Origin of the sequence: Paraglaciecola arctica BSs20135 (assembly GCF_000314995.1) — a bacterium.
Classification (GTDB): domain Bacteria; phylum Pseudomonadota; class Gammaproteobacteria; order Enterobacterales; family Alteromonadaceae; genus Paraglaciecola; species Paraglaciecola arctica.
Genome location: NZ_BAEO01000027.1, coordinates 57,672 through 173,014, shown reverse-complemented (window position 1 = coordinate 173,014; position 115,343 = coordinate 57,672). Strand labels below are relative to the sequence as shown.

General features: G+C 40.2%; 104 protein-coding genes and 1 pseudogene (2 of these 105 cut by a window edge). 78 read left to right on the top strand and 27 right to left on the bottom strand.

The window, feature by feature from the left end; all coding sequences use genetic code 11:
* A protein-coding gene (gene parE / locus GARC_RS10000; RefSeq protein WP_007619450.1) for a DNA topoisomerase IV subunit B crosses the window boundary here: on the top strand, positions 1-38 show its 3' end. Its footprint begins 1,852 nt before the window's first position; 38 of the gene's 1,890 nt are visible here — the last part of the coding sequence; the start codon falls outside the window, past its left edge; the stop codon is at positions 36-38.
* Between the two features lie 53 nt (positions 39-91).
* A complete protein-coding gene (locus GARC_RS09995; RefSeq protein WP_007619448.1) occupies positions 92-1,378 on the top strand; it encodes a hypothetical protein in 1,287 nt (428 codons plus the stop codon).
* Between the two features lie 19 nt (positions 1,379-1,397).
* On the opposite strand, the gene GARC_RS09990 is transcribed toward GARC_RS09995, so the two are convergent.
* On the bottom strand, positions 1,398-1,706 hold the full coding sequence (locus tag GARC_RS09990) for a hypothetical protein (RefSeq protein ID WP_007619447.1): 309 nt from the start codon (positions 1,704-1,706) through the stop codon (positions 1,398-1,400).
* A 92-nt stretch (positions 1,707-1,798) separates the two neighbouring features.
* On the opposite strand from GARC_RS09990, the gene GARC_RS09985 reads away from it, so the two are divergent.
* Positions 1,799-1,984 (top strand): hypothetical protein, encoded by a 186-nt coding sequence (locus GARC_RS09985; protein WP_007619446.1) that lies wholly within the window; start codon positions 1,799-1,801, stop codon positions 1,982-1,984.
* 28 nt (positions 1,985-2,012) lie between these two features.
* Here GARC_RS09985 and epmB read toward each other — a convergent pair whose 3' ends face one another.
* The gene (gene epmB / locus GARC_RS09980) at positions 2,013-3,038 is read right to left on the bottom strand and encodes an EF-P beta-lysylation protein EpmB (protein WP_039989290.1); all 1,026 of its coding nucleotides are present in this window, start codon (positions 3,036-3,038) and stop codon (positions 2,013-2,015) included.
* Positions 3,039-3,072: 34 nt separating this feature from the next.
* On the opposite strand from epmB, the gene efp reads away from it, so the two are divergent.
* The 6 genes from efp to GARC_RS09950 all read left to right on the top strand — a co-directional run bounded on the left by efp (position 3,073) and on the right by GARC_RS09950 (position 7,523).
* Positions 3,073-3,642, top strand: a complete 570-nt coding sequence (efp, locus tag GARC_RS09975; RefSeq protein ID WP_039989289.1) for an elongation factor P — start codon at positions 3,073-3,075, stop codon at positions 3,640-3,642.
* A 67-nt stretch (positions 3,643-3,709) separates the two neighbouring features.
* Positions 3,710-4,684 (top strand): elongation factor P--(R)-beta-lysine ligase, encoded by a 975-nt coding sequence (gene epmA / locus GARC_RS09970; RefSeq protein WP_007619443.1) that lies wholly within the window; start codon positions 3,710-3,712, stop codon positions 4,682-4,684.
* A gap of 70 nt (positions 4,685-4,754) precedes the next feature.
* A complete protein-coding gene (locus tag GARC_RS09965; protein WP_007619442.1) occupies positions 4,755-5,870 on the top strand; it encodes a GGDEF domain-containing protein in 1,116 nt (371 codons plus the stop codon).
* 69 nt (positions 5,871-5,939) lie between these two features.
* Positions 5,940-6,380: a hypothetical protein gene (locus tag GARC_RS09960; protein WP_007619434.1), complete on the top strand. Its 441-nt coding sequence runs from the start codon at positions 5,940-5,942 to the stop codon at positions 6,378-6,380.
* Positions 6,370-7,014 (top strand): hypothetical protein, encoded by a 645-nt coding sequence (locus tag GARC_RS09955; RefSeq protein WP_007619432.1) that lies wholly within the window; start codon positions 6,370-6,372, stop codon positions 7,012-7,014. Before GARC_RS09960 ends, GARC_RS09955 begins: the two co-directional genes overlap by 11 nt.
* Positions 7,011-7,523, top strand: a complete 513-nt coding sequence (locus tag GARC_RS09950) for a GNAT family N-acetyltransferase (RefSeq protein ID WP_007619430.1) — start codon at positions 7,011-7,013, stop codon at positions 7,521-7,523. Before GARC_RS09955 ends, GARC_RS09950 begins: the two co-directional genes overlap by 4 nt.
* 79 nt (positions 7,524-7,602) lie before the next feature.
* Here GARC_RS09950 and GARC_RS09945 read toward each other — a convergent pair whose 3' ends face one another.
* Both GARC_RS09945 and GARC_RS09940 read right to left on the bottom strand, forming a co-directional pair.
* Positions 7,603-8,202, bottom strand: coding sequence for a peptidylprolyl isomerase (locus GARC_RS09945; protein ID WP_007619428.1), 600 nt, complete (start codon positions 8,200-8,202; stop codon positions 7,603-7,605).
* Positions 8,203-8,219: 17 nt separating this feature from the next.
* On the bottom strand, positions 8,220-9,377 hold the full coding sequence (locus GARC_RS09940; protein WP_007619426.1) for a methyltransferase: 1,158 nt from the start codon (positions 9,375-9,377) through the stop codon (positions 8,220-8,222).
* A gap of 22 nt (positions 9,378-9,399) precedes the next feature.
* Here GARC_RS09940 and GARC_RS09935 point away from each other — a divergent pair, with 22 nt between their 5' ends.
* The 21 genes from GARC_RS09935 (at position 9,400) to GARC_RS09835 (ending at position 31,931) form a co-directional block, all read left to right on the top strand.
* On the top strand, positions 9,400-10,020 hold the full coding sequence (locus GARC_RS09935; protein ID WP_007619424.1) for an alpha-ketoglutarate-dependent dioxygenase AlkB family protein: 621 nt from the start codon (positions 9,400-9,402) through the stop codon (positions 10,018-10,020).
* Between the two features lie 126 nt (positions 10,021-10,146).
* Positions 10,147-10,461, top strand: coding sequence for a transcriptional regulator BolA (gene bolA / locus GARC_RS09930; protein WP_007619422.1), 315 nt, complete (start codon positions 10,147-10,149; stop codon positions 10,459-10,461).
* A 63-nt stretch (positions 10,462-10,524) separates the two neighbouring features.
* Positions 10,525-11,082, top strand: coding sequence for a TRAP transporter small permease subunit (locus GARC_RS09925; RefSeq protein WP_039989288.1), 558 nt, complete (start codon positions 10,525-10,527; stop codon positions 11,080-11,082).
* Positions 11,082-12,443 carry a TRAP transporter large permease gene (locus tag GARC_RS09920; protein ID WP_007619416.1) on the top strand — a complete coding sequence of 454 codons (1,362 nt, stop codon included), beginning with the start codon at positions 11,082-11,084 and terminating at the stop codon, positions 12,441-12,443. The genes GARC_RS09925 and GARC_RS09920 overlap by 1 nt, the downstream gene beginning before the upstream one ends.
* Before the next feature lie 11 nt (positions 12,444-12,454).
* The gene (locus GARC_RS09915) at positions 12,455-13,555 is read left to right on the top strand and encodes a TRAP transporter substrate-binding protein (RefSeq protein WP_007619414.1); all 1,101 of its coding nucleotides are present in this window, start codon (positions 12,455-12,457) and stop codon (positions 13,553-13,555) included.
* A 103-nt stretch (positions 13,556-13,658) separates the two neighbouring features.
* Positions 13,659-14,837, top strand: coding sequence for an enoyl-ACP reductase FabV (fabV, locus tag GARC_RS09910; RefSeq protein ID WP_007619412.1), 1,179 nt, complete (start codon positions 13,659-13,661; stop codon positions 14,835-14,837).
* Positions 14,838-15,267: 430 nt separating this feature from the next.
* The gene (locus GARC_RS09905) at positions 15,268-16,608 is read left to right on the top strand and encodes a Na(+)-translocating NADH-quinone reductase subunit A (RefSeq protein ID WP_007619409.1); all 1,341 of its coding nucleotides are present in this window, start codon (positions 15,268-15,270) and stop codon (positions 16,606-16,608) included.
* Positions 16,609-16,610: 2 nt separating this feature from the next.
* A complete protein-coding gene (locus GARC_RS09900; RefSeq protein ID WP_007619407.1) occupies positions 16,611-17,828 on the top strand; it encodes an NADH:ubiquinone reductase (Na(+)-transporting) subunit B in 1,218 nt (405 codons plus the stop codon).
* Entirely contained in the window at positions 17,818-18,576 is a 759-nt protein-coding gene (locus GARC_RS09895; RefSeq protein ID WP_007619405.1) for a Na(+)-translocating NADH-quinone reductase subunit C, read from the top strand. Before GARC_RS09900 ends, GARC_RS09895 begins: the two co-directional genes overlap by 11 nt.
* Positions 18,577-18,588: 12 nt before the next feature.
* A complete protein-coding gene (locus tag GARC_RS09890; protein WP_007619402.1) occupies positions 18,589-19,221 on the top strand; it encodes an NADH:ubiquinone reductase (Na(+)-transporting) subunit D in 633 nt (210 codons plus the stop codon).
* Between the two features lie 3 nt (positions 19,222-19,224).
* Positions 19,225-19,833 (top strand): NADH:ubiquinone reductase (Na(+)-transporting) subunit E, encoded by a 609-nt coding sequence (gene nqrE, locus GARC_RS09885; protein WP_007619401.1) that lies wholly within the window; start codon positions 19,225-19,227, stop codon positions 19,831-19,833.
* Positions 19,834-19,854: 21 nt separating this feature from the next.
* Positions 19,855-21,087: an NADH:ubiquinone reductase (Na(+)-transporting) subunit F gene (gene nqrF / locus GARC_RS09880; protein ID WP_007619399.1), complete on the top strand. Its 1,233-nt coding sequence runs from the start codon at positions 19,855-19,857 to the stop codon at positions 21,085-21,087.
* Between the two features lie 74 nt (positions 21,088-21,161).
* Positions 21,162-22,178 carry an FAD:protein FMN transferase gene (locus tag GARC_RS09875; protein WP_007619397.1) on the top strand — a complete coding sequence of 339 codons (1,017 nt, stop codon included), beginning with the start codon at positions 21,162-21,164 and terminating at the stop codon, positions 22,176-22,178.
* 40 nt (positions 22,179-22,218) lie between these two features.
* Complete coding sequence (gene nqrM / locus GARC_RS09870) at positions 22,219-22,452, top strand: (Na+)-NQR maturation NqrM (protein ID WP_007619395.1); 234 nt, start codon at positions 22,219-22,221, stop codon at positions 22,450-22,452.
* A 333-nt stretch (positions 22,453-22,785) separates the two neighbouring features.
* Positions 22,786-23,103 (top strand): hypothetical protein, encoded by a 318-nt coding sequence (locus tag GARC_RS09865; RefSeq protein ID WP_153810905.1) that lies wholly within the window; start codon positions 22,786-22,788, stop codon positions 23,101-23,103.
* 277 nt (positions 23,104-23,380) lie between these two features.
* Positions 23,381-23,935, top strand: coding sequence for a site-specific integrase (locus tag GARC_RS09860; protein ID WP_039989283.1), 555 nt, complete (start codon positions 23,381-23,383; stop codon positions 23,933-23,935).
* 29 nt (positions 23,936-23,964) lie between these two features.
* Positions 23,965-26,139, top strand: coding sequence for a hypothetical protein (locus GARC_RS09855; RefSeq protein ID WP_007619391.1), 2,175 nt, complete (start codon positions 23,965-23,967; stop codon positions 26,137-26,139).
* Positions 26,140-26,144: 5 nt separating this feature from the next.
* Entirely contained in the window at positions 26,145-28,832 is a 2,688-nt protein-coding gene (locus GARC_RS09850) for a hypothetical protein (RefSeq protein WP_007619388.1), read from the top strand.
* Positions 28,829-29,329, top strand: coding sequence for a hypothetical protein (locus tag GARC_RS09845; RefSeq protein ID WP_007619386.1), 501 nt, complete (start codon positions 28,829-28,831; stop codon positions 29,327-29,329). Before GARC_RS09850 ends, GARC_RS09845 begins: the two co-directional genes overlap by 4 nt.
* The gene (locus tag GARC_RS09840) at positions 29,329-29,751 is read left to right on the top strand and encodes a VPA1267 family protein (protein WP_007619384.1); all 423 of its coding nucleotides are present in this window, start codon (positions 29,329-29,331) and stop codon (positions 29,749-29,751) included. Before GARC_RS09845 ends, GARC_RS09840 begins: the two co-directional genes overlap by 1 nt.
* 2 nt (positions 29,752-29,753) lie before the next feature.
* Positions 29,754-31,931 (top strand): AAA family ATPase, encoded by a 2,178-nt coding sequence (locus GARC_RS09835; protein ID WP_039989281.1) that lies wholly within the window; start codon positions 29,754-29,756, stop codon positions 31,929-31,931.
* 110 nt (positions 31,932-32,041) lie between these two features.
* On the opposite strand, the gene GARC_RS09830 is transcribed toward GARC_RS09835, so the two are convergent.
* From GARC_RS09830 to GARC_RS09815, 4 genes are all read right to left on the bottom strand, one after another.
* The gene (locus GARC_RS09830) at positions 32,042-32,275 is read right to left on the bottom strand and encodes a hypothetical protein (RefSeq protein WP_007619380.1); all 234 of its coding nucleotides are present in this window, start codon (positions 32,273-32,275) and stop codon (positions 32,042-32,044) included.
* Between the two features lie 160 nt (positions 32,276-32,435).
* The gene (locus GARC_RS09825) at positions 32,436-33,125 is read right to left on the bottom strand and encodes a hypothetical protein (RefSeq protein ID WP_153810904.1); all 690 of its coding nucleotides are present in this window, start codon (positions 33,123-33,125) and stop codon (positions 32,436-32,438) included.
* Between the two features lie 363 nt (positions 33,126-33,488).
* Positions 33,489-33,830 (bottom strand): hypothetical protein, encoded by a 342-nt coding sequence (locus tag GARC_RS09820; RefSeq protein WP_039989279.1) that lies wholly within the window; start codon positions 33,828-33,830, stop codon positions 33,489-33,491.
* 68 nt (positions 33,831-33,898) lie between these two features.
* Positions 33,899-34,147, bottom strand: coding sequence for a hypothetical protein (locus tag GARC_RS09815; RefSeq protein ID WP_007619374.1), 249 nt, complete (start codon positions 34,145-34,147; stop codon positions 33,899-33,901).
* 312 nt (positions 34,148-34,459) lie between these two features.
* Between GARC_RS09815 and GARC_RS27565 the strand changes: the two genes are divergently transcribed.
* From GARC_RS27565 to GARC_RS25910, 7 genes are all read left to right on the top strand, one after another.
* Complete coding sequence (locus GARC_RS27565; RefSeq protein WP_007619373.1) at positions 34,460-34,594, top strand: hypothetical protein; 135 nt, start codon at positions 34,460-34,462, stop codon at positions 34,592-34,594.
* Entirely contained in the window at positions 34,584-35,342 is a 759-nt protein-coding gene (locus tag GARC_RS09810; protein WP_007619372.1) for an HNH endonuclease, read from the top strand. The genes GARC_RS27565 and GARC_RS09810 overlap by 11 nt, the downstream gene beginning before the upstream one ends.
* A complete protein-coding gene (locus GARC_RS09805) occupies positions 35,339-35,566 on the top strand; it encodes an ABC-three component system middle component 6 (RefSeq protein ID WP_039989278.1) in 228 nt (75 codons plus the stop codon). Before GARC_RS09810 ends, GARC_RS09805 begins: the two co-directional genes overlap by 4 nt.
* Complete coding sequence (locus GARC_RS09800; RefSeq protein ID WP_007619370.1) at positions 35,563-37,323, top strand: DUF2326 domain-containing protein; 1,761 nt, start codon at positions 35,563-35,565, stop codon at positions 37,321-37,323. The genes GARC_RS09805 and GARC_RS09800 overlap by 4 nt, the downstream gene beginning before the upstream one ends.
* A 263-nt stretch (positions 37,324-37,586) precedes the next feature.
* Positions 37,587-38,327 carry a S1 family peptidase gene (locus GARC_RS09795; protein ID WP_007619369.1) on the top strand — a complete coding sequence of 247 codons (741 nt, stop codon included), beginning with the start codon at positions 37,587-37,589 and terminating at the stop codon, positions 38,325-38,327.
* Positions 38,328-39,161: 834 nt separating this feature from the next.
* Positions 39,162-39,518, top strand: a complete 357-nt coding sequence (locus GARC_RS09790) for a hypothetical protein (protein WP_039989277.1) — start codon at positions 39,162-39,164, stop codon at positions 39,516-39,518.
* Positions 39,519-39,654: 136 nt separating this feature from the next.
* Complete coding sequence (locus GARC_RS25910; protein WP_007619368.1) at positions 39,655-40,473, top strand: DUF6602 domain-containing protein; 819 nt, start codon at positions 39,655-39,657, stop codon at positions 40,471-40,473.
* Between the two features lie 11 nt (positions 40,474-40,484).
* Here the strand turns inward: GARC_RS25910 and ltrA are convergent, their stop codons facing one another.
* The gene (ltrA, locus tag GARC_RS09780; RefSeq protein ID WP_007619367.1) at positions 40,485-41,762 is read right to left on the bottom strand and encodes a group II intron reverse transcriptase/maturase; all 1,278 of its coding nucleotides are present in this window, start codon (positions 41,760-41,762) and stop codon (positions 40,485-40,487) included.
* 665 nt (positions 41,763-42,427) lie between these two features.
* Between ltrA and GARC_RS27705 the strand changes: the two genes are divergently transcribed.
* The 7 genes and pseudogenes from GARC_RS27705 to GARC_RS09745 all read left to right on the top strand — a co-directional run bounded on the left by GARC_RS27705 (position 42,428) and on the right by GARC_RS09745 (position 48,399).
* Positions 42,428-42,682 carry a zinc-ribbon domain-containing protein gene (locus GARC_RS27705; RefSeq protein ID WP_153810903.1) on the top strand — a complete coding sequence of 85 codons (255 nt, stop codon included), beginning with the start codon at positions 42,428-42,430 and terminating at the stop codon, positions 42,680-42,682.
* Positions 42,683-43,192: 510 nt separating this feature from the next.
* Complete coding sequence (locus tag GARC_RS09770) at positions 43,193-43,927, top strand: DNA/RNA non-specific endonuclease (RefSeq protein ID WP_007619366.1); 735 nt, start codon at positions 43,193-43,195, stop codon at positions 43,925-43,927.
* Between the two features lie 36 nt (positions 43,928-43,963).
* Entirely contained in the window at positions 43,964-45,037 is a 1,074-nt protein-coding gene (dinB, locus tag GARC_RS09765; RefSeq protein WP_007619365.1) for a DNA polymerase IV, read from the top strand.
* A 243-nt stretch (positions 45,038-45,280) separates the two neighbouring features.
* A pseudogene (gene dinB / locus GARC_RS09760) lies at positions 45,281-46,297 on the top strand (DNA polymerase IV); the annotation flags it as partial.
* A 131-nt stretch (positions 46,298-46,428) separates the two neighbouring features.
* Positions 46,429-46,881: a GNAT family N-acetyltransferase gene (locus tag GARC_RS09755; protein ID WP_007619362.1), complete on the top strand. Its 453-nt coding sequence runs from the start codon at positions 46,429-46,431 to the stop codon at positions 46,879-46,881.
* A gap of 102 nt (positions 46,882-46,983) precedes the next feature.
* Positions 46,984-48,168 carry an MFS transporter gene (locus GARC_RS09750; protein ID WP_226989113.1) on the top strand — a complete coding sequence of 395 codons (1,185 nt, stop codon included), beginning with the start codon at positions 46,984-46,986 and terminating at the stop codon, positions 48,166-48,168.
* A 15-nt stretch (positions 48,169-48,183) separates the two neighbouring features.
* The gene (locus GARC_RS09745) at positions 48,184-48,399 is read left to right on the top strand and encodes a DUF1653 domain-containing protein (protein ID WP_007619358.1); all 216 of its coding nucleotides are present in this window, start codon (positions 48,184-48,186) and stop codon (positions 48,397-48,399) included.
* Between the two features lie 79 nt (positions 48,400-48,478).
* On the opposite strand, the gene GARC_RS09740 is transcribed toward GARC_RS09745, so the two are convergent.
* Complete coding sequence (locus GARC_RS09740) at positions 48,479-50,206, bottom strand: Na+/H+ antiporter NhaC family protein (RefSeq protein WP_007619356.1); 1,728 nt, start codon at positions 50,204-50,206, stop codon at positions 48,479-48,481.
* A 95-nt stretch (positions 50,207-50,301) separates the two neighbouring features.
* On the opposite strand from GARC_RS09740, the gene GARC_RS09735 reads away from it, so the two are divergent.
* Genes GARC_RS09735 through GARC_RS09725 form a run of 3 tightly spaced genes read left to right on the top strand, consistent with a single transcriptional unit; the run spans position 50,302 to position 52,153 of the window.
* On the top strand, positions 50,302-51,165 hold the full coding sequence (locus GARC_RS09735) for an MBL fold metallo-hydrolase (RefSeq protein ID WP_007619354.1): 864 nt from the start codon (positions 50,302-50,304) through the stop codon (positions 51,163-51,165).
* Between the two features lie 32 nt (positions 51,166-51,197).
* Positions 51,198-51,698: a GNAT family N-acetyltransferase gene (locus GARC_RS26310; protein ID WP_007619352.1), complete on the top strand. Its 501-nt coding sequence runs from the start codon at positions 51,198-51,200 to the stop codon at positions 51,696-51,698.
* Complete coding sequence (locus tag GARC_RS09725; RefSeq protein WP_007619351.1) at positions 51,698-52,153, top strand: hypothetical protein; 456 nt, start codon at positions 51,698-51,700, stop codon at positions 52,151-52,153. The genes GARC_RS26310 and GARC_RS09725 overlap by 1 nt, the downstream gene beginning before the upstream one ends.
* A gap of 14 nt (positions 52,154-52,167) precedes the next feature.
* On the opposite strand, the gene GARC_RS09720 is transcribed toward GARC_RS09725, so the two are convergent.
* The 3 genes from GARC_RS09720 to GARC_RS09710 all read right to left on the bottom strand — a co-directional run bounded on the left by GARC_RS09720 (position 52,168) and on the right by GARC_RS09710 (position 55,367).
* Positions 52,168-53,817, bottom strand: coding sequence for an amidohydrolase (locus GARC_RS09720; RefSeq protein ID WP_007619349.1), 1,650 nt, complete (start codon positions 53,815-53,817; stop codon positions 52,168-52,170).
* 110 nt (positions 53,818-53,927) lie between these two features.
* Positions 53,928-54,311: a hypothetical protein gene (locus tag GARC_RS09715; RefSeq protein ID WP_007619348.1), complete on the bottom strand. Its 384-nt coding sequence runs from the start codon at positions 54,309-54,311 to the stop codon at positions 53,928-53,930.
* Between the two features lie 60 nt (positions 54,312-54,371).
* Entirely contained in the window at positions 54,372-55,367 is a 996-nt protein-coding gene (locus GARC_RS09710) for a serine/threonine dehydratase (RefSeq protein WP_007619347.1), read from the bottom strand.
* 541 nt (positions 55,368-55,908) lie between these two features.
* Between GARC_RS09710 and GARC_RS09705 the strand changes: the two genes are divergently transcribed.
* From GARC_RS09705 to GARC_RS09690, 4 genes are all read left to right on the top strand, one after another.
* Positions 55,909-56,199, top strand: coding sequence for a GIY-YIG nuclease family protein (locus GARC_RS09705; RefSeq protein WP_039989273.1), 291 nt, complete (start codon positions 55,909-55,911; stop codon positions 56,197-56,199).
* A 541-nt stretch (positions 56,200-56,740) separates the two neighbouring features.
* Positions 56,741-57,364: an NAD(P)H-binding protein gene (locus GARC_RS09700; protein ID WP_007619343.1), complete on the top strand. Its 624-nt coding sequence runs from the start codon at positions 56,741-56,743 to the stop codon at positions 57,362-57,364.
* Between the two features lies 1 nt (position 57,365).
* Positions 57,366-58,079, top strand: coding sequence for a tRNA1(Val) (adenine(37)-N6)-methyltransferase (locus GARC_RS09695; RefSeq protein ID WP_007619342.1), 714 nt, complete (start codon positions 57,366-57,368; stop codon positions 58,077-58,079).
* A gap of 72 nt (positions 58,080-58,151) precedes the next feature.
* Positions 58,152-58,532: a hypothetical protein gene (locus tag GARC_RS09690; protein ID WP_226989094.1), complete on the top strand. Its 381-nt coding sequence runs from the start codon at positions 58,152-58,154 to the stop codon at positions 58,530-58,532.
* Positions 58,533-58,561: 29 nt separating this feature from the next.
* Here the strand turns inward: GARC_RS09690 and queG are convergent, their stop codons facing one another.
* Complete coding sequence (gene queG, locus GARC_RS09685; RefSeq protein WP_007619340.1) at positions 58,562-59,707, bottom strand: tRNA epoxyqueuosine(34) reductase QueG; 1,146 nt, start codon at positions 59,705-59,707, stop codon at positions 58,562-58,564.
* On the opposite strand from queG, the gene GARC_RS09680 reads away from it, so the two are divergent.
* The 10 genes from GARC_RS09680 (at position 59,701) to GARC_RS09635 (ending at position 70,190) form a co-directional block, all read left to right on the top strand.
* Complete coding sequence (locus tag GARC_RS09680) at positions 59,701-61,254, top strand: bifunctional ADP-dependent NAD(P)H-hydrate dehydratase/NAD(P)H-hydrate epimerase (protein WP_007619339.1); 1,554 nt, start codon at positions 59,701-59,703, stop codon at positions 61,252-61,254. The genes queG and GARC_RS09680 overlap by 7 nt on opposite strands.
* The gene (gene tsaE, locus GARC_RS09675; RefSeq protein ID WP_007619338.1) at positions 61,251-61,742 is read left to right on the top strand and encodes a tRNA (adenosine(37)-N6)-threonylcarbamoyltransferase complex ATPase subunit type 1 TsaE; all 492 of its coding nucleotides are present in this window, start codon (positions 61,251-61,253) and stop codon (positions 61,740-61,742) included. The genes GARC_RS09680 and tsaE overlap by 4 nt, the downstream gene beginning before the upstream one ends.
* Before the next feature lie 10 nt (positions 61,743-61,752).
* Positions 61,753-63,087 (top strand): N-acetylmuramoyl-L-alanine amidase, encoded by a 1,335-nt coding sequence (locus GARC_RS09670; RefSeq protein WP_007619336.1) that lies wholly within the window; start codon positions 61,753-61,755, stop codon positions 63,085-63,087.
* Positions 63,088-63,122: 35 nt separating this feature from the next.
* Complete coding sequence (gene mutL / locus GARC_RS09665; protein ID WP_007619334.1) at positions 63,123-64,928, top strand: DNA mismatch repair endonuclease MutL; 1,806 nt, start codon at positions 63,123-63,125, stop codon at positions 64,926-64,928.
* A complete protein-coding gene (gene miaA, locus GARC_RS09660; protein WP_007619333.1) occupies positions 64,921-65,874 on the top strand; it encodes a tRNA (adenosine(37)-N6)-dimethylallyltransferase MiaA in 954 nt (317 codons plus the stop codon). Before mutL ends, miaA begins: the two co-directional genes overlap by 8 nt.
* Positions 65,875-65,948: 74 nt before the next feature.
* Positions 65,949-66,194, top strand: coding sequence for an RNA chaperone Hfq (gene hfq / locus GARC_RS09655; RefSeq protein WP_007619331.1), 246 nt, complete (start codon positions 65,949-65,951; stop codon positions 66,192-66,194).
* A 19-nt stretch (positions 66,195-66,213) separates the two neighbouring features.
* The gene (gene hflX / locus GARC_RS09650; RefSeq protein WP_007619329.1) at positions 66,214-67,503 is read left to right on the top strand and encodes a ribosome rescue GTPase HflX; all 1,290 of its coding nucleotides are present in this window, start codon (positions 66,214-66,216) and stop codon (positions 67,501-67,503) included.
* 97 nt (positions 67,504-67,600) lie between these two features.
* A complete protein-coding gene (gene hflK / locus GARC_RS09645; RefSeq protein WP_039989272.1) occupies positions 67,601-68,758 on the top strand; it encodes an FtsH protease activity modulator HflK in 1,158 nt (385 codons plus the stop codon).
* A 3-nt stretch (positions 68,759-68,761) separates the two neighbouring features.
* Positions 68,762-69,646: a protease modulator HflC gene (hflC, locus tag GARC_RS09640; protein WP_007619325.1), complete on the top strand. Its 885-nt coding sequence runs from the start codon at positions 68,762-68,764 to the stop codon at positions 69,644-69,646.
* A 157-nt stretch (positions 69,647-69,803) separates the two neighbouring features.
* Complete coding sequence (locus GARC_RS09635; RefSeq protein ID WP_007619323.1) at positions 69,804-70,190, top strand: DUF1304 domain-containing protein; 387 nt, start codon at positions 69,804-69,806, stop codon at positions 70,188-70,190.
* Positions 70,191-70,679: 489 nt separating this feature from the next.
* Here the strand turns inward: GARC_RS09635 and prsT are convergent, their stop codons facing one another.
* Both prsT and GARC_RS09625 read right to left on the bottom strand, forming a co-directional pair.
* Positions 70,680-73,448 (bottom strand): XrtA/PEP-CTERM system TPR-repeat protein PrsT, encoded by a 2,769-nt coding sequence (gene prsT, locus GARC_RS09630; RefSeq protein ID WP_007619321.1) that lies wholly within the window; start codon positions 73,446-73,448, stop codon positions 70,680-70,682.
* Positions 73,449-73,547: 99 nt separating this feature from the next.
* Positions 73,548-74,831: a TMEM143 family protein gene (locus GARC_RS09625; protein ID WP_007619319.1), complete on the bottom strand. Its 1,284-nt coding sequence runs from the start codon at positions 74,829-74,831 to the stop codon at positions 73,548-73,550.
* Positions 74,832-75,161: 330 nt separating this feature from the next.
* Here GARC_RS09625 and GARC_RS09620 point away from each other — a divergent pair, with 330 nt between their 5' ends.
* The 5 genes from GARC_RS09620 (at position 75,162) to putA (ending at position 83,632) form a co-directional block, all read left to right on the top strand.
* A complete protein-coding gene (locus tag GARC_RS09620) occupies positions 75,162-76,919 on the top strand; it encodes a DEAD/DEAH box helicase (protein ID WP_007619317.1) in 1,758 nt (585 codons plus the stop codon).
* Between the two features lie 175 nt (positions 76,920-77,094).
* Complete coding sequence (gene cysG / locus GARC_RS09615) at positions 77,095-78,483, top strand: siroheme synthase CysG (protein ID WP_007619315.1); 1,389 nt, start codon at positions 77,095-77,097, stop codon at positions 78,481-78,483.
* Between the two features lie 215 nt (positions 78,484-78,698).
* Positions 78,699-79,016, top strand: coding sequence for a quaternary ammonium compound efflux SMR transporter SugE (sugE, locus tag GARC_RS09610; protein WP_007619309.1), 318 nt, complete (start codon positions 78,699-78,701; stop codon positions 79,014-79,016).
* A gap of 26 nt (positions 79,017-79,042) precedes the next feature.
* A complete protein-coding gene (locus GARC_RS09605; RefSeq protein WP_007619308.1) occupies positions 79,043-79,504 on the top strand; it encodes a hypothetical protein in 462 nt (153 codons plus the stop codon).
* A gap of 342 nt (positions 79,505-79,846) precedes the next feature.
* Complete coding sequence (putA, locus tag GARC_RS09600; protein WP_007619307.1) at positions 79,847-83,632, top strand: bifunctional proline dehydrogenase/L-glutamate gamma-semialdehyde dehydrogenase PutA; 3,786 nt, start codon at positions 79,847-79,849, stop codon at positions 83,630-83,632.
* 101 nt (positions 83,633-83,733) lie between these two features.
* On the opposite strand, the gene GARC_RS09595 is transcribed toward putA, so the two are convergent.
* The gene (locus GARC_RS09595; protein WP_007619306.1) at positions 83,734-84,480 is read right to left on the bottom strand and encodes a ferredoxin--NADP reductase; all 747 of its coding nucleotides are present in this window, start codon (positions 84,478-84,480) and stop codon (positions 83,734-83,736) included.
* 127 nt (positions 84,481-84,607) lie between these two features.
* On the opposite strand from GARC_RS09595, the gene GARC_RS09590 reads away from it, so the two are divergent.
* Positions 84,608-85,420, top strand: coding sequence for a GGDEF domain-containing protein (locus GARC_RS09590; protein WP_039989271.1), 813 nt, complete (start codon positions 84,608-84,610; stop codon positions 85,418-85,420).
* Between the two features lie 57 nt (positions 85,421-85,477).
* The gene (locus tag GARC_RS09585; protein WP_007619297.1) at positions 85,478-86,308 is read left to right on the top strand and encodes an alpha/beta hydrolase; all 831 of its coding nucleotides are present in this window, start codon (positions 85,478-85,480) and stop codon (positions 86,306-86,308) included.
* 225 nt (positions 86,309-86,533) lie between these two features.
* On the opposite strand, the gene GARC_RS09580 is transcribed toward GARC_RS09585, so the two are convergent.
* On the bottom strand, positions 86,534-87,190 hold the full coding sequence (locus GARC_RS09580) for a DUF4097 family beta strand repeat-containing protein (RefSeq protein WP_007619293.1): 657 nt from the start codon (positions 87,188-87,190) through the stop codon (positions 86,534-86,536).
* A gap of 81 nt (positions 87,191-87,271) precedes the next feature.
* Complete coding sequence (locus GARC_RS09575; protein ID WP_007619292.1) at positions 87,272-87,565, bottom strand: putative quinol monooxygenase; 294 nt, start codon at positions 87,563-87,565, stop codon at positions 87,272-87,274.
* A gap of 117 nt (positions 87,566-87,682) precedes the next feature.
* On the opposite strand from GARC_RS09575, the gene GARC_RS09570 reads away from it, so the two are divergent.
* Positions 87,683-88,900, top strand: a complete 1,218-nt coding sequence (locus tag GARC_RS09570) for an Nramp family divalent metal transporter (protein ID WP_007619291.1) — start codon at positions 87,683-87,685, stop codon at positions 88,898-88,900.
* A 279-nt stretch (positions 88,901-89,179) separates the two neighbouring features.
* On the top strand, positions 89,180-90,139 hold the full coding sequence (locus tag GARC_RS09565; RefSeq protein ID WP_007619290.1) for a HEPN domain-containing protein: 960 nt from the start codon (positions 89,180-89,182) through the stop codon (positions 90,137-90,139).
* 68 nt (positions 90,140-90,207) lie between these two features.
* Here the strand turns inward: GARC_RS09565 and GARC_RS09560 are convergent, their stop codons facing one another.
* Complete coding sequence (locus GARC_RS09560) at positions 90,208-91,128, bottom strand: cation diffusion facilitator family transporter (RefSeq protein ID WP_007619288.1); 921 nt, start codon at positions 91,126-91,128, stop codon at positions 90,208-90,210.
* A gap of 443 nt (positions 91,129-91,571) precedes the next feature.
* Positions 91,572-92,432, bottom strand: coding sequence for an ATP-grasp domain-containing protein (locus GARC_RS09555; RefSeq protein ID WP_007619287.1), 861 nt, complete (start codon positions 92,430-92,432; stop codon positions 91,572-91,574).
* A gap of 206 nt (positions 92,433-92,638) precedes the next feature.
* Here GARC_RS09555 and GARC_RS09550 point away from each other — a divergent pair, with 206 nt between their 5' ends.
* Both GARC_RS09550 and GARC_RS09545 read left to right on the top strand, forming a co-directional pair.
* A complete protein-coding gene (locus GARC_RS09550; protein WP_007619286.1) occupies positions 92,639-93,787 on the top strand; it encodes an efflux RND transporter periplasmic adaptor subunit in 1,149 nt (382 codons plus the stop codon).
* Between the two features lie 10 nt (positions 93,788-93,797).
* Positions 93,798-96,992, top strand: coding sequence for an efflux RND transporter permease subunit (locus GARC_RS09545; protein WP_007619285.1), 3,195 nt, complete (start codon positions 93,798-93,800; stop codon positions 96,990-96,992).
* A 91-nt stretch (positions 96,993-97,083) separates the two neighbouring features.
* Here GARC_RS09545 and GARC_RS26305 read toward each other — a convergent pair whose 3' ends face one another.
* The 4 genes from GARC_RS26305 to GARC_RS09525 are packed head-to-tail and all read right to left on the bottom strand — an operon-like array spanning position 97,084 to position 102,710.
* Positions 97,084-98,376 (bottom strand): ATP-binding cassette domain-containing protein, encoded by a 1,293-nt coding sequence (locus GARC_RS26305; protein ID WP_007619284.1) that lies wholly within the window; start codon positions 98,374-98,376, stop codon positions 97,084-97,086.
* Entirely contained in the window at positions 98,376-99,524 is a 1,149-nt protein-coding gene (gene devC, locus GARC_RS09535) for an ABC transporter permease DevC (protein ID WP_007619282.1), read from the bottom strand. The genes GARC_RS26305 and devC overlap by 1 nt, the downstream gene beginning before the upstream one ends.
* A gap of 17 nt (positions 99,525-99,541) precedes the next feature.
* Positions 99,542-100,459 carry an efflux RND transporter periplasmic adaptor subunit gene (locus tag GARC_RS09530; RefSeq protein ID WP_007619280.1) on the bottom strand — a complete coding sequence of 306 codons (918 nt, stop codon included), beginning with the start codon at positions 100,457-100,459 and terminating at the stop codon, positions 99,542-99,544.
* A gap of 1 nt (position 100,460) precedes the next feature.
* On the bottom strand, positions 100,461-102,710 hold the full coding sequence (locus GARC_RS09525) for a cyclic nucleotide-binding domain-containing protein (protein ID WP_007619278.1): 2,250 nt from the start codon (positions 102,708-102,710) through the stop codon (positions 100,461-100,463).
* Between the two features lie 313 nt (positions 102,711-103,023).
* Here GARC_RS09525 and GARC_RS09520 point away from each other — a divergent pair, with 313 nt between their 5' ends.
* On the top strand, positions 103,024-103,380 hold the full coding sequence (locus GARC_RS09520; RefSeq protein ID WP_007619276.1) for an FHA domain-containing protein: 357 nt from the start codon (positions 103,024-103,026) through the stop codon (positions 103,378-103,380).
* Between the two features lie 157 nt (positions 103,381-103,537).
* On the opposite strand, the gene GARC_RS09515 is transcribed toward GARC_RS09520, so the two are convergent.
* Positions 103,538-104,584 (bottom strand): LacI family DNA-binding transcriptional regulator, encoded by a 1,047-nt coding sequence (locus GARC_RS09515; protein WP_226989092.1) that lies wholly within the window; start codon positions 104,582-104,584, stop codon positions 103,538-103,540.
* Positions 104,585-105,340: 756 nt separating this feature from the next.
* Between GARC_RS09515 and GARC_RS09510 the strand changes: the two genes are divergently transcribed.
* The 3 genes from GARC_RS09510 to GARC_RS09500 all read left to right on the top strand — a co-directional run bounded on the left by GARC_RS09510 (position 105,341) and on the right by GARC_RS09500 (position 111,643).
* A complete protein-coding gene (locus GARC_RS09510; RefSeq protein WP_007619268.1) occupies positions 105,341-108,394 on the top strand; it encodes a TonB-dependent receptor in 3,054 nt (1,017 codons plus the stop codon).
* Positions 108,395-108,564: 170 nt separating this feature from the next.
* Positions 108,565-110,088: a tryptophan halogenase family protein gene (locus GARC_RS09505; RefSeq protein ID WP_007619267.1), complete on the top strand. Its 1,524-nt coding sequence runs from the start codon at positions 108,565-108,567 to the stop codon at positions 110,086-110,088.
* A 40-nt stretch (positions 110,089-110,128) separates the two neighbouring features.
* Positions 110,129-111,643, top strand: a complete 1,515-nt coding sequence (locus tag GARC_RS09500) for a tryptophan halogenase family protein (protein WP_007619266.1) — start codon at positions 110,129-110,131, stop codon at positions 111,641-111,643.
* A gap of 20 nt (positions 111,644-111,663) precedes the next feature.
* Here the strand turns inward: GARC_RS09500 and GARC_RS09495 are convergent, their stop codons facing one another.
* Positions 111,664-113,169 carry a tryptophan halogenase family protein gene (locus tag GARC_RS09495; RefSeq protein WP_007619265.1) on the bottom strand — a complete coding sequence of 502 codons (1,506 nt, stop codon included), beginning with the start codon at positions 113,167-113,169 and terminating at the stop codon, positions 111,664-111,666.
* 578 nt (positions 113,170-113,747) lie between these two features.
* Here GARC_RS09495 and nagB point away from each other — a divergent pair.
* Both nagB and GARC_RS09485 read left to right on the top strand, forming a co-directional pair.
* Positions 113,748-114,554: a glucosamine-6-phosphate deaminase gene (nagB, locus tag GARC_RS09490; protein WP_007619264.1), complete on the top strand. Its 807-nt coding sequence runs from the start codon at positions 113,748-113,750 to the stop codon at positions 114,552-114,554.
* Between the two features lie 475 nt (positions 114,555-115,029).
* Positions 115,030-115,343 carry the start of a BadF/BadG/BcrA/BcrD ATPase family protein gene (locus GARC_RS09485; RefSeq protein WP_007619260.1) on the top strand. The gene runs 577 nt beyond the window's last position, so 314 of the gene's 891 nt are visible here — the first part of the coding sequence; the start codon lies at positions 115,030-115,032; its stop codon lies beyond the right edge, outside the window.

Sequence of the window (115,343 nt, the reverse complement as noted above, 5' to 3'; positions counted from 1 at the left end):
AGTGGCTTGAATCCAAAGGGAATATGGCGATTGTTTAGCTATTTGCCTTTTATAGTTAGACATCAATCCCCAAGCTTTAAGGGAACAAAACTTGGCTAAGCTATTTAAATATATTGGATTTTTATTACTGTTGATAGGTATTGCTGTTGTAGGCCTTTTGGTCACTGCAATCGAATCAAACCCTACAGTTGTTACCCGTAGCGGTGAACAAGTCAACCAAGCAGAATCAGTTAAAAAGCTGATGAAGCAACTCAGTGATAGCGTAAAGAATAGAACTCACAGACAGACTATCACTATTAGCCAAGATCAGTTAAACAGCTTAGTGGGCTTTGCGCAGCGCGCCCATGGTCAAATTAATGGCCAAGTACATATCACAGCTAACTCCACCAGCATTTTGGCAAGCTATCAGCTACCGAAAAATCCAATTGGCCAATATCTGAATATTGATGTTTTATTGTTACCAGGCCCTGGGATTAAAGTCAGCCACGTGAAACTAGGGGCTATTAAAGTACCTGGTAATTTTGCATTGAGCACCCTTATCTACTTGGCTAATTGGTACACTAATAGCGATATCGCTAGTCAATTTGTGCAACAAGTAGAATCAGTATCTATGTCTGAACGTCAGATACAGTTATCTGTACTTCCTCTGGCTCAATTTCTCAAAGAACTCAATGATGTCAAACAAGGTGTAGGTGGCAACAGTGATGAGGAAATGCGCTTTAGAACCGCTTATTATTTGAAACATCTGTCTTTATTAGGTGTGGCTAAAAGGTCATCACCACAGTCCTTAGCTAAATATATTGGCCCAGTGTTTAGCAAAGCAAAAAGACGCTCTAATTATGAGACTGCCCCTAAAGAAAACGAAGCCGCAATTATGGCTCTGGCAATATTTGCAGGACACCATAGATTTGCTAATTTAGTGGGTGACGTGCAGCCTAAAAAAGGTAGGGCGGCAATGCCTAATGCTATGCCAACCTTGGCGCATCGAACAGACTTAAACCAGCATTTTATTTTTTCTGCCGCCATTAAAATATTATCAGAACAAGGCCTGAGTATAGCGATTGGCGAATTCAAAGAGTTGATGGATAGAAGCAACGATGGCAGTGGCTATAGCTTTGTTGACTTAGCAGCTGATTTTGCTGGGGTAGAATTTGCTATTGCTGCCACCAGCGCATCCAGCGCCGTCTCGGTACAAAATATATTAGCCGGAGAGCCAGATGAACATCTCTTTTTCCCAAGCATTGAGGGTTTACCTGAAGGCTTAAGCAAAGGTGGATTTAGTCAAAAATTTACTGAAGTTGATAGCCCCGAATACCTAAAAATGGTGCAAAGCATCAACCAAAGAATTGCTGATTTACCTATACATCAGGCACGTTAAATACAAAAATTTTTTAGAATTAACGAGCAGTTTTTTGCAATTGATTAAGGGTTTTTAGTAACAGTTCCATTTTTTTTACCAAATTGGGTAGTTGTGCTTTTACAGCTGCTTCATCTAGTTTTTCTAAGGACAGTACTTCATTCGCTAGTTCTTGCACATAGGGTTTGAATAAGCGACTGCTGGTAGTAAAACCTGCGTCTTTAGCAAAAACAGCGCTAAATTTACCCTTTCCATCATGTTGTAAACGGCTAATGACTTGATCGGCATCGATAGATTTTCTATAAATAAGTTGTACGTTTTCGCTGAGGCTTTGAATGATTGTTTGCATAACTAAAGTTTTACTTAAGGTTGTCGATATAGATTTGATGCGGGCGATCTTGCCCGTTTTTGTACTCTGCTACAAGTAATAAGGAGCACTGTATGGATATTTCAGGAGCAAGTCACTCGTCGGTTGGTTCGACGCTTGAAATAAAGTCTCTACAACTTGCAAAATCACAGCAAAAAGTAGAGGGTCAAGCGACATTGGACTTACTAGAGGCGGCAGAGGCACCTAAAGTTTCGTCTGCTAATGCAGCAATTGGGTCACGTGTCGACACCTTTGCCTAATAGCAATGGGATGCCTTTTATAGCTACCCTATGGATGAAGTTGTAAATCAAGTGGCGTTTTGCCGGGCTGGCCACCTATTTCTCTAACGAGTTTGGGAACCAGGTAACCTGGCTGACGCTTTATCAATTCTGCCATCAGTTCTATTGCTTTGCTGTCAGCCAAGTCAAAATGTTCTGCCCCTTGTACCTTATCTAAAACATGTAAGTAATAAGGCATCACTCCTATTTCAAACAAAGCTTCATTTAAGGCAATTTGTTGTTCTGCAGTGTCATTTATCCCTTTAAGCAACACAGCCTGATTGAGTAATGTTACACCCGCCTGTTTTAACTTTTGCATTGACTCTGCTAGCGCATTATCGATTTCATTGGCATGATTAACATGCAACACCATCACGGGTTTCAAGCGAGATTGGGTAAACCAAGCAATTAATTCAGGTGTGATCCTAGAAGGGATGACCACTGGCAAACGGGTGTGAATACGTAATCGTTTGATATGTGGGATTGCTTCAATTTGAGTGGTTAACCAGGCCAAAAAATCATCCTTAGCCATAAGCGGATCGCCACCTGAATAAATGACTTCGTCGAGCTGTGGATTGGCAGCAATATAATCTAAGGCTTGTTGCCACTGCTTTTTATTTAAATGATTTTCACTGTAGGGAAAATGCCTTCTAAAACAATAACGACAATTTACCGCGCAACCGCCCCTTACCAACAACAACAAACGATTGTGGTACTTGTGTAAAATTCCTGGTTGCTGATTATTTTGCTCTTGCAACGGGTCAGTGGAGAATCCTGGTGTTAATTTAAATTCTTCGCGTCTAGTAAACACCTGCATAAATAAAGGGTCAAGAGGGTCACCTTTTTTCATTTTGGCGGCAAAAGGCCGTGGCACACGCATCGGGAATAGTTGCCGTGCTTTGATGTCTTCAGCGAAATTTTCTAGGGGTAATTCCAGATATTTAAGCAAGGAAACAGGATCAGAAAAGCACATTGCCAGTTCTTTTTGCCAGTTGTTCTCTACAGACAGCAGTTTTTTAGGTATTATTCGCGACAATTACAGACTCAGCATAGTTATATTATGGGGACACATGGCAAATTTCAGCACAAATGAGTTTAAATCGGGCCTTAAGATAATGCTCGACGGCGAACCTTGCAACATTCTTGAAAATGAATTTGTTAAACCGGGTAAGGGCCAAGCCTTTAGTCGGGTTAAAATTCGCAAACTAATTTCAGGAAAAGTAATTGAGAAAACCTTCAAATCCGGTGATTCAGTAGAAGGGGCTGACGTAATAGATACTGAGCTGGCCTATTTGTACACAGATGGCGAATTCTGGCATTTCATGAATAACGAAACATTTGAACAAATTGCCGCAGATGAAAAAGCCGTAGGTGAAAATGTAAAATGGTTAGTTGAAAACGACACTTGCACCATTACCCTTTGGAACGGCGCCCCTATTGTGGTGCAACCTGCTAATTTTGTTGAATTAGAAATTACAGAAACTGACCCTGGTCTTAAAGGTGATACTGCCGGAACAGGTGGAAAACCAGCAACTTTATCTTCTGGCGCCATAGTTAGAGTACCTTTATTTGTACAAACAGGCGAAGTGGTTAGAGTGGATACTCGTAGTGGCGAATACGTGTCTCGAGCACAAAAATAGTTAATATTGTCATATTGTAGAAAGCCCACTTTGGTGGGCTTTTTTATTATTTAAAAACGGGATCCCAATGGGAACAGACAACTGGCGCCCCAGTGCCTCGATTGAAGTATTAAAACAACGTGCTTTGGTGCTGCAAAAAATCAGACACTTTTTTGCTGAGCGTGATGTGTTTGAAGTAGACACACCGGCTTTATGCCATGCCACAGTCACAGATGAACATTTACATTCCTTTTCGACGCAATTTAATCACCCCTTTACGCCGCACCCATGCACTTTGTATTTACAAACTTCTCCTGAGTTTGCCATGAAAAGGCTTCTTTGTGCTGGTAGCGGTGCAATTTATCAAATCTGTAAATCTTTTAGAAACGAAGAAACAGGGCAATTTCATAATCCGGAATTTACTATGCTCGAGTGGTATAGACCGGGCTTTAATCATTTACAGTTAATGACAGAAATTGATGAACTTATTCAATTGATTTTGGGCTGTGATAAGGCTGAACGAGTTACTTACCAAGATATATTCAAACAACATCTGCAATGTGACCCCTTAACAGCCACTCTGGCTGATCTGAAAACTTTGGCTAACCGCTATGGCTATGCAGAACTAGCCGCCACTGAAAACAATAAAGATACTTTGCTTATGCTGTTGTTTAGCCAACACGTAGAGCCCCATATTGGCCAAAACCGCCCATGCTTTGTTATGGACTTTCCCGCTAGCCAAGCCGCCTTAGCAAAAATAAGCTCTGCAAATCCCTTAGTAGCCGAACGCATTGAGTTGTATTTTCAAGGCACAGAATTGGCAAATGGGTTTCATGAATTAACCGATGGGGCAGAACAACTTAGACGTTTTGAAGAAGATAATATTAAACGTCAAAGTAAAGGCCTAGAGATGATGCCCATAGATCAAAACTTTCTAGCAGCAATAAATTTTGGACTACCGGCATGTGCTGGTGTGGCACTAGGCATTGATAGACTATTAATGCTTGCATTTAGTTGCTCTAAGATTGACCAAGTCATTGCTTTTGAAAATAGTCGAGCATAGATTGGACATTTTCACAGCACACACTGTATAAAAGGTATATGAAAATTCAAGGTAGGAAATAATTGAATTTATGATCCAAATAATACCAAAACCAACTGCTGATTTAGTAGAAAGCTATCAACGCCATTGCGTCAAAAACAATCTCACTTTGGTGGGTTATTTTTCTGTTTTGGCGATTATTGTTTTTGGTTTACATCTTATTCATCATTTACGCCTCGGTATGGAAATATTCTCTGCTTCCATGATCCTTTATACCCTGTTGTATTCCTTTAATATTATTTATGCAGTAATAAATTTATTAATTTTGCCAAAAATGCGCGATGTCGCAGCCTTGCAGTGGCTTACAGTAGTAGTAGAAATGGCCTATCCATTTTTTATGGCCCTAGTTTTTACTCTTTTAGGTGTAATAGGAGTAACACAAGAAGGTGGGCCGGTGCCTTTTGTCATCGGCATGTTTGTTATTTCTGTGATGTTACAAGGCCATTACTTAGCGCTACTGGTATTACTTGCCAGTTGTTGGACGTTATTCAGTCTCGGGGTGTTTTACAACGTACCGTTGCAGCAAGCCACCTCCCCTATTATGATTTGTTTTACTGTTGTATTAGCGAGTGCTGTTATAGCGAGACTAACTGAAAAGTCTAGAGTCGAACTATTTTTAACGATCGAAGAATTACGGAAAAAAAATCAATTGTTGATTGAGATGTCAAATATTGACCCACTCACTGGCATATATAACCGCAAACATTTTCTGCAATTTTTAGACAGTGAAATAACCCGAGCTAGGCGTTACAACCGTCCTATGGGATTGTTACTAATTAATGTAGATGATTTAAAGCAGATAAATGAAACTTTAGGTCATGATGTGGGCGACCAGGTATTAGTTGAAGTAGCCAATCTAATTAAATCACATCAAAGGGAAAACGATGTGATCAGTCGATATAATAGTGGCGAGTTCAATGTATTGTTATTGGAGACTGACGCAGCCCAATCGATTGAAGTTGCTAAGCGTATACGTACAATTATTGAGTCACATGATTTTTCTTATGTAGGCAAAAGTGTCACTGTTAGTATTGGGCATACCCAATATCGGCAACAACAAGCAAATAAATTTATCGAAAGTGCAGAGAAAATATTATTAGAATCAAAAGGTTTAGGTAAAAACCGTGTCACCAGTGACTCGGTATAACAATTCATTTATAAAAATTACCTATTACCTGATTTTCAACTTAACACCTTAAAGGTCAATGAACACACTATGCCTGATGTACAAATATCTATATTACAAACTGAATGGGTCACCCTACAAACCCAATATGATAGTTATGAAAAGTGTTCTTTAGGCATCAAACTTTTTAGTATTTTAGTCTGCTGTATATTGGTTTTTGCTTTACATGCAGCTATATGGTCATTATTGATAGTTGCTATTTTGTGGCTTCAAGACGGAATTTGGAAAACCTTTCAAAACAGGATCGGACAACGCCTTGAAGTTGTCGAACAAGCAATACAGAACCACTCAGATTCGACCCAAGCTCAAACTTCACAACTGGGCATGCAATTTAACCTTGTATGGAACCAAGCTAGGCCCAGCGCCATTAGTTTGCTTTGCGAATATATCAAACAATCACTAAAACCTACTGTTGCTTACCCCTATGTGATTTTAATTGCTTTAGTCATTGTGCAGTTGTATGTCAGTTAGACAAAAACACTACCTAGTGGGATATGGCAGTTTACTCAGCCATGATAGTCGTTCACGTTATTCAAATATATTCTGCCCGAATTTGCCCATTATTGCCCATGGATGGCGGCGGGAATGGTTAGCAAGAGGTTTAGAAGACCTACAAACCTGTTTGGGCGTGAGTCATGATGTATCTTCCCATTTGAATGGCGTGCTGTTACCAATAGAACAAATATCACCTGAGCTGCGCAACCGCGAACAGGACTATCAATTTATTGAGGTTGACTATTCCAGAATAGAGGCAGCCCAAGAGTCTCCATTGGTACAGGTTGAGCTGGACAAAATTCGCGCTAACCCAAATAACCACAAAATATGGATATGTGCCAACCAACATAAAATACCAGCCAACATTCACTACCCCATCTATCAAACCTACTTAGACACCTGCCTTGTAGGTTGTTTTGATATGGGAATCGAAAATTTTGCGGCAAACTTTATCCTAAACACCCATTTCTGGCAGCATGGCTGGATAAACGACCGCAGCAACTCTCGCTACGTTAGGGCGGCGCAGGTCAACCAACAGCAACACCAACAAATTGATCAACTCTTAGCGTCACTACAAGTTTTGCAATATCGAAAAGAAACCATTCTATGAAAACCCTTACATCTGAAAAATTAAAACTAAGAAAGCTAACAATAAGAGATACGAAATTTATTGTTGAACTGTTGAACGACCCCGATTTTTTAAAATATATAGGCGATCGTGGTGTAAAAAATGAGCAGGATGCCATTACTTATATACAACAGGGACCACAAAGCATGTATCAACAATATGGGTTTGGTTTATTACTCGTTGAATCTATCTCATTAAAAAGACCTATAGGATTATGCGGGGTATTGAAGCGAGCAGAATTGGACCACCCAGATCTAGGGTTCGCATTTTTGCCGCAATATCGAGAGAGGGGACTAGCTTTAGAAGCAGCCAAACTAGTTTTAGTGGATGCTTATGAGCGAAAAGTCGTTCAAAAAGTGCTCGGGATAACTTCAGTCGATAATTTGAAGTCTATAAATTTACTAGAAAAATTAGGCTTTAATTATAAGGGATTGATACGCCTAAAAGATGATATAGAAGAAGTAAAACTGTTTGAGCTTACCCAAACATAAAATGAACAATTGGGAAGATTACACTGCAAACAGTGTCGCTTCCCATTAATATTAAAAAGTTTTACATTAAATCGTTAGATTAAACAGGAGGCAGTACTATCACCTTTAGCAAAATCACTTGCTCTACCGGTACGTCTGACCAGCCATACTTAGGATCAAAATCAGTTTTGACCTCAGCCATTTTATCTAACACTTCATAACCTTCTACCACTGAGCCAAAAGCTGTGTAACCCCAGTTTCTGCCGGGATTGAGGCTGTCGTTATTACTCATATTGAAGAAAAACTGACGAGTGGCAGAGTGTGGGTCGTCTTGTCTTGCCATAGTGATATTGTACATCTGATTTTTTAAGCCATTGCCAGACTCGTTAAAAATTTTCCCAAACGACGGTTTTTCTACAAAATTGGTATCATAACCGCCACCTTGCACCACAAATTCAGGCACTATGCGATGGAAAATGGTGTCTTCGTAACTGCGCTTATCCACATAACGTAAGAAATTATTAACCGTGATCGGCGCTCTAGAACGATCTAATTCAACAATGATATCCCCCATACTAGTGACCATTTTCACACGAGGATAATAATTGTCGGGTTGAATTTGTGAACCATCATCTTTAGCTTTCGCAAAAGTCAGAGTTGAAGCGATAACAAGATAGGCGACAAAAAGTGTTTTTAACATTGAAATATTCCTAAAGACTAACGTTTGCTAGCAGACAAAATACTGAATTTTTGATTAGTTGCAACTGTTGTAACATTGCCAAACAATCTTTTAAGTTTATTCGGGTAATCTAAGTGCCTATTGCCTACCACAAATAACTGACCGCCCTTTTTAAGCAAAGCCTGAGCATCTTTAAACATCTGCCAAGCGATATGATCAGTAATAGTATTTTGTTGGTGAAAAGGCGGATTACATATCACTAAATCAACTTCGGTAGAGCTAGAATTTTTGCTGAAGTCGTCCAAACAATTGCTCACAATAAATTCTGCTTTCTCCTCTTGTTCTGGCAAGTTAGCCAAAACGTTTTGTTTAGCAGACGCGACAGCCATATAAGATTCATCAACAAAAACCACCTTGGTTTGTTGTTTTTGATTGAGGATATGCAGACCCAGCACACCATTTCCGCAACCTAAATCTATAACAGTTTTATTTTCTAGGTTCGGCAATTTGGATAAATGTTCAAGCATAAATCTGGCACCAATATCCAATTGCTGACGAGCAAAAACATTAGCCAAATTGTTAATTTCAAACCTTGGGCTTTCAGTATACCAAATACTCGGATAAGGGCTTGAGTGGACTTTATTACCTGCAGGCTGGCAAAATATTAAACGTGCTTTTTTCTTGGCCAATGAAGTAGTAGTGGTACCTAAATATTTTTCGAATAACGCCAAAGTAGATTTGTGAATAAGCGTAGCCTTACCTGCGGCGATCACTGTAGTAGTGGGTGAAACTCGGGCTTGTAAGTCAATCAACTGTTGCTCAAGTAAAGCCGTGGTTTTAGGCACTTTAAGTAAAACAAGTTCGGCTTTAACATCTATTACTGTCACAGAATCGTGAAATGTCACTAATTCTTCTGAAATATTGTTTTCCTGCAGATTTATTAAACAAGATTGTTTAGCCACATAAGAATCGGTCACCCATATAGGCTTTAAAGCCGCAAACCAGCAAGCTAAGGCACCAAAATCATCGTTGTAAATACTGATCGATACATTTGTTAGCTTGGGAAAATTTTGTTCAACATAGTCAATCAGATATTCATCCGCTGCATCCCATGCCTGCCAACTTGGATGTTGCAAATTTTGCGGGTATCTAACTAACTGCAAATTTCTGTCTAGAAGCGTTAAACTAGTGTTCATTTTTGTCCAAATTTGATGGGTTATGCAGCAGTCACTGTTTGAATTACAATATGATAACACGCCTATACAGCTGGATATGCCTGATGCAGACCTAAAATATTATCCCCATTTTATTCCACCACTAGAGACAAGTGCAATAATGCGCTCTCTCCAAGAGTCCTTAGAATGGCGACAAGAGCAAATTACCATATACGGGAAAACCTTTGACGTTCCAAGATTACAAGCATGGTATGGCGACGAGCAAGCGGGCTATCAATATTCAAATTTGACCATGCATCCGCTACCTTGGAACCCTATTTTACTAGCGCTTAAACAAAGATGTGAAAACGCCAGCAACAGTCATTTTAACTCAGTCTTAGCTAACTTTTATCGTCACGGTCAGGACGGCATGGGGCGCCACGCAGACAATGAGCCAGAACTAGGTCAGCAACCTGTAATTGCCTCAGTAAGCTTTGGTGCAGTACGCAATTTGGATTTTTATCACAATAAAAATAAAACTAAGGTTAGGGTACCGCTAGCAGACGGTAGCTTATTGCTGATGCGCGGAGCAACCCAAAAGTGTTGGCAACATGGTATTGCTAAAAGCAAAAAAACACTGGCCCCTAGGATCAATCTGACATTTAGATATATCCATAACAAATAATATATCGTGAACGCCCAATGAGTTATGATCTACCTATGGAACTTGTAAATTTTTATATTTCTCATTTGTTTTAGCGGCTAAAATTAGCCTGATAAAACGAACTGAAATATTGGTCTTGGACAACAAATGAATATTCAAAATAACATTGAAAAAAAGCTACTGAGTCACTTTAACCCAGAACATTTGCAGGTGATCAATGAAAGCTTTAAGCACAACGTGCCTGAAGGTTCCGAAAGTCATTTTAAGGTGGTGATTGTCACGCCTGCCTTCAGTGGTGAGCGTTTAATAAAAAGACATAGAGCAGTGAATTCAGTGTTAAAAGATGAACTGGCAAACGACATCCATGCGCTGGCATTACATACCTATACTCAGGAGGAGTGGAAAGATCTATTTGGTGAATTTCCACAGTCTCCTAATTGTTTGGGTGGCTCGAAGCAATAAGTCTGATAGTCTTTCCAGCTTGCAACTTTACTTAATCAGCTTTGATAACAATAAGAAACAACTATGCTGTTAAACCACGCTCTCTTTTCGCCCAAGGCTGCTTTATGGCAGAAAAAAATCGATTCTTTTCATCACATTTTATGTCAATTGATCAGTTGGTTTACCCTTTTTATGGTGTTGTTGACGTTTTTAATTGTGGTGCTCAGATACGGATTTAACATGGGCTGGATTGCCATGCAAGAATCTGTGATGTACCTTCATGGCGTGGTTTTTTTAGTGGGTGCTGCTCATACTTTACGGGTCAATGAGCATGTGCGAGTTGACATATTTTACCGAGGTTTCACGCCACAAAAACAAGCCAAGGTAGATATTTTTGGTAGTTTAGTATTATTAATGCCAGTGAATCTGTTTATTTTTTTCATCAGTTTTGATTACGTCATGTCAGCTTGGAGAATTTTGGAAGACTCTCAAGCAGCCGGAGGGATCCCCGGGGTATTTTTGTTGAAAAGTTTAATCCTAGTCTTTGCATTTACTATGGTCTTGCAGGGTATAGCTGAAGTCATACGAAACATTCTAAAAATTTCACAACAAAAATACACCAACAAAGCGGTGGCCAAATAATGGAATACCTCTCGCTGTTGATGTTTTTAGCTGTCTGTCTGGTATTATTGTTAGGCTACCCAGTTGCTTATTCGCTAGCGGGTACAGCATTAATTTTTGCTGGTATTGGTGCCTTTTTTGGTGTGTTCGACACTTCTTATTTACAAGCTGTGCCGAGTCGCTTATTTGGAATAATTTCTAACCAAACACTGATTGCAGTGCCCTTATTTGTATTTATGGGGGTGATGTTAGAAAAATCTCGAGTAGCAGAAAACCTGCTGATTGCCATGGGCCAAGTGTTTGGTCGTTTAAAATCGGGGTTAGCTGTTTCTGTGGTGTTGGTGGGCATGTTACTAGCAGCGAGCACAGGAATAGTCGGCGCAACTGTGGTCACTATGGGTCTTCTTTCATTACCGACTATGCTAAAACAAGGCTACTCCCCTTCTTTTGCCAGCGGAGCAATATGTGCCACAGGTACCTTAGGCCAAATAATTCCTCCTTCTATCGCCTTAGTTTTGTTGGGCGACGTGTTATCTAGCTCCTTCCAACAAGCACAATTAAGTATGGGTGTATTTTCACCCGAATCAGTCTCTGTTGGCGATTTATTTGTGGGTGCATTAATACCAGGAATGTTATTGGTGGCCATGTATTTACTCTATGTGTTCATTTTTGCCAGTCGACAAATCGATTCGTCCATCAATAAAAACCTCCATGATGACCCCATTTCTAACATAGGGCTTTTTGCCGCGCTATTTCCACCACTTATACTAATTTTGACTGTGCTTGGCTCGATTTTAGGTGGTTTCGCCACACCCACTGAAGCGGCTGGTGTGGGTGCCGCAGGATCTTTGATATTAGCATTAATCAACAAACAACTAGATTTACAGAAATTAAAAGACGTCATGATGTCCACCACCAAAGTTACATCTATGGTGTTTCTAATTCTAATTGGCGCGTCAATTTTCTCACTAGTGTTTCGTGGTTTTGGTGGTGAAGAACTCATAGAAGAATTATTTGCTAACTTACCCGGCGGTGTATTTGCTGCAGTGTTATTAGTGATGGTAGTGATATTTTTACTTGGCTTTATCTTGGATTTTATCGAAATCACCTTTGTGGTGGTACCTTTAGTTGCTCCAGTATTATTAGCTATGGGAGTTGACCCAATTTGGTTAGGGATCATGATTGCCGTTAACCTACAGACTTCGTTTTTAACGCCGCCCTTTGGCTTTGCCTTATTCTATTTGCGTGGCGTGGCGCCACCAGAAGTGAAGACATCGGACATTTACAGAGGGGTTGCCCCCTTTATTGGCATACAATTATTGTTGTTAGCATGTTTAGCCATTTGGCCAAATCTGGTAACTTGGTTACCTTCATTGCTTTAGAGAGTCTATATATGAAATTGTTGCAGTTATGTGTTTTGGTTACAGTTGGCATGTTCCTTTTGTCTTGTGGCGAGCAATCTTCTACCGTACCCAGCGTCCAAGTCGAACAGCAAACTTATGAATGGAAACTGGTAACATCTTGGCCGAAAAACTTTCCTGGATTAGGTAAAGCACCAGAAACCTTTGCGAAACATGTCGAACGTATGTCTAACGGGCGCCTTAAAATCAAAGTATTTGGTGCAGGTCAAATGGTGCCGGGTTTTGAAGTGTTTGATACAGTTTCAAGTGGAGCAGCTGAAATGGGCCATTCCGGCTCTTATTATTGGAAAGGAAAAGCACCCGCATCACAGATTTTTACCGCTATTCCTTTTGGCATGAACGCTACCGAAATGAATGCATGGCTGCACTATGGTGGTGGCATGGAATTATGGCGTGAGATATATGCACCTTTTAATTTGATCCCCTTTGCCGGTGGAAATTCTGGGGTGCAAATGGCGGGTTGGTTTAAAAAAGAAGTCAATAGTGTTGAAGATCTCAAAGGTCTAAAAATGCGCATACCCGGATTAGGTGGCGAAGTACTTAAAAAACTAGGAGGCATTCCTGTTGCTTTAACTGGCGGTGAGTTATTTACATCACTACAGTCTGGCGCGATTGACGCCACCGAGTGGGTTGGACCATATAACGATTTAGCTTTTGGTTTATACAAAGCGGCCAAATATTATTATTACTCTGGTTGGCATGAACCAAGCGCGACCTTGGAGTTTATGGTCAACAAACAAGCATTCGAAGCATTGCCAGATGACTTACAAGCTATCATTGAAGTGGCCACTCGCGCAGTCAATCAAGATATGTGGGATGAGTATACAGCCGCAAACAATGCAGCCATGCAGGCTTTAGTCGAAACTCATGGTGTAGATATGCGCCCACTGCCAGCAGATGTGATGCTGGCATTAAAAAAGGCTTCAATTGAGGTAATGCAAGAACAGTCAGACGCAGACCCTATGTTCAAGAAAGTGTATAAGTCTTATTCTGATTTTCAAACTAATGTCATGAAATACCATCAAATATCAGAGTTTGAGTATTACAAAAATCGTGCTATTGATATCCAATAAATGGAAAATACCAATAACTCTTTGTAACTTTGTTAGCTGTTCAGATGTGTTTAAGCGCTGAGTAGCATTACAATGCGTTGAAATTTTTAAATAGGACGTAACTATGATTGTTAAGCCGAAAATTCGAGGCTTTATCTGTACTAATGCTCACCCAGTTGGATGTGCGGCTAGTGTTCAACAACAAATTGATTATGTTAAAGCTCAGGGAGCACTGAGCAATGCGCCTAAAAACGTATTGGTAATTGGCAGTTCTACTGGTTATGGACTGGCTTCTAGGATCACTGCTGCATTTGCAGGTGGTGCTAATACCTTAGGTGTGTGTTTTGAAAAACCACCTACAGAACGTAAAACCGGTACCGCTGGTTGGTACAATACCGCGGGGTTTCATGCTAAAGCTTCTGCAGTGGGATTGTATGCAAAAACATTAAATGGTGATGCGTTTTCAAAAGAACTCAAACAGCAAGTAATCGATACTTTAAAAGCCGATATGGGCAAAGTAGACTTAATCATCTATAGCCTAGCGTCGCCAAGAAGAACCGATCCTGAAACAGGTGAAGTCTATAAGTCGACCTTAAAACCTGTGGGTCAAGCTTATAAAACCAAAACCTACGATACCGATAAAAACCTAATTCATGAGATTGCACTAGAGCCGGCCAATGATGATGAAATTCAACAAACCATCAAAGTCATGGGCGGTGAAGACTGGGAATTGTGGTTAGAAGCGCTGGATCAAGCAGACTTATTAGCAGACAACTGCAAAACCACTGCTTATACCTATGTAGGTAAAGAATTAACTTGGCCAATCTATGGTCAAGCGACTATTGGTAAAGCCAAAGAAGATTTAGACCGTGCTGCTGCTGCCATTGTGAAAACCAAGGCAAGTAAAAATGTGCAGGCTTATGTTTCTTCTTTAAAAGCCTTAGTGACACAAGCAAGTTCGGCTATTCCGGTGATGCCTTTATATATATCACTTATTTATAAAGTGATGAAAGAAGAAGGCACACACCAAGGTTGTATCGAACAAATATATGATTTATTTACTGATAAATTAACCCAAGCACAACCAGAAACGGATGAGCTAGGGCGTTTATATATGAATAGTAAAGAAACCAATGATAAAACTCAGGCGAAAATTAAAGCCTTATGGGATCAAGTGACTCAAGAGAATTTTCATGAATTAAGTGACTATGCGGGTTATCACCATGAATTTTTGAAATTATTTGGTTTTGACGTATCTGGAGTTGATTACGATGCTGAAGTTGATACTTTGGTCGATTGGTAATATTAACTACTTGTAAACGATAGGTTAAAAAAACATTAAATTTAAACCGCCAAATCTGGCGGTTTTTTATTTCTGTAAACTTAGTCTACCTTTGAAAGAGCCAAATCAACTCAAAATGAATAAAAACCACAAAATAAATGTGTTTAAACAGCAATTTGCGTGGAAGAAATACACTGGTTAATGCTAAAATTCCGAGGCTAAGCGTAGGTGTCTTTTATAAACTTGTTTAAGTTTTGCCAAGAGCATAAATTTTTAAAGAAATTTAGACACTTCTATCTAGCTACACAAGTTATTTGTAGCTTATTAATTAGTCATTGATTGACGATACTCACCACCATTAGGTTTTTGTTTGCTGATATACAGTGCATGGACGACTGTACTAAAAGAGCCTAATGGTGCTGTGTATTAATTTAGAGTAGTGCTATTGCGTATGATAAAAATCACGAAAGGGTTAGATCTTCCTATTCAGGGAGCGCCACAACAAACAATTCAAGATGGAAACTCTGTCACTAGAGTGGCTATTTTGGGTGAAGAATATATTGGCATGCGTCCAACTATGCATGTCCAAGAAGGGGACAAAGTGAAGAAGGGTCAGATTCTTTTTGAAGATAAAAAGAATCCTGGCGTCAAATTCACCGCCCCGGCTGCCGGAAATGTAGTTGCAATCAACCGTGGTGCAAAACGTGTTTTGCAATCGGTTGTTATTCAACTTGAAGGTGATGACAGTGAAGTGTTTGCTAAATATAGCAGCACCGAACTAGCATCATTGGATGCGGCTAAAGTACAAGAGAACTTAGTCAATTCTGGCATGTGGACTGCCTTTAGGACTCGTCCTTATAGCAAGTCTCCAGCACTTGATTCAAAGCCTCATTCAATTTTTGTTAGTGTAATGGACACCAATCCACTGGCTGGCGATCCACAGATAATCATTGCTGAGCGCAGCGAAGATTTTATTAACGGGTTGCAGGTTATTGGTCGCTTAACAGATGGCAAAGTTTTTGTTAACAAAGCGCCTGGCGCTGAGATTGCTACAGGCAATGCCAGCGTTGAAGTGAATGAGTTTTCTGGTGTTCACCCTGCAGGACTAGTTGGTACTCACATTCATCACTTAGATGCGGTAGGCCAAAGCAAAAAAGTTTGGCATCTGGGTTATCAGGACGTATTAGCGATTGGTAGCTTATTCACCACAGGTGAATTAGATAATCGTAAAGTCGTCGCCTTAGGTGGCCCCGAAGCAAAGGATCCTCGTTTAGTGCGCACCTTATTGGGTGCCGATGTAACCGAACTAACCGCCAATGAAGCCAATGCAGGCGATGTCCGCATATTATCTGGTTCAGTATTACAAGGTAATCACGCCCACGGCGTGCACGGTTATTTAGGTCGATTCCACAACCAAATAACTATTTTGCGCGAAGGCCGTGAAAAAGAACTATTTGGTTGGTTAAAACCTGGCGTAAATCAACATTCAATAACTCGCGCTTACCTTGGGCATTTAAGCCCTAAGAAACTTTTTGGTATGACAACTACCACTAACGGTTCTGATCGCTCTATGGTGCCCATCGGTAACTATGAACGTATTATGCCGTTAGATATTCTGCCTACTTTATTGCTAAGAGATATGATCTCTGGCGATACAGATGGGGCGCAAAGTTTAGGTTGCTTGGAGCTAGACGAAGAAGATTTGGCGTTATGTACTTATGTTTGCCCAGGCAAATATAACTATGGGCCGATTCTGCGTGATTGTTTAGAGCAGATTGAGAAAGAGGGTTAATCATGGGCTTAAGAGCATTTTTAGATAAAATCGAACCTGATTTCGAAGCGGGTGGAAAATACGAAAAATGGTATGCGCTATATGAAGCAGCAGCGACCATTTTCTACACACCGGGCACAGTCACAAAATCGACTACCCATGTAAAAGACAGTATTGATTTAAAACGTATCATGATCATGGTGTGGATGGCGACATTCCCAGCCATGTTTTACGGTATGTACAACATTGGGCATCAAGCGCACTTTGCTATTTTAGAAGGTGCTAGTTGGGCCGATACCGCAACCGCATTCTGGCAAGCAGGCTTGTTTGAAATGTTAGGTGGTCAATTAAATGCGGATAGCACTTGGCTTGGCATGATGTTGTATGGCGCTTGTTTCTTTGTACCAATTTACGCAACTGTGTTTGTAGTAGGTGGTTTTTGGGAAGTGTTGTTTGCTTCAGTGCGTAAACATGAAATTAACGAAGGTTTCTTTGTTACTTCAGTTTTATTTGCCCTTACGCTGCCGGCGACAATTCCTTTATGGCAAGCGGCTTTAGGTATCACATTCGGTATTGTAATAGCCAAAGAAATATTTGGTGGAACAGGACGTAACTTCCTCAACCCGGCATTATCTGGACGTGCGTTTCTTTATTTTGCATATCCAGCGCAAATCTCAGGAGATGCAATTTGGGTAGCTGCTGATGGTTATTCTGGTGCCACAAAGTTAGGCGAAGCTGCTTCGGGTAACATCACTGATTGGAGCTTAAATGCTGATTGGTGGGATGCTTTCTTTGGCAATCTTCAAGGTTCAGTGGGTGAAGTGTCGACCTTAGCTATTATGCTTGGTGGTCTGTTTATCATCTACATGCGAATTGCTTCATGGCGAATTGTGTTAGGTGTGCTGCTAGGTGGTGCTGCCTTTAGTACATTATTGAATTTAGTGGGTAGTGATACTAATGCCATGTTTGCCATGCCTTGGTATTGGCATGTGGTAACGGGGGGCTTTGCTTTTGGTATGTTCTTTATGGCTACCGACCCAGTATCGGCATCATTTACTAATCAAGGTAAGTGGGCGTACGGGATATTAATTGGTGCTATGTGTGTGATGGTCCGCGTGATTAACCCCGCTTTCCCAGAAGGTATGATGTTGGCAATCTTATTCGCTAACTTGTGGGCACCCTTGTTTGACTATTTTGTCGCCCAAAGCAATATTAAACGGAGGATCGCCCGTGTCGGCTAAAAAAGAAACTCTAGGTAAAACTATAGGTGTTGTTGTTGCTGTATGTTTGGTTTGCTCCATTATTGTATCTGGTGCAGCCGTTGGCTTGCGTGATTTACAGCAAACCAATGTCGCAATAGATAAACAGTCAAATATTGTAGAAGCGGCGGGCTTATCCGAGTTGGCTGCTGGCGATATCGCCGGAACCTTTGATAAATATATTGAAGAAAAATTTGTCAATCTTGAAACTGGTCAATATGTAGAGAAACCAACAAAAGACTATGACATGTATAAAGCGGCCAAGATGCCTGAATATACGGTCAAAGTAACAGGTAGTAACGTAGGTTTTCAACAACGTGCCAGCATTGCTAGTGTATATATTGTCAAAAATGACGCAGGTGAGGTCACGCGGTTAATCCTGCCAGTTCATGGCAGTGGCTTATGGGATTTGATGTATGGCTTTTTAGCTATTGATTCTGATGGCAACACAGTACGTGAGCTTATTTACTATCAACAGAAAGAAACCCCTGGACTGGGTGGCGAAGTACTCAACCCAAAATGGAAAGCAAAGTGGGATGGTAAAAAGTTATATAACGACGGTGAAGTAGCCATTCAGGTTAAGAAAGGTGATAACGCAAATAACCCATATGCAGTTGATGCACTTTCGGGCGCTACACTCACTAGTAATGGTGTACAAAATACACTTAGTTATTGGGTAGGTGAGAATGGCTACGGGCCATACCTTAAAAATCAGACTTGGAAATCGTAAGGGGTTCGCACAATGGCTGAAACTAAAGAAATGAAAAAGGTATTGCTCGGACCCATTCTGGACAATAACCCTATTGCATTGCAAGTACTGGGCGTTTGCTCGGCACTGGCAATCACTACCAAATTAGAAACTGCCTTGGTTATGGCGTTAGCACTAACCACAGTAACGGCATTTTCTAATTTGTTTATCTCTCTGATCCGTAAACAAATACCTTCAAGTGTACGGATTATTATTCAAATGACGATTATTGCCTCATTGGTAATAGTGGTTGACCAAATATTAAAAGCCTATTCATACGAAATATCCAAACAGCTTTCGGTATTTGTTGGCTTGATTATTACTAACTGTATTGTAATGGGCCGAGCAGAAGCTTATGCCATGAAGAGTCCACCTCTGATGTCGTTCCTCGATGGTATTGGTAATGGCTTAGGTTATTCATTGGTGTTAATCATTATTGGTACCGTCAAAGAGTTATTGGGTTTTGGTACTCTATTAGGCTTTGAAATCTTACCTTTAATTCAAAATGGTGGCTGGTATCAAGGTAATGGTTTATTGATTTTACCTTTCAGTTCGTTCTTTTTGATTGGTGGCCTAATCTGGGCAATTCGTACAATACGTCCAGCACAAGTCGAGCCGAAGGAGTAATTCATGGAACATTACATCAGTATTTTTGTTAAATCAGTTTTCATTGAAAACATGGCTTTGTCTTTATTCCTAGGTATGTGTACCTTTTTGGCAGTATCCAAAAAAGTTAAAACTGCCATGGGTTTAGGTGTAGCAGTAATAGTAGTTTTGGGGATTTCGGTACCGGTTAACCAAGTTATATTTGTGAATATCCTTGCCCCCGGAGCACTAGGTTGGGCAGGTTTCCCAGAAGCAGATTTAAGCTTTCTGAGCTTTTTGACTTTTATTGGCGTTATCGCTGCCTTAGTACAAATATTGGAAATGAGCTTGGATAAGTTTTTCCCAGCGTTATACAACGCATTGGGAATTTTCTTACCACTTATCACAGTGAACTGTGCAATATTTGGTGGCGTGGCATTCGCAATTCAACGTGAATACAACTTCACTGAAAGCATCGTTTACGGTGTAGGCAGTGGTTTAGGTTGGGCGATTGCTATCACCCTACTAGCCGCAGTACGTGAAAAACTTAAATACGCTGATATGCCAGAAGGTATACGAGGTTTAGGTTCGGTATTTATGATCGCTGGACTTATGGCCCTTGGTTTCCAATCATTTACCGGCGTTTCGCTATAAGCGGCCTTCTGAGGAATAGATATGAATTATAATGAAGTTTTTCTTGGTGTAGGCATGTTTATCGCTATCGTTTTAGCGTTAGTGCTTATCATCATGTTTGCAAAATCTAAGCTGGTACCAGAAGGCGAAGTGACTATTACCATTAATGGTGGTGCGCAAGAGTCCATTACAGCCCAGCCTGGCGATAAACTGTTAGGTGCCTTGGCAAATGCTGGTATTTTTGTTTCTTCAGCTTGTGGTGGCGGTGGTTCATGTGGCCAGTGTCGTGTTGATATTACAGAGGGCGGTGGAGAAATTCTGCCAACAGAACTTGATCATATTAGCAAAAGAGACGCCAAACATGGTTGTCGTTTATCTTGTCAGGTGTCTATCAAACAAGACATGAATATTGAGCTAGAAGAAGAAATCTTTGGTGTTAAAAAGTGGGAATGTGAAGTTATTTCTAACGATAACAAAGCTACCTTTATCAAAGAACTCAAACTTCAAATACCTAATGGTGAAAGTGTACCTTTCCGTGCCGGTGGTTATATCCAAATTGAAGCGCCACCTCACCATGTAAAATACTCTGATTTCGATGTGCCTGAAGAATATCGTGGTGATTGGGAACGTTTTGGTTTCTTCAATATCGAATCTAAAGTAGAAGACGAAACAATTCGCGCCTATTCAATGGCTAACTATCCTGAAGAAGAAGGTATTATTATGTTGAACGTGCGAGTTGCTTCGCCGCCACCTAATAATTTGTCTTTACCAGCAGGTAAAATGTCATCTTACATTTGGAGCTTGAAAGAAGGCGATAAAGCCACTATTTCAGGTCCATTTGGTGAGTTCTTCGCTAAAGACACTGATGCTGAAATGGTATTTGTGGGTGGTGGTGCAGGAATGGCCCCAATGCGTTCACATATCTTTGATCAACTTCGTAGATTAAAGACATCTCGTAAAATAACTTTCTGGTACGGTGCTCGTTCTTTGCGTGAAATGTTCTATGTAGAAGATTTCGATATGCTACAAAAAGAAAATGACAACTTTAAGTGGCATGTTGCTTTATCTGATCCACAACCTGAAGATAACTGGAAAGGCGATACTGGGTTTATTCACAACGTATTGTTGGAGAATTACCTGAAAGATCATCCAGCACCTGAAGATTGTGAATTCTACATGTGTGGCCCACCTATGATGAATGCAGCCGTAATCAACATGCTTAAAGAATTAGGTGTTGAAGACGAAAACATTATGTTGGATGACTTCGGCGGTTAATAACCTCAAAGTTTTCATGTAGTAACAGATTTATAAGGGGCTTTATGCCCCTTTTCTTATAGGCCCAAAACACTATGCAAATACTCTTTAAGGTTCAGTTAGCGGCTATTATTACCGTAATATTCTTAAGCTGCTCACCAGCTACAGTGCAAGAAACCCACCTAACTGGCCCAACAATGGGCACTACATACAACGTTAAATTTGTACCAATTAATGGGTTAGATGAAAAAAATATTAAACACCAGATAGACCAATTGTTGATTGAGATTAATCAATTAATGTCTACCTATATTAACGACTCAGAGCTGAGTCAGTTTAATCAATGGAACAGTACTGAACCCTTTACTATGTCACCACAGACAATAGAGGTGTTAAACGAAGCAAAACGCTTAGGTGATATGAGTTCAGGCTTATTAGACGTAACCATCGGCCCACTGATCAATCTATGGGGTTTTGGTCCCCAAAGTCGCCCAGAAAAGATCCCATCAGATGAACTTATTCAGGCTACCCAACAATTAGTTGGATTAGATAAATTAACAATTGGGCCAACTTGGGCTAGTAAAACGATCCCAAATCTCTATGTAGACTTATCAACCATTGCTAAAGGTTACGCTGTAGACCAAGTTGCTGAACTTTTACAGACTCATAAAATCCAAAACTTCTTAGTGGAAATCGGTGGCGAAATGCGGATCTCAGGATTAAAAGCATCAGGCATCCCATGGAAAATAGCCATTGAAAAACCCCAAGCTCAACAACGTGCGGTGCAAGAAATTATCAGCATAGGTGATAATGCTGTAGCTACCTCCGGCGATTATCGTATTTATTACGAACAGGACGGAATTCGTTATTCACACTTAATTAACCCAAACACTGGCTACCCAATTACCCATAATGTAGTGTCTGCCACAGTGATCCATCCTTCTTCAATGACAGCCGATGGGTTGGCCACTGCCCTAATTGTAATGGGTAAAGATAAAGCACTAGCCTTAGCAACAAAATACGATATTGCAGTAATACTCATTACTAAAGAAAAAGACGGTTTTAACGAGTATACTAGTGCCAGATTTGAACAGCTCGTAACTGTTTATTAAAATCGTTTTTGTTAATTTATGATCTTATTGGAGTCAAATTTTGAGTACCTTTATTCTCGCATTTGTATTTTTTTTAGTGGTGGTAGTCGCCATGTCTGTAGGCTACATATTCCAACAGAAGTCTATTGCAGGTAGCTGCGGCGGGCTTGGTGCGCTGGGTATAGCTAAAGCCTGCGATTGCCCTGAACCTTGTGATCGTAAAAAGATGCGGTTGGAAAAAGAGCAAGCTAGGGAAGCCAAATTGAATGAATGGAAAAAAGACCAAATCCTTTAATCCACGGTAATAAATAACATCTAAAACAAACGCCAGCTAGTCTGGCGTTTTTTTATATTGAAATATTCTTAAATTCCGGCAAAATACTGATTTTATATACAGCTATTTGCTAGGTCCGTTTTTGCGTAAAATTATCCACATAGATATGGACTGCTACTTATAGTCAATGACAAGTTCTGGTTAAAAATGAACACTAATAAGAATTATAACTTTAACTTTATCTTCATATAATTCATGTTACCATGGGCGGATATTGAACACATAAAGATAGTGGTTATATGGAAAAGTTTGTGCATACATCAAACAATATGAAATCCATTCAATTAGATAGATTTGTCAGTTTTTATTGATTGTAATAATACTCCTGTTGTTATACCAACTCTTATCTCAATGTCAATGAATAAAACGGGGTGTGTGAAATCACAGAAAACAATAGTTAACAAAAACAAAGTAGTTGAAGTTACTATTGTTGATACTGAAATTAACCCTAGTACAATTAATATTCATGAGGATGCAATCTTGCATTTTCTTCAGTATGTAGAACAACAATCTCAGCTAAACCCTGATTTGCCCAATGTACATATGCATACACATGCTACTTCAGAATTTATAAATACCTATTTAAACGATTATTTAATTTCAGAGACTTAAAAAAGGTTTTAATACTGTTACCCAAAGAATAAGTATTCTGACGTCTTACTATATTTACCTCTCGTATCTTGGGATTGCAGAAACTAAAAATTTATATATTTATCAGAAGCTTAGGGCTGCCGCCCACCAAAACATAGTGCGGAGTAGAGCTTATAAATATATTCAAAAAGACACCCGAAATAAGATGTTACTTACATGTAAAACAATAAGAGACGAATTACTGTTAAGATTTGGCTTTGAATGCGGCCTTAGGGCAATAGAAAACACAAGTTTATTCATGGATGACTTTACGTATGCTAAAAAGCCCCAGAAAGGCTTTAAATCGTTATTTGATGAATTAGAGCAATCAGATAAAGATGTCTTTGAGTATTTGTTGACTATTACTAAAGCAAGAAAAAACGAAGGTTCTCCCGCCCGCACAATATACATACCTCGTGCGTTATTAGAAAAATGCAAAATGTATTATCTAGTCGAACGTCAAAAAGAAACAAATTCAAATTCATTGTTAGTTAGCACTGATGGCAAAGGAACGGCAATCAAGGCTGGGGTTGCAACTCGTGTATTTCGAGATATCAGAACGATGTTATTGGATGGCAGATCACCGAATCTCGTTCTGAATGAAGATAATTCATATCATCATTTGCGTCATAGTTTTGGTACTGAAAAATTTTATGAGCTTTGTCGTGGAATTCCCCACGATTCGATTACCGAAGGTCATTCAGTAGTTACTGAAGTTGCGCGGCTTATGGGTCATAAAATAAACAAAAAAGAATGGGCGCAAGAAGTGACTATACGCTATATACGCAGCATTGATTTAATGCTGGCAAATTAAAATGGCGACGGTTAGTCAAAGAGGATTAGATGGACAAAACAACAATCTCTGAATGTGAAAATGAAGTACGTCAAATCAGGTCTGCATTTAATAAGTCATTAGACAATCATACAGAGGCAAACGTTGTAATAATCCCAGCGCTGCCAAAAAGCATTTCTATCGGTAAACCTGCGCGTGCAATTGAAGTGACTTACATATGCACTAGCGAGGATGAAACAGCACAATTGATATTTGGCGCTGTTTGTTTGTATTTTGCTCATGTTAATGCGCACCCGAATGACTTTGGCAGTCGGAAGTTAAAAGAAATTTCAGATCGTTTTCATAAAATCACCGCGTTCGTTAATCAATATAAAATTTACAGGAGTAAATTCAAAATTATTAAGGATTTTGAAACATATCTTGTGGATTTAGGTCTTTCAGGTAGTGGAGCAGTATTTCTACTGTCTTTTATTAAAGCTGCTCAATCATTGACCTCTTTAAAAGCAGAGCAAATTATAACCTTACAATCCATAGTTCGTGCCACTAAATTAAATCCTTTAGAACGGGAACAATTTCCCCTAACAAGTTGGTTTTCGCAAGTAAACTGGTTAAGAGCAAAAATGGCTCAAGAGGGTAAAGAAAAAGTATACCTACGCTTGGCATCCCCTCGATTATTAATGCAATCCTTCAATCAGACTATTGCCGAATTAATGCTGATTCTGCAAGAAGTGAGTCGGGATCTTGCTGATACATTAGCGCAAAACGGTTTTAATGTAGGTATGGTAATTTCTACTATCACTGATAAAAATGAACAATATAGAAGAAATAAACTTTATAGAGAAATTCTATATTCAGTGACTCGAAATGCACATGTTGTCAGTGAACAATCATTAGAAGTGTTACTGCATGATTTTTGCTGTGAAGACCGTAAATATTACGTTTCTAAAGCGTTGAATAATGGAAAGAATTTAAGTATTAAATCTTATGTTGAGAAAAAAGACGTAAATAATTTCCAAAAGGCGACTATTTTTGATGATGCTTTTATCATGCAACTGGAAAAGTATATTAAAGGTGAGCAAAAATCATTCCCCGTAAGTAAAGCAGAAGAGATTTGTTTCTACTGGCTTAATTGTGCTCAAACTGTGCAAGCGAGCGATGCTAGAAAATTAAGTTACTCAGACTATATTTTTCAAGGCACAGCAACAAAAACAACTCACTTAAGTTGTGACTATTGGAAGTCTAGAGCACAAGGTTTTAAAAGAACAGGGACATTAGATACTACGCAGCCTTTGGGTAAGGCGTTATTGATATTTTTACAAAACAGAAAAGCTACCGATAAATTAGCATCCTTAACATCAAATGATGTAGATAAATCGCCATTTACCGAAGCTGGGGTAATCGGAAGAATGTTGACACTCTTATCAGGCAAGACGTGCAACCAGCGTCTTAAAACAAGATTACGACAACAAGAGGTTGGAGCGGTATTTATAAGCTTAATTAACTGCTTGTTTGAGAATGTTGACTTAAAAATGTCTCAATGGTCAAAACATAGAAAAGCGCAAGGATATGATGATGCAAGTGCTGAAACCTATCAAAAACTAGTAGCTTTATGGGCACCAATTAACTGGTTTACTGGCTCTATGATTAAAACTGCTGCTGTTCATGGTACTAGTAATGACTTCAGGGTTGGTAAACTGGTTAATGACAACTCACACACAGGTAAAACTGAACATGACGTTTATTTTTCTGAGCAGAATGTAGAGCATAAAAATACAGCAGGACGATTGATGCGATTCGTGATGGAAGATATTGAAAATATAGCATTCAAGCCTAACGTGATAGAGCTTAGCCAAAAAATATCAGAGAGACAGATAAGAACTCAACTTATAACTGAGGCCGAGGGAACTGTGCTGCCGTTCAATAATCTAGATGTGCATGAAAATAAAGAACCGATGGATGAGGAAGGTGATGCGATTACAGTGATAGATAGCGTTGAGACAGTTGTTAACTTCTTGCACTACATAGAACAAGCTAAAAAACACTTTAAAGCACTCGCAATTTATAATCCATCTTATCTAGAGAAGTATGTTTTAGTTGAAGCAGAGTGGAGAGAGTATGTGCTAACTAATTTAATATCAAAACAAATGGTCATCGAAGGTAATTCTGCTTATGAGCAGTATAAACCTTTATTGCCCGATTTATTCTTATCGCAAATTAGAGCATAAAAATTATGACAGTCACCTATCTTGCAAAAACAAAGAACTTCGAAGAAACAACACTTTACATCAATCTAAAGACTCAAGTAGCAGGTATGACTCCCGAAAGCGGTGAAGCATTTGATGACGTTTTAGTGCTAAAAGATAAAACCAACCACACTTTCAATTTTGGTTGGTTTGACTTGCCAGCATTCAGTTCAGGGGCGCATTACACTATCACTGTAGATGGACAGAAATTTTCAATAAAAACCTCCACACTAGCATGGATACAGTGGTGTGATGCTGTAATCAATGTTGAAAGTAATAAGAATATGAAAATTGTTTTTCAAAATCTTCTTACGTTATTTGCTTTTTTGAAGCAAGAAAACATTAATACAGTAACAGCGCAATCACTGTCTGCCTTTTTAGAAATCATGTTAACGCATTCGGTCAATGAAAAAGGGTTGTCAAAAAGAATGGGGGTCAATGGTGTAGCCTTATTTAGGAGCTTTGATCCACATAATATAGCAATATGTTGTAAATCATTGGGAATGCAAAGCGAGTTAATACAAGCCATATCTAACAAGAAGTTAATACGATCATTAAACGAATTGCTTTTGTCTCATGCAGATATGTCTTATGCAGATTATTCAGAAGGTGCGTCATTCAATTTTTTAACGCTGGATATTGGTCAGCATTACATCAACCATTTAAATGAATTATTTAACGAACAGTTTTTTAGATCCTATGCAGTAGCTCAAGTGATGAACCAAAAATCATACATTTTGGGTGGATATGTAGATAGTCATCACAATCTTAAACTGATTCGGGCTGCATTCTTGGGAACTCATTCTGAAGAACAAAAAAGAATGATAAGTGCAAATCAGAAGGCTTTTAATGAAATTAACAAAAGAGTGGCATTGACTTATGAAAGCCACTATATGTTCGCAGTAAAGCAATTTGCACTTTTTAGTGACTCGTCACTAGAAACTCTTATTGGGAGACTTGGGCTTGCCAGTAATGAAGAAAATAAATCGTTTGTAAAATCGCTATTGTCTATTGGTTTAGCCCACTCCAGCATCTCAGAGCAACAATTAATAGATGATTTTACTGATTCTTTAAATTACCTAGCTGACTGTTCAAAGCTTAGTATTAACAAATTTGAAGTTGAAAAGAAAAACCTGACCGAAGAGATCGTTAAGCGCACAGTAATCGTTAGGCCTGATACAAATATATCTTCAATTGCTATGTTTGACACAACAATCGGAAGATTTGGTTTTACGAATATCATGGCTTTGTTAGGGTGGCGAGAATCAGAATATACATTTCCGGAAACTGCAATTCATCTCTCGCGTAACCACGACGTGCTAGATCAAGTGCGTTACCCAATTCGATTTCAAGTGAAGTGGAAAGTACCGAAAACGGCAGGTGAAACAAAGATCAATCGAGAGATAACAATAAATTCATACATTTTGTTAAAACAGTTGCAAGCACTTCATTGTTCAAATGATACACAAGCTATGCTGTTTAAGAGTGACATAGGTAGTCAAGATATTGATATAGGGGTGAAGGCAAATGTTGCCAGTATTGCGGGATGGCAACATTTTACTGATAATTATATTTATTTTGTTGAGCTAGATATGCTTGACAAATTGCAAGTAAAAGTAGCTGAAGACATACTGACAATGTCTGAAAGGGCTACTTTATTGGAGTTAATCGAGCGCTATCCACCGTCCAGTAAAACCCAGAATTTACGTGATGTCATGCGTAAGGTGAGAGCCGATCTGCCTAAGTTGATAGCCGCTGGAATTATCAATTCAAACAATGGTCATACAGGTACATTTTTGATAAATGCGTATTGCAACAAGACTATGAGTCATGATGTTCGTGTTGTTTGGGATGAACGATTATCACACGAACAAAAGGAATATTTAGGAGGACTTGCACCAAACGAAAAAATTGATCGCGGCAGTCTAAATGATATCTTCAATACTATAAAATCAGACTGTGCATATCCTACACCGCATGCATTTAGGCATATATGGGCTGAGTGTGTTTATCGACGTTATTCTGGTGATGTTGGTTGGTTAATACGTACAAATTTCAAGCATTTTGGAGGACAATTTTTTCGTAGATATTTGCGAGAAAAACACATGCAAACATCAGAAGAGTTAGCCAAAAGACGAGTTATAAGCTCCATTTTAACTTCACATTTACATGCCATGAAATCCGATAGAAGCCGTGATTTCGGTGGAAAGATGGATGTTTACTTAAGAAGGATATTAAAGCAAACCAAAGTGGTTACTTCTGAGCAATACGGTCATGCTTTACGCGAATTTGCACATCTTGAGATAGAAGATATAAAAGCCAACCCATGGGGCTTTTGCATGTTAAAAAGCAGAAACAAGCATAGAGCTAAATGTGCTGAAGAAGGTATTCCTCAAAGGGATAAGGCTGGAGTTGAGTTTTGTATCGGCTGCACTAATCACCTTGTGGAACAAGAGCATGTTGCTTTCATTATTATAAATATTGCAAATCACGTCACTGCATTAAAACAACCAATGCCGCTTATTTTTAAGGCTGAGAGTCAACGTATTGTTAAAGAAACCATTAAAACACTGAGACAGCTCGATAAAAACAACAAGGCAAAAAGGAATGAGAGATATATCGAAGATATGCAATCAGCGCTTAATATTTCAAATGAAATGGAGGCAATAGCATGAGTTTGTTAGATATTTTAGGGGAAGAAGAAGGCGCTAATCAAAAAGATGACGCCCTACCCAATTGGGTCAACAAAGATAATGCATCGCTGGGTGCATACAACGCAATCAATACTCTAAAACTTGAAAAACTGTCTTACATTAAGAAACACAACAATGCAGCAAGATACAGACTCAAAGGCCCATATCAAATTACACAGAAGGAGGTAATTAACATGATCTCCCAAGGAAGAACAGGGGTGTTTGGAGCTGGTCGTAACTCTTACTCTGAAGCTCTAAATAAGTATTTAGATGATATAAATGAAGAGTTGGAAATAAAGAAAAATGAACGTATCAAGAAAGTCGGATTACGTGCTCTTGACAAGAAGGAAGTCATAAAGAAAGCGCAAAACTTACAGCAAGAATATGACGAATTGAAAGATAAAAAGCTAAGTGATTTTTATGACGATTTATTAAAAAAAATGCCTTTAAGCGATATTAAGAAATTAGGACTTCAGTGATGGCGAACGGACAGCAGTTAGGAAAAATAAACGTTGAAAAGTTCGAGGTATGGAAAAAAAACACTCCGATGGATGAGTTGGCGGCTATTGTGCGCGGCGGGAAGTTGAATAAAGTAGATATAGCTAAACAAGCAGGCTTTTGTAAGTCATCACTATACACAAACCCGCTCATTGTAACCTCTCTGGAGGCTCTTGAGGAGGATTTGCGTGAAAGAGGCGTTCTCCCAAAACTTTTAGATAAGTCGGCTGAGATTGTCGTTACGGAGCCAAAGGCTTATGATTACAATGCGAAGGATATAGTCGCCCTAACCAGACAAAACGCTTATCTTGAAAAAACAGTGGTTCAACTAAAAGCAAAGCTCGATAAACTTGAGCGTTTCAGTGAAACATCAGATGTGCTTTCTGACTTTTTCAAGGACTAGATATGTCCGTTACAATTCCGATCCGCATTACATCGTTCTTCAAAGAAAATTCTAATACAAAAATATATGCTGTACTGCTCAAAACAAATAGCTACAGAACTAAGTCAGCAAAAGCGTATTTAGTTGCTACAGTCCCCACTATCATGTTGCCATATCACGCTCAGGTCGGGCAGCACTGGAAATTGCTAGGCAAATTCAGTCAAGAGCAAGTGTTCAGAGATATGGCTGATGGCAACGCATATGAGCAGACTAAAATCACATGTGACATTGCACACAAGGTTAGCATTGAGTTACCAATAACTGGCGAAGAATTTATTCGATTTATTGCTAAGACAAAGGATTTTGAAGGCATTGGGGACGTATATGCGCGTAGACTTTGGGATAAATTCAAACAACGTTTATACATACTACTCGATAAAAAAGAAACGACTGAGCTGGAATCAGTACTGACAAATAAACAAATAGCTGGGCTTCAGAAAGGATATGAAAAATATGAAAACCTCAAGTTTGCCAATTATCTTGCTTCAAAACATATTCATCCGACGATTACACAGCGACTTTTCAAATATCATAAAAAAGATTCAATTGAAGCGATAAAAAAGAATCCTCACATTTTGGTAGAGTTCGGCATGACATTTAGTGAAGCCGATGAGCTTGCAAAGAGAGAATTTAAAGTAGCTAAAGATTCTTTGGGAAGGCTTATAGGGGCTGTGGGGCATGTCATGAGGGCTGAAGTGAATGATAAGGGGCACACTGTTGCGACTCATGGAGATATATATGAGAAAGTCAAAGAATTACTAAAAAACAAAACAACTGGCGACGAAGATAATGACTGTCATGACTTAGCTGCACAAGCATTGCAAATTGCTGGTAAGAATCTTTGTTATTACCTAAATCCGCTCACAGGACACTATCACTACACTCCAACTTTTTTAATGGAACAGGTGATTGCTAAACGACTTCTGAAATTAAATGCTAAAAAAACCCTTTTCGATGAGCGTGTTGCAACTGCTGTTAACTGGGCAATTGAGTCAGAGCCACTTCCGCTCGAAGAAAAACAAGTTGAAGCGATTTTTAGTGCTCATGAGCATAACGTATCCTGCATTATTGGGGGGGCAGGTACAGGAAAAACAACGGTTCTTAGAACAGTGCTTAAAGCGTATGAACTCCTTGGATATAATATTAAAGCGGTAGCACTTTCGGGTAAAGCAGCAATGCGTTTGCATCAATCAATTGGGCTGCAAACATCAACAATAGCAAGGCTTTTACGGGAAGACCCGCTCGTTTGCCCTAACGATACAGTAGTTGTTATTGATGAAGCATCCATGGTTGATATTGCAAGTATGTATCAGATTATCAATCACATTAGTCCGCATGTCCGATTGATCCTGATCGGTGACCCAGCTCAGCTTCCACCTATAGGAGCAGGTTTATTGCTCGCAGACATGCTCAAGTCTAATGTCATTGAATGTGTTGAGTTGGACGTTGTTAAGCGCCAAAAAGAATCTACAGGAATAATTGAATATTCAGCTGAAATTAGAGCAGGAATTATACCAAGCGAGCTAACTAAAAATAACATCAAATTTAACAATGTATATGCTAAGAATATAGTTGAAACATGTGCTTTGTTGTTCTCGGAAAGTTCTGTTGAAACAAAGATTATTGCCGCAACAAACCCAATGGTTAAAAACATAAATAAATTAGTGCAAGAGACGGTTAATTCGTGCGGAAAAGAAATGATGGTGAGCATTGAAAATGAGTATCAAAAAAGCGGACTAAGACTCAATGACCCGATTCTATTTATTAAAAACAATCAAGAAAAAGGCATACAAAACGGCAGTTTCGGCAGATTAGTGGCGATAACACATAAGTCCGCTGACAAATTTGGCGTTGTTCGTATTGATGATACTAATGAAAAAATAGATATTGATTTAGATTTATTAGATTCAATGCGTCTTGGGTATTCGATGACAGTTCACAAAGCTCAGGGCAGTCAATTTTCGAATGTAATCATTGCACTGTCCAGCCGCTATATAAAAAGGGATTGGTTTTACACAGCGATAACACGAGCTGAAAATTCAGTAGAAATCGTTGGTACAGCAAAGCAATTTGAAGACGCTGTAACAAGAGAAGCAGAATCAGACACAAGAAAAACTTACTTAAGCGAACTTTTGAAGTGAATTCACATTTAATTATGAAAATCGGTTGCTTGGACGAATTTTAATTCGTGAAAAGCAACTGATTCATAAAGCTTAGTGCGATAGCTATTACTTCAGGTTTAATTAACATCTCAATTTTTGAATAAGTCAGCTAGCACGCTTATCTCTGCCTCGAATTGGCCGTTTCTCCATTTACCTAGAGATATTCGCCCATCTGGTGTTATTCTCTCAATGTAGCCGGGAAATTTGAGGTTTTTGCCATATAGCGTGTGTCCCTCGGCCAGTAACTGTTTGGTTAAATTTCCAGATAGGCTATCACGCTCTACATCCTCGGAAACTGCCATCACATCTAACTCGTTAATCATAATTGTTCACCTTATAGTGGCCAAAATGATTGACCACTACTTCTAGCCAAATTATTTGCACATCACAATGCATTATTTCATGAGTAGTTTCACAATCAGGCATGCACTGTACTCGCTAATATTAACAAGAGTCTAATCAAATCGTTGGAAATGAATTTTTCTAGTAAGCAATTTTCACCCCTTCTTTATCTGTAAGGTCGTTATAATTCCCATTAAGAATTGCATTGCTGTTGGCGAAAAGTCGTCGAACCAGCTTGTATACTCCATGCTGAGGGTGATTATTATCTTCATGCTCTAAACCGAGATCTGAGAGCCGAGTATGTTGTATTTTGAATATTTCAAATGTTGGTTTATACCCTCGCGCTACAAATTGCCGGGCAAGTAGGTCTAGATAGCCATGCATAAAATCGACATACCAACTGCTGTTGGTGATATACACTTCGGTATTAGGGATACACAAAGCCGTATCCCACTCTTCGACCCTGACGTGCAAATTTTCCCCCTGAAATTCATAGTAAGCATAAAAATTTTGCTGGTATGTGGAATTATTTAGCCAAAAGTTTATAGGTCTATTCGAGTATTTCCTCAAATGAAGGTAATTTGTGACATAGCTGGCCCCATTTTCTGCCCCCCCTATTGAGTCTAAGAAGCAATCAAAAGTTTGCTCACCTTCTGCGTAATGATTTAATATTTGTTCTATTTGATGGTGTTCGATGGCACCACTTTTTTTATTCACTATAAGTGACAGCAGGTCATCTGGTAGGTAGACACCCATTTTATGGGCAGAATGTAGATCAGTTTTGTATTTATCTACCAAAATATGAAATGCCGCCGTTTCTTTTGGTTTCAAAAAATGCATGGGGAGCAATGTATTGGAAAGGTCGATATTTTTCCCAGACTACTTTTTTAACGTTGCCCAATTAATACAGCCGTACATATGCGAAATGATGGATTGCGCTATACCTAGACTGAGGCCAAGCGACCACTGTAGGTTTTTGGCGTGCGCTTTATTCGTTTTAAGGCGGGGGCAATAAATTCTAATAGTCATTTTTAAGTATCTCCAAGTTGTAGTTTTTTTGAAAAAAATTAATGCGCCGCCTTGCTTTTTCAATATGCTGAAAGGTCGCGCGCACAACCCGTGTCAATTGAAATACATGTTTTCTAATCAATTTGTGTCAATTCGGTGACTTTTTGACAAACGACAAATTCACTTTCATCGCTTTTTATTCTCTTTCGATAGCGTTAAAACATATTCAGTGCTGAAAACACGTTTTTCAGTTTTAACTTGTAACGCTGGGTTTTGTTCAATAAATCTTTTGACGCATCGCTCCATCCGTCCAGCCTCTTTTTTATATCGCGCAATGAACCTAAAACTGCGGTCATGCTGATTCCAGTAAGCTCGTAAGTCATTTTTCCCGTCGTCGACATTGAACTCATTCGACGATAGCTCGACCGCGTTTTCCGCTCGGAACTGCGTTTTTGCAAAATGATTTATGATATCCAGATAGTCAAAATATATTGGTACAACTAATTGAGTCGCCAGCGTTAGCATCATAGATTTTCCTTTATAGATAATTGTTGAATTGCAGGTCAAATTGCTCTGATGGTGGTTAACATTCCATATTAACTCTGAATTTTTCCATGAGCTGCACAAAACGCTCGTGCAACACTTTTGTTGTGCCGGATTCGCTTTTCTTTCATCTCAGTTGATGGTTCTGGCATAAAACCATCATCAATTAACTGAATAATTTTGTTTGCTGAAATGCAGCACTCCATTGCATCTGAAATGTTGTTACCTGCAAGATTTTGTTCCGTTGTTTCAATTAGATCACGTAATTCTATGAATGTAGTGTGGTGCATTAAGTAGTGCATGATGTTCTCCTATAATCAATGTATAAAAATTGAGCGATTGATACCCCCGATAAGACATGATACAGATCGGTAGAACTTTGTAAAGTTGACAAAAAGTCAAATTTTGTTACTATAAATCAGCTACTTACGTGGATTCACCGTACGTTTAAATAGTCCAAAATCACATATAGTGAAATTATGAATTTTGCAGAAAAGACAGCTTATCAATTAGCGATTTAATGGTAATATATCAATTCAAGGCAGGTGGAAGCTGGCGGTTCAAAAGTGATGTCATTGAGCGTTGGTTAAAAAATAAAATGGAGTAGTAGTCGAATGGCACAGTTAGTAAATATTGAAACAATTGAAAAACTTCTATGGTACAGCGACTACAACTTACACATAAATAATAACTACGCCAGCAATGAATATTTTATGCCTGTTATGGGGTTGATATTGGATGAGTGCTAGTTATCCAACCAAATTATTTTTGGCGGCAAGAAGCGGTAACATCTGCGCATTGCCAGATTGCAGGACATCGCTTACTTCTGTTGGTAATGAGGCGGAACACGCTGTTATAGGTGAAGCAGCACATATATATGGCGAAAATCCGGGAACAGACAAAAAGAAACCTTCCGCTCGTTTTCGAGAAAATATGACCGAGTTAGAAAGAAATCACTATAACAACTTAATCTACTTGTGCCCTACTTGCCATACCAAAATTGATAAACAAGAAGCGGACTTCCCTGCTGAAATACTTTTTAAGTTTAAAGAAGAGCACGAGGCATGGGTGGAAGAACGATTGGATATATGTATGTCTGACGTTAGTTTTGCTGAGCTTGAGATTGCTGCAAAAGCAATTGCTACCGGTAATCATTCGGTAAATGGTGATTTCGTAGTAATTCCTCCTAAGGAAAAACTTAATAAGAATAACCTAGGGAACATCCCCCGTTCTTATATCGCCTTGGGGTTAAGTAGAAGTTCGGAAGTTAGACGATTTTTAGCTCAAATGTCGTTACTCGATGGTGAGTATCCGATACGTTTAAAAGATGGCTTTAAACATAAGTATTCCGAACTAAAAACTCAAATGAACGGCGATGAATTGTTCATGGCGATGGTGGTTTTTTCTCAAAAAGGTTTCACTGACTTCACACAACAAGCTGCTAGTGTAGCTCTATTAAGTCACCTATTTCACTTGTGTGAGGTTTTTGAAAAGTGATCCTACCTAATAAATACCTTCGTGAAGACGAAGCATTAATCGGAGTTGGAGGTAAGATATTAATGTTACTTCAACAGGATATGCTGCTATCTGAGTTATGGGAAGAAACTAAAGAGAAAGAAAACATCGGCAATTTTGAACGATTCGTTCTTGCACTTGATCTACTCTATTTGTTGGGTTTAATCATTTTTGAGGAAAATAAAATAAAAAGGGTCAAGGAATGATTACGCGCATTTACGCTAATGACAAGAGATTTAAGGCTGTCGAATTCCAGAAGGGGCTAAACATCATCCTCGCAGATAGACAGACGGAATCAGATGACAAAGATTCAAGAAACGGTGTAGGAAAAACAACATTAATCAACGTAATTCATTTTGGTTTGGGGTCTGATTTAAGTAAAAAAGTATTGCCAGTTGAAGAAATTAAAAACTGGATATTTTATTTTCAGATAGAATTAAAGGGCACCCTGCTGACGGTTAGCCGAGAAATTTCAAATGCAGGAATTGTAGAAGTTAGTGGCCAAACGGATAACCTTCCCATTAAGCCAGAAGTAGATGAGAAAACAGGACTTGTTTTTTATAAACTTAGTGAGTGGAAAAAACTACTCGGCATTTGTTTATTTAACCTCGGCGGGATCTCTGAGGATAAGTACGTACCAACCTTTAGAGGTTTGCTTCATTACTTTGTCCGAGTAGGCCTAGACGCTTATAGTAAGCCATTTACATATTTTAGAAATCAAACGTCATGGCAGATTCAAGTATCAAACGCATACCTTCTTGGATTGAATTGGCGCTATGCCACAGAATCACAGCTCCTTAAAGACCAAGATGGCGCTGCAAAGGCTCTGAATACGGCAATAAATAATTCTATTGTGCCTACTAAAGGAGAGTTAGAGGCTGAAAGAGTTAGATTGCAAAAGGTTGTGGACAAGGAAGAGAAAGAGCTAACTGATTTTAACGTTCATCCAAAATACGCAGAGTTTCAATCAGAGGCCAATAAATTAACAATTGAGATTCAGTCCCTAAACAACAAAATTCTTATTTTGAATAGGAAACTAAGTCGATATGAGGACTCGATAACATCAGAAAGTGAGCCAGAAATAGCGAATGTGTCATCTCTTTTTGAAGACGCGGGGGTACATTTTGGCGAAGGGGTTAAAAAATCATTGCTAGAAGCAAAACAGTTTCATCTGGAAATTGTAACAAATAGAAAAGACTTTCTCAGCGCTGAGATTGCTGAGATAAAGGCAAAAACATCAGTGAGCCAATCGAAAATTAAACAGCTAAGTGAGCAGCGTTCTATAGTAATGAATCTTTTAAAAACGCATGGTGCTTTGGAGGAATTCACCCTATTTCAAGGTGAATTATCAGCGAAAAAATCTAAATTGGAAGCTTTAAAGGAAAAGCTCACCGAGATTCAATCGATGACCAAGAAGAGAAAAGAAATAAAATCCAAGAGGATTACTCTCGACTCAAAGCTCGCGCGGGATTTTGAAGAATCAAAGCCTGCTTGGGAAAAGGCTATCGAGGGGTTTAACGAGAATTCTCTTGCCCTATATAATCATCCCGGAAACCTCATTATTAATATATCTGAGAATGGTGTCGTTAAAGAAAATGCTTATAAGTTCGACGTTGAGATTCCTCGCAGTACTAGTGAAGGTGTTGGACGTATGAAGGTCTTTTGTTATGACCTGATGCTTGTTGATAAATTCGCACAATCAAGCGGTGTAGACTTTCTTGTGCATGATACAACCATGTTTGATGGTGTTGATAGCCGTCAAGTAGCTCATGCGTTGGAGTATGCAAATACAAAAGGGCAAGAATCGGGTTTCCAATACATCTGCTTTTTCAACTCAGATAGCGTCCCTCATGATGACTTCAGCAAGGAGTTCAGTCTTGATGAATATGTCCGTCTTCGCCTAAGTGACAAAAGACCTGAAGACTCTCTTTTGGGATTTCATTTTGAACTTCCTCGGAAATAATTTGAATTTAACTATTTTTTACGGATTACCGTAGTTGGTATTTGAAATTTACAGATGCCATTACCAAAGGGAACCCTCGGACTCATTACCGAGCGACTTTGGCGTGATTATATTAGAAGGCGGAGTTTATTTCTAATAATCTAACAGTCTCAAACGGACGAATTGCAGACTCTAGACTTTTCAGTGATAAAAGGTAATGTAGCTTGGAAAGTAACCGACCGTGTAAGGTCGTAATAATAATCTGCTAAGTTTCTAGGGAAAGTATGCTTCAATTTCGCCATAGTTTATTACCACTTTTTGCTGTTAACTTGAAAAATGGTATTCCAAATGATCCAAGACAATTAAGATACTTGGGTGTTTCATATCATGTAAATGATCAAGGTGTTATAGCAACTTGTAAGCATGTAGTCGAAGCTGTTCAAGATGGTGAGACATTAGTGGGAATGGAGATTTATGGGGATTGTCTTACATATAAAATCAATGATTTAAGGTGTCACCCAAAATATGATTTTGCTATAGGTTTTGTTGAGCGTAAAAATTATCGAACGGTAGTTTTTCATGGGAAAAAAGAAATATTTATAGGCGATAATATTTTAGCCTATGGTTTTACAAATGAAGGTATTGTGAATGGTGTATTAACAACCGCCCCCCGGTTGTTTAAAGGGCATATTGTTCGAACGCACCACACTGCTATTGTTCCTGATACACGTTCTACATGTGAAATATCATTTCCAGCTCTTAAAGGGTTTAGTGGTACGCCGTTGTTATTTGATAAAGCTAAGTCTTCCATGGCTGGTATGTTGTTTAGTAATTTGGAATCGACTATAGAACTTCATAGTTTCTCTGAAATTGAGGAAAACGGAGAGCAGTTTTCAGAAAAAATTCATAAAGTAATTGAATTAGGGCTTGTACATACAGCATATGATATTAGGCATTACTTAAATGATCTTGGTATCAATAGAGTTCCCTTTGATGCAAAAGAGTATGATGAAATCGAAACTTAACAATAGACTATGGCTCGAACTTCCGCTTTGAGCAAAAAGCAGACCAATAGCAAAACTGTTCCAAAGAGCGAGGATGCTAAGGAAGCAGACATTCAACTGTGTATTAAGTATTTTTAATATTGACGTATCTTAGCTAATTGAGGGGCTGTTAGTAAATACAGGTATAATGGAAATAGTAAAAAATTGTCCTCATTGCTTCCTACTATGTAAATTCCCTAAGTCTCACTTTGTTTTTCAGAAAAACGCTAAGTTATTAATTTAACTATGGAAAATGTTTTTCACATCGTTTTTAATAGGAAGTGTAAAAGTCGCGTTAAAGTCAGGTCTCCTTTTTCTTTTTGACTCTCTTATTATTTTGAGGGGGGAAAGGTAGAAAATACTTAATTAAATCAAAAGGTAAGAACTGTAATTGACAACGATTAAAAACAAAACGAGCAATTACATATACGACATGCTCGATAATAAGACGTTAGCATGCCAAAGCTATTCTCAGTTGGTTGTCGGTAAGTGGTGTGCAAAGCGGTTAGCTTTTTTAGTTTGTCGCAGTCGGTAATTTAAGTTCACGTAACTTGAAAAGTCTGGCAATATTAATTATCAAACACTGGCAAGCTTAAGGACATGGATATGCAGTCACACAATTTAAAACAGGAAGTCACAGCTTGTTAGTTCGTCAATCAAATCAAACAGCACAGTGTATCTCGGCTGCTAACAAAACAATCAACATCGTTCGCTTTGCTCACTGTGAAAAAAACTCGCTATCGCTCTTTTTTTCACGTTATTGTAAGCGTTAGGCACATTCGTTACTCCAAATAAATATATGGATTCTAAGAGAATATGAAGAACTCGTTGATACCCCAAAAAGACCTAGTTGTGAATAAGTATTACTGGTGCATTCAAAATGATTATCGAGTATTGAATCTTTTGAAATATTCAGGCCATGATTTGTTTGAAGGGGCGCATGGTGGGCAAGTTCGAGTAATGTTCGAAGGGTATGTAAATATCAATAAAGCTCGGGTTCCCAAGAAGTATTTGGTTGCCTCTAGGTATTACTGGTGCAAGTTCAAAAACGAAGACAGCTTGTGCTTAATGAGGTACGAAGGCGAAAGTAAAGGCTCATTCTACTCGCCGTCCCACGATGTGTTTTGGGATTCAAAGGATGTGGTTGTGATTTTTGAAGATTATGAGAATTAAGGGCATGCCTAACAATCGCATTAAATCTGACTCCGTAAACTTGTCGTCTTTTTTGCAAAGCGACGCAAAAAAGTCGCCAAATTTACTCCGCAGTTTATGCGGGCGTTAGCACTATTAATCTACCTTTGAGATAAACATGGCACTATATCAAAACTACGCAAAAGAGCTTCTTAGTAAATTTGGTAGATTGAACGAGCTGATTGGGCATGCGCCATCTATTGGAACATTCCATGAAAATATAGTATCTAATTATTTAAAAAGTTTTCTGCCTCAAAGGTTCTCTGTAAAAACAGGATTTGTTTATAACCTCTCTACCAAAAGTGCGAGTCCACAATTAGATATCATAATCATCGATGAAAATGTACCTTCAGCATATTTGTTCAAGGATGGTGATTTTGTTGTAGTGTCACCTATATCAGTCGTTTGTGCGATCGAAATAAAAACAAATTTTGATGGTGAGTCTTTCAAAGACATTTCAACCAAATCTGATTTATATCGGAAAGTTAATCCATACCCTATAAATAATTTTATTGCGTTATGCTTTAGAGCGAAGTCTAAAAATCAGGAAACAATAGGTGGCTGGTTTTCTGCTATTGAAATTGAAGATCAATGGTTAAACTATCCTAGTGAAACAACTGTTTTAGACTATGGTTTTTTTAAGGCTTCATCAAAAGTGCATTCAAGCCCCTCAGGTATGCTTCGTATTATGTGTAATGATGATTGTGGTGTTGATAAAGAAGAGGCTTTGTTAACTAACTTTCTGTTTTCAATTTTAACATTTTGCGAACAAAGAGATGGGAAGCATAATGAGAATACCATTCAATCGGTATTTCAAGGCGATTACGATAAGCTGTTCACTTTAAAGCATGAGTGTTACAAATATGGTTCTGGAAAATTAGATCTTCAAGAACAAAGATATACCGACGGTAGAATAAAATATAAGCGTAGTGAGTAAAGCCCTTCGGATTATAAGTAATCAAGTGATAATGCCTGATTGATCCCCGGAGTTTTAGCACTGCGCCATGGCCCCTTGCTGGTAATGCCACAAGCAACTGCTGCCTGAACATGCACACCTAACCTCATTAAACTTCTGACTTTGGTGCGTGGCCTTCGCCACTGTCGCCAATAGGCCATTCGAACTCTGCGCCTGATCCAATGATCCAGATCGACACAACGTTGATAACCACTGGCGATACCGAAGTAGTTTATCCAACCACGTAAATATTGGCTGATTTTAAAGAGTTGGTAGCGCATCGACACGCCCCAGTTACGGTTCGTTAACCTCCGGACTTGTTGCTTAAATTTCAGCACAGTCTTTGGGTGCCATTGAATGCGCCCTCCCTTAAATGTGAATCCTAGGAATTTGCTTTCACTGGTTTTAACGACGTGGCTTTTGACCGTGTTAACGATCAATTTCAAGCGGTTATTCAGGAATCTGCTGATACTGCTTAGCACTCGTTTGCCTGCCCGAGGACTCTTTATCAATATGGTAAAATCATCCGCATAGCGAGCAAACTGGTGGCCTCGTTTCTCAAGCTCTTTGTCTAAAGGATCGAGCATGATGTTAGCCAGCAAAGGAGACAATGGCCCCCCTTGTGGCACACCTTCTCGACTCTCACTGTAAAACTGGTTATCGATAACCCCAGCTCGCAAGTAACGTTTAATCAATTTAAGCAATCGCTTGTCCTTCACTTTATAGCCAAGGTGAGTCATGAGTAAATCATGATTAACGCGGTCAAAGAACTTCGACAGATCAACATCGACTGTAAAACGGCGACCCGTTTTAATGATGCTTTGTACCTGTTTCACCGCTTGTTGCCCATTTCGATTTGGCCTAAACCCAATACTGTTGTCTGAGAAGGTCGGGTCGAAAATAGGCGTAAGGACTTGAGCAATGGCTTGTTGGATCACGCGGTCGATGATGGTCGGAATTCCCAACTGACGTTTACCGCCATCTGGTTTATCAATTTCCGCTCGCCGAACAGGTGCTGGTTGGTATTGACCTGAGCGAAGCTCAGACATAATACATTTCCAGTTTCCATCCTTTGCCCAAGCGGGGAAGTCATCAATGGTCATCCCATCAATGCCAGCAGCCCCTTTGTTGGCTCGAACCTGTTTCCATGCCGCCAATATATTGGACGGTTGTAGAATAGGTTCAAGTAGATGTGCGCTAAAGGCTGGCTGCTTATCGGTACGCTGAGTCACGTCGCTACCGGACGGCATTCGTGTATTCAAGTCTGACAAGGCTCCTCCTTTGTTCTAAATGTTCAGGCCTTCACCGTGTCCCAACCATTACGATGGGCATTTGGCTACTATGCCGTCTGCTGACTTCTGCTTAATCACAAAACGGCTTACGCCGCTATGCGCTATCGGTGTCATCTATTTGTTCCTTTCAGTTGATGACGCTGAAAAGCCAAAGCACTTATATACCAGAGCCTAACTGGTTAATTACCGATCGCTTGTTAAGCAGATCTCCCCAGATAAGAGCATGAACTATCTTTGCACTGCTGCATCATTTACGGTGGCCGTTAGATCACATGGTTTCGTCGTCTTGTGCCAGCTCACCTTCAGCCTACGCCTCATATGATGTTCTTGTTCATCAGCTCGCAAATTTGCGTCCGGCTTCCTTCAAACTAAACCTCGCGGTATAGTCCTTGCCATTCGCTAGTAGTTAACGTTTAATAACGGTAAGTTAAATAAACGGTGACCTTCCTACAGAGGACTTTCACCTCATTAGTTCATGCCCATGCTGGGCGTACACAAGTTGCTTAAACGGACACAAACAGCTGGCTGTGCTCGTTCCTCGCTATTATAGCCAGCCATTTTTAGCCGCTTAGCAAAGCGTTCGGCTTTACATCTGGGAGTGATCAGCCCAGACGTTTTCAACTTTTAAAACAGAGGAGTGTGTCATGGCGATGATGAAATGTCCTGAGTGCGAAACACAGATATCTTCGTCAGCATCTAGCTGCCCTAGATGCGGGCATCCAATCTCGAAGGTAAAACCAAAGAGTACAGGCCAAGCAACGCTCGCAATCTTGCTTGGGATTGGGTCATGCTGGTTTTGGTTTGGCACACACATGTACTTTATTTTCCCGATGGACTCGGCAATATTCGGTGCAGTGTTGCTAATTCATGGCGTCATCCAGTTCTCGAAGAACTCCTAGTGTCCGGGAGCGTTCCGCCTAACCAATCGTTCAAGGCGGACGGCTTCGCCGCCGCTTAACTCCAGCGTTAATGTCCGCTTTAGGGTTATAGTCCAATTAAAATCCGAATGTCACCATCGACTGCAATTGGCAAAAACGGAACCAAATTAGATCCAAGTCCATATGACTGTAATTTGATTTATTGAATAATCTAGACTTAACTTAAAATGCTTGAAGTTCCTTTCAGGTGATTCCATGTAGTGTCGCCCCTCATGGATGAGGGGCTTCTATTTATGAACTAATAACTTCTTTATTTGACACCTACTGGCCGATTTAACCACGACACTGTGGTTACACGAAAAGTCGTCTTGGATAGCCCCAAAATTAATCTTTTACCTTTTAATAAATTTGATTACCATCGATAAAACTTTGCTTCAAAGTTAGCTAATACATCTCTTTTTAGGGCTAAAGGCATAACCTGACGCTTAAGGTTTAAAAAATATTCAATTCAAACCAATTATGGAACAGGATATGAAAAAACTATTAGCGGCATCACTATTTTTTATTTTGTTTTCAACAATCGCAGATATCAGAAGTGTTCACTGTCCTTTAGGCTGCGCTAGCTTAGATATTGAGAATAACGATGTAGTCTTTAATCACACCTATGCGCTGAGTAACAATCCGACAACAAAATTTGCGGATTGGGTAGCTTACGAAGTGAATGTATTAAACTTCGGTGATAGCCTCGGACGAGACTGGGGAAATGATCCACTAATAGATGATGAGGAATCTTTAGAGGAGCCAGATTATAAAGGCGCTTTTAAAGAATTAAAAACGGATAGGGGGCATCAGGCACCATTAGCTAGTTTTGCTGGTCATCGATCTTGGACTGAACTAAATTATTTATCCAATATCACCCCACAGAAATCCACATTGAATCAAGGCTCTTGGGTTCAGTTAGAAAGTGCAATTCGTGATGCTGTAAGTTTTAGAAACTCACTGTATGTCATCACAGGTACTCTATATTCAGAAGATGAGAAACCGCTACCACAAGCAGACGAAACACATAAAATTCCATCTGCATATTATAAGGTTGTATATGATATTAAAGGCAACTCAGCAAGCTTCATCTTCGATCAAGATTTACCTAAGGGTGCAAAATATTGTGAGCAAAAAATTAGCAATAAAGATTTGAACAGCAAGATTTCTTATACCATGCCTAATTTCTCAGATTCTAATGAAATCATGACTCGGTTAGGTTGTTAGGGTATTTCATTTATTGTTAATGGGTAATAGAGAATTTTGAGAAAAATAATACATATAGACATGGATGCATTCTTCGTTTCGGTCGAGATTCGGGATAATCCAACTCTCGCTGATAAACCAGTTGCAGTCGGCGGAAGTTCAACTGAAAGAGGTGTGTTATCTACTTGTAATTACATTGCTAGGAAATTTGGAGTTCATTCAGCTATGTCTACAAGTGTAGCTATGCGTAAATGCCCTGATTTAGTCATCATTAATGGACGAATGGATGTTTATAAATCAGTTAGTGATCATTTAAGGCATATATTCGCAAGATACACGCACATTATCGAACCACTATCGTTAGATGAAGCATATCTCGATGTGACGAATTGCGAGCTATTTGGGGGGTCAGCTACATTAATAGCTGAAGATATTCGAAGGACTATATTCGATGAACTTAAATTAACCGCATCAGCAGGAATTTCATCCCTGAAATTCCTAGCGAAAATAGCAAGCGACGAAAATAAACCTAATGGTCAGTTTGTTATAACACCCGACAAAATAAACGAATTCATCTATTCATTGCGACTAAACAAAATTTCCGGTGTCGGTAAAGTTACTTTTGAAAAATTAAAGACTTTCAATTTGGAGTTTGGACGAGATGTTCAGGCAGTTGATCAATCTGTGCTCATCGAAAATTTTGGAAAATTCGGTCAGACACTATACCAACGATGTGCAGGCATAGATGATAGGGAAGTTCAAACAACACGAATAAGAAAATCAGTCGGCGTCGAACGTACTTTTAATGACGATATTGATAGTAATGAAGCCCTCGAAAATATTATGTTCGATAAACTCATACCTGAGTTAAAAAGAAGATCCGAAAAATACCTGCAAACACGAAAAATAGCTACGATTGGCGTTAAAGTGAAATTTGCCGATTTTCACCAAACTACTAAAGATTATTCGCACACTAGTTTTGATAAAGATATTTTTTCGCAACTGTTATCAGAAGCGGTGGAAAGAGGTGGAGGTAAAAAAGTCAGACTACTCGGCGTGCATATTGCACTGAGTGATATTGATTCATGCGGTAGTCAAAATGAAATGGAGCAGTCTTTTTTTTCGTTCTAAAATGATCACAAAAACAAAGAATTTAATATAAAAATTGAACACCTAAATTATTTTGTTTTATATTACTAAATCCAATTATCTAATATTTCATACTTTCAAAATTGAACACGCAAAATTGAACACCTAAATTCCCTCCCAAACTCTCGCTCCTATTTTCAAAAATGCCGTTTTTATTGGCTTACAGCATGCATTCACTCACTCACATCGTTACAGGTGTTCAAAATCCATTTGCTTCTTTGATCTTACGCTGCCGTTGAGATGCGCGACAATCCAGAATATCGTAATGTGCCTTTAGCAATTGGGGGCAGTTCTGATAGACGTGGGGTCATTTCTACCTGCAACTATCAAGCCCGAGAATTTGGTGTACGTTCTGCCATGGCCACCGCCCACGCTTTAAAACTTTGCCCCGATTTAGTATTAGCTCCTGGCAGAATGGCACTATACAGCGAAATTTCACAACAAATACGTGAAATATTTAGCCGCTACACAGACAAAATCGAACCTCTTTCATTAGATGAAGCCTATCTAGATGTCACTGACTGCTCGATGTTTTCAGGTAGTGCGACCTTAATCGCCGAAGATATCAGACAAGCAATTTTCTCAGAGACTCAACTCACCGCATCAGCTGGTGTAGCACCATGTAAGTTTGTCGCTAAGATTGCCAGTGACGAAAATAAACCCAATGGTATCTGTGTCATCACACCAGACAAACTAGATGACTTTGTCATTGGGTTACCTCTAGGCAAAATCCCCGGTGTAGGTAAAGCCACTTTAGGTAAATTAAACAATATCGGGCTTTATACATGCGCAGACGTGCGCCAGTTTCCCTTTGAAGATTTGATCAAAGGTTTTGGAAAATTTGGCTCAGTAATTTGGGATCGTAGCCACGGTTTAGATGACCGCAACTTAAGTCTTTCCAGACAACGCAAGTCTGTAGGGGTAGAGCGCACTATGGCCCAAGACATTCGCACAAAAGAAGACTGTATAAAAATGATCGACAGTCTTTTTCCGTTATTGGAAAAACGATTAGCCAAGTCAGAAGCCAAAATTCAAAGTCAGGGCATCAAATTAAAATTCAGCGATTTCCAGCAAACTACAGTCGAACATAGATCCCAATTATTAGACAAAGAGTATTTTCTGGAATTGTTAACCGAAGGTCTTTCACGACAATCTAATAGAGGCATTAGACTGGTGGGTTTACATGTGGGTTTGGCAGACCCTGAAGAAAATAAACAACTAGTTTTTACGTTTGTTAGTTAACCCGAACTCGGGACAAGTCATACCGGCCGGCGCGGTACAGGTTAACAAATGAGTCTGTTGTTAGAGTCTAGTTTATTTGGCGAGTGGTGTTTTTTTGATTAATTTGCAGTTAAGTTTGATTAGAGATATTTATGGTAATTGTTAGAGAAGCAACCATTTCTGATGTCGATATTGTTCATGAGTTAATTATGGCGATCGCCAAGTATCATGGCCAAGAACAATATGTGATAACTAGTAAAATGGAATTAATAAATGCTGGCTTTGCCGAGAACCCTTCTTTTGGTGTGCTCATAGCAGAAATAGATGGGAAAGTTGCAGGTTATTGCTCCTATACATGGAACTACTCCATTTGGGCTGGCTCAGTCTTTATGAACATCGATGATGTTTTTGTTTGGGAGAAATACCGAGGACAGTCAGTGGGTGAAAAGTTAATGCTTAAGGCTAAAGACGTATGTAGTGCCAAAGGTGCTAGTCGTATTCGTTGGGAAGTTGAACAAGATAATCTCAAAGCAATAAAGTTTTATAAACGTTTAGGTGCCGATTTTGATATAAAAGGTTTTTTCCGTTGGGATATTGCTTCGTAAGGTTAAGACTAATATAGAAGATATATTAGTTTAGAAAAACATTACAATAACCACGCATTCAAATAATTACCTGCTTCAGAGGAATTTAACTTAGTGAAAAAGATGCCTGCCAATGTCTGGTTATTAACCCTAATTCAAGCTTTAGCCATGAGTTCTGTCACTATGTTGGTATTGGCAGGTGGGGTCTTGGGCGCACAACTTACCCCTGATCCTAAATGGTCAACACTACCCTTAGCCATGAGCATTGTGGGTACTGCTTGTGGCGTTGTACCTATTACACGTTTGATGCAACACTTTGGTAGAAAACCCGTTTTTATTACGGCTACCACATTTGGCGCATTTGTTACCTTGTTTGCTGCCACAAGTATCGCAAACAGTAGTTTTTGGGGACTGGTAATATCAGCATTTTTATTGGGCATGATGATGTCTGCCATTCAACAAATTCGTTTTACAGCTATGGAGTCGGTCAGCATTGAGCTGATGCCTAAAGCCGCTTCGACTGTATTGCTGGGAGGATTAGTTGCAGCAGTTTTAGGCCCCGAATTGGTTACTTTGGGTCAACTGATTAGCGACCAAGCCTTCGTTGGGGCCTTCTATCTAATGGCCGGTCTGCTAATATTATGCAGTCTATTGTTTACTAAAATTGATAACACACATGTTGTCACCACAAAGTCAGCTGATACGGGTCGAAAACTAAGCCTGATAGCAGGCCAACCAGTCTTCATTTTGGCTGTATCGGCTTCAGTAGTAGGTTATGCGTTGATGAGCTTTATTATGACGGCTACACCTGTACATATGCACGTTCACCAAGCCTATTCATTACAAGATACCAAATGGGTGATCCAAAGCCATATTTTCGCGATGTTTTTCCCATCACTATTTAGCGGTTGGTTAATCAGTAAATTAGGCACCTCGAAGATCATTTATTTGGGATTAAGCTCTTATGTCGCCGCCATACTAATTGCACTAACAGGCAACGAATGGCTAAATTATTGGAGTGCCTTGGTATTATTAGGCATTGGTTGGAATTTTTTGTTTGTCGGCGGTACTGTTTTACTGGCGCAGAGCTATCAGCCCAGTGAAAGATTTAAAGTACAAGGTTTAAATGAATTTCTGGTGTTTGGTTGTCAAGCTATCGCAGCATTAAGTGCTGGTGTTTTTCTCAACCTAATTGAATGGCGCGGTTTATTACTTGCTAGTTTTATCATCATCGCAATGCAATTATTAGTTATCACATGGCAACAGATCAGGGAAAAAAATCTACATCCCTACAATAATATCCCCTAACAATAAGGAAAAAAGATGTCATTAGAAATAGGACGTTACCGTCATTATAAAGGTAATGAATACGAAGTGATTGGTGTCGCTAAACATTCTGAAGATGAGACTGAATTAGTGGTTTATCGACCTCTATATGGAGAAAGAGGCCTATGGGTTAGGCCGTTGGATATGTTTACCGAGACAGTTCAAGTGGAAGGCTTGGATACACCACGATTTAAGTATTTGGGTGATAATTAATCTGAAGTCGAGCTAAGAGGTGCCGCGTCCTTAGGCGGCCACCTGACTTTATCAATATGTAACAGTGCAAAATTAAATACTAAGCAAAAAACAAAACTGTAGAAGTCCACAATATTCCAGCGAGCAACGCTGCATATGAAGCCGGAACAATCTGCGATTTCACGTGATCCATTAAATCGCAACCCGTGGTCATAGAACTCAAAATAGTCGTATCTGATATAGGTGAACATTGGTCACCGTATACACTGCCATTCAAAATTGTTGCAAAACACACCATCAAATACAGTTCTGGGTTATCTAAGCCTTGGCTCTGGGCAATAGTCCAAGCCAACGGCAAACCTAGGGGAAAAGCAATAGCGTAAGTGCCCCAGCTAGTGCCAGTTGAAAAAGCAATAACTATGGTCATAAGTTGTAAAATGATAGGCAAACTCCAATAAGGGATTTGCTCTCCCAAAGATTCAACCAAATAGATGCCCCCACCCAACTGTTTGCTAAGCACACCTATAGTTAAAGCAAACATTAAAATCACTGACGCCACCACCACGCCTTTTAAACCATTCCCGAAACCATCCAGTACCTGCTTTAGTGCCATGCCTTTTGCCAAAGCCATAAAAATAGACAGAAACAAAGCCCCTGAAAATGCCCAGTGAATTTGTGGGCTACCTGTTACAAAATAAGAACCAATAGCGATAATGATTAAGCTCACCAAAGGTAAAATAAACTCCAGTCTGTGTGCTGTATATCCCTCTGGAACTTGGCTTTGATGTAACTCTTTAGCACTAATAGGTGACGCGTTAGGCGCGTCCAATTCACCTGTTTCAGCTACCCGTTTTATCGCTTTTTTAAGGGGGGCCCCACTAAAGATTGTAATATTCAGACTTAGTAACAAGGTCCCCAAAACAGCAAGTATTGCGTAAAAACTAAAAGGAATACTGGCAAAAAAGAACGCAATTCTGTCATTTTCTGTGGCCAGAAACGCCACCCCTGGTATAAATAAGAAGGCTTGTATATAAGCTGGCCAAGCATTAAATGCAATGATCGACGCAATAGGTGATGCAGTAGAATCGACCACATAACTAAGTTCTTCGTGGCTAACCCCTGCTTTGTCTGCGATGGGTTTGACCGTTGTGCCGACCAAAACCGTACTCATTGTGCCTCCTTGAAAAAACACTAAGCCTAAAAACCAAGTGACTACTTTGGCTGAACGTGGTCCTTTTACATAATGTTGACTCATATGGTCGGCAAAGGCCTTAGCCGCACCTGTTTTTGCCCACACCCCCATTAGGCCTCCGAGCAACCACAGGTATAAAATCAAAATGGAAGCGGCGCTCGATGTACCTATATTCGGAATAAATACCTCATGAGTGATATCGAATCGCCCTAACATTACAGCGCCAATCACTATGCCACCAAACAGTGCAACTAGAGGCTCACGGGTCATTAAGCACAATACAACGGCAACTAAAGCTGGCAATAATGACCAAATACCAAAGTGAAAATCAGCTTTGAGTAACACAGCGTTGTCTGGCGTGCCTTTATACACCCACTGCTGTGATAACTCGGGTTTACCTTGTTGGTTATTTAGGACTGATTGTCGTAGAGGCGACTCATTATAAGGTACGGGATTAGTTATTAAGCTTTCTTGGCCGCTGGCGCGATATGCCAATTGTCCAAGTTCATTGCTATAGGTTTGATATTGCAATTGGGTTTCAACCCAAGTTGGGCTAACTTTAAAATTAATATAAAACGCAGTAGTCAGACTAAGCACAAAGAAAATAAAGCTAATACGTTTTGTAAATTGAAACATGCGGGTTATCTTAACGGTCTAGTATATTTCTTAGTTTGTCGTTAGTTATAACAAAGATCTAGGATTTACTTATTTTTATTCAAGGAACAATACTTATGCGCTCAAAAATTCTTTTAATGACAGCAATTGCGACTCTTTTTTCGGCTGGTTCTGCTATTTCGCAAGACAAGTTTGCCGATGTCGAGATCACTAGCCAACATGTGAGTGGTTCAGTGCATATGTTAGAAGGTGCGGGAGGAAATATTGGCGTATCAGCTGGTGATGAAGGTATCTTAATCATTGATGATCAATTTGCGCCACTAGCTGAAAAAATAGCCACAGCTATTGGTGAAATCGCGAAAACACCGATGAAGTATGTAGTAAACACTCACTACCATGGTGATCACACTGGTTCTAACAGCTATTTTAAAGAAATCCAAGGCAGTACTATCTTTGCCCATGACAACGTGCGTAAACGTTTAGCCAATAAATCAGAGCATACTCATAATGAATTACCTGTTGTCACCTATCAACAAGGGGTCACTTTTCACTTTAATGGCGACACCATTAAAGTAATGCATTTTCCAGCAGGCCACACTGACAGTGATAGCGTAGTATGGTTTGAAGAAGCTAATGTTTTACACCCCGGAGACTTGTTTTTCTCTGGCCTTTTTCCATTCATTGATTTAGACGGCGGTGGCACAGTAGCAGGTTATATTAGTAATGTTAAAAAACTAATTAGTATGCTTAAAGAAGACACTAAAATCATCCCTGGTCATGGAAAACTAAGCAACAAAGCGGGTTATCAACAAGCACTAAACATGATGGAAGAAACAGCTGCAATCGTTTGGCAACAAAAGTCAAAAGGTGCAAGTTTAGACGACGTTCTAAAAAAAGGCTTAGGTGAAAAATATAAATCTTGGTCTTGGTCATTTATTAATGAAGAAAAATGGATCACTACGCTTTATAACGGGCAGTAACATAACGGACAGTAACCTAAAAGGCTAAACCAATGACACTTACCTACCCCACAGAACAGCAATATTTACAGGTGAAAAATTGGTTTAGCAATCATCAAGAAATCTACACATGGGGTGGGCCAAATATGACCTACCCTATGTCTGACGAAGACTTTATTAAACATCTAACCGTCGCTCATTTTACATCGTTTTGTCTACTAAACGATGAGCGACAACTTGTAGCTTTTGGCCAATATTATCGGCGCTTAGAACATCATCACCTTGGACGACTCGCAGTTAACCCAAAATACCGCGGTCAAGGTTGGGCCAAAATATTAATTACAAAAATACTTAAGCAGGCCTTTAAAGAGCAATCAGCCAAAGGCGCCTCTTTATTTGTGTTTAGAGACAATATTGTGGCTTACGATTGTTATCAATCACTGGGCTTTATTGAAACAGATTATCCAGAAGAACCCTTTCCCGGCAATATGCAAAATTGTGTCTATATGGTTTTACCAGATTGCAATTTTCCACTAAAACTAAAAGAGGGTTGATGATGTTTTTACTTGGAATGATTATTTTTGTTGGAATGATAGTTATGGCCATGATGATGAGTGGCGAAATGATGATGTTTGTAAATCTACCATCACTCATAGTCGTGATCCCACCTGCATTAATGTTCACTCTAACCAGCAGCTCAAAACAATCACGCAGTCATGCGGTAAAACTATTATTTAATGAAAGTTTGCATTTGAACAGCGCTGAGTTAATCGCTGCAAAACACGTATTTACGACCTTTGGAAACTTAAATATTTTGATGGGGTTTATTGGCGTCATCATAGGGGCAATTGCTATGGGAAATACGCTATACGGTGAAAATATTTCTCAAATATTTGGTTCGGCATTGGCGGTTTGTGTCTTACCATTTTTCTATGCGCTTTTGATAAAAGTCCTATGTTCTGCAGCAGAGGCCAAGATCCAATTTAAGATTATTAATCTAGCCTCTTAATTTTATTATCTAACTTAAGGCGCTTTTGTAAAACGCTTTTCACCCGCTATCCATGTTTCAAGCACTTGGGTTTTCCAAATATCTTGTGGTGAGATAGTAAAGATATCTTGGTCAACCAAAATAAAATCTGCCCATTTCCCTACAGTTAACCCACCTAAAATTTTCTCCTGATGAGCTGCATAAGCCGCATCCAAAGTAAAACCACGGAAGGCTTGTTTAACTGTCACCGCTTCGCTAGGGATCCAGCCATTGTCTGGTGAGTTGTTACGATCTTGTCTTGTGACTGCGGCGTGTAAACCAAAAAATGGATTAGACAGCTCTACCGGAAAGTCTGAACCAAAAGCCACAGGTGAGCCTTGTTTCAAAAACGTTTGCCATGCGTAAGCGCCTTTTAACCTATCGGCACCTAACCTGTCTTCAGCCATATTCATATCGCTAGTAGCATGGGTTGGCTGCATGGCAGGAATGATATTCAGAGTTTTAAAACGGGGAATATCGTCAACATTTATGATTTGTGCATGCTCAACACGGTTGCGTAACGACTGCCCACCAATTCGACTAAAACTGTCATCAAACTGATCTAAGATCAAACGATTGGCTCTGTCGCCTATGGCATGAAAGTTAAGTTGAAAACCATTCCCTAAAACCAAATCAAATAGTGGTTTTAAGTCAGCTTCTCGGGTTACCAACAAGCCAGAGTTATCAGGGTCGTCAGAGTAGGGTTTTAATAACGCAGCGCCACGACTACCCAAGGCACCGTCACCGTATGCTTTGACACTTCTGATGGATAACCAGTCGTATTGATCTTGCACATGACCGGCTTTTAATAGTTGCAACAAAACGGGTGAGGTTGCAGCAATCATGGGGTAAATACGCACGGGCAAGGTGTGCTCAGCCACACGTTTTATAAAATAGTCGTATTCCGCCTTATTAATACCGGCATCATGCACACTGGTAATACCCTCAGAAAGTAGTTGTTCACCGGCAGCATTTAAATTGGCGGATAAGTTAGCTTCAGAGTTTTTAGGCAAATGTTTGTATAATAAATCAATGGCATTATCTATCAGTATACCAGTGGGAACACCTAGCTTATTTCGTTCTATTTTACCACCTGGTGGGTCGAGTGTATCTTTAGTAATCCCTGCTATTTCTAGGGCTTTACTATTGACCCAACTTGCATGGCCATCTACTCGTGACAACATCACGGGTTTATTTTTGACATATTCATCCAACAAACTAGCCGTAGGATAAGCCTTGCCAGGCCAGAGTACTTGATTCCAACCTCGCCCTATTATCCAAGGAGATCCTTGCTGACTCTTGGCATATGCCTGCACCATTTTAACCGCTTCTAAGGCTGATTTACTCTCGCGCAAATCAACTTGCAATAATCCTTCACCTAATCCCATCACATGACCATGGGCGTCGATAAGCCCAGGTAACATCACTTTGTTTTGGCCATCTATTTGGGTTGCATTAGGAAAACGTTCATTAAGTTCTAAGCCACCAATGGCAATAACTTTACCGCCATCAAAAACCATATTTGTAAAACGGATAAGCTCACCAGAATTATTAAGGGTATAGCCTTTGACATGACTAATATGGCTAGGTGCGGCCAGAGTTAGCGCACTGGCAAAAATTAAACAAGCGGTAAGTATTTTTTTCACAAGCAAATCCCCATAAATGTTTTACTTAACTTGCCTTAGATTTTGTGCAGATGCAATAACAGCAATTAATGGTGATGCAAATAAGCTGTAAATTGCTGGACGACTGTAAATTAATTGCAGTCTATTAGTGCATTAACCAATGTGACGGAACCACTATAACGGTTCAACATTTGCCCATGTTTATCCACTAAAACAGCTTGATTTAGACTCTTATCTAGATTGTATTGCTCGCGTAATTGATTGCGAAGTCGACCACTAATTTCTATATGTGGTGATGCTTTACCCCAGTTGTTTAAATCAATGAAGTGGATATTCATGCGACTAATTGGCGCACTTAATTGGGTTATTTCGTCATTAAAATACTTGTCAGCAGAACGCTCTAAAGAATACACAATAGTGCAATTGGCTTGAGTGAAAAACGAGTCTTGGGCAATACCTGTGTAGGGCATTAACACCAATAGACTTAATATTATGCTGAGTGAATAAATTCGCAATGTATCCTTTCCTTTCAAAGCCTGTTGGCAATCACACTATACTAAATCAGTTTTTGGTAGTTAAATCAATAAACTAGGTACTTGCTGTAAATGATCATCTTGCCATATTTTTTGCATTTTTTGTTGATCGATATTGCCACCAGACAAGATCACTAGCACTTTTTGTTCAGTGGGCTGTAATTTAAGCCACTCGACTACTGCGCCCATGCTCATCGCACAAGTAGGCTCAACATGAATTTTAAGTAAATGTTGTAACCACTGAGTCCAGTAAGCAATTTTTGTTTCATCCACCTCATAAAAACCGTCTAAGGCCTGCAGCTGTGGAAAGGTTTTTGCGCCTACTTGTAAGGTCGCGGCACCATCTGCCAAAGTATATGGTTGCTCTGGTAAAGATTGAATAACACCAGAGCGCAGAGATTGTGCAGCATCATTTGCGACTAAAGGTTCAACTCCTATAACACTAGCCTTAGGAAGCAAAGCTCTAGTGCTGATCAAGGTACCCGAAACCAATCCACCGCCGCCAACGGGTGCGAACACACTATCCACTGTACCGGTTTGCTCAATAGCCTCAAGCGCAGCAGTACCTTGACCGGCTATAATATCGTTATGATTGAAAGGTGGTATCCATAATACCCCTTCATTATTTGCAGCCTCGGCGACCTTTTCATCAGCCTCTTTACGGGTCGCACTTAAGTCAAGTGTCGCCCCATAAAACTGGGTTGCAGCTGCTTTTACTTTAGATACGTTTTGCGCACTATAAATGGTTGCTTTGACACCTAATATTTTTGCGGCATAAGCCACTGCCTGTGCGTGATTGCCCGAACTACTGGCCACAACCTGGCTACCAAGTCGCCCCTCTTCTTTGGCTTTTAATATCATATTCAGTGCGCCACGCAATTTAAACGCCCCTGTTTTCTGAAAACACTCAGCTTTAAAAAACAACTTGTGACCTAGCCAGCTATTTAATAATTGAGATTCAAGCACAGGAGTTTTATTGATAAAAGAACTAATACGTTTTTCGGCAGCTTGCACATCGGCAAAAGTCACATTGGACATAAAATCATGGGCACCATAGTTAGGGCATGGAAATAAGAGGGATATTAGCCTGTCAGGGCTTTTTTCGCATTAATAATTATGCAGATTGCTTTTTAAATATTAGAAGGAAATCAAATGGGATTATTGTATGTATTGCCCATAACACCTCTGAAATTGATATCAGTGAAGTGGTAATGTTTGATTAAAACGGCGGTTAGTTGCTAGTAAATAGTTACTAGAAAAAATAAAAATGTTTGAACCACCGAGTACACAGAGAAAAGAAAAATAACGACTTGGCTAAAAAGATAAATATCTATTACTTCTGGTCAATAGATTCAAATTGAACCTGACGGGCGGTTTGAGCGATCAACCGCCTGTCAGTAATGACGCCTTCAATGGCAAGTTTACCTAGTAAGCTGACAGTGACAGCCTGCCGTATATATCCCGTCATTCCCGCGAAGGCGGGAACCTCCAAAACCAACTGGCAAATCTAAAAGAATCGTCCTTTTCAACATGGAAATTTCTGCATATATTTATTAAATGATTGAAAAGGAGTTCAACTATGAAACAGCCCTGCATATACATTCTCACAAATGATAACAACAGTTCGCTATACATCGGGGTAACAAGTAATTTAGTGCAGCGCATTTATCAACATAAAAACAAACAAATGAAGGGTTTTAGTTTCAAATACAACTTGAATAAACTAGTCTATTTTGAGCAATTTGAAGATATGGATAGCGCAATACTTCGAGAGAAAATGCTCAAAAAATGGAACAGAGAATGGAAAAATCGGCTCATCAATGAGTTAAATCCTAGCTGGAAAGACTTATATTTTGACTTAGTTGGGTGAGAATCGATTGAGCTTACTGGGGAAATTTAGGGGTTCCCGCCTTCGCGGGAATGACGTGTAATAGCTTGTAAATCCTCACCGTCTGTAATCTGCTATAACCGCTAAGTCGGCCAGAGAGCTATGTCTGTCGGGTTTTGGCACATTTGAACCAATCAGTTCTAGCTCCTTAACCCAATAATAACTCTCTTTTCACCTACTTTTCCTCTGTGCTCTCTGTGCCCCTGTGGTGCAAACTCTTTTTGCTTTCAGCTGTTCGACTCCATCTCTAAATGTTTATCGAAAAAATTGGAGCTGGTTTTATACAAAGTAGATTGGAGATTAAAAAATACGTTCAATACTGAGTACGGATTCGGTGTGATTATTGCCAACTGCATTTGCAGAGCATTCCGCCAAATCAATGACTAAAAGCCAAGTGAGCTTGTTCATTCAAATTTTCCCATTGGTCTTTGCACTTATCTGTAGGATAAGATGCATTATTATTTTAAGCCCATTAACCGTATTGCAGGGTTTTCTACCCTACAAGTAAAATCGCAGGTAACAGATGTTAAAAACAGCTTTGGTTTTAGGCGCTACAGGTTTAGTGGGCAAAATATTGGTAGAGCAATTATGCCTAGACCCTCGATATCAAACCGTCACTTGTTTATTGCGTAAACCATTATCAAAAGACTTTTTTAATGCAAATGCAGCTAAAGTGCAGCCTATAGTAGTAGATTTTGAAAACCTAAAAGATTACCAAGGCTATTTTGGTTGCGATCATATTTATGTGTGTTTAGGTACAACAATCAAAAAAGCAGGCAGCAAAAGTGCATTTCGGAAAGTGGACTTTGAGTATGTACATATTGCTGCGCAACTTGCCAAAGCACAACGTGCAATCAGTTTTGTATGGATTTCTGCTGTGGGAGCCAATGCTAAAAGTAATAATTTTTACTTAAGGGTAAAAGGTGAATTAGAAAATGCCATTCTTAATATGTCAGGTTTAGACAATGCTGCAGCAGTTAGACCGTCATTATTATTGGGTGAGCGCGAAGAGATGCGACCAGCCGAGAAACTTGCCAGCATGCTAAGTCCATTTTTGTCGCCGCTGTTGCGAGGAAAGTTAAGCAAATACAAACCTGTTCAAGCTGCGGATGTGGCGGCTCAGATGATCCGTTTACAGGTATTCTAAAATGGGCTTTAAATTTAAACAATTCACTATTGAACATGATGCTTGTGCTATGAAAGTGGGAACCGACAGCATCATGTTGGGGAGCTGGGTAGAAGCTAAAAACGCTCAACGTATTTTAGATATTGGTACAGGTAGTGGTTTGTTAGCCATTATGTTGGCTCAAAAAACACAAGATACTTGTTTAATTGACGGAATAGATATCGATGCAGCAGCAATTACACAAGCTAAAGACAATGCTAGAAATTGTCCTTGGACAGCTCGACTGACTTTTGAGCATATTAGCCTTCAACAATTTCCATTAACTACTGGTTATGACTTAATTGTCAGTAACCCTCCCTATTTTTCAATTAATATCAGCGCGAATAAAACTCAATCCACCAAAAATCGCCTCAATGCACGGCAAACAATTGCGTTAGATCATCCAACACTTTTAAAAGAAGTAAACAAACACCTATCTTCAAAAGGAAAATTTTATTGTGTATTGCCGCTAGATGTAGCTAACACATTCACAGCGGACGCTGAGTCAGAAGGGTTGTATTGTACTCGGGAACTTCAGGTGCAGCCGAAATATCAATCAAATGTGACGCGACTTTTATTAGAATTTAGTCGTAAAAAAACCATCAAAACCTGTGAAAAACTTAGTATTTATAACCACCTAGACAGTTATTCCAATGAATATATTACTCTTTGCAAAGATTACTATTTTAATTTTTGACAGTTTTTACACTTATCATCTATCTTTTGATACATAGGTTTTGATAAAAAGTGTTAGCTAATCTCAGGGGAAATGATGAAAACATTTGAATTACCCAAGTCAATATCGTCTCTGGCTAACGAATTACAAATTATCCAAATGGTCTGGCAAGGTGTGCCAGTGCAGATCCCCAAATTTGCAGTTTATGCCATTATTGAAAAACCGATTTTTGATCAGATTGTATTTCGAAATAGTAGACAAATTGGCCTGTTACATTTTGGTCGATACAAGATCCCTGTTTTAGATCCTTTTCGAGGAGACATTGATTTTCACCCTAATTTTGCACTGATTATCAGCCATAGCCGTGGTAACTGTTTTGGTTTGTATGGGTACCCAGCGGATCATATTGAGTCAGATATGCAACTTTCTTCATCTCATGGCTCAGTCTTTAGGATTGTTAAAGATTACGTTTAATACTACCTAAATAAGTAAGTGTTCACTCACTATGCGTCTCTAACCAAGCCTTTTTCAATACTTCGGACTAATCTTTGAGTTAAGCGGCTATCGTTTTTTTCATTCTGAGAGGCTTTGTTTTGATGTTGTTGTAATGCCCATTGAATATGTTCTTTGACTAAGTCTGTAGCCTGGCTCAAAGCGGCCTGCAAGGTGTTAACGATCCTCTCTGAATAAGCTGCATTTCCTAAGCCCACGGCCAAATTGCGTTGCCAACGTTCAAAACCAATACGCCTTATCGGAGATCCTTCGGTATTTTTCAGAAAGGTTTCTTCATTCCACGCAAATAAGTCTATAAGTTCTTGGCTCATCAGTTTCTGTCGCGGATGGAAATCTGCTTCATCGGTAATATTGGCGTAGCGATTCCAAGGGCAAATAAGTTGGCAGTCATCACAACCGTAAACACGGTTACCAATCAAAGATCGATATTGTTCGGGTATCGCGCCTTTTTGTTCTATGGTCAGGTATGAAATACAACGCCTAGCGTCGACAACATAAGGCTCCACTATTGCTTGAGTAGGACAAATCGTCAGACAAGCTGTGCAACTACCACAGTTTTCAACTACAGCCTTGTCCACAGGTAATGGAATATCTACAAACAATTCGCCCAAAAAAAACCAAGAACCGGCTTCTTTATTGATAGTAAGTGAATGCTTACCTGTCCATCCTATGCCTGCTTTTTCAGCAATGGCGTGTTCGAGTACTGGGGCTGAGTCGACAAAAGGCCTGAAGTTTAATTCTGCACATTCAGCCTTAATTTTGTCACCAAGCTTTTTCAAACGAGCACGCAACAACTTGTGGTAATCGCGACCGAGGGCATAACGACTGATATAAGCTTGCTGTTTATTTTTTAGGGTCTGTGCAAATTTTGCATCGGGGGGCAGGTAATCCATCCTGACACTGATAACTCGCATAGTGCCGGGCAACAGTTCTGCTGGTCTGGCCCTTTTCATACCGTGCTCTGCCATGTAATGCATTTCACCGGCATAACCTTTTTCCAGCCACGATTGTAGATGGGATTCATGCTGTTCTAGGTTAACATCACAAATACCCACTTGCTGAAAACCTAGCGCTTTCCCCCAAGCCTTGATATTTTCAGACAAAGACAATAATTCAGAAGTGTTTAGAAATGACATTGACAAACCTGTTAACCGAGCAAGCGGCTGCGATTCTAGCACATAAAATAGTGAGTTCAGAACAAGTCAGAACGATTGAACCTAAGGCTGCCCAACTCGCTGGTTGCAGTATGTTTGAATTGATGCAAAGAGCTGGCGAAGCTACGTTTCAAGTATTAACCAAAGAATGGCCTGAAGCCCAAAATATTATGGTAGTTGCTGGCAATGGTAATAATGCCGGTGATGGTTATGTGTTGGCTAAACTGGCTAAACAAAAAGGCATGCATGTTGTAGTAGTCTGCCAGCAGCCACAAAGAGAATTAACTGGCGATGCAAAACAAGTACAAGCTCAATGGCAAAACGTCGGTGGTGAAACTCAAAAATTTGCTGGACAAAATTATGCACAATTTGATCTGATAGTAGATGCATTATTGGGTACTGGTGTAACTGGCGAAGTCAAACCAGACTTTCAAGCCGTTATCCAACAAATCAATCAATCAAACACTCCTGTATTGAGTATAGATTTACCTTCTGGGATGCAGGCTAATACCGGGCAAGCGCTGCCTATTTGTGTCAAAGCCGATGTGACAGTCACTTTTATTGCAACTAAGCCTGGACTGGTTAGCGGTACTGGCAAAGAATTTAGCGGCAAGGTGGTTTTTGCCGATTTGGCTGTGGCAAAAGAATTTTTTAGTCTTGCCCACAGCGACGCACAATTAGTCAACTGGAAAATGTTACAACCATTAAAAAGCAGACCTGTTCACAGTAATAAAGGCTCTTTTGGTAAATTGTTATGCATAGGGGGTAATCAAGGTATGCCTGGAGCAATTCGACTCAGTGCCGAATCTGCCTTGCGCTGTGGTGTTGGTTTAGTAAAGGTTTATTGCCATGAATCAAGCAGTTTGGCGATCTCAATTGGTCGCCCAGAAATTATGCTTGCTCACAAAAACCTTGAGGCAGCATTGGATTGGTGTAGCTGCATAGTTATAGGGCCAGGATTAGGCCAAGATGATTGGGCTCATCAGCAGTTTTCGCGGTTATTGGCTCATCTTAAACTTCACCCTAAGCCATTGGTCATTGATGCTGATGCTCTAAATTTGATAGCGGCAATGGCAGATGATGCAGACCAGCTAGACACTTTGGCACAATTACCGGCAATAGTATTAACCCCTCATCCAGGCGAGGCGAGCCGGCTATTGCAGTGCAATATTGCGAAAATTGAAAATGATAGGTATTTGGCTAGTAAAAATATTGCCCATAAATATAAATCTAGCTGTGTATTAAAAGGTGCTGGCACTATTATACAAACCAATAGACTAGACCAAGAACCACAGAGCTGGGTTTGCGAAGGCGGCAACCCTGGTATGGCAACCGCGGGCATGGGGGATTTATTAAGCGGAGTTATTGGCGCTTTTTTGGCACAAGGATTTACCTCACAACAAGCTGCAGTTTATGGCGTATGCGCTCATGCAGAAGCCGGAGACAGAGTTGCCATACAATATGGTCAACGTGGTATGATTACCTCAGATTTATTACAACCTTTACGAGCCATTGTTAACGGACTATGAGCATTTCATTGATTTCACCCATTGCGGATTTACCCACAACACATTATGACTTAGTGGATGAAGAAGCCACAGTAACTTTGGCTGGAAAATTAGCACAGTTGTGTCATCAAGGTATAGTGATATATCTTGAGGGTGATTTAGGCGCAGGTAAAACCACTTTTAGCCGAGGTTTTATACAAGGATTAGGACATATTGGTAAGGTCAAAAGTCCTACCTACACTTTAGTTGAACCCTATGAAATAGCAGGCTGGCGGGTATTTCACTTTGACTTATATCGCTTGTCTGACCCTGAAGAGTTAGAATTTATGGGTATCCGTGATTATTTTGATGCTGATTGTATTTGTTTGATTGAATGGCCAGACAAAGGCGCTGGCCTCTTGGCATCAGCGGATTTACACATTAGTATTGAGTACACGCAAACAGGACGTGCGTTATCGATGCAGGCCAAATCTGCAAAAGGCTCGGACTTGCTTAAGCTATTAAACTAGAAAAATAATAATGCAAACGTTTTGCTCTAAACAACTCAATGTACTATTAATCAGTTTTATATTGATGGCTTTTAGCACAGTAAGTTTTGCTAAAAACACCATCGAAGGACTGCGTATTTGGCCTTCCCCGAATACGACACGTTTAGTATTTGATTTAGCAGATACGCCTAATTACAGTTACTTCACCTTAAACAATCCGCAACGATTAGTTATCGATATAGAAAATACTCCAAGAAATTACGATTTTTCAAAAGTGGATAATGATAGTAAGTTGGTCAAAAAGGTGCGTTACAGCACAGCCAAAAATCCGCAATCAGTAAGAGTAGTTATTGAGTTATCCAAAAAACTCGAAAAGAATATATTTGCTTTACCTCCTACAGCTCCCTATGGCGATAGGTTAGTGATTGATCTAAACGATCCTGACTCTAGTGCACCACAAATTGTATTAAATTCAAAATCCACCACAGACAGAGACATTATCATTGTTATCGATGCTGGCCATGGTGGAGAAGATCCAGGCTCGATTGGCCCTAGTGGCAGTTATGAAAAAAATATCACTCTAGGTATAGCCGAGCGATTAGAGGCCTTGATTAATAAAGAAAATGGCATGAAGCCTGTGATGACTCGAACCGGTGATTATTATATTTCACCAAATAAGCGACCTCAACTTGCCAGAAAACATAAAGCGGATATGTTTGTATCAATCCACGCAGATGCCTTTACCACTCCTCAACCTAGTGGAGCTTCTGTGTGGGTGTTATCTATGAAAAGGGCAAATACTGAATTAGGTCGTTGGTTAGAGAGAACTGAACGTCATTCTGAATTGTTAGGCGGTGCCGCGGAAATTATTCAAGATACGGCGAATGAACGTTATTTAGCCCAAGCATTACTTGATATGTCAATGGATCACTCTTTGACCACCAGTTACGATGTAAGTCGTGACATGATCAAACACCTAAGAAAAGTGACAAGATTACATAAAAAGACCCCACAAGCGGCTAGCCTTGCGGTGTTAACTTCACCAGATATCCCATCAATTTTAGTAGAGACTGGATTTATTTCTAACCCTAAAGAAGAAAAAAATCTTAATTGGTCCACCTATAGACAGAGGTTGGCTCAATCGGTATTTGACGGACTTAAACAACATTTTAAAGGTTCACCTCCTGATGGTTCTTTATGGGCTAAATGGAAACAAGAAAAGCGTACTCATAGAGTCCGCAGCGGTGAATCATTATCTTTGCTCGCGCAACGTTATAATGTACAGATCAGTACCCTGAAAAAAGCCAACAACCTAAATACTGACGTGGTGCGTATCGGACAAGTTCTAACGATCCCTAGCACCTAGTCCACTCATTTAGCATTTATACCAAGGTCATTGTTTTGCCAATTCAAATTCTTCCCGCAAGATTAGCCAACCAAATTGCCGCTGGAGAAGTGGTTGAACGCCCCGCTTCTGTGGTCAAAGAGTTAGTAGAAAATAGCCTAGATTCAGGCGCTACTTCCATTGAAATTGATATTGAAAAAGGCGGACATAAACGCATATTGATCCGCGATAACGGCAGCGGCATTGTTCATGATGAACTCGCTTTAGCGTTAAGCCGCCATGCCACTAGTAAAATAGCAAAATTAGATGATTTAGAAGCTATTTGTAGTTTAGGTTTTCGCGGTGAAGCTTTAGCCAGTATCAGTTCAGTTGCACGCTTGAGTTTAAGTTCTAAGCCCAAAGAGCAGACCCAAGCTTGGCAAGCACACTGCGAAGGTCGCGATATGCAAGTGCAACTTAATCCAGTAGCACATCCTGATGGCACTAGTGTCGATGTAGTCGATTTGTTTTTTAATACCCCCGCGAGGCGCAAATTTTTACGTACCGAAAAAACTGAGTTTGCCCATATCGATGAAATTGTCAGGCGTATTGCTCTAAGTCGGTTTGATGTGAGTTTTAGTCTTAAACATAATGGTAAATTACTGCGTAAATACCCTGCAGTGAAAGTACAAGGTTCTGAATTAAAACGCCTTGCTAATATTTGTGGCAAAGAGTTTTCCGAGCAATGCATTGAGCTTAATAGTCAATATCAACAGTTTGAGTTAAAAGGCTGGTTGGCTCAACCAGAACAAGCTAAACCTCATGGCGACTTTCAGTACTTCTATGTAAATGGCCGGATGATGCGCGATAAGTTGATCAACCATGCTGTTCGCCAAGCGTTTGAAGGATTGATTGGTGCCGATTTGTATCCAGCCTATGTACTATATTTGACCCTTGAGCCCAACCAAGTCGATGTTAATGTTCATCCAGCCAAACATGAAGTGAGGTTCCATCAAGCTCGTTTGGTACATGACTTCATATATAGAGCATTAACGGATTCCCTTAATCAATATTTTCAACAAGGGCAACAACATCCCCCTGAAGTGAACGTATTACCCAATGCCGAACCCAATCATAACTATATTCAAGCATTGCAAAGGCCAACATCTGAACCTAAAGTTGACGATGTTTTATCTAGCTATGGTAGTGCAAGCAGTCAGTCATCTGGTTCTTCGGGCACCTTTGCAAACAAGGACAAGGCAGAGCACTTAGTCAACTCTTCACAAGTTATCAAGCAATCTTCAAAAAACTACCAACAATTGATGACCCCAACACAGTCAATTAATTCTGCTGAGCAAGCAACTACGCTGCCCGGGCAATGGCTACAAGTAACAGATAAAAAAATTCTGATTAAAGTTGATAAAAAATTCTATTTACTCGAAACACAAGCGTTGCATCTTAATGTGATGTCAAAAATTTACGCAGATACTATGCCCGTAAGCCAACCTTTATTGATGCCGATATCGATAAAAGCCACGGCTGATTTGTTAGCCCAGGCAAAAGCACTCTATCAGCCACTTTTGGAGAACAGTGTGGAAATTGGTTGGACACCAAATAGAATAATTCTACGTAAAGTACCTGCTGGATTAAGGCAATTTCGGTGGATAGAATGTTTAGAGGACATTTTGAGTTGTACGGAATTAGATACCAAAATGGTACGTAAGCACTTGCTAACATGCATGGTTTCAGCTGAAGAAACAGATCTTAGCCAGATACAAGAATTGTGGCAGCAGTTTGTCCATTCATCAGTTAATTTAGAACATGATATGGCTAAAATAGCTACCCCCGTAAATTTAGATGATTGGCTGAATATGCATGAATGATATTTTGAACAAAGACACAACTAGCTTGCCACCTGCATTATTTTTGATGGGGCCCACTGCGTCAGGAAAAACCGACCTTGCGATTGAACTTTGCGAAAACCTGCCTTGCGAAATAATAAGTGTCGACTCTGCGTTGATCTATCGAGGTATGGACATAGGCACGGCTAAGCCAAGCGCTGCGGAATTAAAAAAAGCCCCGCATCTGCTTATAGATATCTTAGATCCCGCACAAAGTTATTCTGTAGCCGAATTTCGTAAAGATGCGCTGATAGCAATGCAAGACATTACATCACGGGGCAATATCCCATTATTGGTTGGTGGCACTATGATGTATTACAAAGCCTTGCTAGATGGGCTTTCGCCATTACCAGAGTCAGATCAAAACGTTAGAAAAGCGATAGAAGCAAAAGCCGAGGAGTCCGGTTGGCAAGTATTGCACCAACAATTAGAGCTAATCGATCCTACCTCTGCTAAACGTATTCACCCCAATGATCCGCAACGATTAATTCGAGCCTTAGAAGTTTATCTTCTAACAAATCGCTCAATGACAGACTTGATGGCTACTAAATCCGCCCCCATACCCTATAATGTAAAACAATTTTGTATTGCACCGGATGATCGCAAGGTATTACATCAACGCATTGCTCAGCGTTTTCAATTGATGGTCGATACAGGGTTTCAGGCCGAAGTAGAAAAATTAAAAGATAGAGGTGATCTACATTTGAACTTACCTTCTATCAGATGTGTCGGATACCGGCAAATGTGGCAGTACCTAGATGGTGATTATGATTTTAATGAAATGCGTGAAAAGTCAATTGCCGCGACTCGGCAGTTAGCCAAAAGGCAATTGACTTGGTTAAGAAGTTGGGAAAATATTCACCCCTTAGATACATTTTCGTCAAACAATTTGTCGAAAGTCATTAGACAGAGTAAATTTCAATCCTAATGCGGTCTATACAGCTATATTTTTTACTGTATAATCCCGATTTAGGGTAATTTTATAATAAAAAAGGATTGAACATGGCAAAAGGGCAATCATTACAAGACCCATTCCTCAATACGCTGCGTAAAGAGCGTATTCCTGTATCCATTTATCTAGTAAACGGTATTAAACTACAAGGGCAAGTTGAGTCCTTTGATCAGTTTGTAATTTTACTTAAAAACACTGTAAGCCAAATGGTTTATAAACACGCAATCTCTACCGTTGTCCCATCACGCGCAATCCCAATGCCAACTGCTGGTCAATCGGAAGTAGACGAAAACTAGATGGTTTTAGGAGAACTGATTGTTTGACCGTTATGAAGCAGGTGAACAAGCTGTTTTAGTACATATTGATTTTGCTGATGAAAATAGCAAAGAAGATTTATTAGAATTACAATTGCTTGTTTCGTCTGCTGGCGTAAATGCCATAGATGTAGTCACAGGATCTCGGCAGACGCCACAAGCTCGATATTTTGTAGGAAGCGGTAAAGCCGAAGAAATTGCCAATGCTGTCAGGGCTTTGCAAGCTGATGTGGTAATTTTTAATCATAGTTTATCTCCCTCTCAAGAACGTAATTTAGAACAATTATGCCAATGTCGGGTACTCGACCGTACTGGTCTTATTCTAGATATTTTTTCCCAACGTGCCCGAACTCACGAAGGTAAGTTACAAGTAGAGTTAGCGCAACTTCGTCATATCAGCACTCGGTTAATTCGCGGTTGGACTCACCTAGATAAACAAAAAGGTGGAATTGGTCTACGTGGTCCAGGTGAAAGTCAGCTTGAAACTGATAGACGACTATTAGCAGCTAGAGTTAAGGCAATCCAACGCCGCCTCGACAAAGTACAAAAACAACGTGAACAAGGTCGCCGTTCCAGAGTTCGAGCAGAGATCCCAACGGTTTCGCTAGTGGGATATACTAATGCTGGTAAATCAACATTATTTAATACTATGACAGATTCTGCCGTTTATGCAGCGGATCAACTGTTTGCTACGCTTGATCCAACGCTTAGAAAGATTCAGTTACAAGATGTTGGCGCAGCGATTCTTGCCGATACGGTTGGTTTTATTCGTCACCTCCCCCATGATCTCATAGCGGCCTTTAAAGCTACTTTGCAAGAAACCCAACAAGCTAACCTGTTATTGCATGTAGTCGATTATTCTGACGAGCAATTTCGAGAAAATATCGGACAAGTCAATGAAGTGCTTGAAGAGATAAAAGCTGACGAGATCCAACAGTTAGTGGTGTGTAATAAAATTGATCGCATGGATGGCGTTAATGCAAAAATAGATCGCGACGAATCAGGCATGCCTATTCGCGTTTGGATATCTGCCCAACAAGGGCTTGGTATTGATTTACTGCTCAACGCAATTACTGAATGTTTATCAAAAAACATGGTACAACATAGCTTATTAATACCACCACATAAGAGTAATTTACGTGGTGTGTTTTTTGATATGAACTGTATTGCCTCAGAAGATTATGCCGAAAATGGCGATTGGCAAGTCGATGTGCGTATGGAACAGCGTGATTGGAATAGACTCATTAAACGTATCGACGTAGATTTAGAGTCATATATTGTAGAAATTTAGCGACAAATAACAAATAACAAATAACAAATAACAAATTTAAAGAAACTCGTATTGGTCAATAGACCTATTTATTGAATTAACTAGTTGGAGAGAAATGATGGCTTGGAATGAGCCCGGTGGTAACAACAATGATCCTTGGAAAAACAAGGGCGGCCGAGATCAAGGCCCACCTGATTTAGACGAGGTATTCAAAAACTTGATGAATAAATTTGGCAAGTTTGGCGGTGGAGGTAGTGGCGGCTCATCAGGAGGTAAAAGTCTTGGTGGTATAGGTGCACTCGTAATTTTAGGTATATTGGTTATAGTCTGGGTGTTTAGTGGTTTTTATACTATTCGTGAAGCAGAGCGCGGCGTAGTGTTGCGTTTTGGTGAATTTAGCCATTTTGTTGATCCCGGCTTACGTTGGAAACCGACTTTTGTTGACACAGTTAAACCTGTAGATGTGCAAACGATCCGCTCTATGCCTTCGTCTGGTTCAATGTTAACTGAAGATGAAAACGTGGTACGTGTTGAGATGGAAGTCCAATATCGCATCCTCGAACCATATAAATACAGCTTTGCGGTCACAAGCCCTGAAGAAAGTTTGAGTCAGGCGTTTGATAGTGCCATTCGTTATGTTGTCGGACATTCTAAAATGGATGACGTGCTAACAGGTGGTCGTGAAGCAGCAAGACAAAGTGTTCGGGATGAGTTAACTGGAATTATTGAGTCATACGACATGGGAATATCTGTGGTTGATATGAACTTCAAGGATGCAAGACCACCAGAAGAAGTGAAGGAAGCTTTTGATGATGCCATTGCAGCACAAGAAGATGAACAACGTTTTATCAACGAAGCACAAGCCTATTCTCGTGAAATTGAGCCTAGAGCTCGTGGACAAGTCAACCGTATGGCACAAGAAGCTCAAGCCTATAAAGAGCGTGTTACATTAGAAGCTCAAGGTGCAATCGCACGTTTTGAAGAGTTATTACCTCAATACCAGGCAGCTCCAGAAGTGACTCGTAGTCGCATCTATATTGAGTCTATGGAAGAAGTATATGGTAATACCAGCAAAATCTTGGTGGATACCAAAGGCACTGGCAACATGATGTATTTACCGTTGGAAAAAATATTGAGCAATCAATCGGGTCCAACTATTCCTGCCAATAATAGAAGTACGTTAGAAGGTTTACGGAATCAAGACAGTGATACTCAGTCGGTTGACAACAACTCCAGAAGCAGTCGCAGTAGCGGCGCACGTAGTGGGAGAAACTAAGACATGAAAAATTTTATTGCACTAATTATTGTGGCCTTAGGCCTACTTGTATTTGGTTCTTTGTTTGTTGTAGATGAAGGCAACAAGGCCATCGTTATTCAGTTTGGTAAAGTACAAAGAGACAGCGAAACCGGTGATACTAAGGTTTTCGAACCTGGCCTTCACCTAAAATTGCCGTTTTTTGATCGCGTCGTAAGTCTTGATGCACGTATTCAAACTTTGGATGAAATACCAGATCGTTTTGTTACCTCAGAGAAAAAAGATTTGATTGTCGACTTATATGTTAAGTGGAAAATCGAAGATTTCGCTAAGTACTATCTAGCAACTGGTGGTATCAAAGCGAGTGCGGAAATACTGCTACAACAAAAAGTGAATAATGGTCTGCGTTCTGAATTTGGTACCCGCACTATTACACAAATTGTTTCTGGTGAACGTTCAGAATTAATGGACGAAGCTATGGAACAAGCCTCTTCAAGTTCAGATGAATTAGGTATAAAAATTGTTGACGTGCGCGTTAAACAAATCAATTTACCATTAGAGGTACGTAACTATATTTTCCAACGCATGCGAACTGAACGTGAAGCGGTAGCCAGAGAGCATCGCTCTGAAGGTAAAGAAAAAGCTGAATTTATCAAAGCAGATATTGATGCCAAAATTACCGTCATGTTAGCTGACGCAGAACGTAATCAGCGTAAACTTAGAGGTGAAGGTGAAGCTCAAGCGGCTCAGATTTATGCTGAGACTTACACCAAAGATCCTGAGTTTTATAGCTTCTTGCGTAGTATGGATGCTTATAAGAAAAGCTTTAGCAGCAAACAAGACATCTTAGTGGTAGAACCGGATAGTGACTTTTTCCGTTATATGAAGGGTCAAAAAGGCGGTAAATAAACCAATTACTAAATTGTTATACAAAAAAGCGCCTATCGGCGCTTTTTTTTTGTTCCAAAACAACTCGCCTGCGATTTAACTGCAATCCTTGCAACTTAGGCAGATTTACCACACTATGAAAAAATATATCTGTTGCAAAGTAGTCAAGGTAATATCTATGAAGTTTTTCGCTGGGTTTATGACCTTTTTAGTCGCCCTGTTACATATAGGCATAATGGTGCTAGAAATGTTTTTCTGGAATCATCCTGTAGGACAAAAAATATTCTCAATGACGGCTGAGGTTGCACAATCTTCAGAAGTATTGGCCATGAATCAGGGATTGTACAATAGCTTTTTAGGCTTTGGTTTACTTTGGGGTTTAATCAGTGGTAATCAAAGCCTAAAAGTATTTCTACTTATATGCATCACTATTGCAGGTATTTTTGGTGGCCTCACTGCCAAGGTTAGTATCTTATATATTCAAGCATTACCTGGATTCATCACGTTATTGCTAATATTAAAAGCCAAGAGACGCCAAGCGGGTGAAGCACGTCTTTTCTCTTAATTAATAGCTGTCCCAAACTCAGACTAGTTAACCAGAGCTTGGGATAAGCCATAGTGTCCAGTACCACTATTATTGCAGCTGTTTATTACGGCCATCTTCACAATAGCGTGTGGTTGCCGTAAAAATTTGCCTCGGTACCTCCAATAATTGTTCGATTGTATAATACCAATCCGTATAAAGAAGTGACCACTCAGAATGCACCAGCCATTTTTGCGTAAGGCGTCACTATGCAGTAATGGTTAATCCCTTTCAAGTAGTGAGAACGAAGCGCAAGAATGGCTGGTGCTTTCCCTTTAGGGCGAGTTTTAAAAGGACTTACTCTGCGTTGCTCGAATTCGCAATAGAATAACTATTACTTCATTCAAGCGCCTTGATTAAGTCCTTTTAAAATCTCGCTGAGAGGTCACTTCTTTATGCGGAATGGTATAAACAAAAGGCCACAAAACGTGGCCTTTGAATAAATTATATAATCCTAACTATTAGTCAATACTACTCAATACCAAAGTCAGCCTTTAGCTGGGCGACTCTAATAATTGATGCTTTCTGTTTCATCTCACGCTGACTTAGTTTGCGTTTAGCTAAAAACATATCATCCGCTAATAACAGAGCTTCAACATAATTGAGATAGATTTCTTCATTTTGCATATCATCAGTTATCGCTCGGTCATATAATTTTAACGCTTCATTGTAGTCTTTTTCCGCTACAAATATTTGCGCTAGAGTATCCAAAGCCGCGGGGTTACTAGGTTCGAGTTCAACTGCCTTTTCTCCATAACCCTTAGCCTTATCAATATTACCTTTTTGTAAATGCAAATAGGCTAAGTTATTACTGGCAATATAATTATTAGGGTTTTGTTGCAAAGCCAGTTCATAAGTAACCATCGCCCCAGATAAATCATCACCTATTTGTCTTTCTGCCAGTAACATTTTTGCGGCCAAATCTGTGGGTTGCTTCTGAAGATGTTGCTTAAGCAATTCTATGCTTTTGTTTGGTTGTTGTAATATTTCGTAGGTGGCCACCAGTAACATTAAATTTTTAATATTTGGCACCGCATTGTAAGCAATCAGTGCATTTTCTAATGCCAATTCTGGCTGTTTATTATGTAATTGAAAACGCGCCAGAAAACCTTTGCTTAAGGGTAAATCAAGTACATTCTCAGGTAATGCATCATACGCCTTTTGAGCAGCAGGATAATCCGCCTGCATAATGAGAAAGTGAGTATTCAACAACTGCATCTGAACATCGTCACGATTGTTAAGATATCCTTGGGTCAATTTTGAACCTTCTGCAAATTTATTCTGACTGTCGAGTAATAATAACTTACCTACAATAGCGTCCTTATTATTGGGTTCTTTTGCCAACCATGCATCGTAATGCAAAGTAGCCGGTCGCAGTTGGTTAGTTTTAATCAAACTTTGACCTAATGTTTTCCAATAAGCTTGTGGCAGGTCTTTTTGATCTTTTATTGCGTTTAATAACTCAATAGCTTTTGGGTAGTTGTTTTCGACAACTTGGACACGGGCTAGCAGTAACCTTGTAGTAATATTTGCAGGATCACGGTTAAACGCAGCTTGGATTTTGTCAATTCCTGATGACAACTTATTAGCTTTTTTACTGACCATATAATAAGTCGCCAATGCGGGGACATTATCAGGATATTCAAGTAACAATTGCTCTAATAACAGGCTAGCCTGTGCCACATCTTCTTGTGCCAATGCTAAGTTAACCATGGCTAATTTTGGTGAGGGGCTAATTTTGTCTAGCCCTGACGCTTTTTCAAATTCTACTTTTGCCTCATTAAATTTCTGTTGCCTTGTGTAAACATCGCCAGCCAACAGATAGGGTTTTGCATCATCAGGGCTAGTGATTTTCCACTTAGCTGCTAGTTCCAAGGCTTTATCATATTTCTTAGTGACTATGTATGCTTTTGCGAGAGTAGTCTGTGCGCTCACCAGTTCAGGGGACTTACTAACGGCCTCTTCTAAGTTAACAATGCCATCAAGGTTGTTCAGAGATAGCTGCAATAGTCCTAAACGTGTTAAATCTTCAGCAGTACGGCTGATATCTGAAGATTTCTCTATCAAAGCTTTAGCTTCTTTTTCAAAACCACCCCGCAGCAGTTGATAACTTGCCTTGGAAAACAATGGGGCGTCTTTATCAGTGAGTTGATCGAGTCGCTCTAACACATCCCCCACTTCTGAGGTAAGTCCTAACTGCAATTGACTCGCCGCAAGTAATCTAAGACCAGGGTGATTATCTGGTAATAAAGACGCGATATAAGTCAAATGGCGGTTGGCACTTGAATAATCTTGTATTTGATAGGCTGAATAACCTGCAATCAAGCGTAGAGACGGCTCATCAATATTACCAGTAATGGCTATTTCTGCACGCTTAAGGGCATTAGCATAATCACCTTTATTTGCATAAGTTGCAGCTTTCAATTGATTTAGTAAGGCATTTTGATCATTGAGTAACAGAAGTTCATCTATATAGGGATCAGCAGCTTCTAAATCACCTATATCCACCAATAATTTAGCCAAAACAAAGGTTGTTTGTTTGTCTTCTGGGTAAAACTTAACATAGTCTTTAAATATTTCAGCAGCTTCATCTGGTGCACCAAGAGACAATTTTAGCTGAGCTAATAACTTCAGTACTTCTGCATTTTGTGGCGCTTGTTCACGCAACTCAGTTACAGTTGCAGCGGCTGTTTCATATTCTTTATCTAATACCAGCTTATAAGCTGCCGTCAGACCTTTAAAAACAGAACTTGATTCAATTACAGACAATTCCTCAATCAATAAACGCGCTTCATCTAATTTATTTAAGCGCGCCAATGCAACCACTTTGAAATAACCGATTTCAGCTCGTTCGACCGAGGTTAAACCACCTTCGTTATGTTCTAATTTACTAATGGCTGAATAGGCACCAGTTTGCTGGTAAGCTTGAGTTAATAGTGGTAATACTTTTGATGCTTCAAAACCATATTCTAATGCACGATTAAGCTCTTTCTCAGCACTTTCAAACTGCTTCTGTTGAATATAAAGCTGCCCTAGTTCAAATCGAGCTTGAGCTGACTTCGGCTCAACTTGCACCGCATTTTTCAGTGCAACTACAGCAGCAGCAGGTTTATTTTCTGCAATATATTGTTGCGCGTCTTTTATATATTCGTCGCTTGTTTGTTTACCGCAACTCGATAACGCACTTAATGCAACAACAGCTAATGCATATTTTAATTGCGTTGAATTAAAACCTTTCATACTGATTATTCCTTGTATTAATCCTATGGAGATATAATGACATGTGTTTTTGTCTTATGCGACTAGCACAAACAGTTTTATTGTATAGATATTCCTCATTTATTCTGGCAATGGCGCATTGGAAAAGTTAAATATTCCGTCCCATTGAGCATCAAGTTGCGATTGTGCGACCTTTATTGGCAATGCCGTATATTTACCGTCAGCAGATTTAATAATACCAAATCGTTGCAATTTAGCTAAAGCATCGGCGATTTCAAAATCAATTTGAAAATCAAAATGTACTGCAAACCACTGTTCTATTTTATTGTCCAGTTGTTCGCTTGTCATAGAAGCCCCCTGAACCACAAGAAAATAATAAGCCAATATAGCTTCTTTACATTCTTCTTCTTCAGCAGAATCGATAAGATGATGAAAGACACCTGAGTTGTTATCTAAGTTTTTAAAGTACAAGTTATCTGCCAAGGCTTTCATAAAACGCAACTTTCGGTTTTTAAACTTACTCCACTCTTTAAAGATAAAACCACCTAACACCCCTGCCCCAACCCCCAAAGCAATTAATTGCTGGGTGTTAATCGTCACTTCTTGGTTAGTCAATCCCAGCCAATAACTAAAAAGTCCTGCTAATACTAATAGCGAAGCGCCAAGTTTAGTCACTAAGACTACCGCCCCCCCGACTAATGCCGAACCTCCTATTATGGCTTTATCGATCGTTCTCATACGCACCTGACTATTAGGGAACAACATTTCTAAATCGGCTTTAGGTACATTCTGAAAGAGCTTAATTATGGTAGAGCCTGGGTCGGCAATGCCCTGCTTAAACTTCAGTTTTTTACTTTTTGTCTGGCTAAAATAATCTGCATCTTTAAATTTAATGTACACCGCAACTTTGTCGTAGTTGGTGAAAGTTATCTTTTGTTTACGTAATCCCCAAAATTTACTGATAGTTTCGGTTTGTTGATATTCGCCACGGCGATAAAAAACTACATCTTCAAAATCTTCAAATTCAACCGCTAACCTCACCTTAAATAATGATTCTTCTTGTAGCGCTTCTTGTAGATCTTGATCTGTGACTTTTTCGAAGTTAGCCGCATTTAATACTTGGGTAAATCTAGAGGTGAAGCTAGATTGCTTAGCCTGCAAAATATCATCAGTTAACTTAGTAACGGTTAAGGTGTCGGAATTAAGGTCAAAAGGTGCATAACTATCTTTTAATTCTTCTAGAATTTGATGATATTCGAAATGTAAGGTACTCACGATCTGCTGACAAAGTGTTTTAAATGGACTGAGTTGCTCACCTGACAATTGGCCATCATCTAAACAGGCTTGGATCAAATCTGTTTTTCTCAGTGGGATAAATCGGTCTTTCTTAATACTTGGTTTCATAGAGGCCTTTGCTCTTAATCCTAAAAACTACTTTTGATGAAAAATTTGCCAAATGAAGAAATCTATCGTCACATGTTAACCACCTGATACAACTAAACCACTTATTTGCAACATACTTGACAATAAACCACAAATTGCTGCACCACAAAAACACATTTCCCAAAAATAATGCAATTAAACAAAGCATTACATGGAGTAAATGTTGAAAATCGAATATAATTTAACCTTTGAAACCGTGCCGGCTTCGCCTTAAATAATTGTATTACTGATTTTAGAAATTGTATTACCGATTCAAATAACGCTGTGCCTGCCTGTACCCTGGGAAAATTGATGACAACCACCACATCTGAAATAACATTTAGAGATTTAAACCTACCCGAAGAACTGCTGCAAGCATTAGATAAAGTCGGCTATGAAAAACCAACACCTATTCAAGCAGAATGTATTCCGCTTATATTAGACGGCCATGACGTCTTAGGTACTGCACAAACAGGTACCGGTAAAACCGCCGCCTTTGCCTTACCTATGTTAGCGAATATTGATCCTGATGATAAGAACACTCAACTATTGGTATTAGCACCGACTCGTGAACTTGCTATTCAAGTAGCTGAAGCATTCCAAGTGTATGCAAGCTTTTCCAAGAAAATTAACGTATTGCCTATTTACGGTGGTTCGTCTTACGATAACCAAATTCGTCAACTAAGACGCGGTACACAAGTTGTAGTCGGAACACCTGGCCGTGTTATTGACCACATCAAAAAAGGTACACTTAAACTCGACAAATTGAAGTTTTTGGTACTAGATGAAGCTGACGAAATGTTGCGTATGGGCTTTATCGACGATGTAACCTGGATATTGGGTCATGCCCCAGAGAAGCGCCAAACAGCACTTTTCTCTGCAACTATGCCAGACCCTATTCGTAAAATAACCAAGCGTTATTTGAATGACCCTAAATCAGTCAAAATCGAATCCAAAGTAGCTACCGCTAGCACCATTCGCCAGCGTTATTGCCAAGTAGCTGGACATCATAAATTAGAAGCTCTGACTCGCATATTAGAAGTCGAAGTTTTTGATGGTGTGATCATCTTTGTTCGCACCAAAACAGCCACTATGGAATTAGCTGAAAAGCTGTCAGCACGAGGATATGCAGTTGAACCTCTTAATGGTGACATTCCACAAAATTCACGTGAACGTACTGTTGATCGCCTGAAAAAAGGCAAAATCGATATTTTGGTTGCCACAGATGTTGTAGCTCGAGGACTTGATGTTGAACGTGTAAGTCATGTAATCAACTTTGACGTGCCTTATGATACAGAATCATATGTTCACCGTATTGGTCGTACAGGCCGTGCTGGACGTGAAGGTGATGCGATATTGTTTATTTCACATCGTGAAAAACGCATGTTGTTTTCTATTGAACGCGCCACTAGGCAGACAATTGATTCGATGACTATTCCGTCAATCTCACAATTAAACGAAACCCGTTTATCTCGTTTTAAAAATAGTGTGATTGAAGCGATTGGCGACTCCTCAATTGAAACGCTAATTCCAATCGTTGAATCAATTCAAGAAGAAACTGACGCAGCACCAGAAGTGATCATGGCGGCATTAGCCAAAATAGCTCAAGGTGATGAGCCACTTATCCTTAGAGAAAGTGACCGTCCTGATTTAAATGCTGCCCCACCAAGAGGTGATCGTGGCGACAGAAATGATCGTGCTCCAAGAGAGCGCGGTGGTCGTCCAGAACGTGGCGGCGAGCGTGGCGGCGGTGAGCGTGTTAAACGTGAACGCAAATCTGGTCCACCTAGTGAAGGTATGCAACGTTATCGTATTGAGGTCGGTCATACTCATGGTGCCAAACCTGGCAACATAGTGGGCGCGATCGCTAACGAAGCAAATATCAGCAGTAAAAATATTGGTTCTATCGAAATTTATGATAATTTCAGCACAGTAGATTTACCTAAAGATATGCCTAAAGCGACACACGACACTTTACAAAAAACTCGTGTAGCAGGTCGTAGTTTAGGTATGCGCGAATGGTCAGAACAACCACCTAAAAAACGTGGTAATCCAGCTAATCGTGACTAAGCTTTAAGCTTTTAAAAATTCAGAAAGGGGCTATACAGCCCCTTTTTTTATATATACAAATACAAGTTTATCCATAACCTTAATAACCTAATGGAATATCAATTCTAATTTAATTGGTTTGCACTTCTATCCAAGCAAGGCACACTAAGCGCTACATTTTAACGAGCACTAACACATGCAATATTTCCCAATATTTTTAGATACCACAGACTTAAGCTGTTTAGTTGTGGGCGCTGGAGAAGTTGCCGCACGTAAAGTGGAATTACTGTTAAAAACCGCTACGCAGATCACAGTTGTAGCACCTTGGGTGTGCGATACAGTGCAACGATTTGCCAATGAAGAAAAAATCAACCTGATTGTCAGACCTTACGACGAGTCAGATTTAAGTAATAAACAAATGGTTTTTGTAGCCACAGATAACAGCGAATTAAACAAACAAATTCACGATCATGCCCGAGCACAGAAGATTTTAGTCAACGTGGTAGATAACACACCACTTTGCCAATTTATAACCCCATCTATTGTTGACCGCTCACCTATCATTATTGCTATTAGTAGCGGTGGTGTAGCACCAGTATTACTCAGATATTTAAGACAAAAACTCGAATCGGTTATCCCTCAGAAAATCAGTTTATTAGGGAAATTTTCAGAGAAATTCAGAGAATCCGTTAAAAAGCGTTTCAAATCAGTCACCGAACGCCGTTATTTTTGGGAAGACGTTTTAGACGGCGATATAGCCGAAAACGTATTACAGGGTAACCAACAAGTCGCGGAACAAAAATTCTTAGAAAAATTAAATGCAGCAGATGCTAGCAAAACAGTTGGAGAAGTATATTTAGTAGGCGCAGGTCCGGGCGACCCAGACTTATTAACCTTTAGAGCCTTGCGCTTAATGCAAAAAGCCGATGTAGTGGTTTATGACCGCTTGGTTTCCCCAGAAATACTAGAGCTTGTCAGGCGTGATGCTGAAAAGATCTATGTGGGCAAAGCTAAAAGTAAACACACAGTTCCGCAAAATGAAATTAATGAGTTACTAGCCAAAGAAGCCCTAGCAGGTAACCGCGTAGTGCGATTAAAAGGTGGCGACCCTTTCATTTTTGGCCGAGGCGGCGAAGAACTCGAAACGCTAATCGAACGCGGCGTAAACTTTCAGGTCGTTCCCGGCATTACTGCTGCCAGCGGCGCAGCCAGTTATGCAGGCATACCACTTACCCACAGAGATCACGCCAAATCGGTAGTTTTTGCCACTGGACACTTACAAGACAACAGTATTAACCTAAATTGGAAAGGTTTAGCACAGCCAGACCAAACCATAGTGTTTTATATGGGTTTAACCGGCTTACCTATTATTTGTGAGCAGTTAGTTAATCATGGATTGGCAGCCACTACCCCAGTCGCCATGGTGCAATCCGCGACGACTTCCGATCAAAAAGTGGTGACTGGCACCTTAGAAGATATTCAGCACAAGGCAGAAGCCGCTGACATCAAACCACCAGCGTTAATCATTGTAGGTTCGGTGGTTAGTTTACATGAGAAGTTGAGTTGGTTTGGGAAAGGGGTGTGACAACCTTTGCTATGTGGAATGATTGCTTTTTATGGACGAACACCAAGTTGGCTAATAGCCACAAGAGAAATTAAGCGAGACAAATAAAAAACTTAATATCGACAAAAATACAGAGTAATATTCGCTACTTATATAAGTGTTAGGCATTCAGAAGTGAGGACGACCTCACCTCTCAAAAATTTTCAGGGGACGACCCCTATTATTGAGAGGTGTTTATGAATTGGTTTATTCTATTTATGGCAGGACTGCTTGAGATTAGCTGGGCAATTGGGCTGAAGTATACAGAAGGCTTTACTAAATTTTGGTCAACAGTAGGCACTGTGCTAGCGCTAGTTGCGAGCTTTCTATTGCTAGGTATAGCAATGAGAACATTACCTGTTGGTACAGCCTACGCTGTATGGGTAGGCATCGGCGCAATTGGGACGGCAATACTAGGGATTATATTGTTCCACGAACCCGCTGACATGCTTAAAATCGTAAGTCTTGGTTTTATTTGTATTGGTATTATCGGCCTTAAATTGGCCCATAGCTAACAGGTCTTTTAAAAGGCCCAAAACAGTTGGCTTTTGCTCTTCCGTCGCTAGTCTTAGCCAACAGTTTTTTGCCTCTAAACGAGGAGTTATATATCAAGGAGAGTTCCATCAAGTCTTTAGCTATCTTATTCTTAATTGCCTTATCAGGCTGTTCAAGTACATCTGAAAACAATAATCCGACTGTCACTAAGCAAGAAACCCAATATATTACTGTCACTAAAGAATATATACCTCAGTTATGGTCACACCATAAACTATTAAAAGAATCACCTGAATTATGTGCAACTAAAGGAGTTAGTATTTTAAATTCACTTGGTTTTAAATCAGTAGTGAAAAATGGTAATTACGTTTATGGCAATTTCAATAATAATCGTGCTGCAATAAAGTGTATAAAAATCGATGAGCAATCTTTTGTTTACATGGTAGTTGCGGGACCAGATCCTAAGCTTGTTGAAAAATTAAGAAATGAAATATCATGGAAGTTGTAATTATTATCTAACAAAAAATCCAGATGGATTTTACTCGCCGAAAAAGCGCCTCATGATTGCGTCTATCTTAGTCCAATGTTCAATTTATTTTGGGATCGCTCTACTTAAGATCTAGTTTTTGGCAGATTTATGAAACGCTTCCTTAGATGTCACCTAAAGCCAGATTGGCAATTCTCAGAGTTGTTTATTCTAAAATATTTACACTCTGCTTAACGGCTTCCCTACAAGTTTTTCTACAAACGTTGTAGCCACTAGTTGCAGTCTATATACTCCACGAAATATTGAATGTGCTTGAAAAAAGCGCGTTTTAAGTTTCACTTTCCAACTTATTTGGAGTTGCACATGTTGTTTGACGGTAACTTAGTCACTGAATCACCGATTCGTCAAAAAATTCGCGATTTTTATCGCATCGATGAAAACCTTGCCGTTGAACATATTCTGCCAGATGCAGAAGTCAATATGCGTGCTCGTAGTCGTGCTTGGGAGAGAGCCCGTAAAATGGTGCTGCAGATCCGTAATGATCAGGAAGGCACAGGTGTGGTTGAGGCCCTACTTAATGAGTACTCACTATCTTCGGCTGAGGGCGTGGTTTTGATGTGCTTAGCAGAAGCATTATTACGGGTACCAGACAAAAAAACCCAAGATAAGTTGATCAGCGATAAATTATCCAAAGGACAATGGAGCTCTCATCTAGGCAATAGCGAATCACTATTTGTTAATGCTTCGTCTTGGGGTTTACTGTTAACCGGTGGTTTGGTTAATTATGCCAATCAACAGAATAAATTTGGCTTTTTGAAAAAAACACTAGGCAAGGTTGGTGAGCCAGTTATTCGTAAAGCTATGAATATTGCCATGAAAGTCATGGGTCAACAGTTTGTTATGGGTGAAACCATTGAAGATGCGGTGCAGCGGGCTGAAGAAAAAGAGCGTAAAGGTTATGTTTATTCTTACGACATGTTAGGTGAAGGTGCCAGAACCCAAAAAGATGCCGATGATTATTTTAATGCCTATGCACAAGCCATAAAAGTTATCGGCAAAGCAGCAAAAGGCAAAGGTCCTAGAAGAAGCCCAGGGATTTCAGTTAAGTTATCAGCCATACACCCTCGTTATGAATTTACTCATAGAGAAAGAGTTATGGCGGAGATCCCGCCAAAACTTAAAGAGTTGTGTCTGCTTGCCAAAGAATTTGATATTGGCTTAACGGTTGATGCCGAAGAGTCAGAACGTTTAGATATTTCCCTAGATATTATTGAACAAGTATTTAGCGATCCCGACTTAACTGGTTGGGATGGTTTTGGTTTAGCCGTGCAGTCTTATCAAAAACGTGCCATGTACGTGATAGATTGGTTGCGAGAACTGACTCAAAAGGTCGGTCGCAAGTTGATGGTCAGATTGGTAAAAGGCGCCTATTGGGATACGGAAATAAAAAATGCCCAAAAAGATGGTTTGGAACACTTCCCAGTGTTTACCCGTAAATCATCTACCGATGTGTCATATCATGCCTGTGCCAACCGTTTGCTCGATTATCGTGACACTATCTATCCACAATTTGCGACTCATAATGCTTACACTGCGGCGGTAATAGTGGAATTGGCCGGTGATGATAAAGAAGGTTTTGAGTTTCAGTGCCTGCACGGTATGGGTGACAGTCTGTATGATCAGATCGTTTCCTTAGAAAGTATCCAATGCCGCATTTACGCGCCTGTAGGAGAGCATGAAGATTTATTAGCCTACTTAGTGCGCCGCCTGCTTGAAAACGGCGCAAATTCTTCTTTTGTTAATGCCATAGTTGACGAATCAAGACCCGTTGAATCATTACTCGAAGATCCGGTTGAGAAAACCCAAAGGTTAAAATCTAAATATAACGACCAAATTCAGAAACCCATTGCCTTGTACGGTAAAGAAAGAGACAACTCCAAAGGTCTTGATGTCACAGACATTAATCAAATAACACCGTTAAAGGCGGCCGTTGATCGCTGGTTTGATGAACACCTATTAAGCGAAGAGCAAGTACCTGAAGGTTGCCTTGCAGTGCGAAACCCTGCCAATTTGGATGAAATAATTGGTTTTCATCGTTTCGATACTCAGCAGCAAATGGCTGATAAATTAACTATTGCACACCAAACATTTAGCACTTGGTCACAAACTCCAATTGAGGAACGGGCCAATTTGTTGCGTCGTACTGCGGACATCCTTGAACGTAATATGGATGAACTCATTGCTTTGTGTATTAAAGAAGCAGGAAAAGTCACATCAGATGGAGTGGACGAAGTTCGTGAGGCGGTTGATTTTTGTCGTTATTATGCCGCCCGAGCGGAAGAACTTGCTGAAGATGACCGCTTAGCGCCAAGAGGCGTGGTGTTGTGTATTAGTCCTTGGAATTTCCCATTAGCGATCTTTTTAGGACAAGTGGCAGCCGCTATTGTTACCGGTAATACAGTCATTGCCAAACCAGCAGAACAAACCAGTTTAATTGCCTTGCGCGCTTTACAGTTGATGGAGTACGTGGGTTTACCCGCAGGTGTAGTGCAGTCTGTAATTGCTGCTGGGCCAGATGTGGGCGAAGTTCTGTTACCAGATGAGCGGATAAAAGCGGTAATGTTTACCGGTTCAACCGTTACCGGTAATGTCATTGCTAACGCTTTGGCACACAGAGGTGGTGAACAGGTTCCTTTGATCGCCGAAACAGGTGGTCAAAACTGTATGATTGTTGACTCAACTGCTTTGCCTGAACAAGTGGTTGATGACGTGATTGCTTCTGGATTCCAGAGTGCTGGTCAACGCTGTTCAGCCTTACGAGTGTTATTTTTGCAAGAGGAAATAGCCGACTCGGTTACCGAAATGTTAATCGGTGCATTACATGAGTTAAGCGTCGGTGATCCTGCTTATTTGGCGACCGATATTGGCCCAGTTATTGACCAAAAAGCCTTGGCTAATTTACAAGCCCATGCTGAAGATATGCAACACAATGGCACCTTGTTATACGAATGCAAAATACCAGCAAACAAGGGTACTTATTTTGCGCCTAAACTTTATCAAATAGCCGATATATCAGTTCTTAAACGTGAAGTTTTTGGCCCTTGTGTACACATAGTACGCTTCAAAGCAGAAGAGCTGGAACAAACTGTAGAAAAAATCAATGCCACTGGGTTTGGTTTAACTATGGGTATTCATACTCGCATTGACTTCAGAGCTATAGAGTTAATCAAACTATCTCGCGCTGGCAATGTATATGTTAACCGCAATATGATTGGCGCTATTGTAGGAGTTCAGCCCTTTGGCGGCCGCGGACTTTCCGGAACCGGCCCTAAAGCCGGTGGACCTAATTATTTGACGCGCCTAATGCTTGAAAAATCGACACCACGAGCCGTTGGCGAATCCTTACCTAACACAGATAAAGCGTTAGAAAGTAACCCTGAAGCTGAGCAACAAGCAATCCAGTTCATGGAAAATGCTCGCTCTAGCGAACATGAGTGGCGCTTAACGGATTTAAATACCCGTGTATCTTCAGTTCGTCAATTACTTGCGACTATAGCCAAAGTGGGCATAGTAGAGGATCTAGCCGATGATTTGAATTCCACATTAGCCGCGGCTCGTTCGCAGTTGATCAGTATCGAAAAACGCCTGAAAAAACCCAAAGTGTTACCTGGGCCAACGGGTGAATCCAATGTGTTGTACTTAGAGCCCAGAGGGATCATTGTTTGTTTCGCCGATAAAAACGTAACTTTCGAGTATTGGATTTTATCCGTTGTAACTGCGCTAGCAACAGGCAACGTGGTTATTTCAGTGGTATCTGAACTGTTTTACGCAGAAGCGACAGAATTCCGCGAACAGTTTTTAGCAACCGGCGCACCAGAAAATGTATTTCAGGTTGCTAAGCTGCATCATTTACAATCATTGTTAGCCGAAGACGATCTAGCTGGTGTGGTAATAGACAGTGAAAGTGACCGCTCTAGCTACATGGTACAAATGTTAGCCAAACGCACTGGGGCAATACTACCGGTTATTACCGCTGAATATTTTGACCACTTGATCCAACGTTTGTTAACGGAAAAAACAGTGAGCATAGATACCACAGCATCTGGCGGTAATACTTCATTAATGACATTGGTAGAAGAAGACGAGTAAAACAATTCAAGTTGCCTCCAGTTCAAAGTACGGCTGGGGGCAACCCATATTTACTTGTTATTTTTTGGGGATGTTTTCTTACTCGAAGCTTGTGTTAGTTTTTACCAATATCTCTCCATGGATATCTGACCGGGTGTCCGCCTTAGATGTTTAGATAAACCCAGTTCAACTAAGGTCTGTATGCCATCTTCGATCATGGCTGGATTGCCACATAACATAACTTGGCTATGGTCTGGATGAATATCTAGACCTACTTTCTGTTGAATAGAGGTAGATTTAAGCAATGCAGGAATATGCCCCCGTAATCTATCGCCTTTACTTTCTCGGCTTACGATGGGCACAAAATGAAACCTACCAGCATATTGCTTAGACCAAGTTTCAATCAATTGGGTATAGGCTAGGTCATGCTCATACCGTGCACCATAAACTAATATTATATTTTCATAACTCTGCCACGCTTGTTCAGTGGCTAAAATAGATAAAAAAGGCCCTACTCCTGTACCTGTTGCCATTAGCCACAAGTCGCGACTTTTAGGCACTTCATCAAGCACTAAAAATCCAGTTGCAGGTGACATGATTTTTAATGGATCGCCCATTTTTAATGTGTGTAATTTAGGAGACAACAAACCTTCTTCAACAGGCACAGCGATGATCTCTAACTCATTATCGTCTGGATCACTAACAAGTGAATAGGGACGAGATAATATTTTACCATCCTGTTCTACGCCGACCTTAGTAAACTGTCCCGCCGTGAACTCGGGAAAATCGTCGCAAGAAAAACGCAAACTAAACAAATGATCATTCCAATCCGTTCTGCTTACCACTTTTGCATCTAACCACTGCGCCATTTAACTTATCCCCGTTGAAAATGTATGTTGGAAACCACAATATCATATGCGCATTTTATTAAAAGTGAGTATGATTTCGTTATAGCTTGCGAAATAAAACTTACTGATCACTAAAATGGATAAATCATTGAGTATTAAACACATATTAAACTCAGCACATACCATGACTGTAACTTATGTTATTTCCCTTACACTGATTACTAGCCTGTCTCTTTTAGTGTATTTCTCGTTGGATAACATCATCGTTAATCAAAGTACTGCTAGCAATCCTATTAGTGTATACGTGCCACAAATTGATGTTGAGAATAGTAAAAAAAGCGATACGTTGCGCGCCTCTCAGCGATTAATATTTATTGTCATTGTGCTAAGTGTATTTATTTTTGGCATTGTTATCATCCGTACATTTTTAACAAGCTCTGCAAAAAATACTAAAAGTTCGCTCCAAGAAGCCAATCACGATTACCTCACCAATCTACTTAATCGGCGTTCTTTTGAGTTACTTGCGCAACAAGCGGTTGCCATCAGTGAACGTTACAAATCTGATCTATCTATAGTCAGTTTGGATATCGATCACTTTAAATCCATCAACGAACAATATGGGCAAGCATTAGGCGACAAAGTGATTCAAAATGTAGCTAATGTTATTCAAAAGAATTGCCGCGATTCAGATTCAGTGTTTCGTTTTGACGGTGAAGCGTTTTTAATTTTACTGCCACAAACCTCAATAGCTGATGCAACTAAATTTGCAGATAAAGTTCGTAATAAAATTGCTAGCGCCCCCACTTTTTCAGATAAACTGATTATAGAAATCACTGTCAGTGGCGGCGTCGCACAGTGGCAGAAAGCAGAAATTACGTTAGAAAGTGCTCTGAAACGAGCAGATAAGGGTCTAGTTCAAGCAAAGCAACAAGGGCGTGATCGCATAATAAACATTAGCTGATAGCAGTTAATTATCGTATTTCTGCTGCCTGTCACATTTTAAACAAAGGAAGTTTTGTTGAAGTATTTTGTATTCTTTATTTTTCTATTATTTTGTTCATTCGGATTTGCTAATGATGCTTTTGAAATACCACGGAGCAACACTGTTGAATTAACTGATCCCGCTACCAAGAGGGTTTATCCTGTATTTATAAAAACACCTCGTTCTTACGGATCAAATACAGATAAAAATTATCCAGTAATCTACTTAATGGATGCGTTGTATAGTTTTCAAATTGCGTCTGGAGCTACTCGATTCCCCATGAATAGTGGCGCAATGCAAGAAGCTATTATTGTTGGCCTGTCTTATTCAAAAGGTTCCAAAGGTGCATCTAGCCGAATAAGAGATTACACACCGAGTAACGCAACTAGTTGGAAACTACAAACTGGTGATGCTGAAGGTCATGGGAAATTTATAGCTGAAACTGTTTTTCCTTACATAAAAGCTAACTATAGAGTTAGTTCATCACAGCGCACTTTTGTAGGGAATTCACTTGGAGGCTTGTTTGGTGCGTATATGTTGTTTACGCATCCAGCGATGTTCAGTAGTTATATACTGGGTAGCCCTTCAGTATGGTTTAACAACCATGACATATTGACTATGAATATCACCAAACCTAGTTTACCGATTAAGGTATATTTATCCGTTGGTAGCTTAGAACAACCGGAGTTTGGTGAGAAACAAGATATGCTCGCGGGAGCTAAACAATTAGCAGAAAAAATTGCAGCCCAGTCAGGTGACAATACAACTCTCAAGTTCAGAGTTATTGAGGAGGCTAGACATGCAACAGCCTTTCCAACCACCTTAATTCAAGGGCTAGACTGGATTTATGGCGACCCCGAGAGATAAAATAAAGGGAGAAGAAGACTGCTGCTTCAATGAACAAAATGCTTTTAGCAATATATACTGATGGGCTTAGCAAAATGCGAATAGGAATTACTCACTGACACTCCCCCTAAAAGCGCCCTCCTCCTATTCTAAAACTATTTCAAATGCCTTTTGATGTTCTTCAAACTAACATCACCAGAACTATCTCTTTTTAATTTAAAATCAGCGGCACCATTTATATTTATGTCACCAGAACTGTCTGCAACTGTCACTATGCCTGATACGTTTTTTTGCGCGGATATCACCTGAAGAGTCGTCAATGTTCACATCTCCAGAAACATCTTTTAGTTGAATTTCACCTGAGCGATCATTAATAAACACGTCACCTCGTAAGTCTTTACCTAACAAATCCCCCGAACGGTCTTCAATTTTTACTAGGCCTGTAATATCGGATAATTCAATATCACCGGAACGATCATTTATGGATACACCATTTTTAAGAGACTCAATTATTATATGCCCTGACCTATCATCAACCAACAAAGCCAATGATGGCGGCATGGTGATCTCTAAATCGATTCTTGCATTGTTGTAACTGTCATTTTTAAATTGTGCAATCAATACTGCTGTATCGTCTTGCTTTTCAAGGCTCAGAATATAATGGTCGTCACTTAATTCCTCACCAAACACTTTGGCGATGACCGCAATTTCTGACTGACCTTCCTTGCCTGTTATGCGCAACTCACCCGCACCAACATCGACCTTTAACTGCACTATTGCATTGTCAGCTAAAGCCAAGTCCACTTCTTTGTTTAACTTTGCGCTGTCCCACCCATCGGCGAAAAGCCCCTGACTCAAAAACGCAATACATACAACTAAACAAACAATAAGCAACTTTTTCATGATTTAATCCTTTTTTAACACTGGCTTGGTAAGCGATATAGACTAAGTCGCTAACAACTAGCAAAAGGTTTAAATGACGGTTTACTTTATTTGTTGGGCATTAAAAATATGCATATTGGGTGCAGCGCTAACTAAAGCTCTAACCTCAGCAACAAAAGCTTGGGAACTAGGCAAGGTAAAATGGGCATCAATGGCGGCTTGATCGGCCCATTGTTCAAAAAAGAACAAACGCAAAACATTTTCAGGATCTTGATACACGGCATGGCTGATACAGCCTGTTTCAGTGCGCGAATGCGCCACGTGTTTTTGACAGACTTGCATAGCTTGCTGCATATGGCCTTCTTTTATTAACAAATCACCGGTAATAATAATCATTAGGTTAGGTCATCTTAGTTAAGTTAATAGATTAAAACACGGGCTCTGGCATAATCACAATAAAGCTCATACAAAAAATACAGCTCATAAAACCTAGAACAGAGTAGGTAATGACCAATGTTACAACGCATTAAAAATATCGGCCCAGGTGCATTAATCGCCGCCGCTTTTATTGGCCCAGGCACAGTGACGGCTTGTACCTTAGCTGGCGCAAATTTTGGATACACCCTACTTTGGGCGCTGTTATTTGCGACTATCGCCACTATTATTTTGCAAGAAATGTCTGCTCGGCTGGGATTAGTGACTCAAAAAGGACTGGCTGAAACACTACGCATTATGCTCAATCAGTCAGTCTGGAAATGGCCGCTGTTTATTTTGATCATAGTGGCTTTGTATTTAGGCAATGCTGCCTACGAAGCAGGTAACTTATCCGGTGCAGCCTTAGGTATTGATGCGCTAACAGATGACAGCCAGTCTTTTTACCGAATATCTGTGGCTGTGATTTCGCTGTTAGCTGGTTTTTTATTGTGGCGCGGTTCATATAAACAAATTGAACGTATGTTACTACTATTAGTAACATTAATGGCGCTGGCATTTATTGGGACGTTTATATCAGTTGGCCCAAATTTCACCGCTATTTTTAAAGGCCTCACCACACCTCAAATTCCAGATGGAAGCCTATTAACTGTTATCGCCCTAATTGGCACAACTGTGGTTCCTTACAACCTGTTTTTGCATGCTTCAGCGGTCAAAGCTAAGTGGTCGTCAGTGGACGATTTAAATCATGCTAGAGCAGACACAGCGACTGCCATTGGCCTAGGTGGGCTCATTACCATATTAATAGCCTCCACAGCCGCAGCTAGTATCTTTGGCAGCGGCTTACAAATATCTGGCGCCGGTGACATGGCCAAACAACTCGAACCACTATTTGGGTCATTTTCAAAAACCATGTTAGGTGTAGGTTTTTTTGCAGCAGGCTTAAGCAGCTCCATCACCGCACCTTTAGCCACAGCTTATGCCATGACCGAAATCTTAGGCATTAAAGGCGGCACTTCGTCACCTGTCTTTAAGCTAATTGCGCTAAGCGTGGTTATCAGTGGTTCAGCCCTCGCCTTAACCGGCATCAAACCTATTAGCATTATCTTGGCCGCACAATTTGCCAATGGTTTGTTGTTACCTATCATTGCGATTTTCCTACTAATGGTAATGAACCAGAAAACACAATTGGGTGAATATACCAATAAATGGCTGGGTAATACTTTGGGTATCATAGTGGTGCTTATCACTGCAGGTTTAGGTGTTCGTTTAATATTGAGTGCGACTGGGGTGCTTTGATTTATTCTCGTTTAGTACCTTATCAATCAGCTGTTCCAGCTCTTAAAAAGAAATTTCATCGGATTTGACTCTGGCGGTTTCGGTAAACAGAGAGCTCTAGGAAAATACCGTATCTCCACAATCGCTAAATCAGCAACGGTAAAAAAATATTAAGCTATACAGTAAGTTAGTGGCTATGCTAAAACATATGTTATTTAGAAAGCTGGTAAAAGTCCGTGTTTAAACACAGAACTTTTCCAGCTATTAATATTGTAAAATTTTCATGGAGCAGGCGTTTGTATGTCAAACGAATTAAAAGATCATATCGACGAACATATGCCACATATCGATGAAATATTAGCGGAGCAGAATATTCCAATCCATGGGAGATTCTTTATTGCGGGAAAGTTGTATGTTGAGACTGCAATTCAGAATTCCAGTTTTCAGTCTAATGAGGAATTACTTGAGAGCGAGGTTTATCGTGAATGTATTCTTCCTCTATTTAATGACTGGTACTTTAAAAAGTATGGTGATCTTGCTAAAGGACAAGGGAATTATGTGTATTCTGGGGTTGTTTTAGCGTACGGACAACCAGTAAAACTGAAAATACCTGCCACTACAAATGAAGTCATAGAAAAAGGGAAATTGGCAAAGATGACATTTCCTGATCATTTGCAGGAATCGGAAAATTTTGAAGATTTAATCGAGCCAAATTTTAAGCTTAGTAAAATGGAAGAAACCTCAGTTCGTAAGCTTCGTTCTCAAATCGAACGGGTAGTTTCTTTAACTCGCTCAATCAATCTAGATTTGAACATGGCTAGCCATGTCAACCAGACAGCCTCTGATATGGCTCAAGGAATATGGAGTCACTTCGAAAAAGGCATCAGTGACATACTGAGTTTAAGAAGCGAGCGGGCTTCCATAGCATGCTGGGAGTTCCATTTAGCGATAGAGAAATCAATTAAAGTATTGATCCATTCAAAATCTGGAAACAGCAAGCATGGCCACAACTTGGATGACCTAATTTCACATTTGAGTAAGTTTGAGAGCGGTATTGATTCATCTGGTTTGGCAGGTTTGCCTTCTGACAAAGATGCTATAAAATTAAGGTATGCGGAAATGATCAAAACTCCTATTGATGCCTTCGAATATTATCTTATAGCGCTTGGGTTTGTAGGTGATATTGTTTCCAGGTTAGAGCAAAAAGTTCTTATAAAAAACGCGTCCTTTATCTTAAAAATAGCCCCGTGGGCGAAATAATCAAAGGGGACAGCCGTTTTCAGAGCCGTAGAGTTTTTGCCTTACAACTTAAAAATGGATTAACCAACCTACCCTGCCAACTTCGGATCCTTAATAAACAAAATGTCCATGAGAATCGATGGGTTCCATTCGCGCATGGCTGTTTCGCAACTTATTCGAATGTCATCTAGTTCGCTAATAGTGGCAACTGAAAATGACTCAGCCACTATGATATGCACCAATATATACAGATCTCTTCCGCTTTTGCTGATACGCACTTCAACATGCTCGTACGGTACCGCTACAAGGGTTTGCTTAAGTTTTTTCTCAATGACCAAAGTTACCGCCTCGGGCGGAGCTTTATTGATAACTTCGTTGAGGCTTTCGAGCATAATTTTAGCTGGTATAGGTAAAATAGCCGTACCCAACACAATAAGTAGTAATGGGTCGATAAAGGGGGCATAACCTGCAAAACTGGTTTTCTCAATAAAATAAGCCAAACAAAAACCTAGTAAAATCGATGCACTTAACACACCGTCTACAAACCAAGTATGAGCATCAACGCCTACTAAATCTGAACGCAAATTTTTACCTTGATACTTCATATAACTGGACACGGCAAAACAGCCAATTGTTGCTATTGCACCATAAATAATTGCCAGCCCAAATTCTGCTGAGTTGCCCCCAGTCATTAGGCTGTCTATGGAGCCAACAATAGCGTACAAACAAGTGGCAATGATAATGAGTGACTTAAATAAATTAAGAGTGGGTTCGATGGCGGTATAACCAAAGTGAAATCTATCATCGTCAGGCTTTTGTACCAGGTTAGCCACTTTTAAGGTTAACAACGCCATAAAAAACGCAATAAGCGAGTAGATACCGTCAAATAAGATAGCAGCTGAATGCGTAATTAGGGCAAAACCCAAAGCAACAAATACAAATAAACCTGCGACATAAAACGACAGGGTTAATAAGCGTTTTTCTTTTTGTTCGTGAAAACCAATGGCCATTGAAAATAGACTGAGAGGTGGTGAATTCGCGGATAGTACTCCACTTTGTGAAATAAGATAGTGATTTAAAAAATATTTTTTATTGGAGATTTAGAGGGTAAATTGAACCGCTTATTGGGGTTGAAATCAAGACAGATATGCCCCTAATTTAGGTGATTTAACTGATTGCATCTTTTCTACTATAAATCGTTAATCAGATGCACTCAATCATGCAACTTGCAGTAATAGATTAAATAGAAATCAGCGAACCCTAATTCCCGCTAAATTAAAAACAGAGCACCAAAATGCTCTGTTCTTAAATACCGCTGTTACTCCCTGCCAACTTTTCAAAAGCTGGTCATAAGCAACCGATTTACCCTAGTGGTTTTTCATTGGCCAACTTGGTTTTTGGTGAACTGGATTGTGTTAACTAATATTCTGGGTCTCTTGTCATTGGTAGATACTCATAACATTTCAATAAATGCATCCACAAAACGTTGTGGAGAATCCGGGTCCATATTGAAATATAACGAAGGTTCAATTAACTCTATTTCTATGACCACAAATTCGTTTTTGTGACGTACTAGGTCTATGCGTGCATATAACACATCTTCTGGTAATGCCGCTAAGCTATGTCTTGCCGTAGTTAACATCTCTTCACAAGGTTGAATTGTGCTGAGTCGACCACCATGTTCTTCCTGCACTCTAAAATCACCTGATTCAGGCTGCTTTAAAATACTATGGCTATATTGCCCAGCGAAATAGAAAAGTGAATACTCACCCTCATCAACTATGCCGGTTAAAAAAGGCTGCACCATAAATTCACGAGTTGCAAAAATGGTGTCTAATTTTTGCGCTTGTTGTTTAAGGTTTTCAGGCGTCAATCTATAAGCATGATCAGCGTTTGCGCTAACCAAAGGTTTGATGACTAGCTCTGGAGTATCAAAATGGCTAAACCCAGCTTGTATCTCAGGCAATGAAAATGAATCGAACCAAAGAGTAGGTACAATGTTGATCCCTTGGTTTTGTAATTCTTTTAAGTACTTTTTACTAATATTCCACCTGACGATATTCAAACTGTTCTGCAGTTGAGCTGATGAGGCTTCAATACGCTGTAAACAGGCCATAAAACCTTCAGCATCATCCTGGTAATCCCAAGTACTGCGAATTACCACTACATCGTAAACATTCCAATCAACATCGGTTTTTCGCCAAGACACTTCTTCGACTAACCAGCCTACATTTTTTAGCGGTTCAAATAACATTGTGTCGGAAGAAAAAAAGTCTTCAAGACTGTCCATAGATAAAAATGCACAACGTTTCATAGGTCTCTTTATTGTTCTAGGATTGAATGCGTATCACTATAGTAAATTCACCACATTTATACACTAAGGCTTGTGGAATTTTATTAATTCGGCGAGATAATTGAACCTATTTTAAAATCACATATTTTTTTACAAATGAACTTATGTATCTGAGTTGTCGTAAGTTAATATACAGCAATTGGAATTTGTAGTTTGGGCAGAACAAAATGAAAAAGAAGTGGTTTAAAGGAATATTTCCCCTAGTAATACTGGTGATTGGTATTGGCGGCATGTCTGCAATTAAAGCTTCTGGTGAAGAAGATGAAGATAAAAAGCCAGTAGATACACGCCCTACTGTAAAAACTGAAACCGCCATTGCTGAAGACTACCAAGTTAGAATTACCAGCTACGGTGAGGTTAAACCTCTTGAAAGCACTATGATTTCTGCTCAAGTTTCCGGCGAAGTGTTAACTTGGCATCCTAACTTCGTGCCTGGTGGCTTAGTTTTACGTGGCGACACCCTGTTTACCATAGAGGCTGATACTTATGAAGCCGCCTTATTACAAGCCGAAGCGGACCTTAGTTTAGCCAGAGCAAACCTAATTGAAGAACAAGCGCGAGCAGAAGTAGCCGAACGAGAAGCAAAAGGCAGTAAAGTATCCGATTTATATTTGCGTAAACCACAAATATTAAGTGCCCAAGCATCGATGAAATCAGCTCAAGCAAGAATAAAAATAGCTCAACGAGATCTAGATAATTGTGAAATCAAAGCCCCCTACGACGCTTTGGTTGTGAAGCGTGATTTAGGTGTTGGGCAATATGTGAATCAAGGCTCCCAAGTAGGCGAATTATATAATATTGAGTCTGCAGAAGTGTTATTTCCTATAGCTGGCTTTGACAGAGAATTTTTACCCAACGACATTACCCAACAAGTCGCCACTATCAGTACCAAAGGTTACAACGCTATTACTCGCGAGGGTAAAGTTACTCGAGATTTAGGCATTATTGACAAAAGTACTCGCATGAGTCAGCTGGTAGTGAGAATAGAAGACCCTTACAGTTTAAAATCTTCTCTACCTCCACTTAAATTTGGCCATTATGTTGAAGTAGACTTTGCAGGAAAAACCCTTAATCAGGTATATCGTTTACCCCAAGAATTAGTCAATAACCGTATTATTTGGTTGTTAGATGCAGAACAACAGATGCAACCGCAACGAGTTGAAATTTTACGTGAAGAAGGGGCATATTTTTTGATCAGCGAAGGCCTCCAAAACCAAGATACCTTAGTGACGACTCTGCCTGAATATCCGCAGAAAGGCATGAAAGTTAAAATTGCCAAGCCTAAAGAAGACTTAGTCGTTCAGAAATCATTATAAGGGCACCATCATGTCTACTGAAAATACAGGCATTCCAGCTACCGAACCACAAACGCCCGAGCCCAAACAAACAGGTTTAATTGCGTATTTTGCCAATAACTCTGTTGCCGCCAACTTAATGATGATGTTTATTATCATTATGGGCATTTTTAGCTATTTCACTATTCAACGACAAATGTTCCCTAATATTGAAATTAACTATATTAGTGTGACTTCAGTCTATCGAGGTGCCTCACCTCAAGAGATTGAGCAAAGCATTTTAATTAAAATGGAAGAAGCCCTCAAAGACATTACTGAAATTAAAGAAAGTACCTCTCGAGCGCGTCGCGGCAGTGGCTCAATTACTCTAGAGATAGACCCAGACGAAGAGTTATCTGAAGTATTAGATAAGGTTAAAGCTAGGATAGACAGTATCGCGACTTTCCCAGCTGATATGGAGCCACCTAATATCTCTCAAATTGAATTTCAACAAGACGTGATCGAAATGGCACTAGTAGGTGACTTGCCAATAAGCGAATTAAAGCCTATTGCCAAACAAGTTGAAGATGAATTACTGGCATTACAAAATGTATCTTTGGTTCAATTGGAGGCCCCTGAAGATGAAATAGCCATAGAAATTAAGCCAGAAACCTTACGTAAATATAATTTATCTATTGCCGACGTAACCCAAGCGATTAGGCGTTTTTCTGCGGATATTTCTGCCGGACAGTTACGTACTGATGCAGGCATAGTGGCAGTGCGAGTCGAAAATCAGCTATACAATGGCGATGAATTCAGAAAGATCCCCGTCAAAATTGGTGAAAATGGCGCCAAAGTATTACTTGAAGATATCGCCCAAATAAAAGATGGCTTTACTGAAGGTGAGCGATATTTCAAATATTCTGGCGTAAACGCCATGTCTTTAAGTGTCAAAGCCACTAAAGAACAAAGCTCTGTGCCCATTGCTGAGTCAGTGCTTGCCTATGTAGAAGCACGCAACAAGACCTTACCTCAAGGGCTGCAATTAAAAGTTTTGGTAGACATGACTTTCTACTTGAATTCACGTTTAGACATGATGCTCAAAAACCTGTTTCAGGGTGCACTTTTAGTCGCTTTGATGTTAACCATCTTTTTACGTTTCAGATTAGCATTTTGGGTAATGCTTGGCCTGCCAGTATGTTTCTTGGGTGCTATTATGATGATGCCTGTTTTTGGTGTGACCATTAACGTTTTATCATTATTCGCCTTTATTATGGTGCTTGGTATAGTGGTTGATGATGCCATAGTAATAGGTGAAGCCGCGTACACCGAAATCGAAGAAAATGGCGGCGGCGTAGAAAGTGTTGTCCGAGGGGCTAAAAAAGTAGCGACACCTGCAACTTTTGGAGTACTAACTACCATAGCAGTATTCGCCCCGTCATTATTTGCTTCAGGTCCAGAAGCAGCATTTTTTACCAATATTTCAGTAGTGGTAATTTTATGTTTAGTATTTAGTCTAATAGAATCTAAGTGGATTTTACCGGCGCATCTAGCCCATATGAAGTTCACTCCTATCAAAGAAAGTAGTTGGCGAGCACGATTTAATAGAAGATTTTTTAGCTTTGTAAACGGTCCCTACAAAAACTTTGTCTCTCGCTGCATAGAATGGCGCTGGGTCGTATTGACTTCCTTCCTCGCACTTTTATTTATGAGCATTGGTCTGATACAAGGGGACTACGTTAGAACAGTTATGTCGCCTAAAGTGGCCCATGATTTTCCCGGCATCAATATTGAGATGAATGATAATGTCTCAGATGACACAACTTTAAACGCGCTTAAATCTATAGAAACTATGGTTTATGCTGTCGACAAAAATATCGAGGATGAATTTGGCAGCAGCATGATGAAAGACATTATGGTGTTTAATCAAGGTCGCACAGCGGGCCGGATTTTGGTCCCTCTGGTCAATGAAGAAGATCGACATTTTGACGCTTTTGAGTTAGCTAGAAGATGGCGTGAGGCCATGCCTATTATCCCAGGCATGAAGTCAATTACCATCCAAGATAATCTCATGGGTGGCGGTGGCGGTGATGGTGAATTTGGTTTCATGTTGTATGGCGCAGATATTGAATTACTTAATGCTGCTGGGCGTGAATTTATCTCCATGTTGCAACAACAGGAGGGATTATTTGACATCAGTTCAAGCATCGATCCTGCAAGTAAAGAAATCCAAATAGATTTATTACCTGTAGCTTACGATCTAGGTTTAGACCTAACCAACATCGCGAATCAAGTGGGCGCTAGCTTTTTTGGCGGCGAAGCCCAAAGAGTGATCCGTGACGGAGAAGAAGTGAGAGTCATGGTGCGTTACCCTAAACTCACCCGGGAACGTTTTGCTGAGTTGAAATATGCAGTGATCACTACACCCCAAGGGCAAGAAGTTATGCTCGGAGATGTGGTTACCTTAACCGAAAAACCAGGCATTAATTATATTCGTCGTGAAGAAGGTTATAGAAGCGTCTATGTATATGGATCTATTGACGAAGAAGTCGTAGAACCCAATACAGTGATTAGCGAAGTAGAGGAAAAACTATTACCTCAACTTAAATCTAATTTCCCAGGGGTAAAATCTGAGTTAGGTGGTTCCATTGAAGAACAACAAGCCCAAGAGAGTGAACAACTAGTATTCTTTATTGTTGGTATGTTAATGATTTATATTTTGCTAGCTATTCCATTAAAAAGTTATGGTCAACCCTTAATCATTATGTCGGTTATCCCTTTTAGTTTGACCGGTGCAATTTGGGGGCATTTTATCTTTGGTATAGACCTAAGCATGTTGTCACTTTTTGGCTTGATTGCCGCTGCAGGGGTAGTGATCAACGACAGCTTAGTGATGACAGATTTTGTCAATCAAAGGCGCAAACAAGGACATGCTTTATTAGCCGCAGTAACAGAAGCGGGATGCGCGCGTTTTAGGGCCATTACATTGACTTCAATTACCACCTTTGTGGGTGTATTACCCATAATGTTTGAAACCAGCACTCAAGCTAAAATTGTCATACCTATGGCAGTTGCCTTAGGTTTTGCTGTGCTCTATGCAACCTTGGTTACTTTGGTATTAGTACCATGTTTATATATGATACTAGAAGATCTTAAAGCCGGACTTTCTTGGTTTTTTGGTCTGTTTGGAAAAATATTCAATCGCAAAAAAACAGCACCAATAGATACATCACCATCACAAGCCTAAGTTTTTTGATACTAAAACAAGCGCCTAATTGGCGCTTGTTTTGTTTAGGTAACCCTTGAAAATTTCTGAGGTTGCCACTAAATAGCTGAAATCATAACTTCGTATATGCATCCAACAGACCTGTGATACTAGTACAAAACAGCTCAAATAACTTTAGATCTCGTTCTGTAAAAATAGGCTTATTCATCAAACGTCGACACTCAACAACAGCAAAAACTTCACCCGTTCGTCGCTTTAATGGAACCGCCATAATCATTTGCGCTTCTTCAAACTGTTTATCAATGACCGGGTCTATCTGTTTGTCTAACAGCGAGTTGTTAACCAAAATTGACTTATTCAAGTCTCTTACTGCATTAACAAGCCCTCCCTGATTTGGATAAGTAGCAATATGTTGACCACTGACATCTCCCAGTGGCAAAGCATTCCATCCGTCCTCAGTCGCCAGATACAACGGAAATCCATGTGTATTAAATTTTTCAGCAGCCTGAGCGGTAAAGTCGGTTAACGCATTTGTTAGTACACCTTTGAACGCCACAGGATTAATTTTACTTTTAAGTGCCAAAATCCGTTGCGATTGTAATGAGAGGTCAACCATAAAGTATTGAGAATCAAAATCACTTTCATTTTGGTTATTTGGCCGCTCAGATGGTGTATCAGCTACGACTTTCATCATATGCTGACTGTTATCAATGACTGCCTCATTAAAACTGGCGATATGTCCATCTTCCAGATAGATGATCCGGTCAGCAACATCGAGGATACGGTTGTCATGAGTTACCAACAAAATAGTTGAGCCTTGTTCCTTAGCCAAACTTTTCATTCTGTCGACCACATCTCGACCTGACTGTTTATCCAACGAAGCCGTGGGTTCATCCGCCATCAAAATTTTCGGCTCAGCAGCCATTGCTCTTGCAATAGCAACTCTTTGTCTTTGCCCCCCTGATAATTGCTCAGGATGATAATGAATACGGTCACCTAACCCCACAATATGTAAATATTCAATAGCTCTTTGTTCTATTTGGCTACCTTTAAACTTGCCGCTTATACGTATACCAAGCACCACATTTTGCAGTGCTGTTAGTGCACCGATAAGGTTATGTTGTTGGAAAATGAAACCAATATTTCTTCGAACCTGCTCCAATGCTTTACTTTTTGCGCCACTTAATTCTTTGCCAAGTATTTGCACGCTGCCAGTATTGACCGTTCTTAAAGCGCTAACAATAGTTAAAAGAGTGGTTTTTCCTGAGCCTGAAGGCCCGGTAACTATGACAATTTCACCGGCTTTAATATCGGTACTGATATCAAATAATATTTGTTTTCTAAGATCGCCACTACCAAAAGAGAAGTCGAGATTTTTAACACTAATTGAAATATCTGAGGACATTAAAATACCTCGGCAGGATCGAGACGAGCGACTTTTCTAACGCTCAGCAAGGCTGAAATGGCACACATTATCATGGTTAATGCGAATACAAATATGGCTCTATCTTGGGTTAAATAAAGGGGTAAATTAGTTGCAGCGGCTGCGACTGAATACAACCACATAACCACAGCTACACCAGGAATGTAGCCAAGGGCACCCAATAACACAGCTTGTTGAACCACTATGCCTGATACAAATGTGCTGGAATACCCCATGGCACGCAAAGTTGCGTATTCACTAAGATGCTCCGACACACCGGCAAACAATATCTGATATACGATTATGGCGCCTACTACAAAGCCCATTATTGCCCCAAATGCAAAGATATAGCCTATAGGTGTCGCTGAATTCCAATAAGCAGTTTCCCTATCTACAAAATCTTGCTTTGTCATGACCAAAACATCACCGGGCAAATATTCTCTGAGTTTATCGCGAACATTGTTGGCGTTACTGCCCAGTTTGAGCTTTATTAAGCCAAGCTCTATGTTTTCTCGGGTGCGCTCAGGAAATAATCGATGCCAATTATCTGTACTCATAAATACGCTGCCATCCAATCCAAAAGACGTACCCATTTTATACAAACCAACAATACTAATTTCTCGATTGTTTATTTCAGTAACCAACAGATAATTTTGGCTCATTGATTCCTTAACAGGGCCAAATTCAGGTCGTGAAGCTGAGTCAAAAATCATGGCATCCCGCGCTTTAAGCAAGGGCCGGAGTTTATCAAATTCGGGGTTGTCAAATATCGGGTCCCCAGGCTCAAAACCCACTGTATTAATGCTCCTACTGCCATGGTTCCATGGATTTTTCCATAGCCCCGGAAAGATGTTGATCGGCATCACCTGTGCAACTTCGTCCAATGAAAGTGCTTGATAAAGACGGCGCTGCGAGAATGCCTGTGGACGAACAATAAACACACTGTCTGGGCTAAACAGTGCAATATCGTAATTAAGCTTTTCGTGGAAGCGAACGGCACTTTCAAACAAAGCGGAGCGAAAGCCCAATTGCATAAGGATTAGTAATACCGCAAAGCCAATTCCACACAAGGCAATAATAAGCCGCACCGGCCGATGTTTTAGCTGCAACCACGCAACTTTAGTTTGCATTGGTATCATGTTATTTATTACTCAAGCACAATTTCAACTTGCAAGTTGATTAAACGCCTCACAGCTTGCGGATTGTCTAACAGCACATCAACTTCGATTATTCGCGCGTCTTTACGTGCCGCCGGATCAGTGCCTATGGCATCATGCTTTTGTACTTTAGGCTGGATATAGGTCACTTTTCCCGTTAGTTTTTCTGTTAACGCATCACTACTTATTGTTGCTTTTTGACCTATGTGAACGCGCTTTATATCTGTTTCGTAAATTTCAGCCACAGCATACATATTTTCTACTGCGGCCAATTCCAAAATGCCATTTAATTGCACAAATTCACCTGGGTAAGCATTTACCTGTAAAACCATGCCATCAAGGGGGGAATAAATCAGTTTACGCTGATATTCGGCACTACGACGGGCTAACCTAGCCTTAGCAACTTCAATCGCCATCTCGCCTGCAGTGGCAGAGACACGAGCCGATTGACAAGACGCCTTAAGAGACTTGGCATAACCTTGCGCCTGTTCAACTTCTTCTGCAGGTGCCAATCCTTGACTTAATAACTTCTCTCGCCTACCCGCCTCACTTTTAGCGGTATCAGCCTGTACACAAGCAGCGTCAGCAATACTGTTGTCAGCATCAAATTGGCGCACCGCAAACTCATATTCTTTTTCCATTTCGACAACTAACGCCTTTGCTACAGCAGCTGAATCTATTTCAGCCAGCAACTGACCGACTGTAACACTGTCACCTTCTCTAACATGTAACTTAGAAATCAAAGATCCTGCGGTTGACTCTGGTGTGGAGGGGGCTCCAATGACAATAATTCCGTTTTCAGGTTCAATTCGACCTAGCGCAGCGACTGAGGTTATATCACTGGCAAGTAACAATTGACTGCATAAACAGAAAGCGACAAACATTGTCCTTACTAATGCATCCTTCATATTATTCCTCCTGACTTATTTCAGACTTTTCATCGGACGACTTAAAATGAGCTTTAAGCCTATCAAAGCTACCTTTATAGCCAATTTTTGTTGCTTTAGCTTGTGCATCAAATTGCAGCATACCTACTCCTTTCACATGAATATTGAGGTACAAGTCTGCTTGTTTTTGTTCAATTATTTGTTGTCGCTTAAGGGCAGACCCGGCCACCATTGCTTGCATAATGGTTGAACCTAGACTCGGCACAGACGGTGCTTTTAACCATGGAAATAAACGTTGAATAAGTAAATACCATCCAGATATTTCTGTACCGTAGTCTGATTTTGCTTTTGGTCCCACAGGTGGAGCGACATCCACAGCAATAATTACCCCGAAAGGATTGATTTCTCGCATAATATCCACTGGTAAATTATTTAATACACCACCATCAACTAACAAATGATCCCCATGAGGCACTGGGGGTAAAACCCCTGGAATGGAGACACTACTGCGGATAGCTAGCCAAGAATCTCCACGTTGATGAATAACCGGTAAAGCTGTTGTCAAATTAGTTGAGACACAAAAAAATGGTAACCAATAATCTTCAATGTCCCATCCTTGAGTCTGCTCTCTTATCGTTTGGCTAATGCGTTTTCCCGCTATTACAGATACCAGCGGAAAAGTGAAATCTATAATTTTGTGATAGGCCTGTTTAGCCCGCCGCATTACTTCATCTGCGGTAGCACCTTGCGCAACTATGCCAGCGATAGGTGCGCCCATGCTGGTGCCTCCCACCATATCAATGGGTATATTTAATTCTTCCATCGCTTTAATGACACCCAAATGAGCAAAGCCTCGAGCACCACCACCGCCTAAAACCAAACTTATGGCATTACCTGATAAGATCCTCGTTAATCTTGCCAAGTCTGCAGCGTGTTCTTTACGCACATGGTAAATAGCATCTGGCGAAGCTGACTTCAGCCAAGCCGCAGTGTTTCTTGGTCGGTCAGTGTCGAAGTCATGCAACAATACCAAACTCCAACGCTGTCGCTCACCGCATAAATGTGGCGCTAGAGATGTCAAATTTGGTTCTGAATTTGCCTCGGCAACCACTATGACTTGATCTGTTTGGCGAACACATCTGGCACTCCATTCTGACCATTTCTGGTCAGACTGATACAGTAAAAACTGGCAGTTATCTTCTTGTGAATGCAACCACTCTACCAATCGCAAACTAGTCGCTTCGTTTTCATGACTTTGAGCAATGTCTTCAGTAGCGAGTTCAGAATTCACTATGTCACTACTTAGATGCTTAGTGGAACCATACTCTGAAAGTGTTGAGCATAGCTGCTCGGCAAAATTTGAGAGTTGAATGTTATCATTTGCAGGAAGTAAGCTGATGCATCGAACTGGTGCTTTAGTGGTACCTTTTTCGACCGGCAAATTGGTAAGACGTTTACCCAATATTTGCGCAATATTGTGTATTGCTCGAGTATTACGTTGCAGCATCAATTCAAAACTGTAATTCGATAGTTTAACTAATTCACTATCCCTTACGGCATATACGGTGTGGGCTTGCGGCTGGTTGGTTAAAAGGGCTGTTTCTCCGATAGTTTCGCCAGCTAATATTGCATCATTGACAACTTCTCTTCCGTCTAGCAATTTTGTAGTCATTTGCAGACGTCCAGCCACCAAAATATAGGCACCATCTGGCACATCACCTTGGCGGAACAAAGTCTGCCCACTAGGGAGAGTAACCCACTCAAGTTCATTTTCTATATCAGTCAGCACAAAAGGCAACATGACACCGAAAGGTCCAAATAATTTATCAAGGTGGATTGATAAGCGATGCTTACGCATCATATGCAGGCCAATACTTTGGAGTTTTTTCCACAATAGTGGCTGCTCAGTTAACAAACTATCGTAAATTTCTCGAGTAACGATTGCGACTTCGCTATCAGAACGGGCAAGAATGGAATTTAAATGTTTTTCTTCAGTAAAAAAGCTTAATAGACCAATCAGCTCCCCTTCTTCCAGTTGTTGGTACATCCCTAACATCTTTGCTTTTCCAGACTGCTCTTTAACTAGGTTTCCAGTTACCAACAAATAAAAGCATGTATCGCCATCACCTTCGGACACCAAATAATCATTGGCACAGACTTTTTTTAATTCTGCATATTCTGTGAAAATTTGTCGTTCTTGTTCATTTAGTGTATTGCTTTGAGCTGAAGCATAGTCTTGATCAGAGGCAATTTGTGGCGAGAAGGTGTCCAATTATCTATTATTCCATCAATCAATTTAGGGCCAACTATTGGCTTCGCCAAATACAGCTAAATTTGAGAAGCCTAATTGAGTTAAGATCAACAGTTCTTAACGGATTGACTTTAAATCTTGCAGTTTATGGTACATTTTTTTATAAATTCCTATAATGGAGTGTATACAAGCCGCTGTACGAATTCCATACAAAATAGTACACTGCCAAACACAAGGAATGGAAATTGTCGGTTAAGTTGTCTAGCGGTAAAATAATGATTTTTCCATCCAAGTTGTTGAGATTAACTTTGGAACCACTAGGTAATAGGAAATTATGGCTCGACTAGATATGTACGCTAACTATGAACTTCAAGCCTCGTTTAAACTAGACGATGGTGAATTTCTTTTAGGTCGCGACGCAAATTGTGTTGTGAGTATCCCAGACTCAAAAGTGTCTCGTAAACACGCCATTATCAAGTCGGTTGGTAGCGATAGAGTCATTCAAAATCTTGGAGTAAATGGCACCAAAATTAACGGTAAGGTATTAGAGAGCGAATACACACTGCAAGCGGGTGACGCAATTTTTATCGCCAGCTACATTTTAGTCTATCAACCTGAAGATAGTGCAAAAACAAATCTCGATTCAACCACTATTATTAGCCGCTCTCCTCCCAGAAACTTGGTGTTGTAATCTGCCTCTAGGTTCAAAAAACATATTAAATTGAATTAGATGTCGGAAGATTAGCTATCGATAAATGAGCAAGCAACACTTATATCAACGAATTGGTTAGCACCCAAGCATCAGTACCTCAGTCGACAATTAATAACCAAAAGGTTTAGTCAAAGAATCATTTCGAAGGTACTGAAAGAGTTGATTCTCGTTTAACTAATTGCGGCCTATAATGCAAATGAGGAATGCTATCGACACTAGTTTTAGGAGAACGTAAATGCACTAAATGCTGGATCAAAGACGCGGCAGCTTTACGGGCAATAGTATTAGTTGGCTGTGCTGCAGTAGTTAACATGGGCCAAGTTTGGCGGGAGAATGGACTATCCTCAAAACCTGCAATCGCCATATCATCAGGCACATTAAGCCCTTGCAAGCGCACTGCAAATAACGCACCTGCTGCTATTTCATCGTTACACGAAAATATCCCAGTAGGAGGCTCTGACAAGGACAATAATTGTTTCGCTCCTTGAACGCCAAACTCAAATGAATAAGAGCCATCAATCTGATAATCCTCATTAATGGATATATCGTGCTTCTTTAAAGCATTTAAATAACCTATCTTACGCTCATGACTCGAACGGTGATTATCGTCCCCTCGTAAAAACGCAATCTTAGTATGGCCTTGTTCGATTAAGTGCTCGGTGATATCAAAGGCTGCATCACGGTCATTAATATACACGCAAGGAGACGACTCTTGACTCACTTCACTGGCTGAGATAATTCGAATAAACGGAATATTCATTGCATCTAAGCCGCTAAGCACTTCCGGCATTTCTGATAGCGGTGGTGAAATAATCAATCCAGCCAATTGTGAACGTTTAATCATAGTCGCTAATTCATCTACAATATGTTTGTTATTGGCGGAACAAGGATGGATCACCAGTTCATAGCCTCGCTCTCTACATTCCGCCAATATTCCATTTTGCATGTCGAGAACATAATAGGCGTTAGGGTTGTCGTAAACATACCCTAGAGAATAAGATTTATTTCCCGCTAAATTTCGCGCAGCATTATTAGGCTGATAGTTTAATTCACTAATAGCGTCGTTAACCTTTTGCAAGGTTTCCTTACGGACCGACCCTTCATTATTGATTACACGGGAAACGGTTTTAAAAGACACACCAGCTAATTCAGCCACTTCTTTAATGGTAGTTTTTGTTTTCATCACAGTATCAAGCACCATTTGTATAATTAGCCATTAACGCTAAGCCTAGATAATAACTAAAAGCTTATCCATGACAATAGAAAAAGCATTGTAATGGATAAACCACAAGTTACCTTGTGTTACTTTTGTAAAAATCATCGCACCAATACAATTTTTAGATTGTGATCCTAACGATAACCCCCGATCCCAACACAAACAGAAACTCATTTATTTCAGTAACTTAATTAGTTTTTAGGTCTTATTTTTTGAATGAAAAGCAGCCTATTTATAGTTTAATCGTACAAGTCAATTAATGTTGGTTTTGTGAAATTTGTTGCACAACTATTTATTTTAATTAGATTACCTATAAATGACAACGCTGTCACCAATAATGGTTTAACACATATAGCGCTGTTATTAATTTTAGATAAATATTCATATCTAGGTAACGCCACAAGAAAATTTATCTCCAAAATATTATTTTTAGATTGATAACTAGATAGCGGATAAAGCTCATGACCAATGCCCTGATTACTGAATTGAGGATCTGTTCACTGAAAATTAGCGGCCTATAAAAGTATGCTCTCGCTCTGCAAATACAAAAAGCATTTGTTAATAAATTGTAATTTATGTTTGCCTTATGTTTCTCTGTGTTGTAAGTTTGCCCTGAATGACAACGCTGTCACTAATAATTCACATATAAAGACAGGTTTTCATTTTTTATAAATCAGTAGATGACAACGCTGTCATAAAATACCAAACACGAGGACTCTAATAGTGAACACAAACAAAACAAGACTAACTAAAGTATCCCACAGCATTAAGGTCGCACTGTGTATTAGCGCAGCTAGCGCCACATTGCTGTCCACTTCAATAGTTGCTCAAGAAGCCGAAACTGTTGATAAGGATTTGGAAATCATCCAAATTAGCGGTATTCGCGGCAGTACTATTGTCAGCATCAATGCCAAACGCTTTGCATCATCACAGGTAGACGCCATTGCCGCAGAAGACATTGGTAAATTGCCAGATGTGACCATTGCCGATTCACTGCAACGTATAACAGGGGTGCAAATTGTACGCACAGCCGGTGAAGGTGGCCCTGTAGCCATTCGTGGTTTGCCTCAGGTTGACACCACCATGAACGGGGAAGTATTTCTAAGCGCCACTACTATTGACGCTTCGGGTGCTGATTTTGGCGATTTACCCTCTCAATTATTCTCGGGCGTAGATGTGTATAAATCTAGTGAGGCCAAACACAGTGCCGCTGGTATTTCCGGCTCAATCGATTTAAAAACCCGCCGTCCCTTTGATATGGAAGAGGGCTTTACCTTCGCAGGCGGAGCTGAAGTGACTCAAGGTTCGATCAGTAAAGAATCTGATCCGAGTCTTAACGGCTTGGTTAGTTATCGGGCGGACAAATTTGGCGTGTTATTTTCTGCTGTCACCTCTGAAGTTAACTTAGCCACCGATTATAGTGGTTATTTTGATACCTCTGAAGACGGCGGAATTGGTGCGGCCAATAACAACTTTACTTGGGGCCAAAACCCCCGTGGTGAAGACACTCGTCATGTTGTACCTCAAGGTTTTGCTGCTTTTAACAAGGCCGAAGAGCGTAAACGGGATGCCTTTCAGGTATCGGCTCAGGCAGACTTAGGCGAAGGTTTCACTCTAACTGCAGATTATTTTTATACCCAACAAGACCGTTTTAACGCGAAACGTGGTTTGTCACAAAACAACCGCTGGAATTCCTTTAATGACTACGCTTACCCCACGGCTGACGGCTGGACGGGTGATACATTTACTGATCAAAACGGTGATTCATGGGGCGCGGTTAACGCCTTTGACATGAAATCTTATCGTTTGCAGTCATTCACCCAGGTCAATAATAACGAAGAAAAATCCCATAATTTTAACCTACAGCTAGACTACGACAACGGCGGGGCATTAACCGGTCAGGTAAGAATGACCCGGGCCAGAGCCACAGCCAAAATGCGTCACGGTTACGGTGAAGGTGACATGTTAAGCATAGACAAGGGTACACTAGTCACCGGCCCTGGCGCATTCTCTCAGGGAGAAAATTGTGTAAACGGTGAAGACATAGTTGGTGCCGCCGGTGGTTGTTATGCCAGCTTTGCACCGGGCGGCATCGAAGACCAATTTATTCTTGGTTATGACGCATCGGGCGAACATCCGGTCTTTAGCGGTTTTGAACAAATGGTTAATGGTGGAAAAGGTTCACGCTCTGTTGCCGATTACATGGCCGATTTAGACTCCTACCACATTGGTGCTTTCTCTTCTGAGGGTAATACCGATGACACAGGTGAGATCAATACTTTCAGTTCTAAATGGAATTATGCATTGGAAAACAATGACTATATTACCAGTGTCGACTTTGGTGTGCGAGTCAGTGAACGTCTGGTCGATCACGACCAATTTACCTATACCTCTAACTTCGGTGATGGTTGCGACATCGCCCAGTGGAAGGCAGTGGATCAATTTATTAATACTGCAGGCTGTGAGGGAAATCCTGCCGCCGGTGAATATTTGGCTGAAGCTGTGGGTGACTTAGCTGCTGGTACTTGGGTGCCTTATACCTTATTGCCTCCGACACGTTTAGACGAACATGCCACAGTGTCTTATCAAACCAATTTTGGCAGTGTAACTGGTATTCCTGGTGTGTGGTCAATTGATCCGGAAAACTTCCGTGACCCCCGCCAGTGGCATTTGAACACCTTTGGTAATGTTGCACGTACCGAAAATGGTGGTGCCACCTATGATGTACAACTGGACGAAACCAATTATTTTCTACAAGCCAATTTTGAACATGGCATAGTCAGCGGTAACGTGGGCATGAAAGTGGTTGAAACCGACCTCTATGTTAAGCAGAACATAGTCGGCGCCAGCCTACCACATAGTGGTTTAGGCCCGGATACGGGGGATGCGGTAACCGAACGCAGCTATACCGATTATTTACCCTCTTTGAACTTGGCTCTGGCCGCTTCAGAAGATGTGATTATTCGTGCTGCCTATGCTAAAAATATGCAGCCATTAAATTTGTCAAATTGGGGCGGTGGTAAAACCGTGGGCCGAGTGAATAACGAAGACTGTGATTGTTTACGTGTAGTCAGCGGCACCTTAAACGGCAACCCGGGATTGAATCCATGGCGCTCAGAAAACCTGTCATTGTCGGCTGAGTGGTATACGGGAGAAGCCTCTATGATGTTCCTTGCCACCTACAAAATTGACATCGAAAGTTTCACTACAGGTGGCACAATCATGATTGATGAGCCCGATGCCGATGGCATTCGCCGCGGGCCCTGGCCTTTTGCCACTCAAGTACAAGGGGACGGCGGTGATGTAAGTGGTTTTGAGGTAGGTGCCAAGGTGGCCTTGAGTGATTTCCTGGATAACGCGTTTTTAAGTAACCTCGGATTTGATGTGAACTATACCTATGCAGATAGTTCACAACCAACCAAAGCTGCAGATGGTGGTGAACTGCCCTTCCAAGGCATGTCTGAGGACACTTATAACCTTGTTGTATGGTATGAGCAGGAAGATTTCTCTGCCCGTATAGCATGGAACTCCATTAGCCCGCGTCTAATCACTGTAGGTTCAATTGGTGCAGTAGGCGGTCAAGCACTATATCAAGACACCTATTCGCAGCTGGATATCAGTGCCACCTACAATATAAACGAGAATGTAAGCGTATATATTAACGGCTCAAACATACTTGAAGAGTATCAACAGACTTATCTGGAATTCTCTTCTCAGAAAGCTTTTCAAAACGAGTATGAAGCCCGCTGGACGCTAGGAACACGTGTTAATTTCTAAATTTGTGTGTCGAATGTTAAGCTTTGCTTAACACTTTCAAACCGCCACACTTTGTGTGGCGGTTTTTTTAATTGGTATTACTTAGTAATTTTTGCAAATAAATTGGCTACCCGTATATTGTGTCTTAGCACAACAATAAATTTGTCGATGTCGAGAAGGTTAACAACGAGATGGCTGCAGTAGAGCAACAAATTTCTTCAATTGTCATAGTGGGTGGTGGTACTGCCGGTTGGATGACAGCCGCCGCCCTTTGCCAACACTTCCTTGATACGCCGGTTCAAATCACCTTAGTTGAATCATCCCAACTGGGCACAATTGGCGTTGGCGAAGCCACCATTCCTACTCTACGACGTTTTTATAATAAATTAGGTTTCTCCGACATAGACGTGATCCGCGCCACTAACGCTACTTGCAAGTTAGGCATAGAATTCCAAGACTGGCACAGCCCAGGCAGTTCCTTTATCCACCCCTTCGGTTTATTTGGCTTACCGGTCAAGGATACGCCATTTCATCACTATTGGCTCAAGGCCCAGCAAACAGGTAATGCAAGTGATTTAGCCGATTATTCCCTGGGCGTGAATTTAGCCAAGCAGGATAAATTTTGTTTTCCCTCCCCAAAGCCAGAATCAGCTTTGCAGATTTTTGACTGGGCCTTACATTTTGACGCCGCTCTTTTTGCTGATTTGATGCGTACTCACGCCATAAAAAACAACATCACCGCCATTGACGGTAAAATCGCCGAAGTAGTGTTAGATTCACAAAACGGTGATATTAAAACCCTGCAACTTGAAGATGGCCGACAAATAAACGGTGACTTGTTTATTGACTGTTCAGGCTTTGCCGGTCTGCTTATAGAAAAAGCCCTGCATTGCGGATTTGAAGATTGGAGCCAATGGCTGCTATGTGACAAAGCGTTTGCAGTGCAAACTGAATCTGTTGGCGCGCCTATTCCCCGCACCATAGCCAAAGCGCATCAAGCCGGCTGGCAGTGGAAAATCCCTTTACAACACAGAAGCGGCAATGGCCATGTATATAGTAGTCAATACATAAGCGACGATGATGCCCTGCAAACCCTAATTGAAAATTTAGACGGCAAAGCCCTGCATTCACCTCGCCAATTCTCGTTTAAGCCAGGTCGACGTAAGAATGCATGGCATAAAAACTGTATTGCGGTTGGTTTGGCGGCAGGCTTCCTTGAACCTCTAGAAAGTACCAGTATTGCTTTGGTAGAGACGGCTATAGATAAGATCATTCAATCTTTCCCCAAAGCTGCCTTTAGTCAAACCGAAGTAGATAAATTTAATCAGGTCACCGCCACTGAATACGAGAGAGTAAGAGACTTTATAATCTTGCACTACAAAGCCAATCAAAGAGATGACTCACCTATGTGGCGATATTGCCGGGAAATGTCGGTGCCGGATAGCTTAAACGAAAAGATGCAGGCCTTTAAATCCGTGGGAGATCTAAGTCGCTCCCCTTGGGAAATATTCGGTCCTGATAGTTGGTTAGCCATTTATTCTGGGTTTAATTATTTGCCAGACACTTATGCTGCTGAAGTAGATAATATGCCGACAGAATATTTAAATACCAATCTGGCGAAAATGCGCAGCGCTATTAAAAATATGGTTACACCGGTGCCTTCCCACCTTGAATTCCTAAGCCGTTTTTGTGCCTATAAGGCTAATACACAGTAATGTTGAATAAAACTTTCCCGCCAGCCAATGGATGTTACTTATGAAACCGACTCAAGATCCCATCAAGAAAATTGTTATCGTTGGGGGCGGAACTGCTGGCTGGATAGCCGCGGCAACTCTAGGCAATATATTCAAGCAAAAAGATGTGCAAATAGAACTGGTAGAGTCCGATGAAATTGGCATTATTGGCGTGGGCGAAGCTACCATTCCTCCGCTTTTGGCTACTATTAGAAGTTTGGGCATAGATGAAGTCGAATTTATTAAAGCTACTCAGGCTAGTTTTAAATGGGGCATACAATTTGAAGATTGGCGCATAAAAGGCGGATCCTATTTTCATCCCTTCGGCAGCATTGGCAGCATTATTGACGGCCATGATTTTTATCAGCTTTGGTTAAAATCTCAGGCCGAAGGGGATACCCCCCCTCTAATGGCCCATTCACCTGAAGCAGTTTTGTCTGAGCAAGGGCGGTTTTTTCTACCTTTTAAAGCCGCCGGCACTCCCTTAGCCGGAGCGCAATATGCCCTGCACCTTGATTCTGCTTTAGTTGGCAAGTTTCTGCGGAAGTTTTCCGAGAAATTGGGCGTGGTGCGCAGCGAAGGCAAGGTTGAAACAGTAGAACAAAATGCAAATGGCGAAATCCATAGCGTGGTACTCAACTCAGGTCGACAAATACAAGGGGACTTTTTCATAGATTGCTCAGGGTTTAGAGGCTTATTGATTGAGCAAAGCCTCAATTGTGGATACGACGATTGGTCTGCTTATCTACCTTGTAATCGCGCCGTTGCGGTGCAAACTGAAAATGTTGGCGCTACGCCACCCTATACTGTGTCAAAGGCCCGTGATGCAGGTTGGACATGGCGAATACCGCTGCAACATAGGACCGGAAACGGCTATGTGTTTTGTGATAAGTACTGTAGCGATCAACAAGCCATCGATACCTTGTTAGATTCTGTTGAGGGCAAGGTCATTGGAGAGCCCAGAGTAATCCCTTTTGTCACCGGCATACGCAAAAAAACCTGGCATAAGAACTGTTTAGCTTTGGGCTTAGCACAGGGTTTTTTAGAGCCTTTGGAATCTACCGCCATTCATTTGGTATCTAAAACTCTGGCATTTTTTGTTCGTATGTTTCCCGACAGACAGACTAATCAAGTGCAGATCGATGAATTTAACCGCCGTGTTCGCGCCGACTACCAAGAAATCCGCGATTTTTTGGTGTTGCACTATTGCACCACAGAAAGAGATGACAGCGAGTTTTGGCGTTACTGCGCCAACATGCCTATACCCGAAAGCCTGCAGCAAAAAATTGATTTTTTCTCCGTAGCAGGCGGCCTAATTCCCGGAGTAGAAGAGTTATTTCAGCCCACCAGCTGGTACGCGGTTTTTGACGGTATGGGGGTCAAGCCGCAACGCTACAACCCCACCGCAGATGCCCTTGACTATGTAAAACTAAAAACCTCCTTGCACAGCGGCCAACAAGCCATAACAAACATTGCGCGGCAACAGCCGAGCCACGATGCATTTATACAAGAATACTGCCGAGCGCCTAAACCATAATAGGAAGGTAATAACTAGTTCTAAAGTTGAGCCCGGCAATGTGTATCGATGAAACTATCATGGCTCATAGCTTGCTGTGCCGCCGAATCTATAGATTGTCGCATCTGCGCTAATTTTTGTCTCAATACAGCTAGCTCAACCGTCTCGGCTCTGGGGTCAAACCGTTTACTTAGGTGGTTAAAACCCTGATACATAGTTAGCCAGCTGGCACTCTGGAAAGATTCATTGTCTGTCATCACAATATGCCCGCGACTTTGATAAACCCCCATCTTGTGGGCCAATAGGTCGGGAATTTCCATGGCTTGGCAACGACGCCAAAAGTCAGTATCACTGCGCCCAGTCATCTTGTAATGCAAGATCAAAAAATCACGTATATTTTCCACTTCCCTATTGTGCAGACGATTGACCTCAGCAATGTCATAAGGGTTAAAGTCTGTATCTGGAAAAAAGTTTAACAACTTAGCAATGGCGGTTTGTACCAAGGAAATACTGGTCGATTCAAGAGGTTCAAGAAAGCCACTGGCAAGCCCTAGAGCAAAACAATTTTTGTTCCATATCTGCTTACGCCGCCCCGGAGTAAAAGCTATTTTACGAGGTTGATTAATAGGCTTACCTTGCAACGTTTCCAGCAGTTTATTTTCTGCATCCTCATCTTTCTCAAATTGGCTGCTGTAGATATAACCGTTACCCGTTCTATGTTGCAATGGAATTCGCCACTGCCAGCCAGCATCGCCTGCAATGGAGCGGGTGTAGGGATTGGTGACACCTACGGACTCAGTCTGCACCGCCACAGCCGTGTCGCAAAACAACCAATGGCTCCAATCCTCGTAACCAGTGTGTAGGGCCTGTTCTATCAGTAACCCCTTAAATCCTGAACAATCAATAAACAGCTGTCCTTCAATGTCTCGCCCGTCATCAAGAGTCACTGAGTTTATAAATCCATTGCTGGAGTGCAAATTGACCTTTTCCACCTTTGCGTCGATATGAGTCACGCCTAAATTGACTGCAAATTTTTGTAAAAATTGTGCGTACAGGCTGGCATCGAAATGATAAGCGTAGGAATAATCAGCAAGTGGCGAAGGTGGCTGTGGGTGGGGTTGCGCAAAATGTCCTAATTTGGCCAGTGCGCAGGAAAAACTATAATCTTGAATTGAAACTTTTTCACCACCAGCGGCAAGTCTGTTCAGATATTGGTGAAACTCTAGCTGATCAATCTTAAGACCGTAGTCAGCAAACGGATGAAAAAAGCTTTCCCCCTTCTGGTGCCAGTCTTCAAACTGAATACCTAGCTTGAAGGTAGCCTTAGTGGCCTTGATTAACTCTATTTCATCTATACCAAGGATACGATTAAATTCGACTATGTTGGGAATAGTCGCCTCACCTACTCCAACCGTTTGTATAGACGATGATTCTATCAGGCAAATATCAAGAGACTTTCCTTGAGCATACTTTGCAAGGCTGGCCGCCGCCATCCAACCAGCGGTACCACCACCAACTATGACTATCTTGTTAATAGGTTTTACCATATCTAATTATTTCCCCATAGTCTGTTGACTATCTTTACCCTGTTACCCGCATCATTGCTATAGAGAGAGTTTGAATTTCAAAATCAACTAACAAGATCTGAACATAGAATGTTATCTCATTATACTCCTGCCGACACAAATGACAACGCTGTCAAAAATGATGATTACGGTTGATATATCTTCAGATATGGAGAACACATTTTAATTAAAAACAAGCAATCAAGAGGATATTGAAGGTTTTAAAATAATTGACGAATTGCAGCAGTAAAAGCCTGTTTGAATACCAACTTTAGGCAAAAAAACATGATAACAGAATATCTAAACTACTCTTCCTAGCGGGCTACTTATTACTTGTCGTTAAATAGCCCATTCAAAATGTTGTAAATAGTTTAATAAAAGGTAGAATAAATGACAACGCTGTCACAGGCTGGGAAAAAGTAAACCTAGTATCAATTGATAATGAATGGGTTTAGGAATAAAGCTAAAAATGTATGCTAATCATCTAACAAAGATGAAAAAACAAAGTATGTATTATTCAATAATAATACAGGTGAGAAATCTAGTTCGAAGGAAGTTTTATGCAAATTATTATTTATGACGATGCTCAGCAAGTTGCCGAAAGTGCTGCTAAATGGGTAAAAGAACTGATTAAGAAAAAAACTGACCCTGTATTAGGTTTAGCAACAGGTAGTACACCTATTAGTTTATACAAACAGTTGGTTGAACAATATAAAGCAAACAACCTTAGCTTTAAAAACGTCACCACATTCAACCTAGATGAATATCACCAAATAGATGCAGCCAATCCACAAAGCTATCGCAGCTTTATGGATAAAAACTTATTTAATCATGTTGATATAGATGTGAACAATACCTTTTTACCTACCTGCGCTCTGGGCGAAAACCCCAGAACACAAGGATTGGCTTATGAACAAAAAATCAAACAATCAGGTGGCGTTGATTTACAAATTTTAGGTATAGGTGCAAATGGACATATTGGTTTTAACGAGCCAACGTCAAGCTTGTCATCACGTACACGTATTAAAACTTTGACCCAACAAACTATTACCGATAACAGCCGTTTATTTAAGCCCGAAGAAAAACAACCAACCATGGCTATGACTATGGGTATCGCCACTATTATGGATGCACGTTATGTATTATTAATGGCGACTGGCGTTAACAAAGCAAATGCAGTTAAAGCAATGATTACCGGTGGTGTTTCCGCTATGTGTCCCGCATCCGCACTGCAAATGCATGAAAATGCAATTGTATTGTTAGATAAAGCGGCGGCTAGTGAATTGAGCGACCAAAGTTACTATCAATGGGCTGATAACGAAAATCGTAAGCTAATTGAAGATTTTGGTTATTTCCATAACTATTAGATACTTATTTAAAAAGAACAGTTGTCCTGCTTTACTTTTACGATAGTTGTTGCAGTAGCAATATATTTGATTTAACTTAAATTCATACAAATGACAACGCTGTCAAAAATATTCTAATGTAGAAAATTTTATGGCGGCGTAAACATCTATTTTTATGTGTGTTTTGGCCGGAACAAAATTGTTCCGGTCTTTTTTCAAAAAGATCTATTGAAAGTTTGCTGCGGTTAAAGCCGACAGAAGATTTAGTTTATATTCAAATAAATGAATCATGTATTCAAAATGTTGCAAATAGTTTGATGACATGTAAAATAGAATGACAACGCTGTCATTATGTTTGTAAACCATTTTTACTATTTCCATGTTTTGAATAGCCAGCGGTACTCAAAAGATGAGTGTAGCGATAGAGCTGTAAAAGTATAAAAAGTGATGACGAATAAACAAAGTAGGCATTGTTCTAAAAACAGAGGAATAATTTTTGACTAATTCAACGGACTTCTTTCTAGGCATTGATGGCGGCGGCACCAAATGTAAAGCTCGCCTAGAAGATGCACAGGGAAACCTTTTGGCTGAAGCGACCTCAGGTCCGGCTAATGCTGCCCGTCATTTAACAGGTTCAGTTGCCGCTGTGCTTGAAGCCAGTGAAAAAGCAATCGCCAATGCTAATATTAAAGGGTTAAGACTAAACCAAATCCATGCTGGAATTGGCTTGGCAGGTATTAATATTCCACAAGTTAAACAAGCTTTTCTAAAACAATCCTTACCCTTTGCTAGTTGGCAGATAACCACTGA

What these genes read in the sequence shown, in the direction of transcription:
- GARC_RS09900 (WP_007619407.1), top strand. Translation starts at nt 16,611, where the DNA reads ATGGGCTTAAGAGCATTTTTAGATAAAATCGAACCTGATTTCGAAGCG.
- GARC_RS27705 (WP_153810903.1), top strand. Translation starts at nt 42,428, where the DNA reads ATGGCGATGATGAAATGTCCTGAGTGCGAAACACAGATATCTTCGTCA.
- GARC_RS09905 (WP_007619409.1), top strand. Translation starts at nt 15,268, where the DNA reads ATGATAAAAATCACGAAAGGGTTAGATCTTCCTATTCAGGGAGCGCCA.
- GARC_RS09680 (WP_007619339.1), top strand. Translation starts at nt 59,701, where the DNA reads ATGACATTGACAAACCTGTTAACCGAGCAAGCGGCTGCGATTCTAGCA.
- bolA (WP_007619422.1), top strand. Translation starts at nt 10,147, where the DNA reads ATGAATATTCAAAATAACATTGAAAAAAAGCTACTGAGTCACTTTAAC.
- nqrF (WP_007619399.1), top strand. Translation starts at nt 19,855, where the DNA reads ATGAATTATAATGAAGTTTTTCTTGGTGTAGGCATGTTTATCGCTATC.
- nqrE (WP_007619401.1), top strand. Translation starts at nt 19,225, where the DNA reads ATGGAACATTACATCAGTATTTTTGTTAAATCAGTTTTCATTGAAAAC.
- GARC_RS09920 (WP_007619416.1), top strand. Translation starts at nt 11,082, where the DNA reads ATGGAATACCTCTCGCTGTTGATGTTTTTAGCTGTCTGTCTGGTATTA.
- GARC_RS09690 (WP_226989094.1), top strand. Translation starts at nt 58,152, where the DNA reads ATGATGAAAACATTTGAATTACCCAAGTCAATATCGTCTCTGGCTAAC.
- GARC_RS09850 (WP_007619388.1), top strand. Translation starts at nt 26,145, where the DNA reads ATGACAGTCACCTATCTTGCAAAAACAAAGAACTTCGAAGAAACAACA.
- efp (WP_039989289.1), top strand. Translation starts at nt 3,073, where the DNA reads ATGGCAAATTTCAGCACAAATGAGTTTAAATCGGGCCTTAAGATAATG.
- hfq (WP_007619331.1), top strand. Translation starts at nt 65,949, where the DNA reads ATGGCAAAAGGGCAATCATTACAAGACCCATTCCTCAATACGCTGCGT.
- GARC_RS25910 (WP_007619368.1), top strand. Translation starts at nt 39,655, where the DNA reads ATGGCACTATATCAAAACTACGCAAAAGAGCTTCTTAGTAAATTTGGT.
- GARC_RS09840 (WP_007619384.1), top strand. Translation starts at nt 29,329, where the DNA reads ATGGCGAACGGACAGCAGTTAGGAAAAATAAACGTTGAAAAGTTCGAG.
- GARC_RS09700 (WP_007619343.1), top strand. Translation starts at nt 56,741, where the DNA reads ATGTTAAAAACAGCTTTGGTTTTAGGCGCTACAGGTTTAGTGGGCAAA.
- GARC_RS09960 (WP_007619434.1), top strand. Translation starts at nt 5,940, where the DNA reads ATGCCTGATGTACAAATATCTATATTACAAACTGAATGGGTCACCCTA.
- GARC_RS09940 (WP_007619426.1), bottom strand. Translation starts at nt 9,377, where the DNA reads ATGAACACTAGTTTAACGCTTCTAGACAGAAATTTGCAGTTAGTTAGA.
- GARC_RS09745 (WP_007619358.1), top strand. Translation starts at nt 48,184, where the DNA reads ATGTCATTAGAAATAGGACGTTACCGTCATTATAAAGGTAATGAATAC.
- GARC_RS09755 (WP_007619362.1), top strand. Translation starts at nt 46,429, where the DNA reads ATGGTAATTGTTAGAGAAGCAACCATTTCTGATGTCGATATTGTTCAT.
- GARC_RS26310 (WP_007619352.1), top strand. Translation starts at nt 51,198, where the DNA reads ATGACACTTACCTACCCCACAGAACAGCAATATTTACAGGTGAAAAAT.
- putA (WP_007619307.1), top strand. Translation starts at nt 79,847, where the DNA reads ATGTTGTTTGACGGTAACTTAGTCACTGAATCACCGATTCGTCAAAAA.
- GARC_RS09550 (WP_007619286.1), top strand. Translation starts at nt 92,639, where the DNA reads ATGAAAAAGAAGTGGTTTAAAGGAATATTTCCCCTAGTAATACTGGTG.
- GARC_RS09495 (WP_007619265.1), bottom strand. Translation starts at nt 113,169, where the DNA reads ATGGTAAAACCTATTAACAAGATAGTCATAGTTGGTGGTGGTACCGCT.
- tsaE (WP_007619338.1), top strand. Translation starts at nt 61,251, where the DNA reads ATGAGCATTTCATTGATTTCACCCATTGCGGATTTACCCACAACACAT.
- GARC_RS09565 (WP_007619290.1), top strand. Translation starts at nt 89,180, where the DNA reads ATGTCAAACGAATTAAAAGATCATATCGACGAACATATGCCACATATC.
- GARC_RS09500 (WP_007619266.1), top strand. Translation starts at nt 110,129, where the DNA reads ATGAAACCGACTCAAGATCCCATCAAGAAAATTGTTATCGTTGGGGGC.
- GARC_RS09545 (WP_007619285.1), top strand. Translation starts at nt 93,798, where the DNA reads ATGTCTACTGAAAATACAGGCATTCCAGCTACCGAACCACAAACGCCC.
- GARC_RS27565 (WP_007619373.1), top strand. Translation starts at nt 34,460, where the DNA reads ATGGCACAGTTAGTAAATATTGAAACAATTGAAAAACTTCTATGGTAC.
- GARC_RS09800 (WP_007619370.1), top strand. Translation starts at nt 35,563, where the DNA reads ATGATTACGCGCATTTACGCTAATGACAAGAGATTTAAGGCTGTCGAA.
- GARC_RS09815 (WP_007619374.1), bottom strand. Translation starts at nt 34,147, where the DNA reads ATGCACTACTTAATGCACCACACTACATTCATAGAATTACGTGATCTA.
- GARC_RS09860 (WP_039989283.1), top strand. Translation starts at nt 23,381, where the DNA reads ATGGATGACTTTACGTATGCTAAAAAGCCCCAGAAAGGCTTTAAATCG.
- GARC_RS09830 (WP_007619380.1), bottom strand. Translation starts at nt 32,275, where the DNA reads ATGATTAACGAGTTAGATGTGATGGCAGTTTCCGAGGATGTAGAGCGT.
- GARC_RS09695 (WP_007619342.1), top strand. Translation starts at nt 57,366, where the DNA reads ATGGGCTTTAAATTTAAACAATTCACTATTGAACATGATGCTTGTGCT.
- queG (WP_007619340.1), bottom strand. Translation starts at nt 59,707, where the DNA reads ATGTCATTTCTAAACACTTCTGAATTATTGTCTTTGTCTGAAAATATC.
- GARC_RS09520 (WP_007619276.1), top strand. Translation starts at nt 103,024, where the DNA reads ATGGCTCGACTAGATATGTACGCTAACTATGAACTTCAAGCCTCGTTT.
- GARC_RS09735 (WP_007619354.1), top strand. Translation starts at nt 50,302, where the DNA reads ATGCGCTCAAAAATTCTTTTAATGACAGCAATTGCGACTCTTTTTTCG.
- GARC_RS09635 (WP_007619323.1), top strand. Translation starts at nt 69,804, where the DNA reads ATGAAGTTTTTCGCTGGGTTTATGACCTTTTTAGTCGCCCTGTTACAT.
- GARC_RS09530 (WP_007619280.1), bottom strand. Translation starts at nt 100,459, where the DNA reads ATGAAGGATGCATTAGTAAGGACAATGTTTGTCGCTTTCTGTTTATGC.
- GARC_RS09820 (WP_039989279.1), bottom strand. Translation starts at nt 33,830, where the DNA reads ATGATGCTAACGCTGGCGACTCAATTAGTTGTACCAATATATTTTGAC.
- GARC_RS09505 (WP_007619267.1), top strand. Translation starts at nt 108,565, where the DNA reads ATGGCTGCAGTAGAGCAACAAATTTCTTCAATTGTCATAGTGGGTGGT.
- GARC_RS09580 (WP_007619293.1), bottom strand. Translation starts at nt 87,190, where the DNA reads ATGAAAAAGTTGCTTATTGTTTGTTTAGTTGTATGTATTGCGTTTTTG.
- devC (WP_007619282.1), bottom strand. Translation starts at nt 99,524, where the DNA reads ATGCAAACTAAAGTTGCGTGGTTGCAGCTAAAACATCGGCCGGTGCGG.
- GARC_RS09705 (WP_039989273.1), top strand. Translation starts at nt 55,909, where the DNA reads ATGAAACAGCCCTGCATATACATTCTCACAAATGATAACAACAGTTCG.
- GARC_RS09740 (WP_007619356.1), bottom strand. Translation starts at nt 50,206, where the DNA reads ATGTTTCAATTTACAAAACGTATTAGCTTTATTTTCTTTGTGCTTAGT.
- fabV (WP_007619412.1), top strand. Translation starts at nt 13,659, where the DNA reads ATGATTGTTAAGCCGAAAATTCGAGGCTTTATCTGTACTAATGCTCAC.
- sugE (WP_007619309.1), top strand. Translation starts at nt 78,699, where the DNA reads ATGAATTGGTTTATTCTATTTATGGCAGGACTGCTTGAGATTAGCTGG.
- GARC_RS26305 (WP_007619284.1), bottom strand. Translation starts at nt 98,376, where the DNA reads ATGTCCTCAGATATTTCAATTAGTGTTAAAAATCTCGACTTCTCTTTT.
- GARC_RS09835 (WP_039989281.1), top strand. Translation starts at nt 29,754, where the DNA reads ATGTCCGTTACAATTCCGATCCGCATTACATCGTTCTTCAAAGAAAAT.
- GARC_RS09790 (WP_039989277.1), top strand. Translation starts at nt 39,162, where the DNA reads ATGAAGAACTCGTTGATACCCCAAAAAGACCTAGTTGTGAATAAGTAT.
- GARC_RS09965 (WP_007619442.1), top strand. Translation starts at nt 4,755, where the DNA reads ATGATCCAAATAATACCAAAACCAACTGCTGATTTAGTAGAAAGCTAT.
- GARC_RS09845 (WP_007619386.1), top strand. Translation starts at nt 28,829, where the DNA reads ATGAGTTTGTTAGATATTTTAGGGGAAGAAGAAGGCGCTAATCAAAAA.
- GARC_RS09575 (WP_007619292.1), bottom strand. Translation starts at nt 87,565, where the DNA reads ATGATTATTATTACCGGTGATTTGTTAATAAAAGAAGGCCATATGCAG.
- GARC_RS09570 (WP_007619291.1), top strand. Translation starts at nt 87,683, where the DNA reads ATGTTACAACGCATTAAAAATATCGGCCCAGGTGCATTAATCGCCGCC.
- cysG (WP_007619315.1), top strand. Translation starts at nt 77,095, where the DNA reads ATGCAATATTTCCCAATATTTTTAGATACCACAGACTTAAGCTGTTTA.
- prsT (WP_007619321.1), bottom strand. Translation starts at nt 73,448, where the DNA reads ATGAAAGGTTTTAATTCAACGCAATTAAAATATGCATTAGCTGTTGTT.
- hflK (WP_039989272.1), top strand. Translation starts at nt 67,601, where the DNA reads ATGGCTTGGAATGAGCCCGGTGGTAACAACAATGATCCTTGGAAAAAC.
- GARC_RS09670 (WP_007619336.1), top strand. Translation starts at nt 61,753, where the DNA reads ATGCAAACGTTTTGCTCTAAACAACTCAATGTACTATTAATCAGTTTT.
- GARC_RS09595 (WP_007619306.1), bottom strand. Translation starts at nt 84,480, where the DNA reads ATGGCGCAGTGGTTAGATGCAAAAGTGGTAAGCAGAACGGATTGGAAT.
- GARC_RS09925 (WP_039989288.1), top strand. Translation starts at nt 10,525, where the DNA reads ATGCTGTTAAACCACGCTCTCTTTTCGCCCAAGGCTGCTTTATGGCAG.
- GARC_RS09890 (WP_007619402.1), top strand. Translation starts at nt 18,589, where the DNA reads ATGGCTGAAACTAAAGAAATGAAAAAGGTATTGCTCGGACCCATTCTG.
- hflC (WP_007619325.1), top strand. Translation starts at nt 68,762, where the DNA reads ATGAAAAATTTTATTGCACTAATTATTGTGGCCTTAGGCCTACTTGTA.
- GARC_RS09770 (WP_007619366.1), top strand. Translation starts at nt 43,193, where the DNA reads ATGAAAAAACTATTAGCGGCATCACTATTTTTTATTTTGTTTTCAACA.
- GARC_RS09560 (WP_007619288.1), bottom strand. Translation starts at nt 91,128, where the DNA reads ATGGCCATTGGTTTTCACGAACAAAAAGAAAAACGCTTATTAACCCTG.
- GARC_RS09855 (WP_007619391.1), top strand. Translation starts at nt 23,965, where the DNA reads ATGGACAAAACAACAATCTCTGAATGTGAAAATGAAGTACGTCAAATC.
- GARC_RS09985 (WP_007619446.1), top strand. Translation starts at nt 1,799, where the DNA reads ATGGATATTTCAGGAGCAAGTCACTCGTCGGTTGGTTCGACGCTTGAA.
- GARC_RS09750 (WP_226989113.1), top strand. Translation starts at nt 46,984, where the DNA reads ATGCCTGCCAATGTCTGGTTATTAACCCTAATTCAAGCTTTAGCCATG.
- GARC_RS09625 (WP_007619319.1), bottom strand. Translation starts at nt 74,831, where the DNA reads ATGAAACCAAGTATTAAGAAAGACCGATTTATCCCACTGAGAAAAACA.
- GARC_RS09915 (WP_007619414.1), top strand. Translation starts at nt 12,455, where the DNA reads ATGAAATTGTTGCAGTTATGTGTTTTGGTTACAGTTGGCATGTTCCTT.
- GARC_RS09810 (WP_007619372.1), top strand. Translation starts at nt 34,584, where the DNA reads ATGAGTGCTAGTTATCCAACCAAATTATTTTTGGCGGCAAGAAGCGGT.
- GARC_RS09875 (WP_007619397.1), top strand. Translation starts at nt 21,162, where the DNA reads ATGCAAATACTCTTTAAGGTTCAGTTAGCGGCTATTATTACCGTAATA.
- GARC_RS09515 (WP_226989092.1), bottom strand. Translation starts at nt 104,584, where the DNA reads ATGAAAACAAAAACTACCATTAAAGAAGTGGCTGAATTAGCTGGTGTG.
- GARC_RS09795 (WP_007619369.1), top strand. Translation starts at nt 37,587, where the DNA reads ATGCTTCAATTTCGCCATAGTTTATTACCACTTTTTGCTGTTAACTTG.
- GARC_RS09555 (WP_007619287.1), bottom strand. Translation starts at nt 92,432, where the DNA reads ATGAAACGTTGTGCATTTTTATCTATGGACAGTCTTGAAGACTTTTTT.
- GARC_RS09620 (WP_007619317.1), top strand. Translation starts at nt 75,162, where the DNA reads ATGACAACCACCACATCTGAAATAACATTTAGAGATTTAAACCTACCC.
- GARC_RS09990 (WP_007619447.1), bottom strand. Translation starts at nt 1,706, where the DNA reads ATGCAAACAATCATTCAAAGCCTCAGCGAAAACGTACAACTTATTTAT.
- epmA (WP_007619443.1), top strand. Translation starts at nt 3,710, where the DNA reads ATGGGAACAGACAACTGGCGCCCCAGTGCCTCGATTGAAGTATTAAAA.
- GARC_RS09935 (WP_007619424.1), top strand. Translation starts at nt 9,400, where the DNA reads ATGCAGCAGTCACTGTTTGAATTACAATATGATAACACGCCTATACAG.
- GARC_RS09950 (WP_007619430.1), top strand. Translation starts at nt 7,011, where the DNA reads ATGAAAACCCTTACATCTGAAAAATTAAAACTAAGAAAGCTAACAATA.
- nagB (WP_007619264.1), top strand. Translation starts at nt 113,748, where the DNA reads ATGCAAATTATTATTTATGACGATGCTCAGCAAGTTGCCGAAAGTGCT.
- GARC_RS09710 (WP_007619347.1), bottom strand. Translation starts at nt 55,367, where the DNA reads ATGTCCAATGTGACTTTTGCCGATGTGCAAGCTGCCGAAAAACGTATT.
- GARC_RS09955 (WP_007619432.1), top strand. Translation starts at nt 6,370, where the DNA reads ATGTCAGTTAGACAAAAACACTACCTAGTGGGATATGGCAGTTTACTC.
- GARC_RS09945 (WP_007619428.1), bottom strand. Translation starts at nt 8,202, where the DNA reads ATGTTAAAAACACTTTTTGTCGCCTATCTTGTTATCGCTTCAACTCTG.
- GARC_RS09725 (WP_007619351.1), top strand. Translation starts at nt 51,698, where the DNA reads ATGATGTTTTTACTTGGAATGATTATTTTTGTTGGAATGATAGTTATG.
- miaA (WP_007619333.1), top strand. Translation starts at nt 64,921, where the DNA reads ATGAATGATATTTTGAACAAAGACACAACTAGCTTGCCACCTGCATTA.